At 52.1% G+C, this 115343-nt stretch carries 95 protein-coding genes; 77 read left to right on the top strand and 18 right to left on the bottom strand.

All coding sequences use genetic code 11. The features are described from left to right. Positions 1 to 174 precede the first annotated feature (174 nt). Positions 175 to 1167 (bottom strand): serine hydrolase, encoded by a 993-nt coding sequence (locus V8I28_RS11245; protein WP_341780193.1) that lies wholly within the window; start codon positions 1165 to 1167, stop codon positions 175 to 177. A gap of 276 nt (positions 1168 to 1443) precedes the next feature. Between V8I28_RS11245 and V8I28_RS11240 the strand changes: the two genes are divergently transcribed. Together V8I28_RS11240 and V8I28_RS11235 are read left to right on the top strand one after the other, a co-directional pair. Beyond that, positions 1444 to 2628: a cation:proton antiporter gene (locus V8I28_RS11240; RefSeq protein ID WP_341780192.1), complete on the top strand. Its 1185-nt coding sequence runs from the start codon at positions 1444 to 1446 to the stop codon at positions 2626 to 2628. Between the two features lie 97 nt (positions 2629 to 2725). Beyond that, positions 2726 to 3190, top strand: coding sequence for a hypothetical protein (locus V8I28_RS11235; protein WP_341780191.1), 465 nt, complete (start codon positions 2726 to 2728; stop codon positions 3188 to 3190). A gap of 245 nt (positions 3191 to 3435) precedes the next feature. On the opposite strand, the gene V8I28_RS11230 is transcribed toward V8I28_RS11235, so the two are convergent. After that, positions 3436 to 4032 carry an SdpI family protein gene (locus V8I28_RS11230; RefSeq protein ID WP_341780190.1) on the bottom strand — a complete coding sequence of 199 codons (597 nt, stop codon included), beginning with the start codon at positions 4030 to 4032 and terminating at the stop codon, positions 3436 to 3438. A gap of 323 nt (positions 4033 to 4355) precedes the next feature. Between V8I28_RS11230 and V8I28_RS11225 the strand changes: the two genes are divergently transcribed. Continuing rightward, positions 4356 to 4511 (top strand): hypothetical protein, encoded by a 156-nt coding sequence (locus V8I28_RS11225; protein WP_341780189.1) that lies wholly within the window; start codon positions 4356 to 4358, stop codon positions 4509 to 4511. Here the strand turns inward: V8I28_RS11225 and helD are convergent. Further along, positions 4508 to 6862, bottom strand: a complete 2355-nt coding sequence (gene helD / locus V8I28_RS11220) for an RNA polymerase recycling motor HelD (protein WP_445928209.1) — start codon at positions 6860 to 6862, stop codon at positions 4508 to 4510. The two genes, V8I28_RS11225 and helD, sit on opposite strands and share 4 nt — an antisense overlap. A gap of 447 nt (positions 6863 to 7309) precedes the next feature. Here helD and trpS point away from each other — a divergent pair, with 447 nt between their 5' ends. The 12 genes from trpS to V8I28_RS11160 all read left to right on the top strand — a co-directional run bounded on the left by trpS (position 7310) and on the right by V8I28_RS11160 (position 19212). Then, positions 7310 to 8332 carry a tryptophan--tRNA ligase gene (gene trpS, locus V8I28_RS11215; protein ID WP_445928208.1) on the top strand — a complete coding sequence of 341 codons (1023 nt, stop codon included), beginning with the start codon at positions 7310 to 7312 and terminating at the stop codon, positions 8330 to 8332. 20 nt (positions 8333 to 8352) lie between these two features. Then, on the top strand, positions 8353 to 9273 hold the full coding sequence (locus V8I28_RS11210) for a Ppx/GppA family phosphatase (RefSeq protein ID WP_341780186.1): 921 nt from the start codon (positions 8353 to 8355) through the stop codon (positions 9271 to 9273). A gap of 12 nt (positions 9274 to 9285) precedes the next feature. Continuing rightward, on the top strand, positions 9286 to 10548 hold the full coding sequence (locus V8I28_RS11205; RefSeq protein ID WP_341780185.1) for a hydroxymethylglutaryl-CoA reductase, degradative: 1263 nt from the start codon (positions 9286 to 9288) through the stop codon (positions 10546 to 10548). A 16-nt stretch (positions 10549 to 10564) separates the two neighbouring features. After that, entirely contained in the window at positions 10565 to 11530 is a 966-nt protein-coding gene (locus V8I28_RS11200) for an IpaB/EvcA family protein (protein ID WP_341780240.1), read from the top strand. Positions 11531 to 11844: 314 nt separating this feature from the next. Further along, complete coding sequence (locus tag V8I28_RS11195; protein WP_341780184.1) at positions 11845 to 12543, top strand: NAD-dependent protein deacylase; 699 nt, start codon at positions 11845 to 11847, stop codon at positions 12541 to 12543. A 10-nt stretch (positions 12544 to 12553) separates the two neighbouring features. Continuing rightward, the gene (locus V8I28_RS11190) at positions 12554 to 12880 is read left to right on the top strand and encodes a hypothetical protein (protein WP_341780183.1); all 327 of its coding nucleotides are present in this window, start codon (positions 12554 to 12556) and stop codon (positions 12878 to 12880) included. A gap of 11 nt (positions 12881 to 12891) precedes the next feature. Then, positions 12892 to 13737, top strand: a complete 846-nt coding sequence (locus V8I28_RS11185; RefSeq protein ID WP_341780182.1) for a DUF72 domain-containing protein — start codon at positions 12892 to 12894, stop codon at positions 13735 to 13737. Positions 13738 to 13886: 149 nt separating this feature from the next. After that, entirely contained in the window at positions 13887 to 15920 is a 2034-nt protein-coding gene (gene metG, locus V8I28_RS11180) for a methionine--tRNA ligase (protein ID WP_341780181.1), read from the top strand. A gap of 738 nt (positions 15921 to 16658) precedes the next feature. Beyond that, entirely contained in the window at positions 16659 to 17438 is a 780-nt protein-coding gene (locus V8I28_RS11175) for a TatD family hydrolase (RefSeq protein WP_341780180.1), read from the top strand. Continuing rightward, entirely contained in the window at positions 17425 to 17997 is a 573-nt protein-coding gene (rnmV, locus tag V8I28_RS11170) for a ribonuclease M5 (protein ID WP_341780179.1), read from the top strand. Before V8I28_RS11175 ends, rnmV begins: the two co-directional genes overlap by 14 nt. Further along, entirely contained in the window at positions 17987 to 18877 is an 891-nt protein-coding gene (gene rsmA / locus V8I28_RS11165) for a 16S rRNA (adenine(1518)-N(6)/adenine(1519)-N(6))-dimethyltransferase RsmA (RefSeq protein ID WP_341780178.1), read from the top strand. The genes rnmV and rsmA overlap by 11 nt, the downstream gene beginning before the upstream one ends. A 98-nt stretch (positions 18878 to 18975) precedes the next feature. Next, positions 18976 to 19212: a Veg family protein gene (locus V8I28_RS11160; protein WP_011667243.1), complete on the top strand. Its 237-nt coding sequence runs from the start codon at positions 18976 to 18978 to the stop codon at positions 19210 to 19212. A 158-nt stretch (positions 19213 to 19370) separates the two neighbouring features. Here the strand turns inward: V8I28_RS11160 and V8I28_RS11155 are convergent, their stop codons facing one another. Further along, positions 19371 to 20207 (bottom strand): MerR family transcriptional regulator, encoded by an 837-nt coding sequence (locus V8I28_RS11155; protein ID WP_341780177.1) that lies wholly within the window; start codon positions 20205 to 20207, stop codon positions 19371 to 19373. A 70-nt stretch (positions 20208 to 20277) separates the two neighbouring features. On the opposite strand from V8I28_RS11155, the gene V8I28_RS11150 reads away from it, so the two are divergent. The 6 genes from V8I28_RS11150 to V8I28_RS11125 all read left to right on the top strand — a co-directional run bounded on the left by V8I28_RS11150 (position 20278) and on the right by V8I28_RS11125 (position 25063). Further along, complete coding sequence (locus V8I28_RS11150; RefSeq protein WP_341780176.1) at positions 20278 to 21138, top strand: arginase family protein; 861 nt, start codon at positions 20278 to 20280, stop codon at positions 21136 to 21138. A 254-nt stretch (positions 21139 to 21392) separates the two neighbouring features. Then, positions 21393 to 22247: a 4-(cytidine 5'-diphospho)-2-C-methyl-D-erythritol kinase gene (gene ispE / locus V8I28_RS11145; RefSeq protein WP_341780175.1), complete on the top strand. Its 855-nt coding sequence runs from the start codon at positions 21393 to 21395 to the stop codon at positions 22245 to 22247. Positions 22248 to 22372: 125 nt separating this feature from the next. Further along, on the top strand, positions 22373 to 22942 hold the full coding sequence (locus V8I28_RS11140) for an ImmA/IrrE family metallo-endopeptidase (protein WP_341780174.1): 570 nt from the start codon (positions 22373 to 22375) through the stop codon (positions 22940 to 22942). After that, on the top strand, positions 22935 to 24122 hold the full coding sequence (locus tag V8I28_RS11135) for an FRG domain-containing protein (RefSeq protein ID WP_341780173.1): 1188 nt from the start codon (positions 22935 to 22937) through the stop codon (positions 24120 to 24122). The genes V8I28_RS11140 and V8I28_RS11135 overlap by 8 nt, the downstream gene beginning before the upstream one ends. 55 nt (positions 24123 to 24177) lie before the next feature. Then, positions 24178 to 24717: a uracil-DNA glycosylase family protein gene (locus V8I28_RS11130; protein ID WP_341780172.1), complete on the top strand. Its 540-nt coding sequence runs from the start codon at positions 24178 to 24180 to the stop codon at positions 24715 to 24717. Positions 24718 to 24865: 148 nt separating this feature from the next. Then, positions 24866 to 25063 (top strand): hypothetical protein, encoded by a 198-nt coding sequence (locus V8I28_RS11125; protein WP_341780171.1) that lies wholly within the window; start codon positions 24866 to 24868, stop codon positions 25061 to 25063. 106 nt (positions 25064 to 25169) lie between these two features. Here the strand turns inward: V8I28_RS11125 and yicI are convergent, their stop codons facing one another. Then, positions 25170 to 27458, bottom strand: a complete 2289-nt coding sequence (gene yicI, locus V8I28_RS11120; protein ID WP_341780170.1) for an alpha-xylosidase — start codon at positions 27456 to 27458, stop codon at positions 25170 to 25172. A gap of 502 nt (positions 27459 to 27960) precedes the next feature. Between yicI and V8I28_RS11115 the strand changes: the two genes are divergently transcribed. The 13 genes from V8I28_RS11115 (at position 27961) to V8I28_RS11055 (ending at position 42391) form a co-directional block, all read left to right on the top strand. Then, positions 27961 to 29361 carry a glycoside-pentoside-hexuronide (GPH):cation symporter gene (locus tag V8I28_RS11115; protein WP_341780169.1) on the top strand — a complete coding sequence of 467 codons (1401 nt, stop codon included), beginning with the start codon at positions 27961 to 27963 and terminating at the stop codon, positions 29359 to 29361. 21 nt (positions 29362 to 29382) lie between these two features. Next, the gene (locus tag V8I28_RS11110; protein ID WP_341780168.1) at positions 29383 to 30540 is read left to right on the top strand and encodes an ROK family transcriptional regulator; all 1158 of its coding nucleotides are present in this window, start codon (positions 29383 to 29385) and stop codon (positions 30538 to 30540) included. Between the two features lie 92 nt (positions 30541 to 30632). Next, positions 30633 to 32114, top strand: coding sequence for a 6-phospho-beta-glucosidase (locus V8I28_RS11105; protein ID WP_445928211.1), 1482 nt, complete (start codon positions 30633 to 30635; stop codon positions 32112 to 32114). After that, positions 32098 to 33009, top strand: coding sequence for an ROK family protein (locus V8I28_RS11100; RefSeq protein ID WP_341780166.1), 912 nt, complete (start codon positions 32098 to 32100; stop codon positions 33007 to 33009). The genes V8I28_RS11105 and V8I28_RS11100 overlap by 17 nt, the downstream gene beginning before the upstream one ends. A gap of 732 nt (positions 33010 to 33741) precedes the next feature. Continuing rightward, the gene (locus V8I28_RS11095; protein ID WP_341780165.1) at positions 33742 to 34677 is read left to right on the top strand and encodes an alpha/beta hydrolase; all 936 of its coding nucleotides are present in this window, start codon (positions 33742 to 33744) and stop codon (positions 34675 to 34677) included. Positions 34678 to 34777: 100 nt separating this feature from the next. Further along, entirely contained in the window at positions 34778 to 35704 is a 927-nt protein-coding gene (locus V8I28_RS11090; RefSeq protein WP_341780164.1) for a metal ABC transporter solute-binding protein, Zn/Mn family, read from the top strand. Then, complete coding sequence (locus tag V8I28_RS11085) at positions 35704 to 36405, top strand: metal ABC transporter ATP-binding protein (protein WP_341780163.1); 702 nt, start codon at positions 35704 to 35706, stop codon at positions 36403 to 36405. Before V8I28_RS11090 ends, V8I28_RS11085 begins: the two co-directional genes overlap by 1 nt. After that, on the top strand, positions 36398 to 37195 hold the full coding sequence (locus tag V8I28_RS11080; protein ID WP_341780162.1) for a metal ABC transporter permease: 798 nt from the start codon (positions 36398 to 36400) through the stop codon (positions 37193 to 37195). Before V8I28_RS11085 ends, V8I28_RS11080 begins: the two co-directional genes overlap by 8 nt. A 392-nt stretch (positions 37196 to 37587) precedes the next feature. Next, complete coding sequence (gene purR / locus V8I28_RS11075) at positions 37588 to 38427, top strand: pur operon repressor (protein ID WP_341780161.1); 840 nt, start codon at positions 37588 to 37590, stop codon at positions 38425 to 38427. A gap of 11 nt (positions 38428 to 38438) precedes the next feature. Then, entirely contained in the window at positions 38439 to 39818 is a 1380-nt protein-coding gene (glmU, locus tag V8I28_RS11070) for a bifunctional UDP-N-acetylglucosamine diphosphorylase/glucosamine-1-phosphate N-acetyltransferase GlmU (protein ID WP_341780160.1), read from the top strand. An 83-nt stretch (positions 39819 to 39901) separates the two neighbouring features. Continuing rightward, positions 39902 to 40882: a ribose-phosphate diphosphokinase gene (locus tag V8I28_RS11065; protein ID WP_057732706.1), complete on the top strand. Its 981-nt coding sequence runs from the start codon at positions 39902 to 39904 to the stop codon at positions 40880 to 40882. Positions 40883 to 41008: 126 nt separating this feature from the next. Continuing rightward, complete coding sequence (locus tag V8I28_RS11060) at positions 41009 to 41359, top strand: DUF3899 domain-containing protein (RefSeq protein WP_341780159.1); 351 nt, start codon at positions 41009 to 41011, stop codon at positions 41357 to 41359. Positions 41360 to 42136: 777 nt separating this feature from the next. Continuing rightward, the gene (locus V8I28_RS11055) at positions 42137 to 42391 is read left to right on the top strand and encodes a hypothetical protein (RefSeq protein WP_341780158.1); all 255 of its coding nucleotides are present in this window, start codon (positions 42137 to 42139) and stop codon (positions 42389 to 42391) included. A 272-nt stretch (positions 42392 to 42663) separates the two neighbouring features. Here V8I28_RS11055 and yidA (V8I28_RS11050) read toward each other — a convergent pair whose 3' ends face one another. The 7 genes from yidA (V8I28_RS11050) to V8I28_RS11020 all read right to left on the bottom strand — a co-directional run bounded on the left by yidA (V8I28_RS11050) (position 42664) and on the right by V8I28_RS11020 (position 49483). Continuing rightward, positions 42664 to 43473 (bottom strand): sugar-phosphatase, encoded by an 810-nt coding sequence (gene yidA / locus V8I28_RS11050; RefSeq protein WP_341780157.1) that lies wholly within the window; start codon positions 43471 to 43473, stop codon positions 42664 to 42666. Positions 43474 to 43492: 19 nt separating this feature from the next. Beyond that, the gene (yidA, locus tag V8I28_RS11045; RefSeq protein ID WP_341780156.1) at positions 43493 to 44308 is read right to left on the bottom strand and encodes a sugar-phosphatase; all 816 of its coding nucleotides are present in this window, start codon (positions 44306 to 44308) and stop codon (positions 43493 to 43495) included. Continuing rightward, the gene (locus V8I28_RS11040) at positions 44309 to 45694 is read right to left on the bottom strand and encodes an HD domain-containing protein (protein WP_341780155.1); all 1386 of its coding nucleotides are present in this window, start codon (positions 45692 to 45694) and stop codon (positions 44309 to 44311) included. A 78-nt stretch (positions 45695 to 45772) separates the two neighbouring features. After that, positions 45773 to 46606 carry a lipoate--protein ligase family protein gene (locus V8I28_RS11035; protein WP_341780154.1) on the bottom strand — a complete coding sequence of 278 codons (834 nt, stop codon included), beginning with the start codon at positions 46604 to 46606 and terminating at the stop codon, positions 45773 to 45775. A gap of 177 nt (positions 46607 to 46783) precedes the next feature. Further along, complete coding sequence (locus V8I28_RS11030) at positions 46784 to 47773, bottom strand: ornithine cyclodeaminase family protein (protein ID WP_341780153.1); 990 nt, start codon at positions 47771 to 47773, stop codon at positions 46784 to 46786. 15 nt (positions 47774 to 47788) lie between these two features. Beyond that, positions 47789 to 48658, bottom strand: a complete 870-nt coding sequence (locus tag V8I28_RS11025) for a sulfite exporter TauE/SafE family protein (protein ID WP_341780152.1) — start codon at positions 48656 to 48658, stop codon at positions 47789 to 47791. A 15-nt stretch (positions 48659 to 48673) separates the two neighbouring features. Next, complete coding sequence (locus tag V8I28_RS11020) at positions 48674 to 49483, bottom strand: TrmB family transcriptional regulator (protein ID WP_341780151.1); 810 nt, start codon at positions 49481 to 49483, stop codon at positions 48674 to 48676. Positions 49484 to 49938: 455 nt separating this feature from the next. On the opposite strand from V8I28_RS11020, the gene V8I28_RS11015 reads away from it, so the two are divergent. From V8I28_RS11015 to V8I28_RS11005, 3 genes are all read left to right on the top strand, one after another. Beyond that, positions 49939 to 50379 carry a DUF1934 domain-containing protein gene (locus V8I28_RS11015; RefSeq protein WP_341780150.1) on the top strand — a complete coding sequence of 147 codons (441 nt, stop codon included), beginning with the start codon at positions 49939 to 49941 and terminating at the stop codon, positions 50377 to 50379. Between the two features lie 44 nt (positions 50380 to 50423). Next, the gene (rpoE, locus tag V8I28_RS11010) at positions 50424 to 51080 is read left to right on the top strand and encodes a DNA-directed RNA polymerase subunit delta (protein WP_341780149.1); all 657 of its coding nucleotides are present in this window, start codon (positions 50424 to 50426) and stop codon (positions 51078 to 51080) included. A gap of 169 nt (positions 51081 to 51249) precedes the next feature. Further along, positions 51250 to 52854 carry a CTP synthase gene (locus tag V8I28_RS11005; RefSeq protein ID WP_341780148.1) on the top strand — a complete coding sequence of 535 codons (1605 nt, stop codon included), beginning with the start codon at positions 51250 to 51252 and terminating at the stop codon, positions 52852 to 52854. 361 nt (positions 52855 to 53215) lie between these two features. Here V8I28_RS11005 and V8I28_RS11000 read toward each other — a convergent pair whose 3' ends face one another. Continuing rightward, the gene (locus V8I28_RS11000) at positions 53216 to 53635 is read right to left on the bottom strand and encodes a MarR family winged helix-turn-helix transcriptional regulator (RefSeq protein WP_341780147.1); all 420 of its coding nucleotides are present in this window, start codon (positions 53633 to 53635) and stop codon (positions 53216 to 53218) included. 117 nt (positions 53636 to 53752) lie between these two features. On the opposite strand from V8I28_RS11000, the gene alsS reads away from it, so the two are divergent. Both alsS and budA read left to right on the top strand, forming a co-directional pair. Further along, positions 53753 to 55429 carry an acetolactate synthase AlsS gene (gene alsS, locus V8I28_RS10995; protein ID WP_341780146.1) on the top strand — a complete coding sequence of 559 codons (1677 nt, stop codon included), beginning with the start codon at positions 53753 to 53755 and terminating at the stop codon, positions 55427 to 55429. A gap of 13 nt (positions 55430 to 55442) precedes the next feature. Then, positions 55443 to 56150 carry an acetolactate decarboxylase gene (gene budA / locus V8I28_RS10990; protein ID WP_341780145.1) on the top strand — a complete coding sequence of 236 codons (708 nt, stop codon included), beginning with the start codon at positions 55443 to 55445 and terminating at the stop codon, positions 56148 to 56150. A 238-nt stretch (positions 56151 to 56388) separates the two neighbouring features. Here the strand turns inward: budA and V8I28_RS10985 are convergent, their stop codons facing one another. Further along, positions 56389 to 58722: an ABC transporter ATP-binding protein/permease gene (locus V8I28_RS10985; RefSeq protein WP_341780239.1), complete on the bottom strand. Its 2334-nt coding sequence runs from the start codon at positions 58720 to 58722 to the stop codon at positions 56389 to 56391. A gap of 164 nt (positions 58723 to 58886) precedes the next feature. Between V8I28_RS10985 and V8I28_RS10980 the strand changes: the two genes are divergently transcribed. The 15 genes from V8I28_RS10980 (at position 58887) to V8I28_RS10910 (ending at position 85090) form a co-directional block, all read left to right on the top strand. Continuing rightward, positions 58887 to 59039, top strand: coding sequence for a hypothetical protein (locus V8I28_RS10980; protein ID WP_341780144.1), 153 nt, complete (start codon positions 58887 to 58889; stop codon positions 59037 to 59039). 108 nt (positions 59040 to 59147) lie between these two features. Continuing rightward, positions 59148 to 59684: a TetR/AcrR family transcriptional regulator gene (locus V8I28_RS10975; protein WP_341780143.1), complete on the top strand. Its 537-nt coding sequence runs from the start codon at positions 59148 to 59150 to the stop codon at positions 59682 to 59684. A 124-nt stretch (positions 59685 to 59808) separates the two neighbouring features. Beyond that, a complete protein-coding gene (locus V8I28_RS10970; protein ID WP_341780142.1) occupies positions 59809 to 61098 on the top strand; it encodes a UDP-N-acetylglucosamine 1-carboxyvinyltransferase in 1290 nt (429 codons plus the stop codon). Between the two features lie 100 nt (positions 61099 to 61198). Continuing rightward, a complete protein-coding gene (locus V8I28_RS10965) occupies positions 61199 to 61450 on the top strand; it encodes a type B 50S ribosomal protein L31 (RefSeq protein WP_341780141.1) in 252 nt (83 codons plus the stop codon). A 135-nt stretch (positions 61451 to 61585) separates the two neighbouring features. Continuing rightward, entirely contained in the window at positions 61586 to 62965 is a 1380-nt protein-coding gene (locus V8I28_RS10960) for an FAD-dependent oxidoreductase (RefSeq protein ID WP_341780140.1), read from the top strand. 466 nt (positions 62966 to 63431) lie between these two features. Next, positions 63432 to 64820 carry an FAD-dependent oxidoreductase gene (locus V8I28_RS10955; RefSeq protein WP_341780139.1) on the top strand — a complete coding sequence of 463 codons (1389 nt, stop codon included), beginning with the start codon at positions 63432 to 63434 and terminating at the stop codon, positions 64818 to 64820. Positions 64821 to 65160: 340 nt separating this feature from the next. Beyond that, positions 65161 to 65874, top strand: coding sequence for a class A sortase (locus tag V8I28_RS10950; protein WP_341780138.1), 714 nt, complete (start codon positions 65161 to 65163; stop codon positions 65872 to 65874). A gap of 533 nt (positions 65875 to 66407) precedes the next feature. After that, the gene (locus V8I28_RS10945) at positions 66408 to 67100 is read left to right on the top strand and encodes a WxL domain-containing protein (RefSeq protein ID WP_341780137.1); all 693 of its coding nucleotides are present in this window, start codon (positions 66408 to 66410) and stop codon (positions 67098 to 67100) included. Positions 67101 to 67236: 136 nt separating this feature from the next. Next, a complete protein-coding gene (locus V8I28_RS10940; RefSeq protein WP_341780136.1) occupies positions 67237 to 68286 on the top strand; it encodes a DUF916 and DUF3324 domain-containing protein in 1050 nt (349 codons plus the stop codon). Positions 68287 to 68751: 465 nt separating this feature from the next. Then, complete coding sequence (locus tag V8I28_RS10935) at positions 68752 to 71139, top strand: hypothetical protein (RefSeq protein WP_341780135.1); 2388 nt, start codon at positions 68752 to 68754, stop codon at positions 71137 to 71139. A 496-nt stretch (positions 71140 to 71635) separates the two neighbouring features. Continuing rightward, the gene (locus V8I28_RS10930; protein WP_341780134.1) at positions 71636 to 74107 is read left to right on the top strand and encodes a hypothetical protein; all 2472 of its coding nucleotides are present in this window, start codon (positions 71636 to 71638) and stop codon (positions 74105 to 74107) included. Positions 74108 to 74715: 608 nt separating this feature from the next. Next, complete coding sequence (locus tag V8I28_RS10925; protein WP_341780133.1) at positions 74716 to 77178, top strand: hypothetical protein; 2463 nt, start codon at positions 74716 to 74718, stop codon at positions 77176 to 77178. A 332-nt stretch (positions 77179 to 77510) separates the two neighbouring features. Next, positions 77511 to 79805 carry a hypothetical protein gene (locus V8I28_RS10920; RefSeq protein WP_341780132.1) on the top strand — a complete coding sequence of 765 codons (2295 nt, stop codon included), beginning with the start codon at positions 77511 to 77513 and terminating at the stop codon, positions 79803 to 79805. Positions 79806 to 80046: 241 nt separating this feature from the next. Then, the gene (locus tag V8I28_RS10915) at positions 80047 to 82344 is read left to right on the top strand and encodes a hypothetical protein (protein ID WP_341780131.1); all 2298 of its coding nucleotides are present in this window, start codon (positions 80047 to 80049) and stop codon (positions 82342 to 82344) included. A gap of 562 nt (positions 82345 to 82906) precedes the next feature. Further along, positions 82907 to 85090, top strand: a complete 2184-nt coding sequence (locus tag V8I28_RS10910; protein ID WP_341780130.1) for a lectin-like domain-containing protein — start codon at positions 82907 to 82909, stop codon at positions 85088 to 85090. A gap of 558 nt (positions 85091 to 85648) precedes the next feature. Here V8I28_RS10910 and V8I28_RS10905 read toward each other — a convergent pair. Further along, positions 85649 to 86107, bottom strand: a complete 459-nt coding sequence (locus tag V8I28_RS10905) for a low molecular weight protein-tyrosine-phosphatase (RefSeq protein WP_341780129.1) — start codon at positions 86105 to 86107, stop codon at positions 85649 to 85651. A 103-nt stretch (positions 86108 to 86210) separates the two neighbouring features. On the opposite strand from V8I28_RS10905, the gene V8I28_RS10900 reads away from it, so the two are divergent. From V8I28_RS10900 to V8I28_RS10850, 11 genes are all read left to right on the top strand, one after another. Beyond that, positions 86211 to 86789 carry a LemA family protein gene (locus V8I28_RS10900; protein ID WP_341780128.1) on the top strand — a complete coding sequence of 193 codons (579 nt, stop codon included), beginning with the start codon at positions 86211 to 86213 and terminating at the stop codon, positions 86787 to 86789. Between the two features lie 8 nt (positions 86790 to 86797). Beyond that, positions 86798 to 87691: a zinc metalloprotease HtpX gene (gene htpX / locus V8I28_RS10895; protein WP_341780127.1), complete on the top strand. Its 894-nt coding sequence runs from the start codon at positions 86798 to 86800 to the stop codon at positions 87689 to 87691. 119 nt (positions 87692 to 87810) lie between these two features. Beyond that, positions 87811 to 88551 (top strand): hypothetical protein, encoded by a 741-nt coding sequence (locus V8I28_RS10890; RefSeq protein WP_341780238.1) that lies wholly within the window; start codon positions 87811 to 87813, stop codon positions 88549 to 88551. A gap of 272 nt (positions 88552 to 88823) precedes the next feature. Then, complete coding sequence (locus V8I28_RS10885) at positions 88824 to 90212, top strand: UDP-N-acetylmuramoyl-tripeptide--D-alanyl-D-alanine ligase (protein WP_341780126.1); 1389 nt, start codon at positions 88824 to 88826, stop codon at positions 90210 to 90212. Further along, positions 90199 to 90327: a hypothetical protein gene (locus V8I28_RS10880; protein WP_341780125.1), complete on the top strand. Its 129-nt coding sequence runs from the start codon at positions 90199 to 90201 to the stop codon at positions 90325 to 90327. Before V8I28_RS10885 ends, V8I28_RS10880 begins: the two co-directional genes overlap by 14 nt. A gap of 76 nt (positions 90328 to 90403) precedes the next feature. Next, positions 90404 to 91966: a DEAD/DEAH box helicase gene (locus V8I28_RS10875; RefSeq protein WP_341780124.1), complete on the top strand. Its 1563-nt coding sequence runs from the start codon at positions 90404 to 90406 to the stop codon at positions 91964 to 91966. Between the two features lie 474 nt (positions 91967 to 92440). Beyond that, entirely contained in the window at positions 92441 to 93583 is a 1143-nt protein-coding gene (locus V8I28_RS10870) for a baeRF6 domain-containing protein (RefSeq protein WP_341780123.1), read from the top strand. A 293-nt stretch (positions 93584 to 93876) separates the two neighbouring features. Then, positions 93877 to 94239 (top strand): holo-ACP synthase, encoded by a 363-nt coding sequence (gene acpS / locus V8I28_RS10865; protein ID WP_341780122.1) that lies wholly within the window; start codon positions 93877 to 93879, stop codon positions 94237 to 94239. Further along, positions 94239 to 95366 (top strand): alanine racemase, encoded by a 1128-nt coding sequence (alr, locus tag V8I28_RS10860; RefSeq protein WP_341780121.1) that lies wholly within the window; start codon positions 94239 to 94241, stop codon positions 95364 to 95366. The genes acpS and alr overlap by 1 nt, the downstream gene beginning before the upstream one ends. Before the next feature lie 84 nt (positions 95367 to 95450). Further along, positions 95451 to 95684 carry a hypothetical protein gene (locus tag V8I28_RS10855; protein ID WP_341780120.1) on the top strand — a complete coding sequence of 78 codons (234 nt, stop codon included), beginning with the start codon at positions 95451 to 95453 and terminating at the stop codon, positions 95682 to 95684. A gap of 28 nt (positions 95685 to 95712) precedes the next feature. After that, positions 95713 to 96111: a type II toxin-antitoxin system PemK/MazF family toxin gene (locus V8I28_RS10850; RefSeq protein ID WP_341780119.1), complete on the top strand. Its 399-nt coding sequence runs from the start codon at positions 95713 to 95715 to the stop codon at positions 96109 to 96111. A gap of 247 nt (positions 96112 to 96358) precedes the next feature. Here V8I28_RS10850 and cbpA read toward each other — a convergent pair whose 3' ends face one another. From cbpA to V8I28_RS10835, 3 genes are all read right to left on the bottom strand, one after another. After that, positions 96359 to 97000, bottom strand: coding sequence for a cyclic di-AMP binding protein CbpA (gene cbpA / locus V8I28_RS10845; RefSeq protein WP_341780118.1), 642 nt, complete (start codon positions 96998 to 97000; stop codon positions 96359 to 96361). Positions 97001 to 97201: 201 nt separating this feature from the next. Continuing rightward, complete coding sequence (locus V8I28_RS10840; protein ID WP_341780117.1) at positions 97202 to 98590, bottom strand: L,D-transpeptidase family protein; 1389 nt, start codon at positions 98588 to 98590, stop codon at positions 97202 to 97204. 484 nt (positions 98591 to 99074) lie between these two features. After that, positions 99075 to 100034 (bottom strand): L-lactate dehydrogenase, encoded by a 960-nt coding sequence (locus V8I28_RS10835; RefSeq protein WP_341780116.1) that lies wholly within the window; start codon positions 100032 to 100034, stop codon positions 99075 to 99077. Between the two features lie 435 nt (positions 100035 to 100469). Here V8I28_RS10835 and pth point away from each other — a divergent pair, with 435 nt between their 5' ends. The 12 genes from pth to dusB all read left to right on the top strand — a co-directional run bounded on the left by pth (position 100470) and on the right by dusB (position 114813). Further along, entirely contained in the window at positions 100470 to 101027 is a 558-nt protein-coding gene (gene pth / locus V8I28_RS10830) for an aminoacyl-tRNA hydrolase (RefSeq protein ID WP_341780115.1), read from the top strand. Between the two features lie 17 nt (positions 101028 to 101044). Next, positions 101045 to 104581, top strand: coding sequence for a transcription-repair coupling factor (mfd, locus tag V8I28_RS10825; RefSeq protein WP_341780114.1), 3537 nt, complete (start codon positions 101045 to 101047; stop codon positions 104579 to 104581). 586 nt (positions 104582 to 105167) lie between these two features. Further along, entirely contained in the window at positions 105168 to 106748 is a 1581-nt protein-coding gene (locus V8I28_RS10820; protein WP_341780113.1) for a polysaccharide biosynthesis protein, read from the top strand. A gap of 1 nt (position 106749) precedes the next feature. Continuing rightward, entirely contained in the window at positions 106750 to 107025 is a 276-nt protein-coding gene (locus V8I28_RS10815) for an RNA-binding S4 domain-containing protein (RefSeq protein WP_341780112.1), read from the top strand. Between the two features lie 117 nt (positions 107026 to 107142). After that, positions 107143 to 107553 carry an FtsB family cell division protein gene (locus tag V8I28_RS10810; RefSeq protein ID WP_341780111.1) on the top strand — a complete coding sequence of 137 codons (411 nt, stop codon included), beginning with the start codon at positions 107143 to 107145 and terminating at the stop codon, positions 107551 to 107553. 4 nt (positions 107554 to 107557) lie between these two features. Beyond that, complete coding sequence (locus V8I28_RS10805; protein ID WP_341780110.1) at positions 107558 to 107785, top strand: hypothetical protein; 228 nt, start codon at positions 107558 to 107560, stop codon at positions 107783 to 107785. A gap of 142 nt (positions 107786 to 107927) precedes the next feature. Further along, on the top strand, positions 107928 to 108467 hold the full coding sequence (locus V8I28_RS10800; RefSeq protein WP_341780109.1) for a S1 domain-containing RNA-binding protein: 540 nt from the start codon (positions 107928 to 107930) through the stop codon (positions 108465 to 108467). Between the two features lie 95 nt (positions 108468 to 108562). After that, entirely contained in the window at positions 108563 to 109930 is a 1368-nt protein-coding gene (tilS, locus tag V8I28_RS10795) for a tRNA lysidine(34) synthetase TilS (protein ID WP_341780108.1), read from the top strand. A 16-nt stretch (positions 109931 to 109946) separates the two neighbouring features. Next, complete coding sequence (hpt, locus tag V8I28_RS10790; RefSeq protein WP_341780107.1) at positions 109947 to 110489, top strand: hypoxanthine phosphoribosyltransferase; 543 nt, start codon at positions 109947 to 109949, stop codon at positions 110487 to 110489. Positions 110490 to 110597: 108 nt separating this feature from the next. Continuing rightward, complete coding sequence (gene ftsH / locus V8I28_RS10785) at positions 110598 to 112715, top strand: ATP-dependent zinc metalloprotease FtsH (RefSeq protein ID WP_341780106.1); 2118 nt, start codon at positions 110598 to 110600, stop codon at positions 112713 to 112715. Positions 112716 to 112908: 193 nt separating this feature from the next. Beyond that, positions 112909 to 113796: an Hsp33 family molecular chaperone HslO gene (hslO, locus tag V8I28_RS10780; RefSeq protein ID WP_341780105.1), complete on the top strand. Its 888-nt coding sequence runs from the start codon at positions 112909 to 112911 to the stop codon at positions 113794 to 113796. A gap of 9 nt (positions 113797 to 113805) precedes the next feature. Beyond that, a complete protein-coding gene (gene dusB, locus V8I28_RS10775; RefSeq protein ID WP_341780104.1) occupies positions 113806 to 114813 on the top strand; it encodes a tRNA dihydrouridine synthase DusB in 1008 nt (335 codons plus the stop codon). The last annotated feature ends 530 nt before the right edge of the window (positions 114814 to 115343 follow it).

Below are 115343 nucleotides of genomic sequence, written 5' to 3'. Positions count from 1 at the left end.
GGCTCTGCTAAGATCGGTCACGAAGCGAACACGGAAAAACGTGGGCTCAAGGGTGGGCCGCTCGTTGTCGTAGGCTGCAACACCGGTTGACGAGGAGCCCTTAATGATCTAGAAAAGCCGGGTGCGAAAGATCCGAAGGCCTTCCGCACCCAGCTTTTCCTGAGACGCATTCATTTATTTAGCGAGACCCTTGACCAGACTCGGATCGTAGACGAGCTTCTGGACGTGGGTGGTAATCTTAGCCATCCGCGGGAAGCCGCTAAAGCCGGTCTGATCGCGGCCGTGGGTCATGATAACCAGAATGTAGCGTTCGCCGTTGGGAAGCGTGACGATGGCGGCATCGTTGTTGGTGTCGGCCAAGAACCCCACCTTATCGGCGACCACCGTACCCGACTTGGCGGCCGCAGCTCCGGCGGGAATCCCGGTGCGATAGACCTGGCGCTGCATCAAGGCCAGCAGCTTTTGTTGGTCCTTGGCATGGCTGAACGGCCCTTTTTGTTGGGCGAGGTCTTTGAGCACGAGGGTCAGGCTATAGGCCGTGGTCGTGGCCGGTTGCCCGCTGACAAAGGTCGGCGAGTAGTAGTGGCGACTGGCCAGATAGTCGTCCAGATTCACGGGACCGTACGTGTCAATGGTGTCTTCGGCGAAGTCGTTGGCGCTGTTGACAATCATTCGCTGGAAACCATCTTCGGCGGTCGGCGTCCAGGTGTATTGCCCGGCCGCGTGCAAGTGAAAGAGGTAAGCGGCAATGTAGAGCTTATAGGTGCTGGCCGAGATTTCCGGCGTGTGGGCGTTGGCCGAGGTGGCGAGGGCGCCGGACTTGTAGAATTGCCGAGCGGTGGCCGATTTGGCGGCCGCACTCCCCGGAACCGGCCCCAGGTTATAGAAGCTAACGCTAGTGGTCTTATCGGCCGTGATTTTTTGGAAATAGCTATGTAGTTGGCGTTTGACGTGCCGCTGTTGCTGGTTGATTTGGCGGGCCGTGTCCTGCTTAGCGGCCGGCTCGACCGTAGCCGCCTGATTGTTGCGGTGGGCCTGCACCGTCAGAAAGCTGGCGAAGACCAGCAGGAAGATCAAGAAGCCGGTTAAGAAGCGCCGATTGCGGAAGAGCTTAATGAGCCGGCTAATATGAATTTTATGGCGTGGTGGCCGGTAGGCGTGTTTCATCTGAAGCATCTCACTTCGATTTTAGATTTGAGTTCGTTAAGTTAACTAGTAGTTGTAAGCGTACTCAAATTGTAACACTAATTGTTGTTGGTTAGTACCAAGTTTTGGCTTATTGATTAACGTTGATTATCTTTTCGATCCGGCAGTTAAGACCTCCCAAGGTTTTGGCGACTTTAAACGCCCAGAAAAAATAACATTCACCGCGGTCGGCCCCTTTTGTGGCGCTGGGAAATAGCGTATCATAGAGACTATTAAATTTGACGAGGAGGGATTCACGTGGCTTTTTTAGGAACCCTGTGTTTAATCTTAGTGCTGACCACGCTGGCCGGCAACTTCGCTAACCGGCTGGGAGTCCCTGCCGTAATCGGTGAGTTGTTGATTGGGATTCTAATCGGGCCGGCGCTGTTGGACTGGGTTGAACTGAACAGTCTGGTCAACTTATTTGCCGATATTGGGGTGGTCATCCTGATGTTTCTCGGTGGGTTGGAGAGTAATCTGGACCTGCTGATGAAGTATCTTCGACCGGCGATTGTCGTTGCCACTCTGGGCGTGGTCTTTCCGATTACGCTGATGGGCCTGGCGTCCTGGTGGTGGGGCTTTAGTGCGCTGGAATCCCTGTTTATTGGGGTGATTTTCTCGGCGACCTCGGTCTCCATCTCCGTGGCCGTCTTGAAGGAGTTTCACGCCCTGTCCACGCGGGAGGGCGCGACCATACTGGGAGCGGCCGTGGCCGACGACATTATCGGCGTGGTCCTGTTGTCGCTGATGATTAGTCTGCTGGCCAGTCAGGGCATCAAGGCCGCCGGGAGTCAACCGAATCTAGCGGTCGTTTTGATTGAGCAGGTCGCCTTCTTCGGGGGAACCTACATCCTGGTAAAATGGGTGGCGCCGTACCTCATGCATCTAAGCGAGCGGTTGGTCATGGCGTCCAGTGTAACGATCATGTCGATGGTCATCTGCCTGGGGATGGCCTGGCTCGCCGATATCGTGGGCCTGAGCGGGGCCATCGGGGCCTTCTTCGCCGGTATTGCCGTGGCCCACACGCCATACCGGGCCGTGCTGGCCGATCACGTGGAGCCGTTGGGCAATGCCATCTTTATCCCGGTCTTCTTCGTCAGCGTGGGGTTGAACATGACCCTCGATCACATGGCGGAGAATTTGGGGATTATCGTGATTCTAACCATTCTGGCCTGCCTGACCAAGTTGCTGGGTTGCGGCCTGGGCGCACGGTTCTGCGGATTCTCCTGGAACAGTAGCGGTGTGATTGGCACCGGGATGATTGCCCGCGGGGAAATGGGTCTGATTACCGCCCAGATTGGTCATCAGGCGGGGCTCCTGGGCAATGCGAGCTACTCGGCCATGATTCTGGTGATTGTGCTCGCGACGGTCCTCGCGCCGCTACTCTTGAAGCAGACGTTGAAACGGATGCCCAAGTCGGCCGCGGCGACGCCGACCGACTAATCGGTGGGGCAGTGAGTTAGCCTTACTTTCTGTCGCGAAGACGGGTGCGGTCAGAGCGGATTTAACGTTTCGGAATTGATTTTGGAGGAGGAACATCATGGCAAAACCTTATTTTCTAATGGGCTTGGCGGCGCTGTCGCTAGGGCTGGCGGCGACCGATTTGACCACGGCCCAAGCGGCCACCTGGCATAGCGGGACGCCGAAAGCCTTGCGGCACACCTGGTTTCACAACGGCAAGGGCGACAACAAGGCCTACATGACTTACAGCAAGACCAAGAGCACGGGGAATCTCTTCGGTTTTGACACCGCCAGCAAGCACTACTACCGCTTACCCGGCTACGGCTTGAAAAAGCTGAAGTATCAAGCGTTGGGCCACGGCGTTTACCGCTTATCGGGCATTCAGTATTCGCCCAAGGGCAGTCGGGTCCAGTTCGAGGGGCAACGGTTAACCTACAAGGTAAAATTGCGTCGCCAGACCGTTCACTTTTATAAAGGTTATGCCAACTATGGCCGGAAGGCGACTTTTCCGGTAATGAAGACGCCAGCAATTTTTAATCATTAAACGCAAATAATCCCAGTAATCCGGGTGGTGGTGTCGCCACGCTTCGGATTACCGGGACTTTTAGTTTTTGGGGAGCGGGTTTAATTTCTAATGGCGGTCAATCGTCATCAGTTCGACGTGATCTCGGGGATGTCTCCGTTGGACTGGTTCCAAGACGGCGGCAATGGGGAGGGTTGCATTGGGCATTTTATCCACCTCGCGGCCTTAGCCGGCGGTTTAAAAATTAGCCATAGTCCAGGCGTTCCTTATGGCCGTGACTGATGATAGGCGTAGCCCACGGTGGCCGCCGTAAAGATGATGACGCCAATCGTTAGCGACATCAGAAACCAGTTGGCTTGATAGGAGCCGACAATCAGGCTAACCACGCCGACCACGAGTAGGAGCCGGGCGCCGAGAATGTTGGTTTTGAGCCAGATTTCGGTGGAGTTACGCGTCCAAGGCAGACGAATCCCGTAGACGCCGTTGGGCCGGATGTAGGGCATGGGGACGCCGAGTAGGGAGAAGAGAATGCCCAAACCGGCCTGTGAACTCGCGAGGTAGGCGGTGTCGAGCGCTTGGGGAAGTAAAAGAAAGATGAGCGCATAGATGGTAAATAAGACGTTGAGGTCCAGCGACATTTGCCGGCGAGTGGGCGCTTCGAAGTGGTCCTTAATCAGTCGCGGCGAGCAGAGAATCCCCACGTAGGCCAGGGTAAAGATCAGTAGCGTTCGGAGGGTCCGCAGCGGCTGAATCGGGCCCAGCGATACCCGCAGGACTTGGAGCAGCCAACATAGGATGAGTAGGCCACCGTTTGCCCATTTGAATAGGCGCAACTTGGTTTGAAAAGACTTGGGCAGTAACATCGCGTTCACTCCAATCACGGCTTGTTATTAGTGTCTAGGGTAAGCGCCGGAAAAGGGCGCGACCACTGAGACGCCTGATTTCGTTAACTGACGGGGCAAAACTGATTTTACGGCCAAAATAAAACGAACCTGACGGCTGGTCGGGTTCGTTGACTTACAGTAAATTTGAGGACTTATCCGGTCGCAACTGGATAAAATAGGATGGGAAGTCGCCGTCAAAAATGAAAAGTTTCTGGCAGTGAAACATATCCGGGACGCGACGATTGGCGTATTTTCAATAATTTCTAATAGGGTGACGACCCAGTATTACGCCATCACCGAATGTGAAAGTAACGCCTGTTCGCCAGAAGTCGAGTCCTGAGACCACCCCTCAGGCTCAGGGCGTCCGGCCCACCGCGCCCCAGCTCATCTTGGGCGAACGGCAAGGCAACCAGTCCACACCAGTGTCGCCAGAACCTGAAATCATTGACCGGCGTTAACTCTGGAATTCGTGTTCGATGGTGAGATCCGCCTGAGGAATGTTCTTCGACGCAATCAGGGGTGACACAGCGCCAATACTCAACAAAGTCAGGTGATGCATGGCCCGCGACGCAATGGTGTATAGCGTCCCGGTCAACTGGTCGTTCGGATAATTTTCCGCTGAGACGTTGTAGGCAATGACGCTGTCGAACTCCAAGCCCTTGGCCAAGTAGATGGGGAGAACCACGATGCCCTTCGGTAAGGAACGGTCGGTGTCGGTCAGCCGGGTCAGGTCGAACTGCCCGTGTAGTTGCTGGTAAACGTGTTTGGCCTCGGCCGTGCTCTTGGTGAGGATGGCCACGGTCCCGTTGGTGGCCAGCTCCGTGGTCAGCTCGTTGGCCAGGGCCTTGGTCGCGGACTCTTCGTCGTAGCGAATGACCACCCGGGGCAGGTCACCGGGCCGGTTGAAGGCCTCAATCTGATCGCCATCGGGCAGTAAGGCCTTGGCGAAGGTGGTGATGGGATAGGTCGAACGGTACGACCGCCGCAGCGTAATCAGTCGCGACCGTTTGACGTTCAACGCCGCGTTTAACTTTTTCAGAATAGACTCGGGCGATTCGACCGCCTTGAAGAGGGCCTGCTCGCTATCGCCCAGCAACGTCAGCTTGGCCCGAGGGAAGGCGTGTTGTAGGTAAATCAGTTGCGCCATCGAATAGTCCTGCATCTCATCGACAAAGAGGTGCTGCATCCGGTGATTCTTGCCGCCACCAATCAACAGGTCGCGCAGGTACATCAGGGGTGCCGCATCGGTCAGGGCCAGCCGGTGAAATTCGATGTCGTGTTGGTAAGTGTCAATAACGCCTTGCCAGTCGTCGGCCGCGATGGTTTCCGGTAGCGGACACTGCTTCAAAAAGGCGGTGTACTGACTGTAGGCATCGAGAAAGTAGCCGTTATAAATGGCGTCGTCCACGGACCGGAGCCGTTTGCGCACAATCTGCCGGGCAATGAAGTCGATCTCATCATCGAGTTGTTCGAATTCGCCCAGGTGGTTGGCGCCCAGCCAATGGTGATAATCTTCATCGTTGAGTTGGTCAATCTCGTCGCGCACCCAGTCGGCCTTGGCTTCTTCGGCAATCCGGTGCTTGAGGCGCTTCTCCAATTCATTCTTAGTCCGCAAGAACCGGTCGGCCGGCGCCACTGCGGTTGGAAATTGATCGTAAATATCGCGAATCTCTTCCTTACTGAAGAAGACGCGGCCATCGAAGCGAATGTCGGTGAACTTGAGGTCGGCAGCCGGGCAGGCCTGACAGTAATTACGCACGGCCGTCATCATCGCCGCGCTCTCGCGGAAGTCGCGGAGCCGGTGATTGACGGGCTGTTGCTGGTCGGCCTCGTAGCGTTCGAATTGCGTTTGGACTTTCAACCCTTGGAAGCGTTGCGTGAGAAATTCGGCCAAGGTCACCTGCCGCATGTTCCGTTCCCCCAGACTGGGGAGGACGTCGCTGATGTAGTGGCTGAACAGGCGGTTGGGCGAGAAGAGGACAATCTGGTCGGCCTCGAGGTCGCGGCGGCTGTGGTACAACAGAAAGGCAATCCGCTGGAGAATCGCCGAGGTCTTGCCGGACCCGGCCACCCCTTGAACCACCAACAGGTCACTCTTGGTATCGCGGATAATGTCGTTTTGCTCGCGTTGAATGGTCGCCACGATGTTTTGCATGGTGGCGTCGTTCTGTTCACCCAAGGCGTGTTGCAGCATCTCGTCGCCCACGGTTTCGTTGGTGTCGAACATGTTTTCAATTTGGCCGTCTTGAATCAGAAATTGTCGCTTTTTCAGAAGGTCGGTCTCTTGGTCGCCGGCCGGCGTGCTGTAGGTCACCTTACCGAGCACCCCGTTGTAATAAATACTGGAGATGGGGGCCCGCCAGTCGTAGACCAGAAAGTTCTGGTCCTCATCGACGAAGGAAGCCGTGCCGATGTAGAGGGATTCCGGCGTGGTTTCGCCGGGGTCTTGAATGTCAATCCGCCCAAAGTAGGGGGATTTCTGTAGTTCTTTAAAGGTATCAATCTGATCTTGAATAATGTTTTGATTTTCAGTTAGCCGGGAGACCAACGCCCGTTGCTGCTGGAGCTCGGCACTGGTTTCGATTCGGTCATCGACTTCGAACCAGTTAACCGAGGTGTTTTCACTATAATTCTTCAGCACGTTACGCAACTCTTGATGCGCAGCCGTGTAGTCGGCCGTGGTCTTGGCGATCCGGTCACCAATCTGGTCAGCCACGCGGTCAACGCGTTGTTGTTCCTGTGCTTGTTCGCTGGTGGTCAAAATGACCGCCTCCTTTGGATAGGCTAAATGCCTAACAAGTCTAGTCATTTTTAGGGGTAATGTCAATTAAAGTGGCTGGAAACAGGTCGAGATTTTGGCGATTCATTAGGGCGATAATCACAGCGATGGTTTGACGACTGGTTTCAGTTTTTTTTTACCGGTCAAAAGCCCCGTTAAAGTCCGTCACCGCTAGTCACTTTGATTATAAATATCTTTGTCCGACAAGACAGTTTACTTTCATCTAAAAAACCTCTAAAATGGGTACCATGGATGTGCGATGAAAGTAGGCCAATTTCAGAGAGAAACCGCCCGTGCTGAAACGGTTTCGGTGCCCAAATGGGTCGCATGCAAATATTTACTCGATAATTAATTATCGCGGGGTCCCGTTAACGACAAAAGTGGTGGTCATAGTGACCACAATTTAGGTGGTACCGCGCAGTTAGCGTCCTATTGGAGTCCTTCTCCAATGGGGCGCTTTTTCAGAAAGGAAGAACATTGATGACTAAAAAGCACGTTATATTAACAGGTGACCGACCAACTGGTAAATTGCATATCGGACATTACGTGGGGTCCCTGAAGAACCGGGTCGCCTTGCAGAATACCGGCGATTACGACACTTACATTATGATTGCCGACATGCAGGCGTTGACCGACAATGCCCGCGACCCCGAGAAGATTCGCCACAGCCTGTTACAGGTGGCCTTGGACTACCTGGCCGTGGGCATTGATCCCGCTAAGTCCACGATTCTGGTCCAATCCCAGATTCCAGCCCTAAACGAGTTGACCATGGCTTACCTGAACCTGGTCAGCGTTTCGCGGCTGAACCGGAACCCGACCGTTAAGACCGAAATTAAGCAAAAGGCGTTCGGTGAAAGTGTGCCCGCTGGTTTCTTCATTTATCCGGTTAGTCAAGCAGCCGACATTACGGCGTTCAAAGCCGACACGGTCCCCGTTGGTGAAGACCAAGAACCGATGCTGGAACAGACGCGCGAGATTGTGCGGAGCTTCAACAGCATTTATCAACAGGAGATTCTGGTGGAACCAGAAGGCTACTTCCCGCCTAAGGGCCAAGGGCGAATCCCCGGTCTTGACGGCAATGCCAAGATGAGTAAGTCTTTAGACAACGCCATCTACCTGGGCGACAGCGCCGACGCTATCCAGAAGAAAGTCATGTCGATGTACACCGACCCCGAACACATTCACATCGAAGATCCTGGCCACATCGAAGGCAACACGGTCTTCACCTACCTCGATATTTTTGCGGACGATACGGCCAAAGTTGCCGATCTGAAAGCACAATACCAGCACGGTGGGCTCGGTGATGTTAAAATTAAGCGGTATTTAAACGACGTCCTGCAGGCCAAGCTTCAACCGATTCGCGAACGGCGCGAACAATACGCTGCCAACGAGGATGCCGTCTACGATATCTTGAAGCAGGGTAGCGAGAAAGCCAATCAAGTGGCCGCCCAAACGTTACGTGAGGTCCGCCACGCCATCGGCATCGACTACTTCGGTTAGACTGAAACGGGGGAGAATCTATGCAAAACTTAGCCATTGTTGATCTCGGATCGAACTCGGTCCGCATGGCCGTCAATGAACTCCATGATGACGGGACCTACCGCGAGGTTAATCGCGTCAAGGTCGATAGCCGCCTGTCAGAGGGCATGGGTCCCGAGAAGATTCTCCAACCAAAGGCGATGGACCGCACGATCAGTGCCCTCAAGTCATTTCGGCCATACTATGAGCAACTGCCCAATTTGGTGGTCAGAGGCATCGCCACGGCGGCGGTGCGGCAGGCCCGTAACCGCGATGAATTTTTAAAGCGCGTGGCGGCGGCCACTGACATTAACCTCGAGGTCCTTTCAGGCGACCAGGAAGCCTATTACGACTATCTAGGGGCAGTGAATCGGCTGAAAGTTAAGGATTGTCTGTTGCTGGACACCGGTGGGGCGAGCTGTGAGCTGGTCCACGTCAAGGACGGGCGCGATGCCAACCTGATTAGCGTGCCATTCGGGGCGGTTAACCTCTCCGAACAGTTTAGATTAGACGATCGCGTCCGCGCGGTCGACCTTTTCTCGGCGCAAGTCTTTCTGCGTGAACGGCTGCGCGATATTTGGTGGTTAAACGACGCCAAGCATCTGCCGCTGGTCCTGTTGGGCGGGGCGAACCGTACCCTGGCCCGCATGAACCGCCAGCAGCAAAAGATCCTCCACGTGGAGAATATTCACGGGTACCGGTTGACCACGGAACAAGTCATGAAGACCTTCGAGCGCCTCTTACGGGTGCCGTTGGCCGAACGAAAACGAATTTCCGGTCTAGAATTAGACCGCGCCGATATTATTATTGGTGGGATGTTGCCATTGGTGACACTTTTACAGATGTTGGACGCCGATCGGGTGGTCTTTTCCGAGAGCGGCGTTCGTGAAGGCATTATTTCCGAATATCTCAGTCAACGTTAGGAGGAATGTCTAATGGCCCAAACACCATTTTACCGGCTACCTTATGGAGCCCGGCGTGACTTGTTGGCACAGCAGCGTCATTTAACGGTTGACCAGTTGGCCCAGATCGCTTCGCGGCGCCGGGCTGGGGATGCCGACCTGATTGAAAATTACCTGACGACCTATGGCGTGCCCGAGGGGGTGGCCGTTAACCTGCGGATCAACGGCCGCGACGTGACGGTGCCCATGGTGACGGAGGAACCCTCCGTGATTGCCGCCGCCAGTAATGGGGGGCGGTTGTTGACCAGCAAGATGGGCATCATCACCTCGGTCGCCCGGCGCGAAGTCATGGGGCAGATTGTCTTGAGTCACGTGGACGACCGCACCGGCATTAAGGCCTGGCTTACGGCCCACCAGGAGGAACTCTTGCGGGTTGCCAACGCGGTTCACCCCTCATTACTGGGGCACGGCGGTGGCGTGCGGTCGCTACGAATTCGCTATATTCCGCCACACTGGATGTCGCTCGATTTATTCGTCGATGTCGGCGAGGCCATGGGCGCCAATCTGGTCAACACAATCTGTGAGGCCGTGGCGACTTACCTCAAGGAACATCTGACGGTCAACGTTTTGATGAGCATTTTAAGCAATTATGCCACGCACAGCCTGGCAACGGCCGAGGTGGCGGTTCCCGTGAACCAGTTGGCGACGAAGTCCGTCGACGGGGCCACGGTGGCCCAACGAATCTGCGATGCCAGCGACTTTGCCGCCCACGACCCGTACCGCGCCGTGACCCATAACAAGGGAATCATGAACGGTATCGATGCGGTCGTGCTGGCCATGGGCAATGATTGGCGGGCCGTGGAGAGCGGGGCACATGCCTATGCTAGCCGCCACGGTAGCTACCAGAGTCTTAGTCGCTGGTGGATCGTGGGCGAAACGCTCCGGGGCGAATTGACCCTGCCACTGGCCCTGGGCTACGTTGGGGGCGCCACGCGGGTCTTCCCGTTGGTGACCATCAATCAGCAGATTGCCCAGGTGACGTCCGCCCGTGACTTAATGGGTGTGACCGTGGCGGTGGGGCTCGCCCAGAATTTGGCGGCACTCCGCGCGTTGGTGACCGATGGTATTCAGCACGGCCACATGCAATTACAATTAAAATCACTCGCCCTGTCCGTTGGCGCCACACCCGGAGAGGTTCCGGCGGTGGTCGGCCGGCTCAGAGGCGAGACCCAACCAACGACGGCGCAGGCCAAAGCGGCCCTGGCCGCCGTTCGGGCAGCAAATTTAAAGAAATAGGTGACAGATAAAAATGTTGAAAGCAAAAGACGTGCAACTTAACGAGGCGGTCCAGGGACTCTTGAACCAGGTCAACGCCATTTATCCCGGTAAAGTCGAAGTCCAGTTCATTGGTGAGTTGCAGGCTGGCTACGTGCGTCACGACCAGGCGCAACAAATGCAGATGGGCAAGAACATTGCGATTCAAGTCGCCGATTTAACAGCCCCTAACTACACGGCCTCACACGAACTCTTACACTTGCTGATGATTCTGTCGGGCTTCCCTCAGGTCTTCTTCTCACTGACCACGGGGCAACCCAAGCTGGATGAACAGCTGATGATTATGGGCACGGAGCTCTACGATATCGTGAGTCACTTCGTCGTGGTTAGCGAACAGCAGAAGCATGGCCTGATTACACCGGAGATTAAGGATCTCTACCTGGCCGGGGTCAAGGCAACGATTAAGCCGGAGCCCGATCCCGTGGATGATGAGATGACCTTGCGGACGCTAACCTTGCTGGATGCGCTGGTCTTCTTCGGCCTAGACGACGCTAAGGTACTGGCGGAATTCGAACGCGACTATCCGATTAGTCTGGCGGCGGCGAAGAAGTTGTACGCCGTCATCACGGCCAAACCGGTGGATTCGCCGTTCACGTTACGTCGGAATGTGGTGAAGTTGTTCAAGGCCTTTGACGAACAACTGGAGGCTTGGAACTTACCGGGTCTTCACAACACCGAGTTCACCACGTTAACCAGCGTCTTGTCAAAACGTCAGCTCGGTTTGAAGGTCAAACAAATCTTTGAGCTCTACCATTCCGATATGCACGAGAAGACCACGCAACGGCGGGCTTACGTCGGCTTCAACCGCGCCGATGAACAGAATGCCTTCGTGCTGCCATCGCCGGCACCGAAGGACGATACGCCGGACTACTTCACGAAGATTTACGATCTGACGGTAAAGGAGCTCTTCGACCAACTGAAGATGCCTTACATCCTGCGATAATCGGTGATCACGCTGGTGTCGTCTTGGCTGGCAACGTTATGTGAGTTGGCCGCCTTGCCGTTCGTGGAAAGGGGTGCCTGCGCCTGCCAGAGGTTCCGCCTGCTATGGGGGACGCCTGAAGCCGAGAGGCGGGCTTCCGGCCTTCCCCAGCGTTCCAGCCTAGATTTCGCGAACGGTAAGGCGGCCAGCGTGAACAACGTTGATGAGCCGACTGATTTGTTCTGGCAGGCGCAGGCTACTGGTCAGGAAGATTTAATGGTTAGAAGCTAAAACCCGTATTTAGCGGGTAATTGACTTAGGAAAGGATGATGGGGATGGAAGCACGCTTACAAGCGACTTTTGATCAAGCGAAACACATTGTATTCTTAACCGGCGCAGGGGTTTCAACGCCCTCCGGCATTCCGGACTATCGGTCGAAGAATGGCCTGTATACGGGGCACCGGAACGCCGAATACTACTTGAGTCACAGCTGTTTAGTTCAGGAACCAGAGGTCTTTTACGACTACGTCAAACAGAACCTGTACTATCCGGATGCCAAACCCAACGTCATTCATGAGAAGCAGGCCGCATTGACTCGGCAGGACCGGGCCACGGTGATTACCCAAAACATCGATAACTTGTATAACGTGGCGGATACCCGGCACCTGGTCGAATTTCACGGGAACCTTTACAACGTGTACTGCCAGATCTGCGGGGCCAAAGCGGATTGGCACGATTACCTCAAGTCGCCGTATCATGAGGCTGATGGCGGTTGGTTACGGCCAGATGTCGTCCTCTACGATGAGGGCCTCAACACCACCAATGTTCAGCGAGCGGTGGCCGCGATGAATCAGGCCGACCTCGTGGTGATTGTGGGTACGTCCATGCGGGTTTACCCGTTTGCCGGTCTGTTGGATTATCGTAATCAGCAGGCACAGGTGGTCGTGGTCAATCAGGAAAAATTAAATCTCGGCTTCAACTACGACATGGTCCAAGCCGATGCTACGGAATTCTTCGCAGCATTGCGGGTCTGAGGGTGACAAGATGAATCATCAAGAAGTCATTGCGCAATTAAGAAAAGTCGTGCGGCGGCTACGGTGGCTGAATATTTTGCAGCTATTGCCCGACACACTGTTGGTCTACAGCATCATTCAGCTGGCCTTTAGTGGTCAACTGGTGACACTCTTTAATGCGACCTTTAATCGGCGCGAGGCCATCTTGGTGACGGTGATGTTTGCCTTGATTGATATCTGCGTGACGGGGATTCGCTACAACGACCGCGTCGCGGGAAAACGGCTGATTAGCCAGCTAACCGGTCAACTGACGGCACCGGAAGTGAATTTGATTAAACGGTTTGAGAACTTGAAGTAGGGAGTGACAGCATGATTACGATTGGGCTGACAACCTGGAAGGAGCATCCGGCCTTAATCGGCGGTGAGGACCGGCCGGTAACGCTAAACGAGTATGCGGGCCGGCTACCCCTGGTGGAATTGGATACGCCCTTTTACGGGATACCCCGGCAGAGTACGGTGGCCAATTGGCAGGCGGCGGTCCCCGCGGACTTTCAATATATTTTGAAGGCCAATCAGGTGATGACCCAACACGACCGTCAGGAGCCGGCGACCCCCGAATTACGGGCCGCGGCCTTCGAGCAGTTCAAACTGGCCGTCTCGCCGTTGGTGACGCACCATCAGTTACGGACGGTGCTGTTTCAATTTCCACCGTACTTCAATCGAACGACCGCGAATATCCAGTATCTGCGCGATGTCCGCGTCCAGATGGGGCAGCTACCGGTCGCCGTGGAATTTCGGAGTCCCAGTTGGTTTGACGACAGCGGGATGACGGCCGATGTGCTGGCCTACCTAAAGTCGTTAAAGCTGACCAACGTGACCACCGACGAACCCCACAACTTGAATAACGGGATTCCTTTGATCGAGACCGTCACCACGCCGGAATTGGCGGTGGTGCGGTTGCACGGCCGCAATACCGAGGGCTGGTTCAATCAGGGGGCCAACTGGCGAAAGACCCGAACGCTGTATAAATACAGCGAAGACGAGCTCCAGAAGATTGCGGACCTGGTACGGCGCCTCGCCGCTCAGGCCCAAGACGTCTGCGTCATCTTCAACAACAACTCCGGCAAGGACGCGGCGCCTAACGCGTTACGGCTCCAGGAAATCCTGGGACTTCACTGGGATAATCTGGCGCCTCAGCAGTTGGACCTCTTCTGATGAAAATGCTGGCTTCTTTCAAATCGCGTTAAAATCCCCGGGAACCGCTATGGCTCAACCGGGGTTTATGCTATACTGGATTAGAATTTAAACTGAAAATTAACCTAAAAATAATGGAACAATTTAGAGCGAGGGAAGGCTTTTACTTTATGGCAGACAAACCAAGTTTTTACATTACCACGCCGATCTACTACCCATCCGGGCGGTTACATATCGGTAATTCTTACACCACGATTGCGTGTGACGTGGTGGCCCGTTACAAGCGTAGCAACGGTTACGATGTCTTTTTCCTAACTGGGACCGACGAACACGGCCTCAAGATTGAGGATAAGGCCAAGGCACAGGGCCAATCCCCACAGGAATACGTGGACGGCATGGCTGACGGCATCAAGAAGCTCTGGAAGACGTTGGAAATTTCCAACGATAAATTCATCCGGACGACCGACAAGGAACACGTGGCGGCCGTTCAGGAGGTCTTCGAACGGCTCTTGAAGCAGGGCGACATTTACCTGGGCGAATACGAAGGTTGGTACTCCGAAGACGATGAGGAATACTTCACCGAAACGCAACTGGCCGAGGTCTACCATGATGACAACGGTAAGGTCATCGGCGGTAAGGCGCCTTCCGGTCACGAGGTCTCGCTGGTCAAGGAACAGTCTTACTTCTTTAAGATGAGTAAGTACGCCGACTGGCTACTGGACTTCTACCACAGCCACCCACACTTCATCCAACCGGAATCTCGGATGACCGAAATGATTAACAACTTCATCAAGCCGGGCTTGGAAGACTTAGCCGTTTCCCGGACGACCTTTACTTGGGGTGTGCCGGTCAAGAGCAACCCGAAGCACGTGGTTTACGTGTGGATCGATGCCCTATTGAACTATATCACCGCTCTGGGTTATACCAGTGACGATGAAAGCCTATTTAACAAGTTCTGGCCCGCTAACGTGCAGATGGTGGGGAAGGAAATTGTCCGTTTCCACTCCATTTACTGGCCAATCGTGCTCCACGCCTTAGGGATTGAAGCCCCAGACGAATTGTTTGCGCACGGCTGGTTGTTGATGAAGGACGGCAAGATGTCCAAGTCTAAGGGGAACGTCATTTACCCCGAAACCTTGGTGGACCGTTACGGCCTCGATGCCTTGCGTTACTATCTGATGCGGGCGATGCCTTACGGTAATGACGGGACGTTTACCCCCGAGGACTTCGTGGATCGGTTGAACTACGACCTGGCCAACGACCTGGGGAACCTGTTGAACCGAACCGTTGCCATGATTAACAAGTACGAAGACGGCAAACTGCCTGAATTCAAGGCGGGCGTGACGGCCTTTGACGCCGACCTGGAAGCCACGGCGGAAAAAGTCATCACTAACTACCGGGGATTGATGGATCAAATGCACTTCGCCGATGCCTTGGCGGAAATCTGGAAGTTAGTCTCCCGGACCAACAAGTACATCGATGAAACGGAACCTTGGCAATTGGCCAAAGACGACAGCAAGGCGACCGAATTGGCCGCTGTGATGGCGCATCTGGCCGCTAGTTTGCGGGTGATTGCGACCCTGATCAGCCCGATCATGACGCATGCGCCGAAGGAAATTTTTGCGCAATTGGGCTTAGATCCGGCAACCTTGGACATGGTTGACCTGAAGTTGGCCGATTTACCAGCCGGCAAGCAGGTCGTGGCTAAGGGCACGCCGATCTTCCCTCGGATCGATGTGAAGGAAGAAGTCGACTTCATTCAAGGTCAGATGACCAAGTCTGAAAAGACCAAGGGCCGGGCTGCGATGGCCGCAAAAGCCGAAGCACAACAGGCCGCTGCCCAGAGCGAGGCCGCTGAACTGACGTTGAACAAGCCAGAGATTCGTTTTGATAAATTTGAGAAGATTGAACTGCGGGTTGCCGAAGTCAAGGCCGTGGACCACGTGGAAGGGGCCGACAAGCTCCTGAAGTTCCAGCTGGACGCCGGCGACCAAGGCAATCGGCAAATCCTCTCTGGGATTGCCCAATGGTACCCAGAACCACAGTCTCTCGTGGGGAAGAAGGTCGTGATTGTGGCGAACCTGAAGCCACGGAAGATGCGGGGGCAGGTCAGCCAAGGGATGTTGCTGTCCGCAGAACACGATGGCAAGGTCCAATTAATCACGGTTCCGAGTGAACTGGTCAACGGGTCTTCAGTTGAATAAGCGTTAACGGAAACGTGGGCGGCGGGTCGATGAGACGCCAACCCACGTTTTCTTAACTCCTGACGTTGGCCACCTTCATCGTTTCCACCTTACCGTTCGCCAAATTTGGTGTCGTTGCCATGGCCTACGCCTGCCAGAAGTTCCGCCTACTGTGGGGGCCACCTCCAGCCAAAGGGCGGGCTTCCGGTTCGCTTGGAAGCCACGCAAGGTTCGCGCGTCTCCCCGCCCCATGCCGTAACTTGGCCCAAAACGCCAGCTAACGGCATCGACACAGCTGGCTCCACTCCTGGCGACCTCCGGCAGGTAACGTCACCGACTGGCGGCGGAACAGGCGATGTTGTGAAAAAAACTGGAAAGAGCCTGGCAATCACCAGAGTTATCCACTTAAACACTTATCCACCGGTAATTAACGGCGAGCTGGCCCATCGGCGGTGTCTAAGTGCATAAGTCAGTTGATAATTTACCGAATTGTGGGTGAAATTGTTCATCAGGTCTGCGATAATGGCGGTAGACAGTGGATTTGTTGATAAGTAACGGCTGATTTGGGGATAACCCGCGGATGGGCTGTGAATAACGGCAAACGAAAAAGTTGTTCACAGGTGGATAACTTTTGAGCGACTGAGGTCAAGTTATCCGACAACTGTGGATAATTCCGGCTATTGGCCGGCCAGCATCGGTAAAATGGCCGACGTTTTCCCCACCAGTTTTAAGGTTTAACAGAGATATAGGAGGATCTTGATGAAAATCTTTGATTCACATACCCATTTAAATAGCGAAGAATTTATTAAAGAAGTTCCGCGCTACCTCAAGCAGGCCGCGGATCTGGGCGTGGTTAAGATGGTGAATATCGGCTCCAACACGCAGTTGAACGCCGACGCCATCAAGCTGGCCCACCAGTATCCCCAACTTTATGCGGCGGTTGGCTGGCACCCGGAAGATTCCAAGAATTACGATGCGGCGGCCGAAAAGGTTTTGGAAGAACAATTGGCCGATGACCGAGTCGTAGCGTTGGGCGAGATTGGCTTAGACTATCACTGGGACAGTTCCCCTCAGGATGTTCAGCGTAAGGTGTTTGCCCGCCAAGTCGCGATTGCTAAGGAAGTGGGCAAGCCAGTGGCTATCCATAACCGGGACGCCTTCGAAGATACCTACCGGATTCTAAAGGCAGGCGGCATCGAGGAAATCGGTGGCGTCATGCATAGCTTTAATGGCGATCCCGAATGGCTTAAGAAATTTCTGGACCTCGGCATGCACATTTCCTACTCCGGCGTGGCTAGCTTCAAGAATGCCCACGAGGTTCACGACGCGGTTCGGGCCACGCCACTAGACGTCATGATGGTCGAGACCGATGCGCCTTATCTGACGCCGGAACCGCACCGTGGCGAACAGAATGAACCCGGCTTCACCCGCTATACGGTCGAAGCCATTGCTAAGGAACGCGACACCACGCCGGAAGAGATTGCGGCGGCGACTTACCACAACGCAGAGGAGTTTTATCACATCCATGAAGAAGATTAAAGAAGTCCTCGTGGTGGAGGGCAAAGACGATACGAAATCCATCAACCGGGCGGTCAACGCCGACACCATTGAAACCCGGGGGTCCGCGATTGATGAGGATACCCTAGCCTTAATTGAAAAATTAGCCGATCAACGCGGCGTGATTATTTTCACCGACCCGGATTTTTCCGGCGAGAAGATTCGCAAGATTGTGGCCGAGGCCGTGCCGAATGCCAAGCACGCCTTCCTGCCCAAGGCGGAAGGGCGGCCGGATAAGGCGGGCGGCTCGCTGGGGGTGGAACACGCCAGTCCGGAAGCGATTCGAGCCGCGCTGAGCCACGTGTACACGGAAACCACGGCGGCGCCCACGCTGATTACCCACGAGGACCTCATGGCGGCGGGCTTAATCGGTGGCGCGGGAGCCAAGGCCCGGCGCGAACAACTCGGTGAGCTTCTCCAGATTGGTTACGTGAATGGTAAGCAATTGGAGAAGCGGCTGCGGATGTTTAGCATTCAACCTGCAGATTTTGCGGCAGCCGTCAAGCAGATTCGTCAAAAGGAGGATTCTCATGAAGAATAACGTACCTGAAATTGGGTCACCGGCAAGAACGAAAGCCATCCTGACGCGCTATAAGCTGGTGGCGAAGAAGAGCCTGGGGCAGAATTTCCTGTCGGACCTGAATATTCTCCGCAATATCGTGGCCGCCGCCGATGTAACGGCGAACGATAACGTCATCGAGATTGGTCCCGGGATTGGGGCCTTGACCGAACAGATTGCCAAGCGGGCCCACAAGGTCGTGGCCTTTGAAATCGATGAAAATCTCCTGCCGGTACTGGAAGAAACGCTGATGGACTACGATAACGTCAAGGTCATTAACCAGGATATCTTGAAGGCTAACCTGCCGGCCGTGATTAAGGATGAGTTTGAGGCAGGCCATCCCGTGAAAATCGTGGCTAATCTGCCGTATTACATCACCACGCCGATTTTGATGGGCGTCCTCCAGAGTGGGGTGACGTTCGATAAGATTGTCGTCATGATGCAAAACGAAGTGGCCGATCGCTTGGTCGCCCAGCCGGGGTCCAAGGCCTACGGGTCGTTGTCCGTGGTCATGCAGTACCGCGCCCACGTGGAGGTGGCCTTTGAGGTGCCACGCACGGCCTTTATCCCGCAACCCAATGTTGACTCGGCCATCATCCGGTTGACGCCGCGAGAACCTTTGCCAATTAAACCGTACGAAGAGCAAGCCCTCTTTAAGTTTGTTAAGGGTTGCTTTGCCCACCGACGGAAAACGTTGTGGAACAATCTTCAGGGGATGTTTGGGAAGCAGCCAGAAGTCCGTGAACGGATTGAAACGGTCTTAGATCGCGTTGAAATCTCGCGGCAGCTACGCCCAGAGCGCTTAACCCTGATAAATTTTATCGAATTAACCAACGCTTTTCACAATGAAGGGCTTATGTAACCCTTTTCAATTGCGGATTCTTGCGGATTGAGGGCCGTTGTGGTATAATTTGCGTTTTTTGTGAAACCATGGTATCATGTTTCACAGAGGTGAAGTGCATGCCAACAAGTTTAGCGAACATTAAGAACAAACTGGACGATCGGATTGGCGAAAAGTTAATGGTGATCGCACAGGCCGGGCGTAAGAAGACGACAGAGCGGCATGGAATTCTTCGGGAAACCTATCCAGCTGTTTTCGTGGTAGATTTAGACCAGGACGAGAATTCGTTTGAACGGGTTTCATACAGCTATACCGACATTTTAACGAAAAACATCGAAGTTGACTTCGACGAATAAATAATTGGGCCAATTAGGCCTTTTTATTTTGCCCTAAACTCTGTCAAGAAGGTTGGCATTTAGCCCGGGTGACCAACTGGCCTCGGTAGAGTGGGGGCCAGATTTAGAGCAAAAAATCAGCCTGGGATAAATTCCCAGACTGCAGAGCCCTTAAACGGTTAGTTCTCAGGCAATTTAACGCTAAGTTCGGTGATAAAATTATGTTCATCGTGATAACCGTAATCGTTGACCGATGAAATCTCGTAGACCACCCCTGAAGACGCTGGAGATCGGTGACGAAAGGCTCGTTGGAGCTTTTGATAGTGGTTAAAGTATTGCTGACGGTTCCAATAAAAGAAGATACACAAATAATTTCCTTCAGGGATTTTCCCCAAGTAGGCCTTCAGTTCCGGTGGTTGAGGTGTGAAGACTTGGGTGAGCATCGCTTGATAGTGAATATCGGTTACTGATTGGTAAGGTCTTAAAGGAAAGCTGAAGCCATATTGTAAATTTCCAATGGTGCCATTCTCGATTAACAGTCTATCCAGTTGGCTAGTTTCCTTATCTGGATAGTCTAGGGGGGTGATGACCGGTTGGGTTGGGAGTTGAAGAATGGTTCGTTCCCTGATGTGGCGTTGATAAACAACGCTCAAGGGATGTTTGGTGATCTGTTGAAGGTCATTCAGTTGTTGGATTTGACCGCTGATTAATTGTTGACTATTTTGAAGGCGCCGGATCTGGTCGTCAATATGTCGTGATTGTTGTGTTAAAGCATTGGCCAAGGCATCACCCTTTAAGTTCAACACTTGGCGGATGTCTTCAATAGACAATTTGGCGTATTGGAGATACTTAACAATATTAATTTGAAAGACCTGTTGAATAACGTAATAGCGATAATTAGTTTCGGGGTTACGAATGGCTGGTTTGATTAAGTCAATCTTGTCGTAATATCTTAACGCTTGAATAGAAACATTACAGATTTTTGCCATTTTACCGATAGAAAAATTTCTCATCATGACCTCCTTGACTCTATGGTTAGTATAGACTTTATGATGATCTCAATAAAGCAATTAGGAGGTCAGCATGATGACAAATACAATTAGATTAATGTATCCGGATTGGCAGTCAGGTGATAATCCCGTTTATTACTTTGGTGCACAGCTGCTTAATTGGCTGGCACCACAAAACTCGCAACAAAAATTAATCAAAGTTCCGATTACCCCACCTCAAAATAAGCAGCCGAAGTTGAAACTGGAAAATGGGGTCACGGCCCAGTCAGAAGTTATAGCCAATGTTCACGCGGCACAAAAGATACTTGACGTTGAATTACCCGATAAGATTATCACTCTGGGTGGTAACTGCATGGTTTCACAGGCTCCGTTCGCCTATCTACATGATAAGTATGGGGAAGATGTGGGCATCGTTTGGATCGATGCCCATCCGGATATTTCCAATCCACAAATATTTTCAAATGAACATGCGATGGTCTTGGCTAATTTGATGGGGAAGGGGGATCCGGAACTAGCCAAGCTGGTGAAACATCCTTTCTCTAATGAATCGATTTTATATGTCGGCCTGCAGGAGCCTACAGCCGATGAGAAGAAGCGACTTCCAGAATTAGGATTAGATTATCAATTGGAAGATAACCAGCAAGTCGATATTGAAAAGATTCAGGCTTGGATTAATCAGCATCATTTCTCAAAAATTTTAGTTCACTTCGATATTGATGTGTTAGATCGAAATCTGTTCTTTGATCAATACTTCGATAAACCAGGTGTTACGGATTACGACGTGTCTGGTGGTAAATTAGATCCCGATAAAGCAAGTCACGTTTTGAAAAAACTGGGCGCTGATAATGATATTGTTGGTTTGACCATTGCTGAATACCTGCCCTGGAGTGCCTTAAAGCTGAAAGAAATGATGGAAAATATGTCAATTTTTAACTAAAGGCTGAAAATAGATGACGTCGCTTCATTGGCCAATTATTTAGAAATCAGATTGAACTATCGCGTCTTACGTGGGACGAGGACAGCAGATTTTTTGATAAACTTAAATTGTGCAAGGGTGTCCTGCACGGCTAAAGTCAGTTTTAGCGCGTGTTTGGAGAACCCTTTTTATTTTGACCGTAACCATAGTATAATAGGCTTAATCAGATTCACGAGAACGGTAGGCGGTGGCCTATCTGGAATTAAGGTGAGCTCATGCAACTGATTGAAAAGGCGCCTGCCAAGATAAACCTCGGGCTCGACACGCCGTACCATCACCAGGATGGCGCGGAAGAGTGGAACATGGTCATGACGTCCGTGGACTTGGCGGACTATGTCGAAATTCAAACGTTAACCAAGCATAAACGCATTCGGGTCGCCTCGGACAGCGGCTTTTTGCCGAACGATCAGCGCAATCTGGCCTATCAGGCGGCCCACTTACTTCAGACGACCTTTAACGTGGGTGAGGGCGTGAACATTCGGATTAAGAAAAACATTCCGGTCGCCGCTGGGCTCGGCGGAGGTTCGTCCGATGCGGCCGCGGTATTACGCGGATTGAATCAATTGTGGCAACTCGGCCTGAGCTGGCAGGAGTTGGCGGAGTTAGGCCTTCAGATTGATTCGGACGTGCCTTACTGCGTGTATGGCCGGACGGCGCACGTGCGCGGTCGCGGCGAGCGAATCACGCCATTATCGAAGTTACCGGCGGCCTGGGTGGTACTGGCGAAACCCAAAGTCAGCGTGTCCACGCCCAGCATTCTTCAGCAGATTCGGTACGACGACCTTGACCATCCCGACATTGACGGCTTGTTACGGGCTGTGCGCAATCAGGATATCGAGGAGATGTGTGCGGTGATGGGCAACGTATTGGAACCCTTGACGGCGCACCGTTACCCGGAGATTACGCAGTTAAAGCAACAATTGATGAAGTTCGGCGCCGACGCCGCACAGATGAGCGGGACTGGGCCGACCGTCTTTGGCCTGTGTAGCAAGCAATCCCGGGCCCAACGCGTCTTTAACGGGATGAAGGGCTTTTGTCGCGAGGTGTATTTGGTGCGGCCACTGCCTTAAAGAATTAGCGCAACAGCAGTTCAGCCGGCGATTAGGTTGCTGTTGTTTTAGTGTAGGGTATTTTATTTAGGTGTTTTCATCTAGCTATGCTATATTTGAGCTCATGAGAAAGGGGAGACTGGAATATGACGAAGTTTAAAGAGATTTATTCATCAAGCTTTATCGATCAATTTGGTAGCTTTGCCAATCAGTTCGGCGATTTACAACTCCTTCCAGCCACTCCGTATATCGACTTGGAACGGATTACGAAGTTGCTGGGACTTAAGATTAACTATGAGAAACGCGACAATCATTTTTCTGGCAACTTTGATGAGGCGACAAGTACAATCAAGGTTAATCAAAATCATCCGGAAACGCGCATTCGGTTTACAATTGCTCATGAAATTGGACATGATGTTTTAGGCCATCATGGGATTTCATTTCGTTCGAGCGATCTCGGTGCTTATCAAAGTGTCCTAGAGAAGAGCAATGAAATGGCCGCAAATAACTTTGCGGCTACGCTCTTAATGCCGAGAACCTTATTATTAAATCTCGTTAAGCGAGATATTAATCAGGCAGGTTTAGATGATACGGGACTAACGCCGCAGCAAGTTGCCGATATCACGAAAGATATCGCTGGTGAGTTAGCAGTATCTGAAAAATCAATGACTTATCGCTTCCAAAACGTTAGATTATTTGTGAAGAAAAATGACTGAAGAAATCTATAATGAGGTTCAAAAACGGTTGTTGTCGGTCAAACTGTTTTCAGAAGCTGAAATTAAAATATGGGTAAGGCCGCGATTAGAACAGGGTGATGGGGCACAACAGGATCCATTTAACTTGGCACAGTATGGTGATTTTAGTCACTATCATATTGAAAGATTAGAGTTTAAGAGTGCCACGTCAAATGGTCTGTTTTCACAAGTGAAAATGGTTGTTGCTAAAATCAATCAAATGTTAAAGAACGGAGATATTCAAGATTGGAATATCTTTTATTTGTATAAGGAACTGATTCAGCAGTTGGTTAAAGATAGAAGTCAGGGCTATTTTAATTATTTTCGGGGCCAGTTTGACGATTGGCCATTGGTTCCGAGTCTATTTAGAAATAATACCAAGAAGAGTTTTATCACGACCTATGATCGGATTTATGGAGACATTGCCAAGGAGTATCCGGATATTTTAAGTTATATTCCGTATAGTCGGGAGCGAGCCGAGGCGCGGGCAGAGCAGCTTGCCATGCTACAGCATTATGGGATGCGAACGAGTTTGTTGGATATCACGAAAAATCCATTTATCGCGCTACAATTCATGGTTCTGGGTTATGCGGCGGCCGACCATTGGCATGTTAATTCATTTGACCTATATGCCATTGACGAAGAGCGGCATGCCGAGGAGAATGTGTTCGTGGCTGTTGTCAAAAATGACCGTAATAAACGAATTAAGGCCCAAAAAGGGGCTTTCTTCGACTATGACTATTTAAATGATATCAAGGAAACCCAGATCCACTTAATCCCGCGTTTGAAGGTTCGTGTTGCTTTTGACGTAAGTGATGTAGATGATCGGTTGAAAGACCAACAAGGGGAGTTTCGGCAACTTCTTGGGTTACTACGTCCGGAAGAGGCGTCACATTCTGAAGAACAAGGACAGACGCCCAGAAAATTGTCGAGTCCGTTGCTCGCTAAGCAATTGGAAGGTAATATTAAGGATATTGATGAACTTCGAGAGAAGAGTCCGGACTTAATGAAAACACGATTGAGTTTTCTATTGAGTCGAGATACTAGTCAGAAATTGCAAGAGTATTTTTACTTAGAAAAGAACCTTTTTCCTGATTTTGATAAGTACATTGTTTATCTTCAGCAGAAAAATATCGAACCACGAGAAAAATTAAATCGGTAAGAAGTGAATAAGGATTAAAGCAGATGAAATTTTCCAAGCCATTCAAGCGGACCCCATGAACCACGATTTCACGCAACAGGGGATGTTGCCGTTGTATCACGTAGAGCCTCAGGCCGAGATCTTATTGGTCAGCCAGGCCCCAAGTCGGCAGGCGCAAGCGTCGATGACCTTCTGGGACGACGCCAGCGGAAACCGACTCCGCGACTGGATGGGCGTGACTAAGGACCAGTTCTACCACTCCGGCAAGCTAGCCGTGTTGCCGCTGGACTTTTACTATCCCGGTAAGCATGAGCATGGCGGGGATCTCCCCCCACGCAAGGGTTTTGCAGATAAGTGGCACCAGCCGCTGCTGGAATTAATGCCACAGATTAAGTTGACACTACTCATCGGGCAGTATGCGCAAAAATACTACTTGCCACAACGAGAAAAGACATTGACAGCAACGGTTGCCCACTACCGCGATTATCTGCCGGCGTACTTTCCGCTGGTTCACCCTTCACCGCTGAATTACGGCTGGATGAATCAGCATCCGTGGTTCATGACGGATGTTGTACCGGAACTGCAAGCCCGTGTTCATCAGCTTATTCAGCCATGAAAATAGCGCCATTTTAACGATAAAACTATAGCGCGTCAGGTCACGAGAACGTTGATCTGACGCGCTTTCAGTTATAAATATATTTGTAAGGCGTTTGACTGGTATTGTCAGAGAAAATCCGGCATGATAGCTAGGTGAGGTGAAGCGTGTGAAAATTGAGAGTGGACGGGTTAATCCTAATTTGGTCATAGAGCTTCAAGAGGCCCTAGGGACGCCGCTAACGCAAGCAGACTTGATTCAACTGGTTATGGGGCAGCACTTAGAAGACGGGATCAGCACGCCAGATTTGGCTGCTGAATCGGACTTCCCGCCGGTTGACCAGCAGAAGAATCATCATCGTGGGTAGCGATGGAGCATTCCAAGATTTACGCAAAAAAATCCTCACAAGACCAACGACTCGCGGTTCGCTGGTGGCGTGAGGATTCTCAAACTTATTTAATTAACGTTCAGCATTACAGGTTGATCGTGGCGTTGTCGCCAGAAAGGGCAACCTTCGTAACTTTACCATTTTCGTGAACTAAGATGGTGTTCGAACCAGTCAAGCCGGTAGCACTAACCTTGAGTTCATTTCCATGGCGTTCAACCGTGACCTTGCCGGCGTCGTGACCCTTTTGATCAACGACGGTCGTGCTGGTCGTGCCTTCATGCATATCGAAGAGGTGAATGTCCAAGTCCTTGGTGAAATCGTAGTCGGCGTGAACGGCCTTTGGATTCCGCAAGAGAATGGTGTTGTCGCGAGCCAGGACTGGCAGGCTTAATTCATCGTAGTTCAAGCTGAGCCACTTACCATCTTTGATATCGTAGAATTCGTTATCGTCGATGATGCTGGTCCACTTGCCGGCTGGCAGGTAGAGGTTGACATGACCTTCATGGTTGAAGACTGGGGCAACCAATAATTGACTCCCAAACATGTATTGGTTATCCAACGTGTGGGTAGTCAGGTCGTCTTGGAATTCGAACCACATTGGCCGCATAACGGGGTTCCCGTAAGCCGTGTCGTGAGCAGCCTGCGTGTACAGGTAAGGCATCAGGGACAACTTCAAGTTGACGAACTTCCGCGTGTTATCAACGGCTTCATCGTCGAAGTTCCATGGAACCCGGTAAACATTGCTACCGTGGTAACGACTGTGGGAAGATAACAGCCCGAATTGCGTCCAACGCTTGTACAGGTCTGGCGTAGGGGTATCTGGACCATCTTCGAACCCACCAATATCGTGGCTCCAGAAGGCAAAGCCAGAACTCAAGAAGGACAGCCCACCATGTAAGGTATCGGACATGTTCTTGAAGTTAGATAAGGCATCGCCACCCCAGTGTAATGGGTACTTCTGGGAACCAACCGTTGCGGAACGAGCAAAGACAACCGCTTCATCTTCACCCTTAACTTCTTGGATCGTCTCGAAGACGGCCTTGTTGTATTGCAGGGTGTAGTAGTTGTGTTCGCGCTTAGGATCGGAGCCATCGAAGAAGACGGCATCGTCAACTGGAATCCGTTCACCGAAGTCGGTCTTGAAGCAGTCAACGCCCATGTCAAGTAAGGCCTTTAACTTGCTCTTGTACCATTTCGTTGCTTCAGGGTTGGTGAAGTCAACAAAGGCGTTGCCGGCTTGCCAGAGGTCCCATTGCCAGATGTTGCCATCTTCGCGTTTAACGAAGTAGCCGTTCTTCTTACCTTCTTCAAACATCTTCCCCTTTTGGGCGATGTAAGGATTCAACCAGACACAAACCTTGATGCCCCGGTCGTGAATCTTCTTGATTAAGCCTTCTGGATCTGGGAATTCATCGCGGTCCCATTCCATGTTGGACCATTCGAAGCCCTTTTGCCAGAAGCAGTCAAAGTGGAAGACATCCAATGGAATGTTGTGTTCCTTCATCCCATCGATAAACTTCAAGACGGTTTCTTCACTGTAATCAGTGGTGAAGGACGTCGTCAACCAGAGACCGAATGACCATGCTGGTGGTAATTGCATCTGACCGGTTAATTCGGTGTAACGGTGTAAGATTTCTTGTGGTGTTGGTCCGTAGATCACGTAGTACTGTAAGGATTGGCCTTCGGTACTGAATTGAACCCGGTCAACGTTTTCTGAAGTGATTTCAAAGTCAACGGGTTGTGGTTCGTCAACGAAGACCCCGTAGCCAGCATCCGTTAAGTAGAATGGAATGTTCTTGTAAGATTGTTCGGAAGCCGTCCCACCATCTTGGTTATCGATGCGGACTTCTTGGCCGTTCTTCACAAAGTTACCGAAGCGTTCACCTAAACCATAAACCTTATCTTCCACGCCAACGGAGAGTTGTTCACGCATGTAGTCGATGTTGGTGGACTTGTCGTGAATAACCCCTTGGGCCTTGTCCAAGGATTGCGTTAACAGATGATCGTCATGCAAGAAGTCGAGTTGGAAAGCGGTCTTGAATGGAATCCGAGCCGTCAACTCACCGGACTTGAAGGTTAATTCCTTATCGCCCGTGGTAATGTCGACGTCAGGGTTTTGGTCGTTAATTTCATAAGAAGGCCCCTTGGTATCTTGATCGAAGTGGGTCAGCTTAACGCCAATCACGCCTTCAATCGGGGAGGTCAACTTAATCGTACTCATCCCTAAGTTAAGTTCGTCGCCCCGTTCGTTGATGAACTTGAAGGGTGCGTACAACGTTAATTGCTTGTCCGTCTTCTTATAGTCGAAGACTTCACGTGGTGATTCAATTTGGTATTGTGGTCGGTCTAGCCAGTAGCCATTCGTAAACTTCATGGATAAACACCTCTTGAATTTTTTAGGAAATTGAATTTCTTAATCGACAAACCCAGTGTACGTTGCTGAATCCAAAATGTCAACGCTTACATTTGGGCTCGTTTTAAGCGGGTAACTGGCCAGTCGCCGCGCCACCGGGGCGTTATACGGTTAACGATCACTGAAAATAAATTTTCCGGATCCACGGACTAGCCGCTCCTGAATGGGGGAGACCCAACGGCCATTCGAGCGAGTTATCGGTAGCTAACTTAGTTAAAACGGATTTTACAATAGGTAATAACAAAATTCTCAAATTTTTCAAATCTGGCTGAAATCTTATCAGATTGGGCCTGACACCCAGACCACCCGGGCGTAAACGGTTAAGCGACATGAAAATTATATTGACAACTGAAAGCGGTTACAGTATGCTATGCATTGAAAATTGAATTTCTTTGAACGTCGACGTTTTCGCAATACTTTCAATCTTCATCATTCGATTCATAACTTATAGAGGTGGGTACTTATGAGTGAAAATGCTCCTAAAGCCGCCATTACGACGAAGAACATGGTGCCGTGGAACGAACGAATCGCTTATAGTTTTAGTGATTTCGCCTGCAACCTGTCCTTCCAAATGGTGGGAACGTACTTAATGATTTTCTACACTGATACTTTTGGCCTCAGTGCCGCAGCTGTTGGGACGCTGTTCCTGGTTGCCCGGATCGTGGATGCCTTTGATGGGCCATTCTGGGGAATCATGATTGACCACACCCATACGAAGTGGGGGAAGAGTCGGCCATACTGGTTATGGTTCTCTATTCCATTCGCGGTCTTCTGTGTCCTGGTCTTCACCACGCCAAGCATGAGCTTAACGTGGAAATTAGTTTGGGCGTACATAACCTACATTGGGGTTGATGTCCTTTACTCGGCCGTCAATATTCCGATTACTTCTATCTTGCCATCATTAACTAGCAATCCTCAAGAGCGGGTTACGTTGTCTACGATTCGGCAATTCATGGGAACTGCCGGTGCCACTATCATTACTGGGATTACCTTAACGATGGTTGCCTTCTTCGGTCATGGCTCAACGACGAGTGCTCGTGGCTGGTTCATCTGGGCCTTGATCGTTGGGATTATCGTGGTTATTATCTTTGGTTTCGTGTTCAAGTACACGACTGAACGGGTTCAGACCAAGAGTTCCCGGAAGTCCATTCCAATCAAAGATTCTCTGCGTGCCTTGAAGCGTAACTGGCCATGGGCCATCATCATCTTCATCAATTTCATCTACTGGATGGGGATGCAGACGCGTTCACAAGTGACGGTTTACTTCTTCAAGTACAACATGCACGATGCCACGTTAGCTTCATTTGTTTTGAGTTTACAAATCGTTGCGCTGGTTGCCGTGGTCTTAACGCCATGGACCTCTAAGTTAATCGGTAAGCGTAACACCATGTTAGCCGGGATGATCCTGGCCGTGGTTGGTCAATTACTGTTGAGCTTGGGTGCTAATAACTTGAGTGTCACGATGATTATTATTGCCACGATTGTTGGGTACTTAGGAACTGGTTACGTTTCTGGTTTAATCGCCGTTATGTTGGCCGATGCCGTTGACTATGGTGAATGGAAGAACGGGGTTCGTGCCGAAGGGATTGTCACCTCATTCTCCAGTTTCAGTGCCAAGTTAGGTATGGGTATTGGTGGTGTGATCACGGGTTGGATTTTATCTGCCACTGGTTACGTTGCCAACCAGACTCAGACTGCCGGCGCCCTTCATGGGATTGAATTAAACTACATTTGGGTGCCACTGTTAGGCTTCGCCCTTTCCGGAATTGCCCTGTTGTTCTACCACGTAGACGGCATTGAAGGCAAGATGCAAAGTGACTTAGCTGAAAAGCATGCCCGTGAAAATGCAGAAGATGATGACTAAAAATTAAAGTGAGTGAACGGCATGATTATCAATAAGGATGTGATGCGCGACCACAATGAACGCTCGGTGCTTCAGGCCATTGTGAACCACGGGCCCATTTCGCGAAACGAGATTTCTAAATTGCTTGGCTTGAATAAGGTGACGGTCTCCGACATTGTCGGGAGCTTCATCGACCGCAAGTTGGTGTCCAGTCAGGGTGAGGCTGCGGCCAAAACCGGCAGTGGGCGCCGCGCGGAACTTGTGGCCTTTAACGCCACGTACGGGTACGTCATTAATTTCAGTATTTCCGGCGATATTCTCCGGATGCTGGTGACACAACTGGACGGACGCGCCCTGGAACACAGCGAAAGCCCGTTGAATCAACCAACCGTGACGGAGATCGTGGCCAAGATGGACGAGATGATTGCACAGTTACCAACCTTCGAGGTGGATAACGGCCTGCAAGCCATGTCGATTGCCATCTTCGGCAGCGTCTACCAGAGTGAAATTGTGACCTCGCCGTTCGTTGATTTCGGCGACTTCGATCTCGTGGGCTATTTCAAGCAGCACTACCACGTGCCGGTGATTCTGGAAAACGAGGCCAATCTGTCCGCCGTATTCGAGCAGGACTTTAGTAAGCAGGAACTTCAGAGCATCGTGTCCGTCAGCATTCATGAGGGCATCGGTGCCGGCATCCTGGTGAACAAGCAACTCTACCGCGGCAACTACGGCCGTGCCGGCGAGATTGGTCAGATTGCCATCCAGAATCCGGGCCAGCCGCGCCATCGCTTAGCGAACCTCGCCAGCTTTGATAGCGAATGGTCCGAGACGGCGGTGCTGCGGAAGGCGGCCAAGCTAAAGGGCGTCAAGCAGTACACGTTGGCCGAACTGGTAACGGCCATGGCTCAGGATGATGCGGTCATTGTCGGTTTGCTGGAGGACTTCTGTTACTACCTGGCCATGGTGACCAGCGATCTAATCGCCGCGTATGACCCGCAGATGGTCTTCTTCAATTCGCCGATGATCGAACAGTTGCCGGAGATCTTGAAGAATATCCAGATGAAACTGAGCTTCATGCCACTCGTACCACCGCTGGTCATGTCCAAGGACGCCAAGTACGCGACCTTATTGGGTGGCGCCTCGCTGGCGATTCATCAGGTATTGGACATGCCGAACACACGCTTAATTTTTCATCATTAGACTTCACGAAAGTACGGGACGTACGGCTATTTTGGGCTGGACGGCCCGTGCTTTGCTTTAATCGCGAATTTTAATCGAAATTTGAGGAGGAAATAAAGTTGACGAATCAGAGTTTTCCTAAAGGATTTTTATGGGGTGGCGCCGTCGCTGCCCACCAAGTCGAAGGGGCCTATAACGTTGGTGGCAAGGGCCTCAGCGTTGCCGACGTGATGACGGCGGCCGGCACCCACGACGAACGGAAAATTACGCCCGGCGTGCAACCCGGTGAATTCTATCCCAACCATGAGGCGGTGGACTTTTATCACCGTTATCCGGAGGACGTGAAGTTATTTGCCGAAATGGGCTTCAAGAGCTTCCGGACCTCGATTGCCTGGTCACGAATTTTTCCGCAGGGCGATGAGCTGGAACCCAACGAAGAGGGGCTGGCGTTTTACGATCGCTTGTTCGATGAATGCCATAAGTACGGGATTGAACCGGTCGTGACCCTCTCGCATTTTGAGATGCCGTACCACTTGGTCACCGAATACGGAGGCTTCCGGAGCCGCAAGACGATTACCTTCTTTACCCGGTTCGCCCGCGCCGTCTTTACTCGCTACCAAGATAAGGTGAAGTACTGGCTGACCTTTAATGAAATTAATAATCAAACGAATTACGACCGTGAATTTACGTTATTCACGAACTCCGGCTTCCAGGTTAAGCCGGGTGAGGACGCCGAAGCCATCATGTATCAGGCGGCCCACTACGAGGTCGTGGCGAGTTCTTTGGCCGTTCAGATTGGACACAGCATCAACCCCGACTTCCAAATTGGGGCCATGGTGGCCTTCTCACCGGTCTATCCGGCGACTGACAAGCCACGCGACGTCTTCAAGGCGCAACGGGCCATGCAGGCACGCTTCTGGTTCTCCGATGTTCAGGTGGAGGGGCAGTACCCAACGTGGTTGACCCACTACTTCACGGCCAAGCACTTTGACCTCGATATCACCCCGGCCGACCTCGCCAACCTGCAGAAGGGAACGGTCGACTACCTCGGCTTCAGTTACTACATGTCCTTTGCCACCCAGGCCAGCGACCACGAAGACGCCCAGTTCTCCTACAATGAATCCCAAGATCTGGTCACCAACCAATTCGTGCCACAGTCGGATTGGGGCTGGCAAGTCGATCCCGAAGGCTTGCGCTACGCTTTGAATTGGATGAATGACCGCTACCACCTGCCACTCTTTGTGGTTGAAAATGGGATTGGGGCCATTGACGAATTAACGCCGGAACACCACGTCCACGATGGTTACCGGATAGATTATCTGCGCGACCACATTGCCCAGATGAAGCTAGCAATTGTCGAGGATGGCGTGGACGTCATGGGCTATACGCCGTGGAGTGCCATCGACATCGTGTCGGCCAGCACCGGGCAGTTGTCGAAACGATACGGCTTCATTTACGTGGACCGCAACGATGATGGTAGCGGTAGCCTTGCGCGCTATCGGAAGGATTCCTTCTACTGGTACCAGCACGTGATTGCCACGAACGGGGCCGACCTCGAACAGACAGTGGGTGAACAAGATGACCGTAAAGCCTGAACCACTCTTGGTGATTGATATTGGCGGGACCACCGTTAAATACGGGGTCTGGTCGCAGCAAAAACTAACGCGGAAGGACCGCTTCGCCACGCCAGCGACTTGGTCAGACCTGCTGACGGCCATCGTGCGAGTTAAGGCGGCGCTGAACCTACCGTTTGTCGGGGTGGCCGTCAGCCTCCCCGGTAGCGTGGACACTGCCGCTGGGAAGATTTCCGGCACCAGCGCCGTGGACTACCTCAACGGGTTTCCAATAGTTACCACGCTAGAGTCTGCGTTGAAGGTACCGGTCAGCATTCAAAATGACGCGAACTGTGCCGCACTGGCCGAGGCTTGGCAGGGCAACGCACAAGACGTTAGCGACGCCGCGTTGTTGGTGATTGGCACCGGCATCGGCGGCGCGCTCATCATGGATGGCCAGCTCGTCTCCGGTCGACAGAATTTTACCGGGGAATTCGGCTATCAGGTCATGAACGAGCGTGGCGAGACCCTCAGCGAACTGGGGAGCCCCGTTCACATGGCGCGGCGTTATCAACAGTTGGCCAAGAGTGGTCCCGTTACGGCGCGCAACGTTTATCAGGCCGCGGATAACGGCGACCGTCTAGCCCAGCGGTGTATTGAAGACATGTTGAACTGGCTAAGTCGGGCGGCCTTCAACTTGCTGGTGGGATTGAACCCTGAACGACTACTGATTGGCGGTGGCATCTCGGAACGGCCCGGCTTCGTCACGGAAATTCAGCGGCGCGTCCAGCTGTTGATGGGCCGCCACGGAGCACCGTTGACCGCGGACGTCCGGCCTTGCCGATTCCACAACGATGCCAATTTGGTGGGAGCCGTTTTCCAGTTCTACAGCGACCATCAGCATGATTCCGAGGCGGCAGCTATTTCGATGATCTAGGCTGGCTGCCTTGCCGTTCGCGGAATCTAGGTTGGAACGCCGGACCGAGCCATAGAGCGGTCTCAGTCCTTGCTTTGAGCCGGAAGCCCGCCGTCTCAAAGTCACCGATTTAACGGCAAAAAATGCCGCTAAATCCCCCGGCTGAGCCTAGATTCCGCTTCACTCGCGGCTGCGAAAGCGCTGGCCAATAATCAGCGGCTTAACCCCGGATAACGACTGATTTGTCGACAAACTTCGATGCTGCCGGTAAGCACCACCTTGCTGGAGATTGTCAGGGGTGTCTCCAGCAGCCCCCATAGCAGGCTGAATCCCTGGCAGTCGTAGGCTCCTGATTTCACTAATTTTAGTGGACGGGATACTGTTGTTCCGGAAATCAACGTGTTAAATCTATTTTTACCTCTTAGTTGGTGAATAAATAAGAGAGCGTTAGGTCAACAAAACGTTGATCTGGCGCCCTTTTGCGTATAACTAAATTTGTAAGACGAGTGGCTGGTATTTCCGAGGAGAATCCGGCATGATAGGTGAGCAACGTTCAATAAGTCCGGAAGTTTTGAAAAGTTAGCGGTTCGCAAAAAGTTTTGAGGTAAAGAGTGGAAAACGTTCTCATTTTTAGCTAGAGTAGAGGTAATAACGCTAGACTAGCGGTGATTTCACGTCGATGGCGCATGGATCCGAGACGGTGGACGGCCATGGACGGCGTCGCCGCAATTAACGAGAAATGAGGGACGGATTATGAAAACTTGGCAGAAAATTTTAGCCGGCACGACCGCCGCGGCTGCAGTGAGCGCCGTGAGTGTACTGGGTGGCGCCGCAATCGTCTATCAAGCGGCCACGAAGTCGTTTAGTCGCAATCGAGTCAAGACCAAGCGGCGCGCCATTGCGGAGAACACGGCCGAGGATAATGCGTGGTACTTGCGGCACGACCCCGCAGAGTGGACGCAGACCAGCCTGGATGGCCTGATTCTCCGGGCAAGTCTGGTTGAGGCCGAACACCCCAGTAAGAAGGTGGCCATTCTGGCGCACGGGCTGGGACACGCTCGCGAGCAGATGATTCCCTACGCCCGCGTCTTTCACGGCTGGGGCTATCACGTTCTGATGCCGGATGCCCGGGCGCACGGCGAAAGCGAGGGCCACACGATTGGTTATGGCTGGCCGGATCGGCTGGACTACACCGGCTGGATTAATCAGGTGATTGCGAAGTACGGGGATGACTGTGAGATCGTATTGATGGGAATTTCCATGGGCGCGGCCACGGTAATGGCCACGGCTGGCGAGGACCTGCCGCACAACGTCAAGGCCGTGATTGCCGATTCGGGTTACGCATCGGTGTTGGCCGAGGCGCGTTTCCGGATTCGCCACAAATATCACCTGCCAACATACCCAATCGTGCCGATTGCCGACCAGTATTCCCGGCTGGCGGAGGGATATCGCTTGGCCGATGGCGACATTGCCGAACAACTCCGGCACACGCATTTGCCGCTACTGCTGATTCAGGGCGCCAACGACCAGACGGTACCGGTTGAGAACTTGGATGTCTTATACCGCGCGGCCGCGGGTCCCAAGGAGAAGTACCGCGATCCCGAGGCGGCCCACATCGCCACCCGAGACGCCGATCCGGCCAAGTATGACCGCTTGATGGCGAATTTCCTAGAAAAGTATGTCGATTAAGGAAGTTTAAAGGCTGGTTGACAAGTTTTCATTATCTGGTAACATATTAAACGGTAATCATTACTGTTTACATATTTGGCGGAGAAATGAGATGACTTGATTGAAGCATGCAGGATACAAATTTCGCTGGCGCGGGCTCTGGGTCGTGCTGGCCCTCTTAATGGTGGGCGTCACACTGAGTGGTTGTGAGGCGACGACCACCACTAAGCATGCCGATAATCAGATTCACGTGGTGGCCACGCTGGGCTTCTATGGTGAGGCTGCGAAGGCCATCTTGGGTGACCGCGGTCAGGTGAGCACGGTCATTAACAGTCCGAGCATCGATGCCGAGAGTTACGAGCCGGACGTGAAGACTGCTAAAATGGTCGCTAAGGCCGATGTCGTCATTGAGAATGGCCTGGGATACGATAGCTGGATGGATCGCGTCGTGGCGGCTAACGATGCCGCTCAGACCAAGAAGCTGACGATTGGCACGCTGATGGGGAAAAAGACCGGGGATAATCCCCACCTGTGGACCGACCCCACCACGATGGTGAAGGTCACCCGGCACCTGGTCAAACAATTCAGTAAGCTGGAGCCCCGGCATGCGGCCGAATTTCGGCGGCGGGGAGCGGCCTATGAGCGTCAGTTGGCGGTGTTGCCGCGGCTGGCGAAGCAGTTGGCCAAACACAGCGATCGGCAGGCGGTTGCCGTGAGTGAACCCGTCTTCGATATGGCCTTGAAAGCGATGGGCTATCGCATTAGCGACGGGCACTTTGCGCAATCAATCGAGGAAGATAGCGACCCCACGCCGGCCGATATCACCCGATTACAGAATCAGATCAAGCACCGGCGTATTGCCTTTTTTGTCGAAAACACGCAAAATACCAGTAAAAATGTCACGGCGATGGTGAACTTGGCCAAGAAATACGACATTCCCATCGTGAAGGTGACGGAAACCATGCCGGTTCATCAAACCTACCGGACGTGGATGCTCAAACAGTATCAACAAGTTCAACGGATTCAAGCGAAGGAGGGACGGTCATAATGGCAGACGCTGCACCCATTTTAAAATTGGAACATCTCGGGGTGACGTTTCCCAACCATCCCGTCTTCAGCGACCTCAACCTGACGATTCGACAGGGCGAGATCTGGAGCATTATTGGCAAGAACGGGGTGGGCAAGACCACGCTGATGCGGACCATTCTGCATCAGTTGCGGCCGACGCACGGTAAGATTACCTATCTGCCCAGCCAAAGTGACGTTACGATCGGCTACGTGCCGCAATTTCGCAACATCGATGCCGACTATCCCTTGACGATTAAGGACTTCGTCGGATTGAACCTCACCGGCTGGAAGTTGCCGTGGTTGTCGGGCAAGGAACGCGCCAAAGTAGCGAAAATCCTGGATCAAACCGGGTTGAAGCAGTTGGCTAAACGACCGATTGGCCAGGCCTCCGGTGGGGAAAAGCAAAAGGCCTACCTGGCTCAAGCCCTGGTGGAAGCGCCCAATCTGTTAATCTTGGACGAATCCACTGCTAGCTTGGATCCCGTGACTAAGACGGAACTGCTGGACTTGGTCGCGGAACTCAATCGGCGGCTGAGGTTGACCGTGCTCTTTGTCACGCACGATATTCCCATGGCGCAGAAGTATACGCAACACTACCTGATGTTGACGCCTGGTGGGATTGAACAGGGACCGATTGCACAACTAACAACCGAAAAGGTGTGGGAGGGCGAAAATGTTTAGTTATGAATTTATGCGTAACGCCTTCGCGGCCGGGACGATTATCGCCATTATCTGTGGCATCATGGGCGTCTTCGTCATCGCGCGGAACATGTCTTTTCTGACCCACACGCTGTCCGAAATTGGCTTTTCCGGTGCGGCCTTCGGGGTCTTCGCCGGCTGGGCGCCCTTGAACGGGATGCTACTGTTTACCGTCGTGAGCTCGGTCATCGTGGGCCAGCTGTCGGCGCGGTCCGAACGGCGCGAGGCGGCCACCAGTGCCATCTCCGCGTTGTTCATTGGGTTAGGGATTCTCTTCCTTTCTTTGGCCAATAAGAATGCCAGTTACGCCACCAGCATTTTATTCGGGAGCGTGATTGGGATTAGCGCCGGTGATGTGCGGCAAATGTTGTGGCTGTCACTCCTGGTCCTGGTGGTGGTCTTCGTGATCTATCGGTTCTTGAAGTTCGATTCGTTCGACCACACCGGGGCCCGGGTCAAGGGGCTGTGGACCAACGTTTTGTCGATTACGTTTCTGGTCTTGCTGGCGTTGAGTGTCAGCGTGGCCGCCCAGATCGTCGGGTCCTTGTTAATCTTCATCCTGTTGACACTGCCGGCCGCAACGGCCAAGTACTTCGCCCACACGGTGGGGGGAATGATGGTGTTAGCGATTGCGTTGGCCCTGATCGGTGTTTGGAGCGGTTTGGTCCTGAGTTACGTGACCAATTTCCCCGTGTCCTTCTTCATCGCGGCCATCGAAGCCATCTTTTATTTTATCGCATTGGGGTGGCAACGACTGCAGACGGCAGAATAAGTCGGCAATGCTTCGAAATTTGCGACGATAACGAATTAAATTAAACGGTTTGAGAGCTGTGGTCCACCAACGATTAAGGACGGTGAACCACGGCTCTTTTTTAGGGACCCGGGAGTTATGAGTTGAGTCCGGTCGCCGAAAACGGTAGGCTGAGTAAGGGAGAAATGGGCCACACGGGTGGTCGGCCCAGGCCGCACCGGCCGACTAGCTGGGATGGCACTCGCGACCGTTTTCTCCGCGTTTTCAAGACGGTGTCATCTCGTTTTGCGCTTTCATTTTGGCAAACGGTCCAAAAAATTCTTAATTCTAACCGAAATGTAACGAAAAACCCGAACATTTATGCTAAAATTGGGCTTACAATTAACTCTAAAGAAATAGTTGAGGTGAAGAGGTTGAAAGTCAGAAGAAGTGACCGGTTAGTCGATATGACCCGGTATTTATTAGAACGACCGCACCAATTGGTGTCATTGACATTTTTCGCGGCGCGGTACGAGTCGGCCAAGTCTTCCATCAGTGAAGATTTGACGATTCTGAAGCGGACCTTCCAAGCCCGCGGCACTGGTCTGCTGGAGACCGTGCCCGGGGCTGCTGGTGGGGCCCGATTTATCCCTTACATTTTACGAGAAGAAGCCGAACAATTCGTTGACGAAATGATTACGGAATTGTCCGAAGCCGATCGGTATCTCCCCGGGGGCTACGTGTACATGTCGGATATTCTCGGCCGGCCATCGGCACTGCGGCAGATTGGGCGGATCTTAGCCACCCAGTACCTGAATCAGTCGGTCGATGTCGTGGTGACGGTCGCCACGAAGGGTATCCCGTTGGCCCAGAGTGTGGCCAATTACCTGAACGTCCCATTCGTGATTGTCCGCCACGATTCTCAGATCACGGAAGGCTCGACGGTCAGTGTGAACTACGTATCCGGCTCGACCAAGCGCATCGAACGCATGGCCCTGTCCAAGCGCAGTGTTAAACCCAATTCCCGCGTCCTGATTGTGGATGATTACATGAAGGGCGGCGGTACCGTGGGTGGTCTGCGGTCTCTCGTGGACGAATTCGATTCGCAACTCGCCGGGGTCGCCGTCTTTGCCGAGGGCGATTTTGACGGGCAACGGACCGTTAGCAAGTACACCTCATTACTGAAGATTCAAACGGCGGACGAACAGATCCGTGTGGCACCAGGGAATTACCTGACCCAGATCTTCGGCGATGACCAGAATTCATTAAATTAGGAGATATCGGAATGAGCACTAGAAATACGATTATCCTCGCAGCCGGTAAGGGTACGCGGATGAAGTCAAAGTTGTACAAGGTTCTTCATCAGGTTTGTGGCAAGGCCATGGTCGATCACGTGTTGACCCAGGTCGAAAAGACCAACATGGATAAGGTCGTCACGATTGTCGGCTACGGTGCCGATGAGGTGAAGGCCACGTTGGGTGACCGGACGCAATACGCCCTGCAGGCCAAGCAATTAGGAACCGGGGATGCCGTCTTACAGGCCGAACCGCTCTTAAAGGATGAAGAGGGGACCACGCTGATTGTTAGCGGAGATACGCCATTATTCCAAGCCGAAACCTTTGAAGACCTCTTCGCCTATCACGAAGCCAAGCACGCGGCCGCTACCATCTTAACGTCCGTGGCGCCCGATCCAACGGGCTATGGCCGGATTGTGCGGAACAATATCGGGATTGTGGAAAAGATTGTGGAACAAAAGGACGCCACGTCCGAAGAACAAGAAATTCACGAAATCAACACGGGGGTTTACGTCTTCGATAACCAGAAGCTCTTTGCGGCGCTTCACGAAACGTCCAACGACAACGCGCAGGGCGAATACTACCTGACCGATGTCATTGAAATCTTGAAGCATCAAGGGGATATCGTGGCGGCCTACAAGATGGCCGACTTCGACGAATCCATGGGCGTCAATGACCGGGTCGCTTTGGCCAACGCCACGAAGATTATGCGTAAGCGGATCAACGAACAACACATGCGTGACGGGGTGACGCTAATCGACCCCGAGACGACTTACATTGATGCCGACGTGAAGATTGGCGCCGACACCATCATCGAACCGGGCGTCCTCTTGAAGGGCCACACGGTTATCGGGGATGACTGCTACATCGGCTCACACTCCGAATTGCGCAATGCCACGTTGGCCGACCACGTCACGGTGACCTCCTCATTGCTTGAAGACTCCGATATGGCTAGCGGCTCCAACATTGGCCCGAACAGCCACCTGCGGCCAGAATCTCACATCGGCCCGAAGGTTCACCTGGGGAACTTTGTGGAAGTCAAAAAAGCCACGATTGGCGAGGGCACCAAGGTGGGGCATTTGACCTACGTGGGGAACGCCAAGCTCGGCAAGAACATCAACGTCGGTTGTGGCGTGGTCTTCGTCAACTACGACGGTAAGCACAAGCACGAGACGACGGTGGGCGACGACGCCTTCATCGGCTCCAACTCTAACCTGGTGGCGCCTTTGACGGTGGCCGACCACAGCTTTATCGCGGCCGGTTCTACGATTACCGATGCTGTCAACAAGTTTGACATGGCGATTGCCCGGCAACGGCAGACCAACAAACCCAATTATTACCAGAAACTCCCGTATCGCGGTGAAGATTAGGCTGAAGGTCTTGTGTTTCGAGACCCGATAGCATAAAATTATTGTAGTAAATTCTGGCAGATCATTTGCTATTGGAGGAAATTATGGCTACGCAATATTTTGACCCTAAACTAAAGATTTTTGCGTTAAACTCCAACAAACCGTTAGCCCAAAAGATTGCTAACGAGGTTGGTGTTGAATTAGGGAAAACTTCGGTGGACCGGTTCAGTGACGGCGAAATTCGCATTAACATCGAACAGAGTGTCCGGGGAAGCCACGTCTACGTGATCCAGTCGACGTCGGCTCCGGTTAACGACAACTTAATGGAACTGTTGATCATGATTGATGCTTTACGGCGCGCGAGTGCGGCTACCATCAACGTGGTCATTCCGTACTACGGTTACGCCCGGCAAGACCGGAAAGCCCGGTCCAGAGAACCCATTACGGCTAAATTGGTGGCCAACATGTTACAGACCGCTGGGGTCACGCGGGTCTTGGCTTTAGACCTGCATGCGGCCCAGATCCAAGGGTTCTTTGACGTTCCCGTGGACCACTTAATGGGCGCTCCGTTGCTGGCGGACTACTTTTTGACCAATCACTTGGACGAAGACGCCGTGGTCGTTTCACCCGACCATGGTGGCGTGACGCGGGCCCGGGCCCTGGCCGAATTCCTGAAGGCGCCGATTGCGATTATCGATAAGCGGCGGCCGCGAGCTAACGTGGCGGAAATCATGAACATCATCGGGGATGTCAAGGGCAAACGTTGCATCATGATCGATGACATGATTGATACGGCCGGGACGATTACGTTAGGGTCTCAAGCTCTAATGGACGCTGGCGCCAAGGAAGTTTACGCTAGCTGTACCCATCCCGTTCTGTCTGGTCCCGCCATCGAACGGATTAAGAAGTCACCGATTAAGAAACTGGTGGTGACGGATTCCATCCAATTAACGGCAGACAAGCAGATTGAAAAGATTCAACAGATTTCCGTCGGTCCCCTGATTGGCCAAGCCATCAAGCGGATCAACGAAAACCGGCCGGTCAGCCCATTGTTCAAGAACCGTTTCCGGAGTCACGAACAATAGAACGGACCAAAAACTTGAGCGGCGCTGTGCGTTGGCTCAAGTTTTTTCTTTAAAATTTTTTACGCAACCGCTATATTGAAAAGATATCAACGCCGGACTAGCGGTTAGCTGAAGGGAGTTTATGGTATGAGAAGTTGGCAAAGATGGACGACCGGCTGGCTAGGTGGTGGCCTGGTCGTGGCCTTAGCCATGCGGATCTTAGGACAGCCACTCATGGGCATTGGTAATCTACTGTTCATGGTTGGCCTAGCGCTGGTTATTTTTGGTTTAATTTGCGTCCTAGCGAAGGGACATCTTTTCACGGGGTGGCGACACCGGCGTAAGAAGGGGCAAGATCCCTTGCCCGGAGAAAAGGTTGGCGTCCGCCACGTGGCCAGTGTGAAGAATTCGCCCATCGTGTTTAACGGGGGCGCCCGGTTTGGCTTAACGGCGGGGGCTTGCTACATCGTGGTCGGGGTTATTTTGACCTTGCTCTAGGGCTTATGCTGAACACTAAGGTATAACTAAAGATTGAAAGTAGAATAAACGCGCTGATTCCCGTAACAGCAGTGTTCTGTCCACTAAAATTGGTGAAACCAGGAGCCTGCGCCTGCCAGGGGGTCCGCCTGCTATGGGGGACACCTTCAGCCTGAGAAGCGGGCTTCCGGTTCGCTTGGAAGCCTTGCCAAACCCGCAAGTCTCCCAAGTCGCCCCACGCTGTAAGCTGAGAAAGGCCCTCAGCTAACACCGTCGACACAGCTGGCTCCACCCCTGGCGATCTCCGGCGGGATGGTGCTTATCAGTAACACCGACGTTTATCGACAAATCAGTCGTCACGTTGGGTTAAGCTGCTGGTTGCTGGCCAGCACTTTCATAGCCGTGAGTGAGCCAAATATGGTTTCAGCCGTGGGAGTTCCTTTAGCGGTGGTTCATGCCGCTTAGGGAACTGGCGTCTTTGAGACGTGGGCTATCGGCTCAAAGCGAGGCCGAGACCGCTTTTCAGGCTCGGTCCGGTCCGCCCACCGCGATCCAACCCATATTTGGCGAGCGGTAAGGCGACCACTTTCCACTGCGAAGCTGTAAACGACTAATAATAACGTCATGAGTTACGCGATGATCATAGTTTTAGTCGATTTCTGTCTTTCAACCTTTAGGGTATAAGCATCATCAAATGGTTAGACCCCTAAAGTTTATCAAGCCAGTGCGGCGCCGTTCGAATAGTTTCCCAAAACTGACGCCAAGACTAAAGTAAAGGGCGAAGGGAAGCCAAGTCTGATGATGATTAAAAAAATTGGTACTTTAGTTAGCGTGATGTTAATCGGTGGGGCCGTCTGGGCCGTGAGCGGTAGCCACACGACAAGGCTAGTTGCGGCGGACAAAACGCAGGCAGTTCGGCTTGCGCCACGGGAAAGTAAGCGGCTTAGCGTGGAACCCATCGGTCAACGCAACGTGATGACCAACGCTGAACGCGAACCCATTTTGCCCAGTCATGCCGCAAGGAATCCGGCCCCCACGGGACAAGCTACTTGATGGCGTGCCGGCGGGAGCCGAAGAGGTTTTTAGCGATAATGGTTAATGGTGATGCGTGTGTGGACCTTTACTAGCTGATTTCGATTGGCTGGTGAAGGTCTTTTTGTCGTCCTAAGATACGGGGATGGTGAGAAAATTGGCGAAAAAAAGGACGGCCACAACCGGACCGTCCCAGAAGCGATGAATTTAAATGTTAAAAGTTGCGCGTTCCAGGCCAAATTTGGCGAACGGTAAGGCGACCAGTCCAATGTGTGTCGCCACGCCTCATTAGGTTAGTTCAAGGCGTACTTGCGAATGGCCGCCGCCACGCCATCTTCGGCGTTGGTCAGCGTCACCGCTTGGGCTGCGTCCTTGATTTCGTCGATGGCATTGCCCATGGCAACTCCGAGGCCGGCGTATTGAATCATGGTCAGGTCGTTTCCCTGATCGCCCAATGCCATGACCTCATCGGCCGTAAAGCCTAACTTCGCGGCCAATTCGCCCAGCGTGTTCCCCTTGCTGGCCTTCTTGTTCATGACCTCGATGAAGAACGGGGTGCTTTGAACCACGTAGTAACGGTCGCGAACGTCTTGGGGAATCTCACGGTTGACGCGATTGATAATCTCGGGGTCGTCCACGAACATGGCCTTGGAAATCGTCACGTTGCGGTCCATCTCGCCGACTTCGCGGTACCGAATCAGCATGCGCACGAGGTTACTTTCGAAGATGGTGTAACCACTGATGTCCTTATTGGCCGTGTAGATGTAGTCCGGCGTTTCGATTTGGAAGTGAATCTGTAGCTTCCGGGACAGCGCCTCGAGGTCGATGTAATCGTCGAAGCTCAGGGAGTGGTTGGTCATCATCTTGCCGGAGACCGTCTGTGAAACGGACCCGTTGTAGGTGATGGCGTATTGGTCATCTCCGCTGATGCCCAGCGCGTCCAGGTAGGGTTGAACCCCGGTGAGTGGCCGCCCCGTGCAGAGGACGACCTTGATGCCTTGGGCCTTTGCGGCTTGAATGGCTTCAATGGTGGCCGGTGCCAGTTCGTTTTTTTCGTTCAGTAGCGTTCCGTCAATATCAATCGCAATCATCTTAATGGTCATGGTGTTGTCAATTCTCCTTTTATGCTAAGTCTGGGTTCAATGCGTATTTATAAATGGCCGCCGCCACGCCATCCGCCGCGTTGGTCAGTGTCGTCACGTTGGCGGCCGCCTTGACGCGGTCGTTCGCGTTTCCCATGGCGACACCCAAGCCGGCGGCGGTAATCATGGTTAAATCGTTGTCCTGGTCGCCCACCGCCATCACGTCGGCAAGCGTGAAGCCCAGGTGGGCGGCCAATTCGCGCAGAGCATTGCCTTTGCTGGTCTGTGGGCTCATCACCTCAATGAAGTGTGGGTCGGTGCGGACCGCGTAGAAGCGGTTAGCCAGAGCCGGTGGCAACTGGAGCGCGTCGATCTTAGCCACCTCGTCGATGAAGACGGCGGTCGGCATCAACAGGTGCGGGTCCATCGCCGTGGCCTCGCGAAAACGCAGGGGCAGGTGCACCAGCTGACTTTCCTTAATCGTGTAGCGGCTGATGTTGCGATTGGCCGTGTACAGGTGATGCGGGGTGACCACGTGGAAATGGACGCGGGCCTTACGGGCAAAGGCCTCCAGGTCCACGTAGTCGGCGTAAGCCAACGGGTGGCTGAGCAATACCCGCCCGGCCACAGTTTGGACCAGTCCACCGTTGTAGGTGATGGCGTATTGGTCGTCGCCGTGTAGGCCCAGAGCATCCAAGTAGGGTTGGACGCCGGATAAGGGTCGTCCGGTGCACAGCACCACCTTGAGGCCGGCCGCGGTCGCCGCTTGAATGGCGGTAATTGTGGCGGTGGTCAGGACGTTTTGTGGGTTGAGCAGGGTGCCGTCGATGTCCACGGCAATCAACTTGATCCCCATTTAATCAGATTCTTTCCGAGAAATCAATTGGTCGTTGTGCATGTAGCTACCGAATTCGTCGAAGATGGGCTGGAAGATTTCCGGTGTGTCGTCGCCCGGATTCAGCATTTCCTTAGGGAAGAAGAACCGTTGGTCGCCGGTGAACTTCCCGCGAATGGCGTTGACCAGGTCGGAGACGGTCGATAATTCGCGGAGGCTACCGTCCGGCTCCTGCAACTCAATCTGGGTCAACGGATGGGTCACCTTCGGGTCGTAAGCATCGTCGTACGGCAGGTCATAGCTGTTGTCCGTGGCCGTGTAGTAATCGGTGTTGAAGCCCACGGAACCAATCATTTCGCGCAGGTGGGGCAGTTGGTCGCGAGTCGTGTCGTCAAAGATGGCGCTCTTCAAGGGTTTACGGTCCAAGAAACGGTGGGCCAGGTCGGCTAAAATTTCATCCGGAGACTGGCGCCAGTGCGTGAAGTAGGTCGTCAGCACGCCGTCGTCCAGGTTGAGGTAGTCGTCCAGGTCGAACTGGTGGTTGAAGAAGGGCAGTAGCAGGTGGGGGATGAAGCTCTCATCGCTCTTGCCCGCCTGATAGAGTTCGTTGGCTCGGCCCAACAAGTGGTCGAGAATGACCTCCATGGACCGGGAGACCGGGTGGAAGTAGACCTGTTGGTACATTTGAAAACGGCTGACGATGTAGTCTTCAACCGCGTGCATCCCGTTCATGGCAAAGGCGATGCCGTCCCTATACGGTCGCATGACCCGCAGAATCCGCGTTAGGTCAAAGGTTCCGTACTCGGTCCCAGTGAAGTAGGCGTCGCGTAAAAGGTAGTCCATCCGGTCGGCATCAATCTGACTGGAAATCATCTGGACCACTTGGGGATTCGGATAGGTCTTTTGAATGACGCTGGCCACCTCTTGTGGGAAGGTTGGACTGACCCGCCGCAAAATTTGGTTGACTTCCGTCTTGGGCGAGGTCAGAATCTCGGCCGTGATGGCTTCGTGGTCGGTGTGGAAGATGTGTTCAAAGGTGTGGGAGTACGGGCCGTGGCCGATATCGTGGAGTAGCGCGGCACACAGCGCGGTCAACCGTTCGTGGTCGTCCCAGCCGCCGTCCCCCGGCGTTTTGGTCGGGTAATTTCGTTGGAAATTGTCGCAGATTTGCCGGGTGACCTCGTAGACGCCCAGGGAGTGGGTGAAGCGGGAGTGTTCCGCCCCGTGAAAGATCAAGGAGGCGGTCCCGAGTTGCTTAATCCGCCGGAGTCGTTGAAATTCTCGGGTGTTGATTAAGTCTAAGATGACTTGGTGTTGGACGTAAATATAGTTGTGTACGGGATCCCGAAAGACCTTTTCTCGGGGTAGCCGTGCGGTTGCGTAGCTCACAGTGATTCCTCCTGACATCTATTAGATTTAAGTCGGTGAATGGTGCTTCTGATACCTAGTTTACCAGTTCACTGCGGTTCGTCGGTGACTAACGCGTTACGCGCGGTCCAGCCGGGGTTGCCGGCGGGCCATCTGGGCGGTCGCCCGTTCGAGGCTGGTGGTGAACCGCGGTTCGGCCATCATGGCGGCTAGTTTGGCGCGCCCCACGTCCAGGCCCAGTGTGTCACAGGCCGTGAGAAAACGGTGTTCGGCGTCGGCCACGGTGAGCGATTGATTCAGTAACGCTGCGGTGGTGGTCATGACGTCCGGGTCGACGTCCGGAAAGTCCCAGTCATTGGTGTGGCCGTTCAGCCCGGCGCGATAAAAACTGCGGACGAGGTCGCCGCGGAGCCCCTGGTCCCCGGTCACACTGAGGTACAGCATGGTCACCAGAGCCTGGGTGCTCCGCCGTTGGGCGATACCGGCAATCTTAAGGCCGTTGACGCTCAGGTCATAGTCCCCCGGACAGTAGGAGCGGGTGATTTCGTAGTGTTCTAACGCCAGTTCCGGCCAAGCCGTAGCCACTAGCTGGGTCATCTGAGCGTAAGCCGCGTCCACACTCAGAGGCGGCGTGGTGAGTGGCGAGAAGAGGGAGACGTTGAGCACGCCGCCGTCCGCCACTACGGCCAGTCCCCCAGAATTACGGAGCACGTAGTCATAACCATAGCGCTGAACGGCCCTGATAGCCGCTGTAAGCTCGGGAAGCCGCTTGTCCTTGAGTCCCATGATTACGGTCGGTTGCATGGTCCAGAAGTGCAGTATGGGCTGTTTGAGCGTGGGGACCAAGTCCAACAGGGCATTCGTATAACCAAAAGCTAAGTTCTTCTGATCGGCCGGAATGGGCGTGGTGACGACCTGAATCCGGTCGGTGGGTAAGTCTAAGGGGCCCATCACCCCACCACCTTTCGTCAAGTGATTACAGTGTCTCCATTATACTAGAAAACTGGGGTGCCGTCATGGTCTGGACCAATTTAGACGGAAAATGAGTCGAAAACAGAGCACTAGGTAGCTTTTCTCAAAAAAGCTCTTCAAAGTTAGGAATGACCTAGCTGTGAAGAGCCTCATCTTTTATAGCTCGATACCAATGTTTTCTTTTTCGGCTTTTTTGACAATGCGATCAGCAACAATCGCGTCTAGAGCTGCTGTTCCAACAGTTTTAAAGAAGGTAATTTCCGCGTCACTCGTCCGTCCCGATATCTTGTGATTAATCACCTGGCCTAATTCACCGCTGATATCCTGCTTGCTAATTGCGCCTTGTTTCAAGGACTGAATGATATCGCCGGCCTCAGCCATGACACCATCTAAAGTATCAAATACAATATGGTCAGCTTGTTTCAAAAGTGTAACTGGGATTTCACACATTTCTGGTGTATAAGCACCAACCCCATTGACGTGAACACCTTTTTTTACTAGTGTGCCGTCAAATGTTGGTCTCTTAGAAGTCGTTACGGAAGTGATAATATCAACTTCAGGAACGATGGCATTAGGGTTGCTAACCGGTTCGAACTGGGTGGAAAAGAGTTTAGAAAATTTGTGAGTAGCTGTTTCGCAGAATTTCTGTGCACGGTTCATATCCAAGTCGGAGATATAGACTTTATCGAGCGAACGGACTGTTAACATGGCTTCAAGTTGGGCCATACCTTGCCCACCAGTGCCGATGAGCAAAGCCAGTTTACTGTTTTCATTGGCTAGTAATTCTGTTGCGGCCCCTTGAACGGCACCTGTTCGGAGTTGAGTTAGGTAAGTGCCGTCTAAAATAGCATTTACAATCCCGGTCTGGGCGTCAAGGGTGATCATTGTTGCAGGAACACTGGGTAGTTTCTGATTGATATTGTCAGGGTAAACAGAAACAATTTTAACGCCTAGTGCAGGGGCTGAACCGCTGACATATCCGGGCATATATAAGCTTTGGCCATTGTATTCCGGAATGTTAATGTTGGTTCGCAATGGAATATCCGCGCGGCCGGAAGAATAAAGAGATAACGCTTCAGCATCGGCATCGATCGCGTTACGCATGGAGAAAAAACTGTGAATATCTTTTGCAGACAAGTATCTCATGGTTATAGTCCTTTCTTAGGCGGCTTCAGTGGTCTTACGACTGTCGAGGTAAAGGCTAATTGCGGAGTAAAGCAAGACGACAATCACGATCCATTGGATAACGGAAGTATTCAGGCTCTTAACTAGGTAAACGGCAATTAAAACGCCAATGATACCGAAGACAGAGAACATTGTAATTTTACGTGAATAGTCATTAAGCTTAATGAATTGCATACTTCCGACGGAAACGGAGAAGGTACAACCACCCATCATAATTGGGAAGGCAGCAACTGGATTCATTCCCATAGCGTATACGGTAGCCATGGTAAGGGCGTAAGATCCAATTCCAATGTTATTCAAAGCGCCATAGATAAACATGAGAAGACCAGTTGTCCAGAGCTTCCAACCATATAATTCAGTTGCAGTTCCATTTGAAGGAATCCAACCGAATTTACCAGCGAGAATTAAACCAGTAGCGACCAACAAACCAATAATGACAAAAATTCGAATAATATGTTCAGGTAATTTAACCACAAATCGTGGACCTAGATAGGCGCCGATGACTTGGCAAATGATGGCGACTAATAAGGTCTTTACACCGACAGTGATGGTTGAAATATAAGCTAGTGACATGACGAAAACTGGAATAACACATTGGGTGTTTAAGGTTCCGGGAAGCTTTTTCATTGAGACCCATTTTACTTTAGGGTAAAGGGCGGTAGAAATTGCGAAATCTGAAATGCCAAATGTAGATAGAAAATAAATGACAATTTGCGAAAGTGGTGTCCAAATCGGACTGGCAGGTTCTTCCATGATTTCATGGCGATGTTTAAGGAGATCACGGACGAGAACAAAGATAAATAAAAAGTTAATAGCAATGATGGCAATAATTAAGATTTTTTGCATGATGTTTTCCCTTCTTTACTTATCAAAATAGATATCGCGAACCCCTTCCAAGTTGGCCCCAAATTTTTCTTCAGCGGCGTCATGGAGAATAGTTAGAGTTCGGAGGTTGTAGGCATCATGGAGAACATACTCCTGTGCCAGAAAGATCATGGAACTATTCTGAGTCCAAATCACATCCGTGTTGCCAGAGTCATTCGGTAGTTTTCCATATGTTACGGCGTTAGTATCACTGACGACATTGATCCAACGACCACCATAGTCTAAGACCTTATCGGCTTCGAAGAAATGTTTATAGAAGCGACGAAATGGAAGGTTATAGCGATGATGATTGCTGAATAAAATAACTACAAATTTATGAAGACGGCTCTCAGCGTCGGATAAGGCTTGAATGAGCTCTTCGGACAGATCCTCTGAGTATATCTGAACATAAAGACTTTCTTGTGCGTTGCGAATTTGAAAAAGAACTTTCTCAAATACTTGATCATAGGCATTAACTGACCAGATTAGGCTGGAGTTAGTCTCAGGGCTTAGATTCTTGAGAGATTTATGAATGCCCTCGATATCTTGTTTACTATCGTGCTGTAGTTTAGAGACAAGCTCATCGACAGGCAGTGCCGTGTAGAGTGACTTTTCATCCTTGGATTGTAAGACAAGTCCTTTACTGACCAAGGATGATAAAACATTGTAAACTTTTGAGCGAGCAATTCCAGACTTCCCACTAATTTTATATCCTGTAGATGCGTCCATCTGCAGAAGGGAAACGTAGACCTTGGCTTCACTAGAAGTTAGCCCAAACTTGCTGAGTAGTTCAGTAACAGATTCCATAATTATCCCTCTTTTTAAATAGTAGCTACCATTGGGTACTATTATATCCCGAATCTCTCAAATGTCCACACTTTGTGATTTAATTTATAAAGTTTCACAATCTGACGGCTCAGGGTTTTAGACTGGGTCAGGGTTAAAGTCAATATGGAAAGCGGATACAGTAAATGAATTTGGCTGGAACTGTCTGCAACTTTAGTTTTAAATTCACAATCTTTTTCTGGCTGGATTGGCAGAATGCTTGTGGAGAGCTTCTTGAATGAAACCAGTATTGGAAATTTCCCCGAAGCGTATTTCAGTGAAAGTTAGAAGTAAGTGTAATTAGCATTACGCTGGCAAAGCGCGTAGTCTGGTCCCTTCAGTCAATTTTTCCGCGCCCCCAAGAGCATAATAAGTAGGCTTTCGGCAATAAATGAACTATAATTAATCCAGATAATTCACGGAAAGGAAGTGTGCAGATGGATCAACTATCAGCGGGAGTGCCCGTGATGATTCACCTAGAAACCCATATCAAACAAAATGACGATGTTTCTGACTATCAATTGGATGTTGACGGCCAGCTCGTCCAGATGGGGGCGAACCTCTACTTACGGTATCTGGAACCCAACAACGATACGGGAGAAAAGACCCCGGTAACCATGAAGTTTACGCCGGAAGGGGAGGTTCACCTGACCCGTAACGCCGAGGCGGAGCTGCGCCTACACTTCATCAGTGGCAAGCGGGTCACGGCCCGGTATAACACGCCTTACGGGATTATGCCGATTGAAACGGTGACCCCTTACTTAGAGACGAGCTTCAAGGAAAGACCGTTTAGCGGGAACGTTAAGATTGATTACTTACTCTATGCCGGTGAAGAATTAGTCGGGAACTACAAGATTAGATTGCAATTTACGGCATAAGCGAGTATCATGTTTCGTAGACTGTGGAAAGGACGTGCACCAGTTTGGAATTAAAAGTCTTTGAGGGCCAGAATAAAAAGGAATTATCAATGATCGAAGTTGCGCACGCTATTTTGTCGCAACACGGCGATGTGATGGCATTTGCTGACTTAGCAAACGCCGTCCAAGCTTATTTAGGCGACAGCGATGCCGAAGTTCGTGACCGGCTGTCCCAATTCTATACGGATTTAAATGTCGATGGTAGTTTCATTTCTCTGGGTGATAACCTTTGGGGACTGCGAACTTGGTATCCGTTTGAATCCATCGATGAAGCAACGGTTCACGCCGAGGAAGACGAAGATCAACCTAAGCGTAAGAAGCGGAAGAAGGTTAACGCCTTCTTAGCCGACACGACCGATGACGATGACGTGATCGATTACGATGACGACGATCCAGAAGATGACGATGACACGACTGCTTACGCCGCCAATGATGACGATGATGACGACAGTGCCAACGGTTCGGGACCGGACCTGGGTAAGTTACAGACCGGCCTAGGCATCGATGACGATGATGAAGAAGACGATACAGAAGACATCCCTGATGGTATCGAAGATCAGCTTTCTCAAATGGAAGCCCCAGATGATGATGCCGACAATCTCGACTTTTCCGCCGATGACGACGAAGAAGACGATGAAGATGACAATAGCGATCAGAAATAAATTTTAAATGTTCGCTTGACCTCCGTCCCAAAAACAGGTACTATGTTTTTTGGGCTCCTTGCTACTTGTAGCGAGGACAACTGGACGGTGAAGTAGCTCCCTATTCCGAATGAATAGGGAGCTTTTTTATAGTTTTAAAACCCTAAATAATCTTACAAGGAGTTTGCACATGACCAAATATATTTTTGTGACTGGCGGCGTGGTTTCATCACTAGGTAAGGGAATCGTTGCGGCTTCCCTGGGGCGGCTGTTAAAGAATCGTGGTCTTAACGTAACCATTCAGAAATTCGATCCGTACATCAACGTGGATCCCGGCACGATGAACCCGTATCAACACGGGGAAGTCTTCGTGACCGATGACGGGACCGAAACGGATTTGGACTTGGGTCATTACGAACGTTTCATCGATAACAATCTGAACAAGTATTCTAACGTGACGACTGGTAAGATTTATTCAGAAGTTTTGGAAAAAGAACGGCGGGGTGACTACCTGGGAGCAACTGTGCAAGTGATCCCACACATCACCGGCATGATTAAAGAAAAAATCATGCGCGCCGGTAAGACGTTGGGCGCCGACTTCGTGATTACCGAAATCGGGGGAACCGTGGGGGATATCGAATCCCAACCCTTCCTGGAAGCCATTCGGCAAATGAAGTCCGAAGTGGGCGATGACAACGTGGTTTACATCCACACCACGCTGGTACCAACGCTCCACGCGGCGCATGAAATGAAGACCAAGCCAACGCAACACTCCGTTCGGGAATTGCGGAGTATCGGGATTCAACCGAACATCTTGGTCGTGCGGACGGAAAATCACATCACCGACGAGATGCGGCAAAAGATTGCGTTGTTCTGTGATGTTCAGCCTTCCGCGGTGATTGAATCCATGGACGTGCCAACCATCTACTCGATTCCACTGCGTTTGCAGGAACAAGGCTTGGATCAGATTGTTCTGGACCATTTCAAGGTGGAAGCACCCAAGGCCGACATGGCCAAGTGGTCGAAGATGGTGGACCACATGCAAAACTTAAAGCGGTCCATCAAGATTGCCCTAGTCGGCAAGTACGTGGGCTTACACGATGCCTACATTTCCGTGGCGGAAGCCCTGCAACACGCCGGGTATCCGGTCGATGCCAAGATTGACCTCGACATGATTGACGCCGAGAAGATTACGCCGGACAACGTGGCGCAGACGCTGGGCGATGCCGATGGGATTATCGTACCTGGTGGCTTCGGTGACCGTGGGATTGAAGGCATGATTACGTCGATCAAGTACGCTCGGGAACAGGACGTGCCATTCCTCGGTATTTGCCTGGGGATGCAGGTGGCCAGCATCGAATTTGCCCGCGACGTGCTGGGCTACAAGGATGCCAACTCGACGGAAATGGACCCAGAGACCAGCCACAAGATTATCGACTTGATGGCCGACCAAACGGACGTCCACGAGATGGGCGGTACGCAACGGCTGGGGCTGTACCCTTGCAAGCTGAAGCCGGGTAGCAAGGCTGCGGCGGCTTACGACAACCAGGAAATGGTTCAGGAACGTCACCGTCACCGTTACGAATTCAACAACCAGTATCGTGCGGAAATGGCGGCTAAGGGCTTGGTCTTCTCCGGCACGTCCCCGGACGACCACTTGGTGGAAGTCATTGAATTGCCAGAAAAGAAATTCTTCGTGGCGTCCCAATACCACCCAGAATTCCTCTCCCGGCCAAATCGTCCGGAAGGGTTGTTCCGCGACTTTATTAAGGCCGCGAGTCAGAGTGCAGAATAAGACGGTTAGGTTCTGAGCATTAACGTCGCTAAGTGAAAAAGCCCGGGCTTGGCTTTTTTGCTTAGCGGGGTTAAGCGCAGGAACCTGCCTTATGGCGCACGTTTCGGCTATGTAGAGTTGGAGCGAACGCCTCGAACAAACCCAGTGTTCAAGCGGAAAAGCCCGAACCTGGCTTTTGGCCTGATTGGGGTTAAGCGCAGGGACCTTTATGGCGCACGTTTCGGCTATGTAGAGTTGGAGCGAACGCCTCGAACAAATCTAACCGCAAATACGCAACTCAAAAATCAGATCAAAATATGGCATCACATCTCCCGATTGAATGGGAATGTGATGCCATTTTTTATCCATATTTTTCCGTCACCTAAGGTTCAATGATGTTGGCCACGGCGGCCTCGATCGCCGGAATCAGCGGACTGTCGGCGTTGATGCCCGTCTGATCGAAGCGGTCTTGCCACCAGCTGCGGCGAATTGTTTGGACCTGGTCCACGACGGCTTTGCCTGCGGGGGTGAGCGTCAGGAGTTGGGTCTTGCCGCTACCGGCCGTTTTAGTCAGATAGCCGAGGCCCAGAATCTTATTGACCTCGCGGGTGGTCAGTCCCTTGTCGATTACCAAAGTTTTGGCAACCTGATTTTGACTGACGGCGGGGTGTTCGTGCACGGTGAGGAGGACACAGGCCGCCGTGGGATTTAATCCCAGATTCGCGAAGGCCTTGCGCGTGTCCTTATAATATTTTCGATGCAAGATGGAAATGTCTTGCGCCAAGTAACCTAGATCTTTCATGGCTCATTCAGTTCCTTTCCCCGAAATGTTCTGTGTTGACAAAACAACTTAGGGCAATTATGATAGATCTAAGTTGACTTGTCAACACAACTAAAAAAATAAAAGGCGGGGTTAACGGTGAAAGATACGAAGACGGGTGCACAAGCACTGATTCAAAGCATGATTAATCAAGGTATTAAATATGTTTTTGGTATTCCAGGAGCCAAGGTCGACCAACTATTTGAGGGGATTCAGTATAGCAAGGATCCACGGACGCCAAAGCTAATCATTACGCGTCACGAACAGAACGCAGCTTTAATTGCGTCCGGGATTGGTCGTCTGACCGGCAAGCCCGGCGTGGTAGCGACCACGTCTGGTCCTGGCGTCTCCAATCTGACCACGAGCCTGATTACGGCGACGGCCGAAGGGGACCCGGTGGTGGCCTTGGGTGGCCAAGTACCCCAAGACGACATCGGCCGGTTAACCCACCAGAGTATTCCCAGCAAGGAACTGTTGAGCTCGGCCACGAAGTCTAGCGTGGAAGTGCAAAACGCCAACAGTCTTTCCGAAGCCTTCGCCAATGCCTATCAGACGGCCGTGGCGCCTAAGGCCGGGGCAACCTTCATTTCCTTACCGCAAAACGTGTTGAACGGGACCGTTGACCGGCCAGAAATCAAGGCCGTGCCGAGCGTGGACCAAGGGGTGGCGGACGCCGCAACCGTGGATGCCATCGTGGAAAAGATTCAACACGCCAAGTTGCCCGTGATCTTAGCTGGGATGCGGGCTTCCGCCAGTGACGTCACGAGTGCCATTCGCGAATTACTCCAGCACGCCGCAATTCCCGTGGTGGAAACGTTCCAAGGGGCCGGTGTGGTTTCGCGCGACCTCGTCTCCAACTACTTTGGCCGGGTCGGACTCTTCCGCAACCAGGTCGGCGATAATCTTTTAAAGCAAAGCGATCTGGTCATCACGGTCGGCTACGATCCCGTGGAATATGAAGCGCGGATCTGGAATGCCGATCGGACCGGCGACGTCATCAGCCTAGATAGCGTGGTGCCCGAACTCACCACGGATTATCAACCCGAGATGGTCGTTCACGCCGACATCGCCAAGACGCTTCGGGCCATGGTCCAAAAGCTACCGGCTAACTGGGCGCTCGCCAAGAACGTGCAGGCCGAGCTCGATAAGTCCGCGAAGGCCCTGACCGAACAGGCCGTAGCTCCGGCCGCCGATGACCAACACGGGATTCACCCGCTGGCCATCATCCAAGCCTTACAGAATAAAGTGAATGACGAAACCACGGTGACCGTGGACGTCGGTAGTTTCTACATCTGGATGGCCCGGTACTTCCGGAGCTACCAACCGCGGCACCTGCTCTTCAGTAACGGGATGCAGACGCTGGGCGTGGCCTTCCCGTGGGCGATTGCCGCGGCGTTGGAACGGCCCGGCCAACCGATCGTTTCCGTCTCCGGTGATGGGGGCTTCCTTTTCTCCAGCCAGGAATTAGAAACGGCGGTCCGGTTGAAACTCCCAATCGTCCATTTAATCTGGGACGATGGCGCCTACGATATGGTTAAATTCCAAGAAGTTGCCAAATACGGTCATGAGGCCGGGGTCAGCTTCGGTCCCGTGGACTACGTGAAGTACGCCGAAAGTTTTGGGGCTAAAGGGTTACGAGTCGACTACGCGGCTGACTTAGCCAGCGTCTTAGACCAAGCCTTCCAGACCGAGGGACCTGTGATCGTTCAGATTCCGGTTGACTATCGGGACAATTTAAAACTAAAATCATTATTGTTGAAAGATGTTTTAAGCTAAAGGGAGTAATGATATGAACGAAACAGTACTGTATCAACACGGAACCTTGGCCCTGCTGGTTCCGGGACTCTTAACCGGGACGTTGACCATGAAGAAATTGCTGCAGCACGGCGATACCGGGATTGGGACCGGTGAGGGCTTGGACGGCGAGCTGATTATCTTAGACGGCAAGCCTTATCAGGTTAACAGTCGTGGCGAGGTCAACGTGGTTTCGGACGACTTTAAGTTGCCCTTCGCCAACAGCCACTTTGCGGCGTACCGGCCATTGATGACCGTGGAGAACGCCACGCAGGAGGAACTTCACGACCAAGTGCTGGGGCTGACGCACGACAACAATACGTTCTTCTCCATTCTGGTCAAGGGGACCTTTACGGACGTGAAGACCCGTGCCGTGGCGAAGTCGGAACGGCCCTTCAAGTCGTTGGCGGAAACGGCCAAGAACCAGAGCGTCTTTAATCGTAAGGAAGTGGCGGGAACCTTATTGGGCTACTACTCACCACAACTTTTCGATGGCGCCGCGGTGGGAGGCTATCACGACCACTTCCTAGCGGATGGTCACGACTTTGGCGGCCACCTCTTGGAATTTGGCACGGTCACCGGGGATGTTCAGGTTCAGACGTTCTCGACGCTGGAACAACACCTACCGACCGACAACGCCGAATACCGGAACCATGATTTTACGAAGGATGACATTACCGGCGTGATTCACCAAGCCGAATAAAACGATTAAGCTTCAATTCAAAAGCACCCTGTCAATCAGAAATGATTGGCGGGGTGCTTTGTTGTGGGCTATGGGTCAAGGTTCGCGGCTAAAGGGATTCCTAACCATCAACACCCTGCAGAATGAAGATAAGCTGCAGGGTGTTGATGTAAAAAAATAAATTGACTGGGTTAACTGGCGCTGAAAGTCAGCGTATTTTGTGAACGGTAAGGTGGCCAGTACAGCTTACCAGTCAGGATTATTCCGACCGTAGTGCCGTGGCGGCATCCTTCTTGGCGGCCATCCGGGCTGGGATGTGGCCCCCAATCATGGTCAGGACGGTACTGATGATAATCAGGATAATCCCGTGGACGGGGTTCAGGTGAGCCACGTTACCCAAGTCGGTAATGTTCTTTAGAACCACGTTGATCGGGAACGTCAGGAGCCAGGCGATAATCACACCCAGGACCCCGGAGCCGACCCCGAGAATAAAGGTTTCGGCATCGAACACGCGGGTAATATCTTTCTTCCGGGCCCCCAAGGCCTTCAGAATCCCAATTTCCTTGGTCCGTTCGAGGACGGACGTGTAGGTGATGATGGCGATCATGATCATACTCGTGACCAGTGAAATTCCGGCGAAGGCCACCAGCACGTAGGTAATCGCGCTCATCAGGCCACCGGTCAGGTCGGAAACCGTGCCGGCCATGTCGGTGTAGATGACCTTGTCAGCCTTGCTCTTGCCGTGGTTGTATTTGTCCAGGTACTTAAGCACCTTGTCCTTGTTCTTAAAGGTGTTCGGGTAGATTAAGATGCCAGACGGTGTGGTCGAGCCACCGAGGTAACTGACCAGGCTGGTTTTGGTATCCGAGTTAACCGATTGGCCAGTCATCACATTGCTGTCGGACTTCTTTTGGGCCTTCACAATATCGGAATTTTTGTTGGCCTTGATGATGTTTTGGGTCAACTTGTCGCTGTAGATAATTCCAGAAGACAGGACGTTTTCCGAGGATTTGGACTTGACCCGTAGAATTCCGGCAATCCGAATCGTGGTGTTGTTCTTGTTGTTGTACAGGCTGTTGGTGGCCTTGTTTGGCACGTAATTGCCGGTAGGCAGGCTCTGGTAGTAGTCGTTGTTGTTGACGACCTTCAGCTTGGTGCCGACAATCTTGTTGTAGTCTAACTTCTGATTGTTCTTGACGTCAAAGTTCAGGTTCTTCAGGGCGTTAATATTGGTGGAGTTGTCCCGGTCGACCAATAGAATCACATCGTTGGCGCTCTTAGGATAGCTACCGGCCAACACCTTGTAGTGCTTCTTCAAGAAGTTGGTGCCGCCATCGCTGGCACTCGGGTAGACGGACCCGCCGACCCCCGTGGAGCTGGCCATCGCCGCGGACATGGCACTGCCGCTGTTGTTACTGCTACTGTCCGTGTTGGAGAAGGAGACGGTCTTGGTCTTGCCGTTGGTCTGCCGCAGGAGGTTCATCCCCGTGGCGTAGGTGTAGGTGATATTCTTACTTAAATCGTGGTTAATGTTTTTAACATATTTTAAGTAACCTTTGGTAATCTTGTTCTGGTGAACCGATTTATCGGCATCACTAATCTTGGCCACAACTTTCTTGGACTTGGTGGTCTTCTTATCATTCTGCGGCCCGGTCGTGTTGGTATCCTGTGCCGTCTGCGAAATGGTAATCGGGAACTGCGCCAAGGTGTTGGACTGGGTCTTGTTGATCTGGGTCTGGAACCCATTGGATAGGGCCAAGACCACGGCAATCCCAATGATCCCGATACTGGAGGCAAAGGCCGTTAAAGCGGTCCGCCCCTTCTTCGTCCGAATGTTGTTAAAGGAAAGCTTCAGCGCCGTCCAGAAGGTCATCTTGGTCTTCTTTAACTTGAATTGAGCGGCGTCGGTGTGCCCATCGTAAGGGTTGGAGTCGTGCTGAATCTGCCCATCGGCGAATTCGATGATTCGGTCGGCGTATTCGTGGGCCAGGTCGGGGTTATGCGTAACCATGATGACCAAGCGTTCGGCCGACAGCTCCTTGATTAGCTGCATGATTTCTTCGCTGGTGGCGGTGTCCAGGGCACCGGTGGGTTCGTCACACAGGAGAATTTCGGGCTCGTTAGCAATCGCCCGGGCAATGGCTACCCGTTGAAGTTGCCCCCCGGACAATTGATTAGGCTTCTTGTTGATGTGGTCGGTCAGGCCCACGCGGTCGAGGGCCTTGAGTGCCTTTTCTTTCTTCTCGGCATTGGGCACGCCACTCAGGGTCATTCCCATTTCCACGTTATCAAGGATGCTCAGGTGACTGATAATGTTATAGCTTTGGAAGATGAAGCCCACGGAGTTGTTCCGGTAGGCGTCCCAGTCGGCGGCGGAGTAGTCCTTGGTCGAGCGGCCTTCGATGGCCAGGTCACCGGAGTCGTAAATATCCAGACCACCGATGCCGTTCAATAGGGTCGTCTTCCCGGAACCACTGGGCCCCAAGATGGCCACGAATTCTTGGGAACGAAATGCAACGGAAACGTCATCGAGGGCCTTCGTCACGGAGTCTCCCACGTAGTAGTATTTCTTGATATGTTTGAGTTCCAGCATGTAAAATAATCCTTCCATTTTTTGAATTCGGCTGTTGTTCACGGTGCTTTTCTGATAAACTAGACATTAATGCAACACCGTGTCTTACATGATAAAAATAAATGACGTGATTAGCAAGCGCCAATGTAAGCAGAACTGTTGTGAAAGCGACAGTTTCTGGGATAATGTTGCGAAAATCGCAACGGCGACCGGTTGTCGCGGCCAATCGGTGGGGTTACGCCCATCACTTGCCGAACCCAGCGCAGTTGCGTGACGGCAACGCGGTTCAGTTAGAAAATATGACTGAAGATGTGGCGACTCATCCTGACTGGGTTTAACTTTACAGGAAAATGCGGTAAATCGCACGTAAAGTCGCTTATAATTAATCTGTTAAGTGGCCGTGGTCCGCGCGTTGCCACGGATTAAATCTTATAGGAGTGAAAGCTATGGTTGGTGTGAAAAATAATCGGCGAGCACGGTATACGCAACGCGTGATTCAGGAGACCGTGCTCTCATTGTTAGAGAGTAAACCGATTAACGCCATTTCGGTAACCGAGGTTTGTGCGCAGGCGGATGTGAATCGAACGACCTTCTACCGCTACTACACGGACGTTTATGACTGTGTAGAAAGCATCGAGAAAGCCTTTGTCCGGTCGTTGCACCCCTTGGAGGGGGCCACACCCAGTCAGGCGTTAGAACATCTGTTGACGGCCTTTTACGAGGATAAGAAACTCAGTAATCTGGTCTTCGTGGAGGGTAAGACGCAGCTCCTGGATCGGATGCAGGAGCTCCTGGCCCGCACCAAGCCGCAGCCCCCGCTGATTCCCGATTACCAGGGCGTCTACATCGGCGCCGGTCTGCAGAATATTTTGAAAAAATGGGTGAAGGACGGCATGCCCGAAACACCCCATAAGTTGACGCAAATCATCATCGACACCATTCTAGCGCGGAACCTTGATGACCTTCGAGACGAGGTCTTATAGTGGGCTAATATTACATTTTAGCCAGAATGCTGGGAAAGTATTGTCTTTTCGGCTGGCATTATTTATCATGGTATCTGACTGTATGGAATTAAATGGAAGATTATTAAGTGAGGATAGCTTCATAATGAAAAAAATGATAATTCACGGCGGCCATCGCCTTTCTGGAGAAGTGACGATTGGTGGCGCCAAAAACAGCACAGTGGCTTTAATTCCGGCAGCGATTCTCGCTGATACGCCGGTCCGTTTTGATATGGTACCGGATATCCTTGACGTGCACAATTTAATGTTAATTCTAAAATCAATGAACGTGCATTCCACCTTTGAAGACGGGGTCCTAACGATTGACCCCACCGAGATTGTTGAAGCACCGCTACCTAGTAAGGCCATCAAGAGCTTACGGGCATCGTACTATTTTATGGGGTCCTTGTTGGGGCGGTTCCAACGGGCCACGCTAAGTTTCCCGGGTGGCGATAACATTGGTCCGCGGCCGATTGACCAACACATCAAAGCGTTTGAGGCGTTGGGGGCCACGGTGGAAGAACACGAGGGCACCGTGCGTATTACGACCGGTCCCGAGGGCCTGCACGGCGCACGAATCTTCTTAGATATGGTCTCCGTGGGGGCCACCATCAATTCGATTCTGGCCGCGGTAAAGGCCGTGGGAACCACGGTGATTGAAAATGCCGCGAAGGAACCGGAAATCATCGATGTGGCGACGTTTTTGAACAACATGGGCGCCCACATTCGCGGTGCCGGCACCGACGTCATTCGAATCGAAGGGGTACCCACGTTGCGGGCGATGAACACCCACACGATTATTCCCGATCGGATTGAGGCCGGGACTTATTTGTCCATGGCCGCCGCAATCGGTGACGGAATCGTCATTAAAAACGTGATTCCCGAACATCTGGAGGCCTTCACCGCCAAGATGATCGAGATGGGCGTGCCGTTAGAGATTAACGAAGACAGCATCTACGTGCCGCGCTCGGAGAACCTAAAGCCGATTCGGATCAAGACCATGCCGTTCCCCGGCTTTGCGACGGACTTGCAGCAACCGCTGACGCCGCTGCTGTTCCGCGCGAACGGGAGTAGCGTGGTCATCGACACCATTTATCCCAAACGCATCAAGCACATCGCCGAATTACGGAAGATGGGCGCTAACATTCGCTCGGAAGACGACATGATTGTGGTCGATCCGAGTGATGACTTGATTGGTAGCCAGGTTCAGGCCGGCGAGATTCGTGCCGGTGCCGCGCTGGTGATTACGGGGTTAATGGCCGATGGCGATACCGAGATTGAAGAAGCCGATAACATTCTACGCGGCTATGACCGCATCGTTGATAAGTTGACGGCGCTCAACGCCGACGTGGAGATTGTGAGTAAGGAAAGTTTGGTAGAAAACGGCCAAGATTAATCGTTGCTCACAAGTTATTTTCATGGTATAATTCAACGGTTGACGATAAAATCAATCTCTGGCCCAGTAAATGGACCAGGGCAAAGGAGCGTAATACATTATGAAGCAAGGAATTCATCCAGATTACCGCGAAGTTGTGTTCCAAGACTCAAGTACTGGCTTCCAGTTCTTGTCTGGTTCAACGGCAACTTCTGACGAAACGGTTGAATGGGAAGATGGCAACACTTACCCATTAATCCGTGTCGAAATTTCTTCGGACTCACACCCATTCTACACGGGTAAGCAAAAGTTTACTCAAGCCGATGGTGCTGTGGACAAGTTCAACAAGAAATACGGTTTGGCAAACGACTAATTATAATAAATATGATTTGTCGCCGGTGGCAGTTTTTGACTGTTACCGGTTTTTTTGTAGAGGAATCACGGCGAAATGAGGGGCAAATAGCGAAAGCCCACAGCGTGTGGTTTTGAGAAAAGAAAGGAACTTAAGATGAAAGTGGTCATCGTGGGGAGCACGCACGCGGGAACCCAAGCCGCGTTGAAAATTTTACGGGATCATCCGGAGACGGCCGTGACGATTTACGAACGCCAGCGCACGGTGTCCTTCTTGTCGTCGGGCATTTCCCTCTTTCTAGACGGACAGGTTAAGCGGCTTGAGGAGATGTTTTACACCTCACCGGACGAGCTGACGCGGCTCGGGGCCACGGTTAAGACCCAGCATAACGTGCTCCGCATTGACGCGGACAAGCGGCGGGTGGCGGCCGTGGACATGACCACGGGGCGCGTCACTACGGAAACCTACGATAAGCTCATCATGGCGACCGGATCGACCGTTAACGTGCCGCCGATTCGGGGCATCGAGGGCGACCGAGTCCTCCTGTGCAAGGACTACGAGCAGGCTAAGCGGATTTATCAGGTCGCCAAGGACCATCACCGCATCACGATTGTGGGTGGGGGCTACATCGGGACCGAGCTGGCCGAAAGCTATGCTCGGACCGGCCACGCCGTTCGTCTGATTCAGTCGCAGGATCAGTTGCTGGATAACTATGTCGATGCGAATCTGTCGGCCGCTGTGGTGGACCTTTTGACCCAACACGGCGTTGAGGTGGTCCTGAACAGGCGAGTCGTCGAATTTGAGGAGCAGGCCGCGACCTTGGCGATTAAGACGGCTACGACCACCTACCACGCGGACTTTGCCATTGTCTGCACCGGATTCGTGCCCAACACGCGACTGCTGCGCGGGCAGGTCGAGATGGACCGGCACGGGGCGATTCTGATTGACGACTATCTCCAAACCTCGGACCCTAACATCTTGGCCTGCGGGGATGCCAGTGTGGTTTACTTTAATCCCATTGGGCGGACGGCTTATGCGCCGCTGGCCAGCAGTGCGGTGCGTCAGGGAATTCTGGCCGGCACCAACGTCTTCGGGCGGATGCAACGTTACCTGGGGACCCAGGCGACCTCGGCCATCGCGTTATTCGGGCACACGCTGGCCTCGACGGGATTGACCCTGCGCCAAGCACAAACGATTCAGAAACCGGCCGCCAGTGTCACCTATCGCGGCAATTGGCGACCAACGTACATGCCACGGACGGATGTCCTGACGATTAATCTGGTCTACAGTCAGATTGACCGGCGGATCTTGGGCGCTCAGCTCTTCAGCAAGCACGAGGTGGCCCAGTCGGCCAATGCCGTGTCGTTGGCCATTCAGAATCGTAATACCATCGATGACTTGGCCTTCGTGGACCTGCTCTTCAACCCCAACTTTGATGCGCCCTTTAACTATCTGAATCTGGTCGCGCAGCTGGCGGTCGCCCAGGAGGCCCGCCGGGGAAACGATCATCCCCGGCTCACGACACCTGCGGAATAGCGGGCTGGGGTCGTCGAAGTTAGGTGCATGGGCGGCAGTTGTCCGGGTGAGAAAAATAACGGAATGGCGACTAACTGAATGATCAGTCATCGCCTAAAAGCAACGATGGCGTGAAGCGTGAGGCGATGCGCCTGACGCTTTTTTCGTACAGAAATGGGCCAGGTTTCACCAGATTCTAGAAATATGGACGATTCGTTGTCTTTTGCTTTGACAATTTCGGTTAATTGGTGGACAATACATTGTCAGAACTAAAAGTTACGCCTTAATAACGACTAAATTGTCGTGGGGTGGGATAGCTGAAGGGCACATCCCTTTCTTACCCAAATAATCCAATCATTGGATGAATGTCCCGGTGATAACGTGACACTATCATTGGGTCGTGGCAATGGGGTGGTCGGCTAGCGGGCCGCGCCCTGACCATTTGTGTGGCATCAGATTATTTTAGACTACAAGGGGGAACTATTAAATGAAGGTCATCATCGTCGGCAGTACGCATGCGGGAACCAACGCCGCTATTCAAATCTTAAAGGACCATCCCGAAACGGACGTGACCATCTATGAACGGCACACGAACGTTTCGTTTCTGTCGACCGGGATTTCGTTATTTCTAGATGGACAGGTCAAACATCTCGAGGACATGTTCTATTCATCGCCGGAAGAACTCACGCGGCTAGGGGCCAACGTCCTGACGCGGCACAACGTAATTAAGATCGATTCCGCTCAGAAGACGGTCGATGTGGTCGACATGGACTCCGGCGACCTGACCACGGACCACTATGACAAGCTGATCATGGCCACGGGGTCCACGGTCAACGTTCCCCCGATCTTCGGGATTGACGAGGACATGGTGCTCCTGTGCAAGAATTACGAGCAGGCCAAGGCGGTTTACCAGGCAGCCAAGGATCACAACCGCATTGCCATCATTGGGGGTGGCTATATCGGGACGGAACTGGCCGAAAGCTATGCCCGGACCGGCCACGACGTCCTGTTGATTCAGTCGCAAGACATTCTGTTGGATCACTACGTTGACCAGAATCTCTCGGACAAGGTCGTCGATATTCTCCGGCAACAGGGCGTGGAAGTCGTCCTCAACAACCGGGTGACCGCCTTTGCCCAGGACGAGAAGGGTCTCGTGATTGAAACGCTTAACGGCGACTATCGCGCGGACGTGGCCATCGTCAGCACCGGCTTCGTGCCGAACACGGCGTTACTGCGCGGTCAGGTTAAAATGGACCGGCACGGCGCCATCATTATCAACGACTACATCGAATCCTCGAATCCCGACATCTTTGCCTGCGGGGATGCCAGCGTGGTGAACTTCAATCCGACCGGTCAACCGGCCTACACGCCACTGGCGACCAACGCGGTGCGGCAGGGGATGCTGGCCGGCATCAACGTCTTCGGTCACATTCAACGCTATCTGGGGACCCAGGCGACCTCGGCCATTAACATCTTCGGCCGGACGCTGGCCTCGTCGGGACTGACGCTTCGGCACGCCGCGTCTGCTGGCTTGAACGCCGACAGCGTGACCTTTGAGGGTACTTGGCGGCCGACGTACATGCCGACCACGGACCGCCTGCTGATTAATCTGGTCTATGACCGCGATGACCGGCGGGTGCTGGGCGCTCAGCTCTTTAGTAAACACGAGGTGGCCCAATCGGCTAACGCCGTGTCGATTGCCATTCAGAACCGCAACACGATCGATGACTTGGCCTTCGTCGACATGCTGTTTAACCCGAATTTCGATGATACCTTTAATTTCTTGAATCTGGCGGCGCAACTGGCCGTGGCCCAGGAGGCTAAACGTGGCCATAATCAGCCACGAGTCACGGCGGGGATCGACCCGGACGATTAGGGTGATTACGCGTCATTCTTATAGAGACGAAGCATCAGAGCCTGGGACAAAACCTCCCAGGCTTATTTGCGTCACCTTTACATAGCTGAAACGTGCGCCAAAAGACAGCCGGTTCCGCTTAAAATTGCTAACCAGACAATCCAAGCCCGGGGTTATTCGGTTAGCAGCCTTAATGCTCGCCGGCTAATCGCCTTTTGTCCCACTCTCTTTTTCGGGAACTGCAGGTTCGGTTGAAATGACGCTGGAAACTGACGGGGCGGAGCGGTTTAACTTTGTTTTTATGCTAAAGTGGGGTAGAATTTCAGTCAGAGACAAGTGTGGGGGGGAGTGAACGTAGATTATGGCAGAACGGAAACCTAAGCAGCCCAAACACCGGTGGCGGTGGTTCGGGACCACGATTTTTGTCATCTTAATCATTATCTCGTTGGGCTTAATCTTTAATGAGCAGATCAAGAACTGGTTGATTGCTTCTTATCAACCGCAGATCTCCAAGAAGTCCGTGCAGAAAAACGAGAAGAAAAAGGCGTCCTACGACTTCAGTAAGGTGAAGTCGCTGGACTTCTCGACGGTGGCCAATGCCCGTTGGAACACGGCCAACATCCACGTGGTCGGTGAGATTTATATGCCGCAGTCGAAGATTCACCTGCCCATCGCCAAGGGCGTCAGCAATGACGTACTGGCGCTGACGGCGGGAACCATGCGGCCGGACCAGAAGATGGGCCAGGGAAATTATCCGCTGGCGGGGCATCACATGACCTCGCAGACGATTCTCTTCAGCCCGTTGTACTGGAAGACGCGGGTGGGCCAGAAGATCTATCTGACCAATGCCAAGCAGGTCTTCGTCTATACGGTCAGCGTCCGGAAATTCATTCCGGCGACGGACGTTCAGGTGGTCGATCAGACCAAGCGCAAGCTGGTGACGTTGATTACCTGTGACGCTACCGGGGCCAATCGGTTGATGATTCGTGGTAAATTCGATAAGCAAATGGCTTACAAGGATGCGCCGCTCGCGGTCCAGAAGGGCTTCCACAGCGGGTTTAACAACAAAAAATAAAGAAAAAACGACATTTTTTGCGTAAAAACAAAAAATGTTATTTTTTTTAAAATTTTTTTGCTTGTGAAATTTTAAAAGTTATTTTATGGGGGTGACTATTAAAAGCGTTGAGAAATAAAGCGCTTTCAAAGTTGGTTTAGCAAATCAACCAAAACGGGGGTGAGCAAACACCCTATAAACAAGATGGCTAAAATTGCCGAAAATGGTGGACGTAAACTAAAATCAAAAGGTGTTCATGAACCATTTCGGGGGCGAAAATGCTGATATATAGGCATTTCTCACTCGCTATCAAACACCCTATAAACCTAACAATAGGCTATTAATTGGTTTTCACAAAAACCGTTCTCCCCACAGATAATTAATTGTGGACAAAGCCGAAAAAGCGTGCTATTATAACTTATGTAATCAGATGAGTTCATCAGATGATTCAACGAAGCGCCTCTACTTGGGGCAAAGTTGAAATAGAGACGTGGATTTGGATAAAGATTTTAGAAGAGTAAATGACTAAATAAAAGTTGAGGGAGATAAATATCATGACTAAAAAAACTTTACAATTAATTGCAACGCTTGCACTTGCTGCTGGATTTGGTTTCACAACGGTTACGGCCAATGCGGCTGATTCGACTGACAATCAAACGACAACTGCTACGGTTGGTTTGACTGCCGGGACCACCGACCCTACTGGCCCTCACTCAGGTGCTGTTCGGTTAGTTGCCGCTCCTGACCTGGTCTTCGGTGATAAAACGGATGGCACGACAATTACGGGTGCTTCTCAGACGATCAACGCCACTTCAATTACGACGAATGCCAGTTCTTCTAATAACACTGCAACTGGTAATGACAAAGTTGTCATTGAAGATGGTGATGTGGCCGTTGTTAACCCTGGGACTACCGATGCTTGGAAGGTGGACGTTAAGGCTGACAATTTTGTTAAGACCGGCGATACTTCAACGACGCTGTTAGGTGCTCAAATTCACTTCAACGGTGACGTTGCGACTAACAATGATGATGTTAATGTTAAACCAGCGGTTGCTGCTTCACCTACAGCCATTGCCGGTGGCGAAGCAGTCACGATTCTCTCAGCCACTAATGGGAATGGTGCTGGGACTTGGATGAACCGGTTGACTAAAGATACTAATTTGACTATTGCGGGTGGTAACGTGGCTGGATCCTACACCTCTAACTTGACTTGGACGATTAGCAACACGCCTGAGACGACGGCTTAATTCAACCGAATAGGAACTTTAACAAGTAGCGACATTACCTTAAATATTAAATTCAGAATGCGGTAGCGACAGCTACCGCATTCTTTGTTACAATGAAGAAAACGGTTCACAAAACATGATGGAGGCTGGGTAAATCATGAAACGTTGGTTGAGGATTTTAGTAACGTTAGGGACGTTGCTGGTGACATTTGGTTGGCTACAAGCGACCAAGACGGCGCACGCGGAAAGCGTTGGTTATTCGGTTAGCACGATTACGCCGAAGAATCAGGACGATAAGCAAGTGACGTATTTCGCTTTGCGCGTAAAGCCAAATCAACAACAAAAGTTAACGATTGTGATTCATAACTCGAGTAAGTCGGCGAAAAAATTCCAAGTGGGCGTTAATCAAGCGATGACCAATACGAATGGGGTCATCGACTACAGCCAGGCTAATCCCAAGCTGGATAGTTCGCTGAAGGTGGGGATCAAGGACGTCTTTGGCAAGAACAATACGCAAAAAGTAACGGTTAAGGCGAAGAGTGCCAAGAAGGTTTCCCTGAGCTATAAGATGCCGGCTAAGAAAATCGATGGGATGATCTTAGGTGGGATTTACGTTAAGGAATTAAAGACGAACAAGGCTAGCAGCAAGAAGAACGGTGTGACCATCAGTAACGCCTTTGCCTACGTTGTGGGAGTTCGTCTGCGGGAGAGCGGCATTGACGTTGCCCCCGACATGCGGCTCCACACGGTTAAAGCCGGGCAAATTAACGGTTTGAACCAGATCCAAGCCAACCTCCAAAACCCACGTCCGGGTCTGATGAAGGCCTTAAAGATTGAGTCGAAGGTCACGAAGCAGGGCAGTTCCAAGTCCGTTCTGACCCAGACTAAGGAAAACATGGCGATGGCGCCAAACACCAACTTTAATTATTCCATTCCGTGGGGGGATACCCAATTGAAGGCCGGCGATTACACGTTAACGCTGGATGCCTATGCTAAGGGTGGTTACCACTGGCACTTCGTCAAGAACTTTACGATTACCCAAAAGGATATCAATTCCCTGAAGAACCGGATCAACACGCCGCAGAAGAATTACTTCTGGTGGTTCGTGGCCGGTGGGATTATCATCGTGCTGTTATTGGCCATCATTATCTATCTGTTAATGAAGAACAGAAAGAAAGACGATGACGACACCGAGACGACCGAATAAATTAAAAAATGAGACGCTTCGTTGGATGAGCCGTTAGGGCTGGTCTGGCGAGGCGTTTTTTGGTTACATGGGGGGATGACGTTGACGGCTAGATTGGATACGAACTGGTTTAAAATGGAAAACATTTGATGTTACATGTGTAGCTTTATGTAACCAATCCCTGGTATAAATTCTAAATGATTATAACTCGGCAAACGACTTGATTAAGTATAAGCCAGCCGATAAATGGCTTCACTACGCAATCTTAAAGCAATCTTAAAACCGCCGCCTTTGCCACCGATTTGATCGTCCAATACACCCAAATGATGGTATACTATGTTTACTAGGATGACGGCTTAACCGATGGCAGACTTAATGGTTGTCGGGAGACATGAGTCATTCACGACTAAACGAATGGGTAAGGAATCAGCCTAAAGTTGAGGACATGACGGGTTCGGCCGACCACCGAACGAGGGGGCTATTTTGATGAAAATCAAGCAAGGTGTATTGGGTGCGGTGGCGTTGACCGTGGCGGGACTGGGTCTCTGGTCCGTCCGTCCGGCCAGCGCGAATTCAACGGTATTTAGCACCGGAACGGCGGCCTTAGCCGGTGCGCCCCAGGGTGTAGATTTACAGAATGGGCTAGATGCCAATTATTTTACGATTGATAAGACGGTTGATACGGCGACCGGGGACAATTCGGCCGCCTTGGTCTCGGCCCACAGTCCGGCGGGAACCGGGAACTCCGCCATTCAGATTTCCAAGGCGGGGGTACAGAATAGTTGGGGCGCCATCTGGTCCACCGATCAGACGTTTGACCTCAGCAAGCCGGAGACGGCCTCCATGTGGATTTACGCCAGCGGTGAGGGCACCAGCAACGTGGGTGATGGCATGGCCTTTGTCCTCCAGAATGGAACCACGGACGCTTACTCCGGGTCCGGTCAATCCATGGGGGTCTGGGGCGTGGCCGATAGCCTGTTTGCCAACGTTAATCCAGCGAGTTCGGCGATCCAGAATAGTTGGGCGCTAGAGTTCGATACCTATCCCAACGATGATATCCCAAAGCGGGGGACTTATCTGGGTAGTCTCATTGGTTGGACCAGCAGTTCCTATGACTTTTTCAATAGTTCGCCATCGTCCTACGATGTCAGCGGCCCCGGGGATTCGCCCAGTGACCAGAGCCAGATTACGGATACACACATTGCCTCGAACTATCCGGGCGCCACCGACACCTATACGGGCACCTCGGTTTATGGAAACGGCGCGGAACTTAGCCCGCTTACCGGGAATAAAATCGCGCACAAAGACTATTTCTACTACTACAATCTCCAACACGAAGGTCTCCTGGACGAGGGAGCCACTGGGGGTAACGGGAATATTTCCGATCACCGCTGGCACCACATCACGGTGTCCTATACGCCGCCAACTACTTCCGGGGGCAAGGGATCGATGACCTATACCTATAATGATAAGAATCCCGATACCGGGTTACCACAGAAGTCCACGGACTATGCGACCGTCCCCATCGACTTGAGTAAATTCAATCTGTCCGCGGATCAGACCAAGGTTCGCTGGGGCTTCACGGGTTCCACGGGGACCTATTCCGAGAACAATCTGGTCATCTTTGACCAGATTCCGGGCGAGGCCCAGACCGCGGCGTCCGCCACCATGCAGACCAAGGACAACGCTGGGGATTACACCAATACGGTCAGCGATGGCGATTCGGTCTCCGGTGATAGCGATGTGAAATTGACCTATACGTTGGAACGGACCGGCGGCGATGAAGACTGGAAGGCCGTCAATGGTGACCTGACCATTCCGGACGATGTCGAGGTGACTTCGGGGGCGATTAGTTATCCGGATGCCGACTACACCGACAGCAATGACAATAAGGTTGATGTCTCCAAGATTGTCGCACCGACGACCTCGGGCGCCGGGCAGACCCTGTCCGTGCCCCTGGCCGATAGCGGACTGACCCTGAGCGGGACGCAGAAGGCCACCATCACCTTGTACGGTAAGGTCAAGGATGTGGCCAGCTCAAGTGACGTTAGCGAGGCGGCCCAAACCAGTTACTTTGTCGGAAGCAATGCCACCTCGACGGCCAAGACGCCAAGTTTTACGATTACCAAGAAGGTTAATCCGGCCTTGTCGATGGCGCTGGACGAAGACGATAGCACGTTGAAGGTCAATGCCGGGAGTACCCAAGACGCGGCGATTATCGGCGCGGCGGTGGCCTCGGACAGTACGATTGCCAACAAGGACATCACGATTCACCCCACGATTAATGGAGTGGAACAAGACGCCAAGAGCCTGGATGACATCACGACGGGGGTTAAATATAACTTTAATTATCCCATCAGTAATGACTTGTTAAAGGCTGGCGACAATACAGTTAGCTTCTACGCCACCGATACGGCGGGCGATAAATCCGCGACGGTTTCGACCATGGTTACCGCCGGCACGGTTGGCTTCGGCCATACCAGTGGGAACCTGGTGTTTGAACCGACCACGTTGACGGGCAGTAGTAGCCAGATTGTCGATCGGGAAGAGACGTGGAGTTTGGACGTGGATGATAGCCAGGTTAAGGATAGCACTTGGGCCGTCACGGCGAAGACAACGGGGATGAGCACGGCCACTGGCACCGCTCTGGATGGTTCCCTGATCTATACGGATGCGGCGGGGACGACCACCACACTGAATAACCGTGATTCACCGGTGATTGCCAGTGGCACCTCGGATGGCACGGACACGTCGACCAATATTGCGGCCGACTGGACCACCACCACGGGGATTCGCCTCAAGATTAATAGTGGCGCCACGGCAGGCGCTTATTCGGGAACCATCGACTGGTCGTTTGTTAATTCAGTTAAATAAAGCTAATAAAAGCGCTAACCGTTGAGGGTTAGCGCTTTTATTCGTGATTTACCGGGGGTCATCCTATTAGCGTTAACGAAGAGCGGTTGAAGCCATTGCCCTGAAATTCCAGATAATTTCGGGTGTTACACATCTTATATTTTGTGAATTTATGTAATTCTTGACGAGGAGAAGCCTTATAGACTAGTAAAGGATGAATGCGGCTTGTGAAAGAGCTTCGTGTCCAGCCTAAAAGAGGATTGTACGACCGTTCCTTAACGGTATAGTTAGGGGTAATTTGGCTTACCATCCGAAGCCGTTGATGGTATACTGTATTTATTAGGACGGTTAAATATTTCTATAAACATTCGTTGTCCCCCGTTGTGATTTTAGTGACGGTTAAATCGACGGCGGGGTTTGAAAAGACAATGAATTAAAAAAGGTCAAATGATTTCATTTTACTAAAGTTGAGGATCTACACAGGTTCGGGGGAATCCCGAACGAGGGGGCAATTAAGATGTGGATACAGAAAGCTTTATTAAAGCTGGCGGTGGTGAGTGCCATGGTCGGACTAGGACTGTGGGGCAGTTCCACTAATGCCAGTGCCAATTCAGCCGTGTTTTGGACGGGACAGGATGCGTTAGATGGTGCTCCCCAAGGGGTTGACTTGGGGAGTGGCACGGCTTCTAATTACTTTACGATTGATAACACGGTTGCGACCGCCAGCGGGACCAATTCGGCCAGTCTGGTGAAGGCCGGGAGCCCAGCCGGAACGGGGAACAGTGCCATTCAGCTTTCTAAGGCCGGTGATAAGCAAACCTGGGGGTCAATCTGGTCAAAGAATCAGTCGTTTGATTTAAGTAAAAGTGAAACCGCTTCGATGTGGATTTACGCCAGTGGACAAAAGACCGGCGATGTCGGTGACGGGATGGCCTTTGTCCTGCAAAACGGTGGGACGGACGTGTACTCCGGACCTGGCCAGTCGATGGGGGTTTGGGGCGTGCCAGATTCCATGTATACGCAAAAAGATCCCGCCGATTCGGCCATTAAGAATAGCTGGGCGCTTGAATTTGATACTTATCCGAATAATACGATTCCCACTCAGGCGACATATGGTTGGCTAGATCTGTTGCATTGGGGGCCTATAACCACGTGGACGTTTAAATCGACCGACAAGCCGGGTTCTTTTGACATCGCCGGTAGTGGTGATAAGCCAACAAGCCAAACGCCAATCGCGGATACCCATATCGCGTCGAATTATCCCGGGGACAGCAGTTCTTACTTCGGCACCAAGGTCTTTGCTAAGGGCCCGCATGCGCTTACTAACGGGATTGCCGATGATTGGCAGGGTGACTTCTACTATTACGGTCTGAATCACGAGGGCCTTCTGGACGAAGGGGCAGCCGGTGGCGGCGGCAACCTGTCTGACCACCGTTGGCACCATATTACGGTGACCTACACGCCACCAACCACTGCTGGTGGCAAGGGTTCTATGACGTATAGGTATAACGATAAGAACCCCGATACCGGGTTACCGCAGGAATCTACCGATTACGCGACGGTTCCAATTGACCTGAGTAAGTTCAATCTATCCAGTGGTCAATCCAAGGTTCGCTGGGGGTTCACGGGGTCTACTGGGGACGCGACCGAGAATAACTTGGTGATTTTTGACCAAATTCCTGGTCAAGCCCAGACCGAAGCCACGGCGACGTTGAGTAGTAAGGATGCATCGAATCAAAGTAGTCCTTACCAGGAAGTGAAGTCTGGCGGCAGTGTTCCGGGTAATTCACCGATTAAGTTAACCTACACCTTTGGGCGGACCGATGGTGATGAGGACTGGAAGGCGGTTAATGCGAAACTGAATATTCCTAGTGGTTTAGATATTACCTCAGGAACTATCAGTTATCCGGATGCCAGTTATAAAGACAGTAACGACAATAAAGTCGATATTTCTAAGCTTAAGACCTCCTCGGATTCGACGCAAACCCTTGACGTGCCTTTGGCCAATAGCGGCCTGGATTTAAGCGGCACACAGCACGCGACAATCACGTTGGAAGGAACGGCCAAGGATATTGCGACGGATACGAGTAATTCGGCACAATCAGTTGAGACGAGTTACTTTACCGGCTCCAACGCGACATCCTCTGCTAAAACTCCGGCATTCACGATTACGCCCAAGGTTAATTCAAAACTGTCAATGGCAATTGATCCGACTGCAGGAACCACCAAGGTTAATTTTGGTGGTGCAGAAAATGCCCATGTGTGGGGAACCGCAGTTGCATATAAGGATGACGGGACCTTTGATATGAACAAAGCTTCAAGCATCATGCTGCATCCTTCGATTAATGGTGTTGCGCAAACGCCGGTGTTGCAGAGTAAAATTCCAATCCTGGATTCACCAATTAATGGGGCGACATTTTATTTCGATTATGAAATTGCCAACAGCAAATTACACGCCGGTAACAATACAGTTAGTTTTTATGCCTCGTATGGTTCGGGCGATGATGAAGTCACCTCAACCACTGTGAATACCACGGTCGTGGCGGGGACGGTCAGCTTTGGTCATACCAGTGGTGGCCTAGTGTTCACGCCAACCGATTTGACGGGGAAAGGCAATGTAACCATTGGCCGAGATTCCAAGTGGTCCTTGAATGTCGATGATACCCAGACCAAGGGGACGCCCTGGAAGGTGGCCGCACAGACGACGGGGATGTACCTCTCTAAAACAGAGCAGACCGCGGTGCCTACCCCGTTAAATGGCTCACTTATCTATAAGGATAAGGATACGGGTAATGAAACCACTTTGGGTAATGCCGCAACCGTAGTAAAGACAGGAACGTCTACAAGTGCGGACGGTTCGACCACAAATATCGCGGAGAATTGGGGCGATGACAGTGGTGTCCTGTTGAAGGTCGATAGTAACGCCGTCCAGGGGACCTATGAAGGAACCATTACGTGGTCGTTCGTTAATGACGGTATCAGTTACTAATTTGATAAATTTGATGAAGAGTCAGCCATTAACTTGGGTGGCTTTTTCTTTTTGGGGGAAACCGGCTGTTTATTGGTGAATAGCTCTAAATTTCAAGTGTTACATAAATCTGGTTCAGTCCCCAATTAAATTGTGCAAGTGGAAAATTAGCGGGCGATACCTAAAACTTAATGGACGATAAGCTGCCTGATATAGCAATAATGGTGACGGTTAAGCTTTTTCATAAAATCGTTAATATTTACAGTGTTATTTTAAGTGATAGATGGTATACTGTATTTATAAACCTTATTAAATATTTACGATTAAAGACTAAGTAAGTTTAATGAAGTTACATAAGGGGTCAATCCCGGTGTTGGGACGGTACCCCCAAAAAAGTTGAGGCGTTATCAAGACGGGTTATACATTGGATTGAGGCCGTTGCGATGGCTATAGGGCAGAAAATCGTGAGTGCTCGGGTAAGGGTAGAAATGACCCAAGCGTGGTGTCAATTATGCGGTGCGAATTAAAACAGATATAGGGTGAATGACGACTGCGGTCCGAGCGATAGGTCATCCCAAAGTTGAGGTCGTTAGATTAGTCCGGAAATTCCGGATGAGGGGGTTATTGAGGTGAGAATCAGGAAGAAAATCGAAAAAGTAGCCGCAATGTTGGCTATGGCCGGACTAGGGCTGTGGTCTTTGGGGGCGGTGACCGCTCAGGCGGCTGATGCGACGGAGCTACCAAAGTATCAAACGAACGCTGCTGCGTTAAAGGCCGCGCCGCAAGGGGTTGATTTAACCTCAGACGAGTATTCAACCTACTTTACGATTAATAAGAGCATTAAAGGGACGGATTCGACGAACTCTGCCGTGTTAAAGGGGACCGACGATGGTGTTGGATCCCCGTCAGGCAAGGGAAACTCAGTGATTCAGATTACTTCATCCAGTCAGCAGAATAAATGGGGATCAATTTGGTCGACCGATGATAAATTCAATTTGAGCCAGCCAGAGACGGCCTCAATGTGGGTGTTCTTAAGTGGGCCAACGAAGGGGTCTGTTGGTGATGGGATGGCTTTTGTTTTGCAGAATGGTAAGACGGATGCTTTTTCTGGGACAACGACTCTAGGCGCAACGAGCGATTTAATTCCAAAGAAGACGACTGTAGATGTTCCTGGTGTTGGTGAAAGCATGGGGGTCTGGGGAGCGGACCCTCAGGAATACACGAGTCATGATTTGGCGGGATCAGCGATCCAAAATAGTTGGGCGTTGGAATTCGATACCCATGAAAACTCGTATATACCACCTCTTCCAGCCGGATTAATCTATAACTGGGATTTGGATGACAAATACAATCCTTCCTCTTTTGATGCGGGAAAGTATTACAACACATTCAAAGATGGTAAGCCTACGGGAAGTGGGGGGACAATAAGTACTGACAATCATATTGCTTCAAACTATCCAGGGAGTCCGGACACCTATACTCCCGTGGCGGAAAAAGGGATGAAAACGACGTGGGATCCCTTTAATGTCTACCGGAAATATTCATATAGTTATTACTACTACAAAATGACGCATCTGGGATATCTTGATGAGGGAGCGACTGGTCAAGATGGGAGTATGACCGATTACCGGTGGCATCACATTACATTGGATTACACGCCCCCTACTGGCAGTGATACGAATGGCCAAATGACCTATACGTTTAATGACAAAGATCCAGTCACTGGGGCCCCTCAAGCCTCATCGGATTCTCAAACGGTACCGATTGATCTTAGTGCGTTTAAACTAACGGGGGATGATACGAGTGTACGCTGGGGATTTACCGGCTCAACCGGGGAGGCTACCGCCAATAACTTAGTCGTCTTCGATCAGCTTCCTGGTGAAGCCGAAACCGCGGCCACCGCAACGCTAAGCCAAAAGAACGACGATGGCACTTTTTCTACCGTGGACAGTAATACCGCTGCTTTAACGGGGGGAACGACGGTTAAGCTGGAATACGATTTCAAGCGGACCGGTGGGCTCGAGGACTGGAACGATATTAATGCGGAGCTAACCATTCCGAAGAGTATCTCGCTGACCTCGGGAACGATTTCAAGGCCCGATGGGAGTAACGATGCGGTTGATTTATCTAGGCAAAGTGGGACGAACTTACCCATCACCTTAGGACGTGATGGTAACGGCCTAACCCTGAGTGGGAGTCGGGGTGGGAAGGTAACCCTGTACGGGACGGTTGGCGATACGACGGCTACCGAAGATAGTACGACCAGCTACTTCCAGGGAAGTAACGCCACCTCGGCTGCCAAATTGACCGGCTTTTCCGTTAAGCAAGCGACATTAAGTATGGATATTGATGATACGGCTAGTACCCTCAAGGTTAATCTCGGCAGCGGAGGTAGCGATGCCAAGGTCATTGGTGTCGTCGTAGCTACGGATAAGACCCTTCCGCGTTCGGATATTACCGTTTATCCTACCTTAAATGGGAAGGAACTGGCCTCCTTTAAAGCCGATGATGAAGCGCACATTCAACCGGGTTACGGAACGGATGGTTTTAACTATACGATTCCCAATGACAAGTTGAAGAAGGGCGCTAACACGATTAGTTTTCGTGCGGAAACCGCCAGTGGAGATAAGTCAGTCCCTATTTCACGCGAAATCACGGCTGGGGCACTTGAGCTGCGGTCTACAGGCGATCTGTCCTATGGTTCTTCGATGTTGAATGGTGCCGGCACTATTTTGGAGCGGGATAATGCCTGGAGTCTCTACGTCGATGATTCATTAGTCACGAAGAACACGTGGGAGCTCGATGCCGCAACAACCGGAATGTATCGAGACGGAACCCCAACGAACCCCAAACTTGACGGTGCGCTGATTTTTAAGGATAGTCAGGATAACTCGTCAAATCCGGGAGTTGAATTGAGTACAGTGCCACTCAAGATTGCCAGTGGGGGGACAGAGGATGGCACCAGTCAGTCAACGAATATTGCGGCTGATTGGACGGATGGAAACGGTATTCGACTGAAGATTAACGCTGGCGCAACCGAAGGGACTTATTCTGGCGAGATTACGTGGACATTTGTCAATTCGGCTAGTTGATTCTTGGTTGATTGGATAAAGTGAGCAGTGCGTTCAGGAGCAGAAACGATTCGACATTTTAAATAGAGTAGCGGAGGCCCTCTGCTCGGGAGATTCCCGGGTAGAGGGCTTTTTGCGTTTGAAAATTATATTAACGTTCAAAATGTTCTTCCGATTAATAAACAGTCCGGCCTGATAAACTGGAGTTAATGATGATAAGTGAGAACTGTGAATACTTGACATTAAATTAAACCACTTACAATTATCCAGATGAGCTGTGGAATGTCTCCTGACTAGGGCTTGGGGGATCAGCTGGCGAAATACAAAAAGGAAGAGTAATTATGAAGTTGAGGATGAAAATCATATTGGGGATGGCGGCGTTACTCTCGGCGGCGTGCGGTTGGGGTGGACAATCTGCTCAAGCGGACGGCGAAGGCCTGGCGGCAATGAAGTCGGCCCCTCAAGGACTCCAGATCAGCCAATATTTCACGGTACCGGCGACGCTGGGGGCGAAGAGCCTCAAAAACTCGGCGACCGTGTTAGCCAATTCGGGGAGCTCCTCAAACCTCCCCATGGATGGCGTGCAAATCTCCACTAATGGGGACAAAGATACCGGTGGTGCGGTGTGGTCATCCGGCAAAACCTTTGACCTAAACCGTAATCAGCGGGCTTCAATGTGGGTCTATATCAGCGCTACCGATCCCACGTCTATGACGGAGATTGGTGATGGAATGGCCTTTGTCCTACAAAACGATGACGCGCAGGCCCAGGACGGTAAATCCTATGCCTTTTCAGGAACGGGTGAATCCTTAGGTGTGTGGGGAGTCGATCCGCATTCGACCAAGCAAAATGCCATTGCGAGCACCGCTATTCAGAAGAGCTGGGCGATGGAGTTTGATACCCACATGAATGATACGATTTCACTTAAAAATGGCCTATTTGGCTGGGACGTTTCCAAGGATGTGCCTAACTACTTTGATAAGGGTGACGGCACTGGTAATGGTTATGGCTATAATCCCGTTACCGGGAACCAATCACTGGAAGGCATAAAGGGCCAACACATTGCCTCCGGCTATCCCGCTGCTGATGAAACCTATGTTGCGCAAGGGCCCGAGTCCGGATATAATAGTCTACCCATTATGGGCCAGTATTATTACTATTCGCAAAATCATTATGGACTCTTACGGGATAGCGCTAGTATTCCCTTTATCGGAAATGGGCAGTGGCATCACATCACGGTTGACTATACGGCCCCAACCGGGAGTGGCACGGACGGCACGATGTACTATAAGTTTGATGATAAGAACCCGCAGACGGGTAGCGTACAGGCAACGCCATATGAGGCTAAGGTGTCCATAGATACGAGTAAGCTGGGCGTCACGAGAAGTGATGGTCACGTCTACTGGGGCTTCACTGGTTCGACCGGCGCCGGCACCGAAACCGCCCTCGTGGTCTTTGAGCAGGTTCCTGATCAGATCGAGGCGAGCGCCAGTGCCGAGATGATGGATACCACGCAGAATAAGCAGATTAATGATAATGAATCGGTCAACGCCAACGATGACGTTCAGCTGACGTATCGGGCCAGCTACCAGGATGGGAACGTTAACTGGCGAAATATTCTGGCCAAGCTCCAGCTCCCTAAAGATGTGAGTTTCTCTAAGGCGACGGCTCAGATTGATGGCGAAGAAGAGCGGACAATCAGTCTGGCAAATATGTCCAACAACACATTGTCAGAATCAATCGGTGACTTAAACGCGACGGCGCGACAGGCCACCGTTACGCTGACGGGGACGGTCAACAACGTCTCAAGCAAAACGAAAGATACCACGAATGCCAGCCAATTCGTCGGTGATAACGGGTTAGCAAGTGCGACGCTGCCAGCGTTTAACATCGAACCGACCGACCTGGCTTTGAAATTGGACGAGGCCAGCAAGGACCAGACCGTTAACCTGGGAGCGGCCACCGGCGCCACCATTTCGGGGAATCTGAAGCTGAGTAATTCGGCACTAGCCAACAGTGCGTTGACCATCTATGGCGCATTTGACGGTAGCGGTAATTCGGTTAAGGAGGCGGCGACCATCACCGGGACGGGGGACACACGGGCCTTTAGCCTGAAGGTACCCCAGGACCAGCTGACGGCCACGCCTAATCCGCATACACTAGCCCTCTTCGTCAGTGATGGGAATGGCGCGATGTCGGCGCCAACCACCGCCACCATTCGCATGGGGCAGGTCGTCTTGGGGGATACCACGACGCCGCTGACCTTTACGCCAACCTTTCTGAGCGGGAAGACTCAGACGATTAAACGGGATGGTGATTGGAGCTTGAATGTGAAGGACAGCCTGAAGAGCGACAGTACGTGGCAACTGACGGCGCAGACCGCGGGGATGTTTAAGGACGGCGTGAACGCCCCGGGCAACGAGCTGAATGGTCACCTGGTCTATCAGGCGACCCCAACGGCCGATCCCCAACCGTTGGGAGCGGCGGCCGTGCCAATCTATAGTGGAAAGTCGGATGGTACCACCCAGACCACGAACATTGCCGATGGCTGGGACGATAGCACGGGAATCCTGTTGCGTATCGATGGTAGCGCGGTTCAGGGCGACTATTCGGGAGAAATTCAGTGGACGCTGACGGCCGCCCCCTGACGCTTAATGAGCCTGAAATTGAGGAAGTTCACCGCAACGAGGTGGGCTTTTTTATTTTGGTGCTTAGACGGCAGATTAATTTGATAGCGAATAAGTTAATTAAGTACGCTAATTACATATAAAATTGTTACATTAATGTTATAATGTGGTGTGGAATAATTAGACATGAATGTCTTTGGCTGACCTGCGTCGGGTTTTATGATGACGGGAAGGCAAAGAGACCATTGGGGGTCGTGATAAAATGCGATTTGGGAGAAAATTAGTCGTGGGGTTGAGTGTTGGGTTGGCCGTGGGCTGGGGCCTGGGGCAACTGGCTGGCCAGTCTACGGTGCAAGCGGACTTTGTTAGCGATGCGCCACAAGGTATTAAGATGGCGGGGCAATCGTACCTCAACATGCCGGGCACTCTGGGAGCAACGGGGATATCGAATACAGCTAAGTACGATAGCGTAGCGCTAAGTTCCAAGCGATTGCCGATGGATGTGGTCCAGATTTCGGCGTTGGGGACGCATAACTCGGGGGGCGCCGTTTGGTCGCAGACCCCCTCGTTTGACCTGTATAAAGATCAGAAATTCTCGATGTGGGTGTACGCCAGCGCCGGAATTACCGACAGTCCCGGTGAAGGCCTGGCCTTCGTCTTGCAGAAAGATAGTAACAATGAGTTCTCTGGTACCGGCGAGTCGTTAGGCGTCTGGGGCGTTGATCCGGTATCCAAGACCGGTAGCACCGATGCCATCGCAAAAACGGCAATTCCTAATAGTTGGGCGATGGAATTCGATACGCGACTCAATCAGGATGATCCAACGACCAAGTGGAAAGCTGACGATTTACTGAGGACATCGTGGAGACCGGCTGATCAGGCACCATCGGCCTTTGATGTGGGCAAGGGGACTGGTTATGGCAATGGTACGGGGAGTACGCCGGACGAGTCGTTGTCGGCCGAACATATTTCCTCGGGGTATCCGGCTGACCCGTCGACCTATAACGCCGAGACAGCGTATAGTAAGTCTGGTATTCTATCTGTCGATAAGTATTACTACTATACGCAAAATCAATACGGTTTAATCCGGGATGAGAATTTCCCCCTCTCTGATCAGACGTGGCACCACGTGACCTTAAAGTATACGGCGCCGGCAAGTGGTAGTCATGAAGGCACCATGTCATACTACTATGACGATCAGAATTCGAAAAACAGCTCGAATGATTATGTGACGGAGCCGGTGGACACGACAAAACTAGGAGCCACCAGCACGGATAGTCGGGTTTTCTGGGGAATTACGGGTTCGACCGGTCAGGGGACGAACGGTAATTCGGATAACGACGATACTGAGAACAGCGCCGTGGTCTTTGAGCATGTGCCTGGAAAGGCTGATGGTTCGGCGACGGCTAAGCTCACGGATGAGACGACTGGCGGGACCGCGGTGAACGCCGGGGATAAGCTAACCGGTGGTGACAAAGTTAAATTAACTTACACGGTCAGTTGCGATTCCGGCGATGTGGATTGGCCAAACGTTGAAGCACAGTTGCATATCCCCACCGGAATTCAGGTGACGGCGGGAACTTTAACCCCGCAGGATGGCGGTGCAGCCAAGCGTCTGGATATGAGTCAGGTTCAGGGCAAGGCGGATACCGGTCAAACCATCGACGAAAATATTGGAACGTTATCGAGCCAAGCCAAGACGGCGACCCTCACTTTAACGGGTCAGGTTTCGAACGACAAGGCCTATTCGGCGGCGGATACCACCAGTAATTTCGTCGGCGATGGGACGATGGCCAGTGCCACGGTCAATCGGTTTAGCGTGACGCAGGTGCCGTTGCTGCTGGAATTAGATCAAAGTGAGATCCACGTCAACGCGGGCGGAACCGCCACCCTGAGTGGCAAGGTGACCGGAGACATTTCGGCGAACAGTAATCTGATGATATATGCTTATTGGAATAAAGGTGCGGGTACTGTAAATACGTTTGAAAATCCAGTATCATTAAGTGATCAGAATCCAGCATCCGGATTTAGTATCCCATTACCACGGTTAGCGACGACTGCCGCCGGCAAATATACGTTGTCTGTATACGTCCACGATGGAGGAAATTCTAATATGACCAAAACCATCACGATTCCTCTGGTCGTTGGAAATGTGGCATTTGGGACGTCCTCGGGCACAATGACTTATAAGGCGGCGATTTCCGGGGAACCGCAGTTGGTGCCGTTAAGCGATCCGAATTGGCAGTTTAATATTGACGATACGGTAACTGATGGGACGGAGTGGAAACTGTACGCAAAGGCGACTTCGTTGACCTCCGAAACGCAACCGGGGACGACGCTTGACGGTGGGTTGATCTATAAGCAAGGATTGAATGAACAGCCCTTGTCGCCAAACGCTGACACCCTGATCACGGACCACCGGTCGGACGGGTCGACCGATCCGGTGAATATTGCGAGTGACTGGGGAGATGACTCAGGAATCATGCTTAAAGTTAATGGTGGCGCGACGCTAGGCGATTATGAGGGACGGGTTACCTGGACTCTGGAAAATGTCCAGTAAAGCGACGAATGAGGTTCACTTAAGAAATGTCGGCGACTTGCGGCATTTCTTTTTTTCGACTCTTTCGAGGAAAGAGCTCGGGTTGACAAGGTGTTACGTGTCATTATTTCTGTGAGGTTGATATGTGAAAATATAATAAATATACATAAAATGACAGCAGTGGTTTGAGGCAAATAATGATAAACTGTTGTGTCTATTGTGACTGTTAAATGTGCGACTAGACCAGTTAATCTACGTATTCATAAAAAAGTTATATCAATGAAAAAATATTAAAATGGTGATATATTTTTTGAGTTGTATTTCGGCCCTAAATCTAATATAATGAATTTCGTTAACAGGGGAATCAGTATAGGGGAGTCGACATCTTGCCGATGACATGCTGGTTTGTGATCATTTACCGTGTTGTGGTGCGTTACGGCCGAGTTGGCTGGTTAAGTTAACTTAGCTTCAAGCGTTGAGCAGACCACGTTGGGGAACGTTGGTTGCGGTTAAATGAATGAACGATGCAGCCACCGTCTTGACTAGGGGTGGCACGATTTATGTGTTAAGGAGCGGATGATCTTTGCGGTTAAAAGCAATCATTTTATGTATGGTGGCCATCGGGCTAGGTGTGATATTTGGGGGAAAGACAACGGCGCGTGCGGATTTAACGAGTGCTTTAAACAAGGCACCGCAGGGTGTGGCCGTTGATAACTATTTTGAGATGGGAAAGATTAATAACAACTCTGCGCAGTTGGCGCGAACGGGTTACGGTGACGACCACGCTGTCCAGTTAACGAATACCACGAATCAGTTGGGCACCATTTGGACCAGCGATGATGCTGAAATGAGTTTGAATTCGGACCAGACGGCGTCCATGTGGATGTACTTTGGTGATCGAAATAATAGCTCGGGTGACGGGATGGCCTTTGTCATGCAAAACGATGATAAAGGGATTGAGGCCAGCACCAAGGACGTGAATGGTCAGCCCGTTGGTGGTGAAACCCTGGGCGTGTGGGGCACGGATCAGGATAAGACCATGGCGACAGCGGATAAAGTCGCCCAAACGGGCATTCAGAATAGTTGGGCGTTGGAATTTGATACGTTTCGTAACTCGACTAGCGGAGCGGCCGCGCTAGGCACGGGAAGTTCTTTCGATAGCGATTCGATGTTTAACGGCGTGTATTCACATATTGCGTCCGGATTCCCGGGGGACGCAGGGACTTATACAATGCACGCGGTTCCGGTGTCTCAGGCCACCACGTATTATTACGCCTCAATGAACCATACGCAACCGATTAAGGGGCCCTCAGCCCGGTGGTTAGTCGATGGGGCGTGGTACCACGTGACCTTGAAATGGAACGCGGCGGATCAAACCATGACGTATATCTTCGATGACAAGGACGCTAAGACCGGACTGGCCAAGGCGAATCCCACGACCAGGGTAGTTAGCGTGCCTAGAAGTAAAATTGACCCTAAAAATACCGGAAAAATCCGGTGGGGGTTTACGGGCTCAACCGGGTCAAACTGGGAACCCAATGCCGTGGTCTTTGAGCAGGTTCCGGGGATTGTGAACGCGACGGCTGATGCCACATTGAAAGATGAGACAACCCAGCAACCGGTCGCCAATGGGGCCACAATTGGCGCGGGACATAGCATGCGCTTAACTTATAACTTGGCTTATAAGGGCGGTAGTCAGAATTGGAAAGACATCCAGGCCGAGCTGAATTTGCCGAGCAACGTGTCGTTTACTGATGGAACCATCACGTATGGCGATGCTAAGTTGGGCACGACGAAGCTATCTGCAGATCAATTAAAATCAGGTGCCCAAACCTTGCCAATTGCAGAGATGTCGGCGGATAATCCGACGGCGACGATTACGTTAAATGGCGAGGCCCAAACTGGAAGCAGTGAGTTGAGCCTCAGCAAGTTTGTGGGGGCTAACGCCTTGACCGATACAACGGTATCGGGATTTACGGTGAAGGCACCGACCAAGACCAGCGCCTTAAAACTAGAATTAACGGGTGATAGTGCGACTGAAGATAGTACGAATGGCAGTACCAGCATTTCGCCCGATGATTCGGTCGCGGTGACGGGACAACTGCACTATGATGACCAGAGTCCGGTGGTGAACAAGACGACGACCTTACATCCGGTCTTGAATGGTGAATCCTTACAGACGGTGCCGCTAAGCACTACCGCGGCAGCAGGGGCGGTAACGTATGATGTCCCGACCGCTAAGCTGATTTCCGGGCAGGACAACGTGTTACAGCTCTACGCCGAGGACGGCGATGGCCGAATTTCTAGCAAGGTGACCTATACGATTACGGTTAAGGCGGGTTCACTGGACTTGTCGGTTCCCACCGGGGCAACCTTTAGGGAAACGGCCTTAACTGGGCGAGATCAATTGATTCGGCCTAGTTCGGACCTGAGCGTGTCGGTGAGTGATACTCGCGGTAAGGGGAATCAGTGGACGCTTTACGCGAAGGCCACGCCATTTGTCTCATTGACGAGACAGGTCTTGCCGGCCAGCCTCATTTATAAGACAGGAGATAATGAAGCGAATCTGAACAATGGTTTTGCGGAAATTATGTCGCGGACGACAACGAGTGATCGCGATGTGACCACGATTTCTGATGGTTGGTCGGCCAATGAAGGCCTGCTACTGGACGTCGCGGGTAATGCGATTGGTGGAACCAATGGCTCGCCAGCACGTTACGGTGGGACGATTACCTGGAGTTTCTCGAATGTGCCAGATACGAAGTGAATTTAAAGTCAGTCGATTAGTTGGCTGGCTTTTTGATTTGCAATGAGTGTACCAAAAGTTGACAAGAATAGCTAGCTTTATCGGCTAAAAGTTGGAAACCCGTTTTCGATATAAATATTGTTATATCAACGATTTAGCTAACATTTTAGCGCGACATATGCTATACTAATTAAAAATAGTCAATGGTATCATCATTATATGAGCTGCATTATAAAAGTCGTTATAAAAGAACAACTCGCTTAATTATCACTTGATACTGGAAATGCCAAGCGACCCTTTAAAAAGAAGCCGAAATAGTGAAGATAGGTGTTATTAGTCTAAGCATAGTGGTTGCCCTGGCATTCTTGGTCAGCAACCAGGTGCTGACAGGCCGGCGAGTGAGGCTGATGCCGCCCAAAAGGCCCCGCTGGGGATTCCGATTAGTGATAAGGATTTTAGTGTCGGGACACTTGCGGCTAATTCGGCGGCTGCTAGCGGATGTGCCGCAGACCGTTTAGGCAAAAGAATGCCACGTTCGCGCGTTCCCTTTGGCGGCAACGGTTAACGTGGCAGTGAGTCCTAAGCGAGTTCGTCCAACCAGGCTGGCAGTGCGGTCGCTAATTCTTGATAGGTCAATTCAAATTTATGGGTGTACCACGGGTCGTCGATGGCCTCGCCCGTTCGACCCGGCAGAATATCGAGGCATAGCTTTACCTTGGCCGCATCGGCCGCGCTGGGGGCCATGCGCTGTAGGTTAGCGACGTTGGCGTGATCCATGGTAATAATGGTGTCCGCCCAATCAAAGTCCGCCGCCGTGATGGGGCGTGACCGGTGTTTAGCGGCGTCCAGACCGTGGGCCCGCAACGCCTTGAGAGCACCGGGGTGGGGATGATTCCCCTCTTCTTCCGGACTGGTCGCCACGGAAGCTACCTCGAACTGCGCGGTCAGGTGGCGTTGTTCCAGTAGGTTGTTGAAGATGGCCTCGGCCATTGGGGAACGACAGATGTTGCCTAGGCAAACAAAAAGCACGTGTTGCATGGGAAACCTCCTAATTATTGGTAAAGTCAGGCGTATTTATTGGTGTCTGGATTTACCGTTTGTTATGATGAGTGTACCAGAATTTTGAGAAGGAGTGACAGAAATGCCTTGGATTATTTTGATTATTGTCTTGGCCGTGCTCGTACTCTGGTACGTTAGCGCTTATAACGGTCTAATCAAGACCCGGACATACGTTCAAGAATCATGGAGTCAAATCGATGTGCAACTCAAACGGCGGAATGACTTAATTCCTAACCTGGTCTCAACGACCAAAGGGTACGCCAACTACGAGCGGGGCACGTTGAAGAAAGTGGTTGAATTGCGGAATCAATTAACGGCGATTCCGGCAGATGACCACCAACAAACGATGGAAGTGTCCAACCAACTGTCCACCACGTTGCGGTCGCTCTTTGCCCTGTCCGAAAACTACCCGGACCTGAAGGCCAATACCCAATTCAAAGAGTTAATGGAAGAATTGACCAACACCGAAAACAAGATTGCTTATTCGCGGCAACTGTACAACAGTTCCGTAGCTAGTTTGACGGTGAAGATTCAATCTTTCCCAAGTAACATTGTGGCGAAGATTCATCATTTTCAGGAAAACGAGTACCTGCAAGTTCCTGAAGAAGAGAAGACGACCCCCAAAGTTAATTTTGATGACTTTAATCAATCTGATAAGTAGGCGATCACATGTTATATGACCAAATTGCCATGAACAAGCGGCGGACGGGGTATGTCATGTTTGGCTTCGGCCTTCTCGTCTTACTGATTGGTGCGGCGCTGGGTTACCTGTTCTGGAATAATTGGCAATCCGGGGCGGTCATCGCACTCGTGGTCGCGTTGGTCTACATGCTGATTATGATTAGCCAGTCGACCAACGTGGTCATGAGCATGAACCACGCCCGCGAGATTACCGATGTCAGTCAGGCGCCTCAGCTTTGGCACCTGATTGAAGATATGGCGTTGGTGGGGAAGGTCCCGATGCCGCGGGTCTTCATCATTGAGGACCCCAGCCCGAACGCCTTCGCCACGGGGAATAGTCCAGAGAAATCGGCCGTTGCTGTGACGACCGGGATTTTACAGCGGCTGAATCGCGAGGAACTCGAGGGCGTCATCGGCCATGAGATCTCGCATGTTCGGAATTACGACATTCGGTTGCAGACGATTGCGTTGGCACTCTCCGCCGCGATCGGTATGCTGGTGAACTTTGCCAGCAACTGGTTGTGGTGGGGCGGCGGTCGCCGGCGCGATGATGACCGGGACTCGGCGGGCAACGCCATTGCGCTCGTGATTTCCATCGTGCTGATTATCCTGGCGCCACTCGCGGCCAGCATCGCGCAGATGGCCCTGTCGCGTAATCGAGAATATCTGGCCGATGCCTCGAGCGTTGAACTGACGCGTAATCCACAAGGCCTGATCAGCGCCCTGCGGAAGATCGACGACAGCGAACCCATGGAGGCGGCCGATCCCAATAGCTCAGCCCTGTACATCGGCGATCCGTTTAAGAATAAGCACCGGCTGGGCGACCTGTTTGCGACCCATCCGCCGATTGCCGATCGGATTGCCCGACTCGAAAAAATGTAAAAATAAAGTAGCGGTTTTCGCACCCGTTTCGTAGTACAATTAACAATGAGACTAGGGGAAAGAGTGTAAAGCATATGCGCGGAAATTTTGTGTATCTAAGTTTAGAACCCGTGACGAATATGATTTATTCGTTAGGGATATCACCAGCTGATTTTTTGAATGGTATTCCGGTGATACCCAATCAGCTACTTTTACTGAACCCAGAATCTGGGAGCGATGTGGAGATTAATCCCCACACGCGCCTACAGACCGTGACCGGTCAGACCCAGATTCGACGGTACCTATTGGCCAAGCACGAACACGCGGTGAAGTGGTTGGACTATGCGCACGGGGATGATTTAGATTTTCTCCTGCCCGGCGAGATTGCCGAGCTGCTCTACCTGGCCCATATGGAAACGCACATTCGCACGCCGTTTTATGCCAAGTTGCAGAATGACTATGCTTACTTAACGCTCCGCGATGGTTTCTTTAAGGTTTACTACCGAAACTTGCCTGACTTCGATCATGTTTTAGAAGTGAGCATCAAACGCCACCTGCGCGCGATGCACAACAACCGGTGGGTCTTTGCCCGCCCGTTAGCGATTAGCGACGTGCCCCATGAGATCCTGATTCAATTGACGCAGGGCCTGTTGGACGGCATGATTATCGCCTTCGATCAGCTGGTCGAACGTCACCGGATCTACGTGATTCCGGTGCGGGCCATCACGCATCCAGAGCGGCAAAATACTTGGTACACTCAGGAAGAGGTTTACGCCGATTCCCGCGAGGTGGCCAGCCTGCGTTACGATCTCACCACGCGTGAATGGGCACTCAGCATTCACGACAATCAGGTGTTTAGTGACGTGAAAGATTTAATATAACCGATTTAGTCGAACCACTGGTGGCCCAAGTCATCGGTGGTTTTGTGGCCTTTACCCGTTAAAATGGTGGTCGATTGAAAACGGGAAATCGCGGCGTTTGTCGGCGCTCTCACGCAATTTATAGCTAGTTTTAAAGTGGGATAACGGAATTCATGGTATAATGAGTTTCAGTATTTCTTTTCGACAGAAACTGGAGAGCTGACGACTCTTCAGAAATCAATTTGAGGCGGAGGGGCGTCACGCGCTCTACCCGTTACATAGGAGCATAAAACATGAAGATGCAGCTTGCTGAAATTGCTCATGCAGTGGGAGCAATTAATGATTTCGAACAATGGAGTAGTGTCAGTGTCACGAGTGTGGCTTTTGATAGTCGGCACCTTCAACCGGGAGGACTCTTTATTCCGCTGACGGGTGAGCAGGATGGTCACCAATTCATCCAATCGGCTATCGATCACGGCGCTGTAGCCACGCTGTGGGCCCGTGATTTAGCAACTGCTCCTGCTAACTTTCCGGTGATTCAGGTCGCCGATTCCTTGAAGGCCTTACAGACGTTGGCCCAATATTATTTAACGAAGATTAACCCGCGAGTGGTGGCCATTACCGGGAGTAACGGGAAGACGACCACCAAGGACATGATTGCCAGCATCCTGGCCACGCAATTCAACGTCACCAAGACGCACGCAAACTTTAACAATGAGATTGGGGTGCCCATGACCGTCCTGTCGATGGAGCCGAATACCGAGATGCTCGTGGTTGAAATGGGGATGGACCGGCCGGGACAACTCGACTTTTTGAGTAACCTCGTCGCACCGGACATCGCCGTCATTACGATGATTGGGGAAGCCCACATCGAATTCTTCGGAACGCGCGATAAGATTGCGGATGCCAAGATGGAGATTACGCACGGCCTCAGCGAAGACGGTATTCTCGTTTATAATGGGGATGAACCACTCCTTCGCGACCGCACGGCGGACCTGAACCTGCGGCAGCACACCTTTGGTCAACAGGATAGCGACGAACTCTTCGCCACCAAGATTGATGGCACAGCGACCGCTACGACCTTCACCACCAATTTATGGCCGGATAAGGCCTTTACCATTCCGATGATTGGGACCTACAACGTCAACAACGCCCTGGCCGCTTTGGCGGTGGCGAACGTCTATCGGATTCGACCGGAGAACGCCCAGCGCGCCCTCGGCACCGTTAATCTGACCGAGAACCGGGCAGAGTGGGTGAAGGGGACCGCCGGTGAGGATATCTTAAGCGACGTTTACAACTCCAATCCAACGGCCGTCAAGCAAGTCTTAGCGGCCTTCTCGCAGACCCCGGTTACCGGCAAACGGTACGCCGTTTTAGGGGACATGCTGGAGTTAGGAAACCAGGCCGACAGCATGCACGCGGACTTGGCGGACGCCATCGATCCCACCAAGATTAGTCACGTTTACCTGGTGGGGCCGCACATGGTGGCCTTACAACACCGTCTAGCTCAGGAAAAACCAAATCTGGCCGTGACACATTTTGCCGCGGATGCCTTGCCAGCGCTTACATCGGCCCTTCAGGAAGTGCTGACCGCTGACGATCAGATTTTATTAAAGGGATCTCACGGCATTCATTTGGAGCAAGTATTGGCGGCACTACAGGATTCTAATGAAAATTCATGAAAAAGATAAGCAATTCCCACGAGTCGTGGGAGTTGCTTATTTTGTTTCACCGTTGTATGATGGCTTAGTTGCTTATTTAGAGAAACAAACTTACCCCGCGTTAGCCAATCATTAATCGCCCCACGGAAAACGGATTTTTTCCAAGATTTCTGAGGCACTGGCGCGATGCACCTATTAGGAGGAAATTATTTTTGAAGTTTAAAGAACTGGGTCTTTCTGAAGACCTACTGAAAGCTGTTACCACAGCAGGTTATGAAGAAGCGACCCCAATTCAGGCCGAGACAATCCCCATGGTTTTGGCGGGTCAAGATGTTATTGGACAAGCTCAAACCGGGACCGGGAAGACTGCGGCATTTGCCTTACCAATTCTTGAAAAGATTGATAAGAAGAACGAAAACGTTCAAGCGCTGGTTGTTTCCCCAACACGGGAACTGGCCATTCAAACCCAAGAAGAAATTTATAAATTAGGCCGGAACGAACGGGCCAACGTCCAAGTCGTTTACGGTGGTGCTGACATCCGTCGGCAAATTAAAGCCTTAAAGAACCATCCTCAAGTCGTTGTTGGGACGCCTGGTCGGTTACTTGACCACATCCGTCGCCACACCTTGAAGCTGGATCACGTTCAAATGTTAGTGTTGGATGAAGCCGATGAAATGTTAAACATGGGCTTCCTGGACGACATTGAAGATATCATCAAGCAATTGCCAGAGAAGCGCCAAACCATGCTCTTCTCCGCAACGATGCCACCAGAAATCAAGCGGGTTGGGGTGCAATTCATGCAAGACCCTAAGCACGTGAAGATTAAGGCCAAGGAATTAACGACCGACTTGATCGATCAATTCTACGTCCGTTCTCGTGACTTCGAAAAGTTCGATATCATGACGCGGTTCTTCGATGTTCAAGACCCTGATTTGACGATTGTCTTCACGCGGACCAAGCGCCGGGTTGATGAAATCGCCAATGGGTTGCAAGCGCGGGGCTACAACGCTGCTGGGATCCACGGTGATTTGACGCAAAAGCGCCGGACGCAAATCATGAACGAATTCCGTCATGGGAAGTTGGATATCCTGGTCGCAACCGACGTGGCTGCCCGGGGAATCGACATCAACGACGTGACCCACGTCTACAACTACGATATTCCGCAAGACCCAGATAGTTATGTTCACCGTGTCGGCCGGACTGGCCGTGCCGGGAAGCATGGGGTTTCCATGACTTTTGTCACGCCAAACGAAATGGACTACCTGCGTGAAATCGAAAAACTGACGAAGGTGCGGATGCTTCCTTTGAAGCCGCCTTCGGATGAAGAAGCGCTGGTTAGTCAATTAGGTGCAGCTAAGGAAACGATTGCTGACCTGATTAACAAGACGGATACTGAAAAGTACGCTAAGACGGCCGAGAGCCTCTTGGCCCAATACGACGCTGAAGACTTGGTTGCCGCTCTGTTGAACGACTTAACCAAGGACAACAGTAACCAAGTGCCCGTTAAGATTACGCCAGAACGGCCATTGCCTAGGCGCGGTGGCAAGCGTCACGGCGGTGGCGGCTACCATCATGGTGGCGGTAACCGGCGTGGTGGCAATGGCGGTGGCTACCGTCATCGTCAAGACCGGCGGGGTAACGACCGTCATGGGAGTCACAGTCATGACTCTCGGAATCATGACTCACGCAACCATGGTGGCGATCGTAACCGCCGCAGCAACAGTGGTCGGCGTTCTGAAGGTGGCCGCGGGTTCACCATTCGGAAAAAAGACTAAATTAAAGATAATTGATTAGAAGGAAGCAACGCTCGGTTAGGCAGACCGGGGGTTGCTTTTTCTTTTGGCCAAAATTTGGTGAGGCTTGTATTAATTTCATTTTAACCGCACGATTCGTCCAATCTGTAAATGACTTTTGGGCTGGTGTAGCTCGAGGCAACGGTAGCGGGGGTGGTGATGCCGTAAGCGACGGAAATCGGAATAAACATACCTGAAATCGGTCGATTTAGGCCATTTAGCCAGTTTAATCTCAAAAATAAGCGATTTTTTCAAAAAAATTGCCACGTAAAGGAACGCCGACGGACCGGCGTTTTCGTCGGCTTGTGAAATAGATTACCCCACAAATCAATTTGTGAGCAGACATTTTCTATTGCGTTGGTTTTGTGAGTGTGCTATTATTCTCTTATCGAAATGATATGAAATAACTAATCAAAGCGACTTTCCCTTAGGCAACCAACCACGGAGGTTATTACGATGGCCAATTACTTTGACTTGCACGCTGCTTCGACGCTCGCCACTAAGCCAGGTCCCTTCGTCACCATGACCTTGCCCGTTACCGGAGTGCCGGCGACAGACCGGACACAGTTTAATAGTTTACTCAAGCAGGGAAAACGGCAACTAGAAGCCGTGGCGCCCAACCGCAATTGGGCCGCCTATGAAGATTCCTTTGCGCCGTATGAACACGGGCCGTTGACCAACGGTAGCGCCCGGGGGCTGCTGATTATGGCCGGCGCCACAGACAGTTACCACTACTGGCTCCACACGGCGGTTGCCCCCACGGTGACGGTGACTTACCAGCCCAACGTCCTGCCCATCCTGCAATCGCGGGATCTGACCAGCGATTACGACTTGTTGCTTCTGGACAGTCAAGGCTTCGAATTTGCTCAGGTGAGAAGTGGACGGCCAGAGTTGGTGAACTTACCGGTCGATGCGCCGAATACGCTGGAAAAGGCCCTCGGCAGTGAGCTACGAGACCGCGGTCGCTGGCAACGGTCCGCTGGAGACAGTACCCATTACAGCGGGACTGGGACGTTGGATGCCAGCAAGTCTGCCGATCAACGCAACTACTTCATGGCGGTGGATGCCTACGTGAGTCAACAATTTTCCAACGTTGATCAGGTGCCGCTGATCCTGGTGGCCGGGGCGAAGAATCAAGGGAACTTTAGAAAGTTATCCCAGAATGCGTACCTCGATGCCAACGTGCGGGTGGTCCAGAACCCTAATCTGGCGGCAGCTAATCAGACGCTCGTGGCGTTAATGGTCGGCGTGAACGACCAACGCCACGTCCAGGCGACCCAGATTCGCCAGGACGCCTACAACAAGATGCGGCAACAGAATCAGGTGGTCCAGGATCTGGGGGCGCTGGCAACGGCGGCCGTGCAAGGCCAGCTGACCAAGCTGTGGATTCAAGACGATGCCTTTCAAGCAGGTCACTTAACAGAGAGTGGTGACGTGATGACGGCAACAGCCTTGAGCCGGCAGAATAATCTGTACAACGATCTCGCGCTAGTGGTTTCACAGCGTGGTGGGCAGGTCGAGGTACTCCCAGCGGCAGCGATGCCAACGCGCAGTCCCATTGCGGCGCAGCTACGGATCAGAGAGTCCGTGCAGCAGTAACACCCGTTTGGGGGAAAAGCGAAGCGTCATCAAAACCGGAGGAATCGCCAGTCGTGGTGGCCCTCCGGTTTTTGGGTGCTTTTGAAGATAAGGGTGGTGCCAAACCGCGGTTCGAGCTCGCCCCGACAATTCCGCGCCAGTCGAAGTCTCTGACGGTTCACGGAGGGGTGCTCAGGAATCATCCCCGAATAAATTGCGATTAGTTTATGATTTGACCAACCAAATAAGTATTGGGGGTCAATTTGACAGGGCTGTGCTAAAATATAACCTAGACATTATAGAGAGGTGACATCATGATCTACGGAACCGGCATCGATATTACCGATTTAGCTCGGGTGAAGGCGGCGGTGGAGAAGCAACCGCAATTCTTACAACGCGTCTTAACCCCCGGAGAATTGGCGGACTATCAGCAATTACGAGGCGGCCGCGCGGTGGAATTCATTGCCGGCCGCTGGTCAGCCAAGGAATCGTACAGTAAAGCCATGGGAACGGGGATTGGCCGGGAAGTGGGCTTCCAGGACATCGAGATTCGAGACGATGCCACGGGCCGGCCGGTGGTGTGCCGTCATCCGTTTGCGGGCATCGCCCATGTGTCGATTTCACACACGGACACCGTGGTCATGACTCAGGTTATCTTAGAAAGAGGGCAAGCGTAATGGTAGTTGGGGTACATCGCCCAACGCAACTGGTCATCGACCGGGCGGCGCTACGGCATAACATTCACGCGGAAGTAGAACGGTTGGATCAGGGCAGCGAATTATTCATGGTGGTGAAGGCCAACGGCTACGGTCACGGCGCCATTCAGGTGGCACAGGCGGCCAAGGATGCCGGCGCCACGGGCTTTTGTGTGGCCATCTTAGACGAAGCCTTGGAATTACGGGCCGCGGGCTTTGATGAGCCCATCTTAATCTTAGGGGTGACCTCTCCGGCAGACGCGCCTTTAATGGCGGCTGAGGGGATTTCAGCCACGGTGGCAGCCACCGACTGGCTAGTCGATGCCCAGGCCTATTTAGACCTGGCAGGGACGTTAGCGGCCCCCTTACACGTGCACCTGGGCCTCGACACCGGGATGGGGCGGATTGGCTTTCGGACCGTGCCGGAACTGACGACCGCCATCGACTTTCTTCAGGCCCACGCGACCACGCTGGACTTCGAGGGAATCTTCACGCATTTTTCCACGGCGGATAGCCCCGATGACCACTACTTCCGGCAACAGGTGGCCAAGTGGCACGCGCTCACGGATGGGCTGAAACCACGGCCGCGGTACGTGCACGTGTCCAATTCGGCCACCAGCCTGTGGCACGCCGAATGCAACGACAATATGATTCGCTTCGGCGTCTCGGGTTATGGCTTAAATCCTTCGGGAACGGCGATTAAGCCACCTTATCCGCTGCAACCGGCGATGAGTCTGACCAGCGAATTGGTCTTCACCAAGCGGATTGCGGCTGGTGATTCGGTGGGCTACGGCGCCACGTATACGGCGGACCAGGCCGAATGGGTCGGAACCGTCCCGATTGGCTATGCCGATGGCTATGAACGTCGTCTCCAGGGCTTCCACGTGCTAATCGACGGCCAATTTTGCGAAATCATCGGGCGCGTCTGCATGGACCAACTCATGGTGCGTTTACCCCATGATTATTCGCGGGGGACAAAGGTTACGCTAGTGGGAGAAAATCACGGCGCAGAAATTACGTTACAGGACGTTGCCGATTACTGTGAAACCATCCATTACGAGGTCGCTTGTGGTTTCACCAGTCGGTTGCCCCGGCAGTATCGCAATTAATTCAGCGGGTTATAGTGTCCAGGGTTGGTGATTCGTGGTAAACTATATGAGTCAAGATGAATTAACCAATCTAGGAGGGAAATCATGATCCGCTCACAGCAATTAAACCGACCAGCTTTACGGTTACACATTTCCAAACGCGTCCAACGTCAGGCGTTGGTCCCGTTACGGTCAGCTGCAGCTGATAAACTTTCATTAATTGCCGGGTATCAAGCGATGGCCCTGATTAATCAAGATATTGCACGGTTGTTTACGCCGTGTGAAGAAGAAGCCGAACGGTGCTTGACCCAGTTTCGGCGAACACAATCACAAAAATAATTGAATAGTAGATAGGGGATGGCAGTCCATGGCCCGTGTTGAAGTCAAACGCGGTGATGTTTTCTTTGCCGACCTATCACCAGTCGTTGGTTCGGAGCAGGGAGGCATGCGTCCCGTCTTAATTATCCAAAACAACGTGGGAAACCATTACAGTCCAACCGTAATTGTGGCGGCAATCACCGCCCGGATCGAGAAGCCGAAGATGCCGACACACGTGGGTATCTCGGCGGAACGAACCGGTATCGAGCGGGATTCCGTCATTTTGCTTGAACAGATTCGAACGATCGATAAGCAGCGATTGAAGGATCAGGTCACCCATTTGGATGTCAAGACGATGGCGTTAGTTGACGCTGCGTTAGCAACTAGCGTGGGTTTGGTGGATAAGTCGAAGAAAAAGCGGAGTCGAAGCAACGCCCGCACTACATAGAATCTCTAGTGACAGTTAAGTTCAGGACAGATGTTCTGGGCTTTTTTGTTTTGGTTGCTAAAGATTGACAGTAGAATAAACGCGTTGATGCCGTAACGCCCGTGTTCTGCTCACTAAGATTAGTGAGACCAGGAGCCTGCGCCTGTCAGTTCCCGTGACGACTAAGGTTACCCTATGAGGCGCATCAAAATTTAGCGCATAAAAAAGGTTTGGAACCCGTTGCGCCCCAAACCTTTAGCCGTTGCGTTTAACTTTCGTGCCGTAAGTCTTCGATTTCTGGGACGTGGAATTCCTTGCGTTCCAGAGCCTTGACGATGCGGTCTAACTTTTCTTCATCGACATCGGCAGGCAGGGTGAACATGGTCCGGTGAACCAATTCGCCTTCCTGAGCGTCCAGGCTGATAACACTGGCGATGGATGTATACTTGGTAATAATCTTGGCCATGCCAGCCAAGTCACCGCGTTCGCCGGCCGAGACCACCGTTACCACGTAACTGCCGATGTTCACGTTCCACGACTGAGACAGCATGTCCATCAAGCGGGTATGCGTGAGGATGCCGTAGAAAGCGTTCTGGTCATCTAACACGGCGATGTAAGGTAAATCCTTGATGGAGAAGAAAACATTAAAGAAGGCGGCGTTAACTGAGATAAACTTCGTGGCGTTCTTCAGTAATGATGTCACCGGGAGCTGCATGTCGCCGCCCCGGGACTTGTGGCGATAAATGTGCATCTTGTAAATGTTTCCCCGGAAGATCTGTCCGGTTTCATCCAGGATCGGCACACACCGATAGCCCGAGTCTTCAAGGACCTTCAGGGCTTGTTCCAGGGTGACGTCCTCGCGAACCGTAACTAACCGTTCTTTCGGTTTCACTAGGGATTTTAGCAGCATAACAGTGACCTCCTAAAAATTAGAAACTTCTAATAATCTCCCTTAATAATACCATAGTTCCGCCCGCAAATGGTAGCACTTTTTGGTGAAAGGTGGAGAAAGTTTTCGCGAGTGGAGCGGTCGGTGAAAGCGCTTAGCGAAAATCAATAAAAAAGTCGCCAACCCGGTCAGAAGGTCGACGACTTTTTCTTTAGAAATTCATTAGAAGACAATGACGGGGGTACCGACACTGACGTTCTTGTAAACTAACTTGACCTCGGAAGGTGGCGTGTTGACACAGCCGTGTGAGCCGTGTTTCTTGTACCACGTGCCCCCGTATTGTGGTTGCCAAGGGGAATCGTGAATGCCCACGCCGGTGTCGTCGATTGGCATCCAATACTTGACCTTGGATGCGTAGCTCGAACCGTTATCGTTTTGACCGCGGAGCGTGGTGTTCCGTTGCTTACTCCAGATGACCCAGACACCGGTTGGGGTGTGGTGCGCCGTGGTTGGTAAGCCGGTGACGACGTCCGTGGAAACCACGAGTTTGCCGTTCTTATAGACCCACATATGTTGGTTGACCTTGTCGACCTCCACGTAGGAATTGCCGATGTCGGTACCGTTACTGTGGTAGCCACTCCCCTGAATAGCGGGCGTCCGGTTCATCCCTTTGCCAGCTAAGACCAGCTTGCTGAGGGTCGGCGTCTCGGATTTAACCTTGATGCTCCACCCGTACAGCCCGGCCTTGACCTTCACCGTGCCGCGTTTGGTCGACTTGAAGGTCCGGGTCTTGTTGATGGTGCCGTACTTGCTGCTGAGCTTGGTCAGGTACTGTGTGATAGCCGTCGTATCGGTCGCCAGCTTGCCATTCTTCATCGTCAGCCAACTGGCGAGCGTTTCGGCGGGGATGGTAATCTTGTGGCCACTTAACTTGTAGACGTAACTTTCCTTGGTGATGGCCGTGGCTTTGGCCTTCGCCGTCTTAAAGCTCGTACTATTGACGGTGACCGCTGGCTTGATGTAATCTTTGGAAACGTTGACCGTCGTCTTGCCGTGTTCGATGGCCGTGGTGATCGATGTCGCTAACTTCGCGGCATCTAATTGGTCCCCGGCCTGTTCCTTGGTGACCACGTATTGACCATCTTGGTAGGTGAACTTGGCATCCTTGGCGGCCGTGCGCGTTTTATTCGCCTTGGTCGCAAGACTCGTGGCTAGGGATTTGATGCTGTGTTGATTGGCATCGCTGGCATTCAGCTCGATGCTATCGGCCGTGGCCGTGGTCACGTGTGCTGGCCAGGACCAGACGTTTTGCTTGGCAATCAGTTGATTCAACGCCTGTTTAGACGTGACTTTTAGATTAACCTTTTGGGTCTTAAATGTCGCGACGGTCTTGCTGCCGTCCTTCAACGTCAGCTGTTGATTCTTCAGCGCGGATTTCAGCTTTGTCGCTGCTTGGTCGGCCGTGTTGCCGCCGACGTTGACCCCAGCAATCTCGGTATCCTTGAAGAAGACCTTGGCTGAGGAATAATGATACGCTTGGCCCACGTATATCGCACCAACCGCGACGATTGCGGTCACGATGCCGATTATGAAGCCGTTTTTCTTTTTCATTGGTAGTGACCTCCTAAAGTAAGCCAGTGGCAGGAAAGTCGTTATCCTTAACGATCACGTACTAGCATAAACCTAGCTTACTTCAAACTACCTTAAATGACAATCTAGATGCCCAGTTGGTAACGCTTACTTATTCGTAAAATTTTCGGTGTTAATATTTAAGATTGTGGGTATAAAACGTTGCCTCAATAAAAGGCATTCGGCTTGGCTAGTCGTTGAGGTACCGGGAAGTGGGCGCTGAAGGCCCAGTTCATGCCGGTTCGCCGAGTTGGTCGGCACGCTTGAGTTGTGGGCAATTGCCCGGGTCGTAAGCTAGATTGCCGAGCAGACCAGCTGGCCGTGATTTTCGTCGAATCCAGGCCGGCAAAAGTTAAGATTTTCTAACGGTGGCTCGCTATGTTCGTCGCGGGTGCGTGGTGCTATGAACTTAGCCGAAAAAAAACGCCGCTCCCGCAGGAACGACGCTTTGCATTAAATAGTTGAATTACTTGAGGGCAGCTAAACCGTCCTTGGTAACTTGCTTCAAAGTAGCAGCTGACTTAGCCATCAAGTCCTTTTCCTTGTCGGATAATGGGACTTCAACGACGCCGGCTAAACCGTTACCGTTGATGATGGCAGGCGTACCGATGAAGATATCATCCAAGCCATATTCACCATTCAAAGCGGCACCGATAGGCAATACGGCGTTTTCGTCACGCAGGATAGCCTTGGTAATCCGCATCAAGCAGGTGGCAACACCGTAGAAAGTGGCCCCCTTCTTGTTGATGATTTCGTAAGCCTTGTTCCGCGTTTCGTCTTCGATCTTAGCTAAGTCGTCGTCAGTCACGCCTTGTTCCTTGGCAATGGCCTTCAATGGCTTGGAACCGATCGTTGCTTCGTCGTAAGCGGCGAATTCGGAGTCACCGTGTTCACCCATGATGTAGGCGTCCACGTTCCGTGGGTCAACGTTGAACTTCTTAGCCAAAGCCACACGTAAGCGGGCCGTGTCCAAAGAAGTCCCTGAACCGATAACCTTTTCCTTTGGGAAGCCTGAGAACTTCCAAGTAGCGTAAGTTAAGATGTCAACTGGGTTAGCAGCAACCACGAAGATACCATCGAAACCAGAATCAACAACGGGCTTAACGATTGAAGACAAGATCTTTAAGTTCTTGTTAACCAAGTCCAAACGCGTCTCGCCTGGCTTTTGTGGGGCACCAGCAGTGATCACAACGATGTCAGCATCGCTGCAGTCAGAGTAGTCACCAGAGTAGACTTTCTTAGGGGCGGTGAAGACTTGAGCATCTTCAAGGTCTAAGGCGTCTCCCGCAGTTCTATCCTTAATAACATCCACAATTACGAATTCTTCAGCTAAACCTTGGTTCATCATTGAGTAAGCGTATGAAGAGCCAACGGCCCCGTCACCAACGAGAACGACTTTTTGATGGTTTTTAGTAGTCAAATCCATTCATCTCCTAATAAATTTATGACATCAAGGTACGCAGAATACCCATACGTAAGTATAACATGTTAACTACCGCACGACCACGGCCGGGGTTGAAAATTTATGAAAACAGCGCTTTCTTTTAGTGAAACGGTTCACCTAGGGACGGAATCGGTGCAGGGCCGAGGGGAATATGCTATACTCAAGGGTGTTAATTTGGAATAATTGCGACAGACTAGAGCCAGCTGGACGGGGAGATGCTTCCGTTCAGCTATTTTGTATCTCACCTACCTTGAGGGGCCTAACCATTGAGGCGCAACATGGTTGTGTCCGGGGGCGCTTCGGTGGTGAGCCGGGTTCTTCCGCAAGTTAGCCCGCGCGGTCGGCTCGTCCTTGACGGGCCGGTCGCGAGTGGGCATGAATAAAATTGAAACCTATATAAGGGAGAAATTAGCAAGTATGAAAATGATCGTTGGTTTAGGCAATATCGGACCCCAGTATGACGGCACTCGGCACAACACGGGGTTCATGGTCGTCGATGAATTCGCCAAGCAACACGGCATCGCATTGACCACGCGGAAGATGGATGCGCGCTATGGCACCGGGATTGTGAACGGTGAAAAGGTCTTGGTCGTGAAGCCCACGACCTTCATGAATGAATCGGGCCGGGCCGTCCATCCCCTCATGGACTACTTCAAGATTGACCTGGACGATATCTTCATCGTCCACGACGACATGGACCTGCCCGTCGGCCACATTCGGCTCCGCGATCATGGGTCCGCCGGGGGGCACAACGGGATTAAGAGCATCATTGCTCACGTCTCCAGCAAGGACTTCAAGCGCCTACGGGTCGGTACCGGGCATCCCCAGAAGATGTCGGTGGTCGATTACGTCCTGACCAAGTTCACCGCAGAACAGCAGCCACTCTTCAACCAATCGGCGGATCAAGCCGTGGCGGCACTGGATGACTGGCTCAGTGGGACGGCATTTACTCAGTTAATGAATAAGTACAACTAAGAAGAGGAAGTTATCTCGTGAATTTAGAAGCATTTATGACGCAGACGCCGGCGTATGCCACGATTCGGCAAACCCTTGGCTTGGGTCAACGTCAATTGGTGACCGGCCTGAATGGGTCGGCCGAGACGCTGTTCATCGCCAGTCTGCTCCACGAACAGCAACGGTCCATCGTTTACGTCACGGACACCCTGTACCATGCGGGTCAGTTAGTCGATGATCTGGCCAATCTCTTGGACGAAGATGAGCTCTTTGACTTTCCGGTCGAGGAGTTGTTAGCGGCCGAAGTGGCGACCAGTTCGCCCGAGTACCGGTCTTCTCGGATCGATGCCTTGCGGGCGCTTCAGAGCGAACGGCCGGTCGTCATCGTCACGGCGCTCTCCGGTTTACGGCGCTTCTTACCGGCGCCGGCGAACTTTGCCGCGGCTCGGTTCAGCGTCAAGATTGGGGCCGACTTTGACCTCGAGAGCCTACAGCAACGCCTATTTGGCATGGGTTACACCCACCAGAAGCTGGTCGCGGGTCCCGGTGATTTCGCCATTCGGGGGTCCATCGTGGACATCTACCCCTTGGCGGCCGATTACCCGGTACGACTGGACTTCTTCGATACGGAGATCGATTCGCTTCGGTATTTCGACCCCGCCACTCAGCGGAGTATCGAAAACGTCGATGAGGTTGAAATCTTACCAGCGACCGATTTTATCCTCACCGCGGATGAACGCACGGCTGGCGCGGACGCCCTGACCGCCGAACTTACCAAGCAGGTGGCGACGCTTGATGACGAGGCAGCCACGACGCTGACAAACCAGGTCAAGCCGCTGATTGACGGCTTGCGCAAGGGGTCCGTCGATCCGCAATTGATGGAATTTGCCGATTACTTATTCCCGGAACATCACCAACTCCTGGATTATTTACCAGACGATGGCTTGGCGTTGTTCGGGGACTATTCGCGTCTCCAGGACAGCGAGCGACAATTGCTGGAAGACGAGGCCAATTGGGCGACCGATAAGCTTGCCCACCACCAGATCTTTGCCCAGCAGACCTTCGGCGGGGAACTGCGGCCTATCTTGAAACACGACCGCCACGCCCAGCTCATGTTGGCCCTGTTTCAGAAGGGGATGGGTAATCTACGCTTCCAGGCCGTGACTAACATTGCGACGCGAGCGATGCAGCAGTTCTTCGGGCAGCTTCCGGTGATGAAGACCGAGATTGACCGTTGGCACAAGCAAAAGCAGACGATTGTTCTGCTGGTTCAAGACGAGGAACGACTGGCTAAGATTGAACAGACGCTGGACGACTTTGAGATTCAGGCCGTCCTGACGAAGGAAGCCAACCTCCAGGCGGGGCTTACCCAACTGGTTCCGGAACGACTCCGTACGGGGTTTGAACTACCGGAAGCCAATCTGGTGATTATCACGGAAGCCGAGATGTTCCAGAAGGTCACCAAGAAGCGGCCACGACGCCAGACTATGGCCAACGCGGAGCGACTGAAGAGCTATACCGACCTGAAACCCGGCGATTACGTGGTCCACGTGAACCACGGGATTGGGAAGTTCATCGGCATGCAGACGCTGACCGTGGATGGCGTGCATCAAGACTACATGACCATTGATTACCAGGACAACGCACAACTCTTCATTCCGGTGACTCAGCTGAATCTGATTCAGAAGTACGTTTCCTCCGAGGACAAGAAACCGCGGATTAACAAGCTCGGTGGTTCCGAATGGGCAAAGACCAAGAGTAAAGTGGCCGCCAAGATTGAAGATATCGCCGATGAGCTGGTCGACCTGTATGCCAAACGTGCGGCCGAAAAGGGGTACGCGTTTCCTAAGGACGACAGTCTCCAGACGGACTTCGAGAATGATTTTCCGTATGCCGAGACGCCGGACCAACTGCGGACGATTGAAGAAGTCAAGCACGACATGGAAAAGCCCCGGCCGATGGACCGCCTCCTCGTGGGAGATGTTGGCTACGGGAAGACCGAAGTGGCGTTGCGGGCGGCCTTTAAGGCGGTTGAAGCCGGTAAGCAGGTGGCCTTCCTGGTACCGACGACCATTTTGGCGCAACAACATTACGACACCATGGTGAACCGCTTCGAAGGCTATCCGATCACGGTGGAAATGTTCTCCCGGTTTCGGACGACCAAGCAGATTCACCAATCTATTAAGGACCTGGAAGACGGTCAACTGGATATCGTGGTGGGGACGCACCGGTTGCTTTCCCAAGACGTTAAGTTCAAGAATCTGGGGCTGGTCTTGGTCGATGAGGAACAACGCTTTGGTGTGAAACACAAGGAACGCCTCAAGCAGTTGAAGGCCAACGTCGATGTCTTGACGCTGACCGCCACACCGATTCCCCGGACACTTCACATGTCCATGCTGGGCGTGCGGGACCTCTCCGTCATCGAGACGCCACCGGCCAACCGTTTTCCTATCCAGACCTACGTCATGGAACAGAACGCGGGGGCCATTCAGGATGGGATTCGGCGTGAAATGCAACGGGGCGGCCAGGTCTTCTATCTGCACAACCGGGTGGACGATATCGAAAAGACCGTGAGTCAGATTCAGGCACTGGTTCCCGAGGCGCGGGTTGGCTACATTCACGGCAAGATGACCGAAGCCCAACTGGAAGGGGTGCTCTTTGACTTTCTGCGCGGGGACTACGATGTGCTGGTCACCACGACCATCATCGAAACCGGGATTGATATTCCGAACGCCAACACGCTATTTGTCGAGAACGCCGATCGAATGGGCCTCTCCCAGCTGTATCAGTTGCGGGGCCGGATTGGTCGGAGTAACCGGGTGGCTTACGCGTACTTCACGTACCAGCCGAACAAGGTCTTGACGGAGGTCAGCGAGAAACGTTTGGAAGCCATCAAGGACTTCACCGAACTGGGGTCGGGCTTTAAGATTGCGATGCGTGACCTGTCCATTCGGGGCGCCGGCAATCTGCTAGGAAAGCAGCAACACGGGTTCATCAATTCCGTGGGGTACGACCTCTATACGCAGATGCTTAGCGATGCCGTGGCGAAGAAACGTGGTAAGCAGACGCAGCCGAAGACCGATACCACGGTCGAACTGGGTGTGGAAGCCTACCTGCCTAGCGATTACATTGAAGATGAACAACAGAAGATTGAAATGTACAAACGGATTCGCCAACTAGAAAGTGACGATGAGGTCGGCGAGATTGAAGCCGATCTGATCGACCGCTTCGGCGAGTATCCGGAGAGTGTGGCCCAGTTGTTAACGATTGGGCAATTGAAACTAGCCGCCGACTTGGCTCTCGTGGACAAGATTCGGCGGGTCAACGGGGATGTCTTCGTCACGATTTCCAAACGCGGGACGGACATTCTTGGGGGTCAGGACGTCTTCAAGGCGTTGTCGGCAACCAAGCTGAAGGCGACCGTGGCCATTAACGATGACCGGTTGCACGTCAAGCTGGTCTTACAGCCGAAGATGACGGTCAAGGACTGGTTACCACAGGTCCAACAATTCATGGCCGCCCTCCGCGATATCGTGTTGGAAACGACCAAGCCCAAGGCGGATGAGAATGACTAACACCTTCTGAGTGATGGCTAGTGCTGGCCGCCTTGCCGTTCGCAAAATATGAGCTGGAACGCGATGGGGAGGACCGAACTGAGCCTGAGAAGCGGTCTCAGTTCTCGCTTGGGACCGCCATAGACCGGCGTTTCCAAGTCGCCATTTTTCAAGAGGTTCGCTTGAAAAATCCCACGGCTGAGCTCATATTGCGCTTCACTCCCGGCTCCAATGGATGGCCTCACACAAATGGTGTGTGGTCGGCCATTGGGGGTGGTGGGTCGTGAACGAACGTAATGTGACGGGAAAGCCGTTTGGGTTGCCGGAGGAGGCCAGTAATGGAGCCAGCCGTGACGACGGTCTTAGTTGGCGTCCTGGGCCGGCTTAGACCGTGGGGCGACTCGGGAGACTTGCGGTTCTTGCAAGGCTTCCAAGCGAGGTGGAAGCCCGTTCTTTGGCTGGAACCGTCCCCCACAGCAGGCGGAATTGCTGGCAGCCGCAGGCAGATGGCGTATACCAGTTGCTGTGCGTTTGCGAACGGTAGGCGACCAGTATGCACTGTATAAAGAGCACAACACTTGTTAAGTACCAATGAAGGAGGGAGTCAATGGGCAACCGCAACGTGAATACGACCTTGCAAGGGGCCCTGGTTCTTTCCATCGCGGCGTTTATCGCCAAGCTGTTAAGCGCCGTTTACCGGGTACCCTTTCAGAACATGGTCGGCAATACCGGCTTCTACGTTTACCAGCAGGTCTATCCGCTGTATGGCATTGGGATGACCTTTGCGCTGAGTGGGCTACCCGTCTTCATTTCGAAGCTGGTGGCCGAAGCACCGGACCTTCCCAGTCAGCAACAGGTGGCTCGGCAGGTGTACCGGTGGCTCTGGGGCCTAGCACTCGTGATTTTTGCCGGCCTGATGCTGGGGGCCCCCAGCTTGGCGGCTGGCATGGGCGACCGGCATTTGACGCCGCTGATTCGGATGGTGGCGTGGATGTTTCTCTTCATGCCCGCACTATCGGTTGGTCGGGGCTACCACCAAGGCCGTTTTCAAATGTTACCGACCGCGCGTTCCCAAGTGGTCGAGCAGTTAGTCCGCGTCGTGGTAATTCTGGTGGCCGCGGGGTGGGCCACCAGTCAGGACTGGTCGGTCTACGCCATGGGCACCTGGGCGTTGAGTGGTGGGACCGTTGCGGCGCTGGCCGCCTTACTGGTTCTGCCGCGGTGGCGCCAACCGGCCGTCTCGACCACGCGACGGATTCCCCACGTGGGGCGCCGCCTGTTGGTCGAGGGGGGCACCCTGTGTCTACTCACCGCCATGTTGGTACTACTGCAGCTGGTGGATTCCTTTACGGTTAAAAATGGGCTGGTCGCTGGTGGCTTGAGCGACTTGGCAGCCAAGAGTCTCAAGGGGGTCTATGATCGGGCCCAACCACTGGTTCAGTTAGGCCTGGTCGTGGCGGTGGCCTTTGCGACCTCGCTCTTGCCCGCCCTGACCGCGGCCCAGCAGGAACACCGTCCCGCCGCCTTTAAACGCCTGACCACGACCATGATGCGGATTGCCTTGATGGTGGCGGTGGCCGCCACGGCGGGCTTGGTAGCCCTGATGCCGTGGATTAACCGGCTGTTATTTGGCGACACCCAGGGCTCGGGGATGCTGGGTGTCTACATGCTCAGCATCATCCTGGCCACGTTGATTCAGACCTACAACAGCGTTTTGCAGAGTCAAAATCAGTACCGGCTGACCGTTAGCGCGCTGACCGCGGGCCTCGTGGTCAAAGTTCTGCTGAATCAGTGGGCCGTGCGTAGCTTTGGCGCAACCGGCGCAAGTTGGCTGACGGTGTTGAGCTTAGCGGTCATGTTTCTCGTGATCTGGTACGGCTCGGACGTCACACTACGGTCGGGCATCTGGACGAAACCGTACATTCGGATTCTGCTAGCCTGCACGATTCTGATGGTACTGGGCGTTCAGGTGACCGTGGCCTTGCTGGAGCGGTGGTGGCCGGCGCTGATGACCAGTCGCTTGGCCGTCGGTGGGGGCCTGCTCATGGCGATTCCCGTGGGCGTGATGATCTTCATCGGATTGGCGCTACACTGGCGGTTATTAACGGTGCGCGAATGGTTGGCCATTCCCCACGGCGAGAATGTGTTAAGATTATGGCAACAACTTAGTCAACACGGAGGAAAATAATATGCGATTAGATAAGTATTTAAAAGTCTCACGGATTATCAAGCGGCGCTCGGTCGCTAAGGAGATTGCCGATAAGGGTCGAATTGCGATCAACGGCAAGGTGGCCAAGTCTTCCAGCGACGTGGCGACTAATGATGAGTTAGTTATTAAGTTCGGTAACAAAACGTTAACAGTCAAAGTTAATGAATTGTTGGAGACCACGAAGAAGGACGACGCCGAGCGGATGTACACCATCGTTAAGGAAGACTACGCCCAAGATTTCCGGCAAAATCAGTAGCCGCGTCGTTTAAATATGACGAATGTTTTACATTATGCGAAACGTGCTAGACGGGCAAATTGAAACTTGCTATACTCAAGTTAAACTATCTGGTGAAAACTGAGGAGTGAGTGGAAGATGGCTGACGTCAAGCCGAAACCGGCGAAAATCGAACGTTTAGAAAATGACTATACCCGTCGACTGGATCATCAGCAGGCAGCCGCTCATCGGCATCGTTGGCTGGGAAAGCGGCGGATGCGACGCGCCACCCGAATTCTGGCCGTGTTTGCCGTCTTCGCAATTGTGCTGGGCATTCAATTAGTCCGGACTAACGCCAGTCTACATCACGTCCAGGGCGAGGTGCGAACCAGTAAACAAAAGCTTGCGACCACCAAGGCCACGGACCACAAACTCCAGTTACAGATTAAGCAGTTAAATGATAAGGACTATCTGGGGCGGCTGATTCGCTCGAAGTACTACTATTCGAAGTCCGGCGAAACCATCTATAGTCTGCCGGGTGATCATGCAAGTGATGTCACCGTTAAATAGCATCATGAAAAAATCCGTCGGTTCGGCTGAACTGGCGGTTTTTTTGCTAGATTTGGGCGAAATCAGAGGCCTGCGCCTGCCATGGATTCCGCCTGCTATGGGGGACACTTTCAGTTTGAAAGACGGCTTCCGGTTCGCCTACCGCGTTCTACCCCAAATTGGGCGAATGGTAAAGCGGGCGTCAAAACTATTGTTGTGTGTGGTTCACACGGTGGTGGCTGGTAATCAGTAATCCGCTTAGAGGTTAATCTAGCGGGGTTTCTAACGGGTAAGGAAAATTGATTAATGGACTTTCTTTTTGACGTTTAGCGTGTGGAATCTGAGAAAATTGTGGTATACTGAAAGCACTTATTTTAAGGAGGAACTTCTTTTTTATGGCAATCGAGGTTGGAGCTAAAGTTTCCGGAAAGGTCTCCGGAATTACGAACTTTGGTGCATTTGTTGATTTAGGCGACCACAAGACCGGGTTGGTGCACATTAGTGAGATTTCTGACGGCTACGTTAAGGATATTCATGACGTTCTGTCTGTCGGTGACGAAGTAACGGTCAAGGTTTTGACTGTTGGAAATGATGGGAAGATTGGGCTGTCGATTCGCAAAGCGACAGATCATCCGGCTGGTGACCGGCCTCATCACAGTCACAATGAACACCGGGATCATGAACAACATCGCGGTGGCAATAATGCCGGTCGCGGTGGCGAAAATCATGGGCATGGTCGGCGGTTTGAGAATAATGGTTCTCGACCACACCACAGCTCAGCAAATGGTCGATTTGCGGGCCATCATTCGGCTCCCCATAAAGAAAATTTTGACGACATGATGTCAGGGTTCTTGAAGCAAAGTGAGGACCGTTTGGCAACGATTAAACGAAACACTGAAGGCAAGCGTGGCGGCCGTGGCGGTCGGCGCAGTTAGTCAGCAACTAACGCGCTTTCAAGATGAAGAGGACCGCACACGTTGCGGCCCTTTTTCATAACCACTGGCGAATGATGAGAAAAGAGGGAACTGGGGTGTCACTGGAGGCAGACTTTCGACGCAATTGTGAACAACACGGGTGGAATCGGCCACAAGCCCACGTTCTGTTGGCCGTGTCCGCCGGGGTGGATTCGATGGTGATGTTGGCGCTGTTTCTGCGGCTCCCCGTCGACCAACGGCCCCGGATCACCGTGTTACACGTGAATCACCAACTTCGCGAGCAGAGCCGAACGGAGGAGGCCTTTCTCAAGGCGTGGTGTGCGCAGCGGCAGGTTCCGGTGGTGACCGCAACCTGGCCATTGAACCAGCACCCCCAGAACGGGGTGGAGGCGGCTGCCCGGACGTTTCGCTACCAGTTCTTCGCTAAACAGCTGGCGGCACAGCATGCTGACTGGGTGGCCACGGCGCATCAGGCCGATGAGCAGGTGGAAACGATTTTGTTTAAATTAATCCGCGGGGGTCAATTGGATCAGTTGACGGGGATGGCGCCGAGCCGCCCCTTTCACGATGGGCAACTGATTCGCCCCTTGTTGCCCTTTCGGAAGCAAACCTTGCGGACGTATGCTCAGCAGCACCGGATCACTTGGTATGAGGACGCCACCAACCACGAGTTGGTCGCCAGTCGCAATCGGTTACGGTTACAAATTTTGCCGGCGCTACGGCGGGAGAATCCGCAGATCGACCAGCATTTGCTCGCGTATGCCGAACAATTGGATACGGTGCTACGAGTGACGGACCAAACGGTGACGGACCGGTTGGCTCAGGTTGTCCGTCAATCCCAGCCGTTAGTCGTGGATACCGCGCGATTCTTGGAACAGTCGGTGGACTTACAACGATTATTATTGACGCGGCTGATTAAGACGGCCGCGCCGGCATTGACCACGGAACAGGCCGTCTTACGGTCCTGCCAGCAGCTCTTAGCGAATTCTCAGCGTCCCACCGGTCGGGTGGATTTGGGTGCCGGCTGGCAGTTGGTGAAGACTTATGACACGTTTACTTGCCAGCAATTCAAAAATTTCCGGCAAAATTCCGAGGAAGTTTTTAGTTTTATGGTAGTATTAAACCAATGGCGAACGTTGGGAAATGGCTGGCAGTTTGGTTGCTTTGAACCCGACGCGACCGAGACACTCCCGACCAGCGAAGTCGTGGCGCTGACTGCCGATCAATTCCCGTTACGGGTACGATCCTGGCAGCCGACCGATCGCTTACGGCTGGCCACGGGGCATCACCAGACCGTCCGGCGGGCTTTGATTAATGCCAAAGTCCCCAGAGAAGCACGCTCAGCCGTGCCGGTGTTGGTGACGGCCAAAGGCGAAGTCTTGGCGGCGTTAGGCGTGAAGTGGTCGGTGTTACCACCACGGGCGCACACAAAAAACTATCACATTAAGTTACAGCATGAATAGGCGAAAGGGGAACAGTATGAATAACGATATTTTAAAGGTCCTTTACAGTGAGGAAGACATCGCGGAGGCGTGCAAACGGTTAGGTACGCAACTTTCGGAAGACTACCGAGATAAGACGCCATTAATCATTTGTGTCCTAAAGGGTGCTATCCTGTTTATGACGGATGTTATTCGCGATATGGATATCTATGCGACGATTGACTTCATCGATGTCTCCAGTTACAACGGGGGGACCGCGTCATCCGGGACAATTCGGTTATTGAAGGATCTGGATACGGACGTTGCGGGTCGCGACATTATCTTAGTTGAAGATATTATCGATACCGGACGGACGTTGAAGTACCTAGAAGATCTCTTGAAGGACCGCAAAGCCAACTCGATTCGGGTCTGCACGCTGATGGACAAGCCGAGCGGTCGGGTGGTCGAGGCCAAGGCCGATTACGTTGGGTTTAACGTCCCTAGTGAATTCGTGGTTGGTTATGGTTTGGACTACGAGGAAAAATATCGGAATCTCCCGTACGTTGGTGTTTTGAAGCCATCCGTTTATTCAGATAAATAATTAGTCAATGATAGTCAATTGTGATAACATCTTATTTAGTCAAAAGGGCGTATGCTCTAAATTTTGTTCCTATGTGAAGGCTGGGAACTGTGAGTAAGGAGGCACGACATGAATAATCGACGAAATGGACTGTTCCGTAATAGTCTGTTTTACATTGTGATTTTCTTGTTGATCATTGGTGTGGTTTACCTATTCAATGGTAACGGCAACAGCTCACAAACCCAAGAAATCCAATCGAGTCAATTCGTTAAAGATTTGAACGCGAATAAGATCAAGAAATTCTCCATTCAACCTTCCGGGGGAGTTTACAAGATTACCGGGGAATATCGGAACGCGCAAAAGCGCACAACCAACACCGGCTTTAGTCTCGGCGGCTCACAGAGCACAGCAGTGACTAGTTTTAGCACTCAGGTCTTAACCAATAATTCGACGGTTTCTGAGATTGATAAAGTTGCCAAGGATCACAATGTTAAAATGAACACCAAAGCGGAAGAGTCGAGTGGCTTCTGGATTAATTTATTAGTCTACGTTGCGCCACTAGTTATTTTCTTCTTCTTCTTCTACATGATGATGGGTCAAGCCGGTCAAGGTGGCGGCAATGGTCGCGTCATGAACTTTGGGAAGAGTAAGGCCAAGCCGGCCGATAGCAAGGAGAACAAGGTTCGCTTTGCTGACGTCGCTGGTGAAGAAGAGGAAAAGCAAGAACTCGTTGAAGTGGTTGAGTTCTTGAAGAATCCGCGTAAGTTTGTTTCATTAGGTGCCCGGATACCATCTGGTGTCTTGCTGGAGGGTCCTCCTGGTACTGGTAAAACGTTGCTGGCGAAGGCTGTTGCGGGTGAAGCCGCGGTACCATTCTTCTCGATTTCTGGTTCAGATTTCGTGGAAATGTTCGTCGGTGTCGGGGCTAGTCGTGTCCGGGATCTGTTTGAACAGGCCAAGAAGGCCGCACCTTCCATCATCTTTATCGATGAAATTGATGCGGTTGGTCGTCAACGGGGTGCCGGCATGGGCGGTGGCCACGATGAACGTGAACAAACGTTGAACCAATTACTGGTTGAAATGGACGGGTTTACGGGGAGTGAAGGCGTCATTGTGATGGCCGCCACGAACCGTTCCGATGTATTGGACCCCGCCTTGCTGCGGCCAGGTCGGTTTGACCGGAAGATCCTGGTGGGGCGGCCGGACGTTAAGGGTCGTGAAGCAATCCTGAAGGTTCACGCCAAGAACAAGCCATTAGCCAACGATGTTGATTTGAAGGAAATTTCTAAGCAGACGCCTGGATTCGTGGGTGCCGATCTAGAAAACCTTCTGAACGAAGCGGCCCTCTTAGCGGCTCGCCGGAATAAGACTCAGATTGATGCTTCCGACTTAGACGAAGCCGAAGATCGGGTCATTGCCGGACCTGCTAAGAAGGATCGGGTTATCAGTCCTGAAGAACGGAAGACCGTGGCCTACCACGAAGCGGGCCATACCATTGTGGGTCTGGTCTTAAACGACGCGCGCGTGGTTCACAAGGTAACGATCGTCCCTCGTGGCCGTGCCGGCGGATACGCCATCATGTTGCCACGTGAAGATCAGATGCTGATGTCCAAGAAGGATGCCATGGAACAGATTGCCGGGTTAATGGGTGGTCGGACGGCCGAAGAGTTGATTTTCCACTCCGAATCCTCCGGAGCCTCTAATGACTTCGAGCAAGCCACGCAGATTGCGCGTTCCATGGTTACCCAGTATGGGATGAGTGATGCACTGGGGACCGTTGCGCTGGAAAGTGCTGGCGGACAACCATTTGCTGGGGCTGGCTACACCGGTCAACCAACGTACTCTGAACATACCGCTAACTTAATTGATAGTGAAGTTCGCCGGATCATTGGGGAAGCGCACAACACTGCCCGGAAGATTCTGGAAGAACACAAAGCAGAACACAAGATTATTGCGGATGCCTTGCTGAAATACGAAACGCTGGACGAAAAGCAAATTCTCAGCCTGTTTAACACTGGGAAGATGCCGGCCAAGGACAGCAATGACGAATTTCCTAGCGAAAAGGCCGCAACCTTCGAGGAGTCTAAGCGTGAACTTGAACGCCGCGAAGCCGAACGTCAAGCTTCTACTGAAGCGAAGTTGGCTTCCAGTGCCTCAAGTGCAATGTCTTCTGAAGCAGAACCTGCTAGCTCAGCGGCTAGTTCGGCGGCGCCAGATGACCACGATGAGTCCGACCATTCCGAATAATTGAGTTGTCATGTAAGGTCCGGGACGTTTGTCTCGGACCTTTTCGTGACTTCTGGGTGGGCATTTTGACCGATGAATTCGGCGCCTCGCGCGTGGGGTTATCCAGTGAAGCTGGTCGCGCTTCTTTGCAAATGCCGAACTTTCTGGTAATGTAGGGCATGACAATTTAGCAACGAAAGGACGTTTAAACGTAATGGCAGATTATTTAGTAAAAAGTTTGATTGATGATGGGATGTTCCGGGCCTACGTGGTGGATGCCACGGAAACGGTCGCGGAAGCGCAGCAACGGCACGATACTTGGAGCTCGGCCACGGCGGCTTTGGGCCGGACGCTGATTGGGACGATGTTGCTGTCAACGTCTCTGCTCAAAGGTAAGGAGAAGCTGACGGTGAAGGTCGACGGTCACGGCCCGGTCGGTGCGATTGTAGCGGACGGCAATGCCGATGGTACGGTCAAGGGTTACCTGATGTATCCGCACGTGAGTTTACCATTGAACGAGAAGCACAAGATTGATGTCAAGAAGGCCGTGGGCGTTCAGGGCATGATGACGGTGACCAAGGACCAAGGCCTGGGGCAACCCTATACCGGGCAAGTGCCATTGGTTTCCGGCGAATTGGGCGAAGACTTTACCTACTACTTGGCCAAGTCGGAACAGATTCCGAGTGCCGTGGGCGTTTCGGTCTTCGTCCAACCCAATAACACGGTCAAGGTGGCCGGCGGTTTCATGATTCAGGTGATGCCTGGGGTCTCCGACGCGGCGATTTCTCGTCTGGAGAATCGGATTAAGGAGATGCCGATGGTCTCTGAATTGTTGCTGGACGGTCAGAAGCCGGAGGACATCTTAAAGCTATTGTTCCCCGATGAAAAGGTCAAAATTTTGCAAAAGATGCCGGTCAGTTTCAAGTGTGATTGCTCCAAGGACCGGTTTGCCAAGTCGTTAGCCGCCATCCAACCGGCCGCACTGCAGGAAATGATTACCGAAGACCACGGTGCCGAAGCCGTTTGCCATTTCTGTGGGAACAAGTATCAGTTTACGGAAGACGATCTGCGGCAGATTCTGGCAGAAGCGCAGGCGAAGTAGGCGATGGGGATGAGCTGGCAGATTGGTAACGTGGAGATTCCCAACCGAGTCGTGGTCGCGCCAATGGCCGGCGTCACCAACGTCGCGTTCCGGCGAATTTGCAAGGATTTCGGCGCGGGGTTGGTCGAATGTGAGATGATCTCGGGGCAAGGGATTCACTATCACAATCAGCGGACCCTGCAAATGATGGCGGTGGACCCGCGTGAGCACCCGATGAGTATTCAGATCTTCGGCGGAACCGAAGAGACGCTGGTGCAAGCCGCGCAGTACGTGGACCAGCAGACGCCCGCCGGTATCATTGATATTAATATGGGCTGTCCCGTCAATAAGGTCGTGAATACGGATGCCGGCGCAAAATGGTTGCTGGACCCGCAGAAGGTTCGGCACATGGTGGCTGCCGTGGTGGCCGCGGTCGATAAGCCGGTAACGGTGAAGATGCGGACGGGCTGGGATCAGCACCACATTTTAGCGGTGGAGAATGCCTTGGCTGCACAAGATGCCGGGGCGGCGGCAATCGCCATGCACGGTCGGACGCGTAAGCAGATGTATCAGGGGCAGGCCGACTGGGCGCTGTTGCACCAGGTCGCCGATCACTTGTCGATTCCCTTCATGGGAAATGGTGATGTGCGCACGCCGGAGGACGCTAAACGTATGTTGACGGAAGTCGGTGCCGATGCCGTGATGATTGGGCGCGCAGTGATGGGTAATCCGTGGTTACTACAACGGATTAATCATTATTTGGCAACGGACGAGCTACTGCCCGAGCCTACGGTTGAGGAGAAGGTGACCACGGCGAAGGCCCATCTGCGGCGGCTATGTCTGGCCAAGGGACCGGACGAGGGACCCAAGGACTTTCGTAATCAGGTCGCGTATTACCTCAAGGGGATTCCCCATGCAGCCCGAACGAAGGTGGCGTTGACGGATGCCACGGAAGAAGCGGTCATGCTGAAAATTTTGGATGACTTTGTCGCCAAGATTAATGATCGTCAGCGGCAGACCCGAATTCGCCGATTTTAAAATTAGCAGAAGCTTGATTTGACGGGCTTTTTGAGATGTTAGGAAGAATCCAGAAAAATTTCTGGATTCTTTTTGTATTTTATGACGATTTTTGCTTGACCTCGTGACGGATGATTGATAAGATATTACCTGTTGCTGTTTGAGACGGCTAATGCATAAATAACAAATTGTTGAATAGTCATACAAATTTGAAATTAATGCTTGACGAGTTAAACCGCAACTGATAGAATGATTTATGTTGTCGAGTCGCGTTCTAAGCGTCCTTCAAAGCTTCCGAGATGTTGAATAAATATTCAGGAAGTTGAAAAAAGATGTTGACACGGTTTTGACATCATGATATGATGATTAAGTTGATTGCTTCGGTAATCACTTAGGTAGACCTTTGAAAACTGAACATTGTTTCGACAAACCAAATATGTGTAGGGTGGTTTGAATTTATTCAAACCCAAACAATATTTGCGAAGTCAATTCGCTTTTAAAAATGTAACAACAATCGATGAGCTATTCAAGCACATCATCTATAAGATGAG

Source organism: Levilactobacillus sp. HBUAS70063 (assembly GCF_038374745.1).
GTDB lineage: Bacteria > Bacillota > Bacilli > Lactobacillales > Lactobacillaceae > Levilactobacillus.
This window is presented reverse-complemented; position numbering and strand designations above follow the sequence as displayed.

Bases quoted from the DNA above. Each gene is read 5' to 3' on its own strand.
- pth (WP_341780115.1), top strand. From the start codon at position 100,470: ATGAAAATGATCGTTGGTTTAGGCAATATCGGACCCCAGTATGACGGC.
- V8I28_RS10890 (WP_341780238.1), top strand. From the start codon at position 87,811: ATGATTTATTCGTTAGGGATATCACCAGCTGATTTTTTGAATGGTATT.
- V8I28_RS11230 (WP_341780190.1), bottom strand. From the start codon at position 4,032: ATGTTACTGCCCAAGTCTTTTCAAACCAAGTTGCGCCTATTCAAATGG.
- V8I28_RS10965 (WP_341780141.1), top strand. From the start codon at position 61,199: ATGAAGCAAGGAATTCATCCAGATTACCGCGAAGTTGTGTTCCAAGAC.
- V8I28_RS10930 (WP_341780134.1), top strand. From the start codon at position 71,636: ATGTGGATACAGAAAGCTTTATTAAAGCTGGCGGTGGTGAGTGCCATG.
- ispE (WP_341780175.1), top strand. From the start codon at position 21,393: ATGCAACTGATTGAAAAGGCGCCTGCCAAGATAAACCTCGGGCTCGAC.
- V8I28_RS11085 (WP_341780163.1), top strand. From the start codon at position 35,704: ATGGCAGACGCTGCACCCATTTTAAAATTGGAACATCTCGGGGTGACG.
- V8I28_RS10955 (WP_341780139.1), top strand. From the start codon at position 63,432: ATGAAGGTCATCATCGTCGGCAGTACGCATGCGGGAACCAACGCCGCT.
- V8I28_RS11140 (WP_341780174.1), top strand. From the start codon at position 22,373: ATGACGAAGTTTAAAGAGATTTATTCATCAAGCTTTATCGATCAATTT.
- V8I28_RS11060 (WP_341780159.1), top strand. From the start codon at position 41,009: ATGAGAAGTTGGCAAAGATGGACGACCGGCTGGCTAGGTGGTGGCCTG.
- hslO (WP_341780105.1), top strand. From the start codon at position 112,909: ATGGCAGATTATTTAGTAAAAAGTTTGATTGATGATGGGATGTTCCGG.
- V8I28_RS11135 (WP_341780173.1), top strand. From the start codon at position 22,935: ATGACTGAAGAAATCTATAATGAGGTTCAAAAACGGTTGTTGTCGGTC.
- V8I28_RS11175 (WP_341780180.1), top strand. From the start codon at position 16,659: ATGAAAATCTTTGATTCACATACCCATTTAAATAGCGAAGAATTTATT.
- V8I28_RS11190 (WP_341780183.1), top strand. From the start codon at position 12,554: ATGAATCATCAAGAAGTCATTGCGCAATTAAGAAAAGTCGTGCGGCGG.
- V8I28_RS11015 (WP_341780150.1), top strand. From the start codon at position 49,939: ATGGATCAACTATCAGCGGGAGTGCCCGTGATGATTCACCTAGAAACC.
- V8I28_RS10915 (WP_341780131.1), top strand. From the start codon at position 80,047: ATGCGATTTGGGAGAAAATTAGTCGTGGGGTTGAGTGTTGGGTTGGCC.
- V8I28_RS11030 (WP_341780153.1), bottom strand. From the start codon at position 47,773: ATGAGATACTTGTCTGCAAAAGATATTCACAGTTTTTTCTCCATGCGT.
- helD (WP_445928209.1), bottom strand. From the start codon at position 6,862: ATGACTAGACTTGTTAGGCATTTAGCCTATCCAAAGGAGGCGGTCATT.
- V8I28_RS11000 (WP_341780147.1), bottom strand. From the start codon at position 53,635: ATGAAAGATCTAGGTTACTTGGCGCAAGACATTTCCATCTTGCATCGA.
- V8I28_RS11185 (WP_341780182.1), top strand. From the start codon at position 12,892: ATGATTACGATTGGGCTGACAACCTGGAAGGAGCATCCGGCCTTAATC.
- glmU (WP_341780160.1), top strand. From the start codon at position 38,439: ATGAGCACTAGAAATACGATTATCCTCGCAGCCGGTAAGGGTACGCGG.
- V8I28_RS11025 (WP_341780152.1), bottom strand. From the start codon at position 48,658: ATGCAAAAAATCTTAATTATTGCCATCATTGCTATTAACTTTTTATTT.
- V8I28_RS11115 (WP_341780169.1), top strand. From the start codon at position 27,961: ATGAGTGAAAATGCTCCTAAAGCCGCCATTACGACGAAGAACATGGTG.
- V8I28_RS11160 (WP_011667243.1), top strand. From the start codon at position 18,976: ATGCCAACAAGTTTAGCGAACATTAAGAACAAACTGGACGATCGGATT.
- V8I28_RS10905 (WP_341780129.1), bottom strand. From the start codon at position 86,107: ATGCAACACGTGCTTTTTGTTTGCCTAGGCAACATCTGTCGTTCCCCA.
- V8I28_RS11195 (WP_341780184.1), top strand. From the start codon at position 11,845: ATGGAAGCACGCTTACAAGCGACTTTTGATCAAGCGAAACACATTGTA.
- V8I28_RS11020 (WP_341780151.1), bottom strand. From the start codon at position 49,483: ATGGAATCTGTTACTGAACTACTCAGCAAGTTTGGGCTAACTTCTAGT.
- V8I28_RS11110 (WP_341780168.1), top strand. From the start codon at position 29,383: ATGATTATCAATAAGGATGTGATGCGCGACCACAATGAACGCTCGGTG.
- V8I28_RS10835 (WP_341780116.1), bottom strand. From the start codon at position 100,034: ATGGATTTGACTACTAAAAACCATCAAAAAGTCGTTCTCGTTGGTGAC.
- cbpA (WP_341780118.1), bottom strand. From the start codon at position 97,000: ATGCTGCTAAAATCCCTAGTGAAACCGAAAGAACGGTTAGTTACGGTT.
- V8I28_RS10800 (WP_341780109.1), top strand. From the start codon at position 107,928: ATGGCAATCGAGGTTGGAGCTAAAGTTTCCGGAAAGGTCTCCGGAATT.
- V8I28_RS10850 (WP_341780119.1), top strand. From the start codon at position 95,713: ATGGCCCGTGTTGAAGTCAAACGCGGTGATGTTTTCTTTGCCGACCTA.
- V8I28_RS10900 (WP_341780128.1), top strand. From the start codon at position 86,211: ATGCCTTGGATTATTTTGATTATTGTCTTGGCCGTGCTCGTACTCTGG.
- V8I28_RS11005 (WP_341780148.1), top strand. From the start codon at position 51,250: ATGACCAAATATATTTTTGTGACTGGCGGCGTGGTTTCATCACTAGGT.
- V8I28_RS11205 (WP_341780185.1), top strand. From the start codon at position 9,286: ATGGCCCAAACACCATTTTACCGGCTACCTTATGGAGCCCGGCGTGAC.
- acpS (WP_341780122.1), top strand. From the start codon at position 93,877: ATGATCTACGGAACCGGCATCGATATTACCGATTTAGCTCGGGTGAAG.
- V8I28_RS11100 (WP_341780166.1), top strand. From the start codon at position 32,098: ATGACCGTAAAGCCTGAACCACTCTTGGTGATTGATATTGGCGGGACC.
- V8I28_RS10885 (WP_341780126.1), top strand. From the start codon at position 88,824: ATGAAGATGCAGCTTGCTGAAATTGCTCATGCAGTGGGAGCAATTAAT.
- V8I28_RS10920 (WP_341780132.1), top strand. From the start codon at position 77,511: ATGAAAATCATATTGGGGATGGCGGCGTTACTCTCGGCGGCGTGCGGT.
- V8I28_RS10880 (WP_341780125.1), top strand. From the start codon at position 90,199: ATGAAAATTCATGAAAAAGATAAGCAATTCCCACGAGTCGTGGGAGTT.
- V8I28_RS11235 (WP_341780191.1), top strand. From the start codon at position 2,726: ATGGCAAAACCTTATTTTCTAATGGGCTTGGCGGCGCTGTCGCTAGGG.
- V8I28_RS10935 (WP_341780135.1), top strand. From the start codon at position 68,752: ATGAAAATCAAGCAAGGTGTATTGGGTGCGGTGGCGTTGACCGTGGCG.
- V8I28_RS10950 (WP_341780138.1), top strand. From the start codon at position 65,161: ATGGCAGAACGGAAACCTAAGCAGCCCAAACACCGGTGGCGGTGGTTC.
- V8I28_RS10975 (WP_341780143.1), top strand. From the start codon at position 59,148: ATGGTTGGTGTGAAAAATAATCGGCGAGCACGGTATACGCAACGCGTG.
- V8I28_RS11095 (WP_341780165.1), top strand. From the start codon at position 33,742: ATGAAAACTTGGCAGAAAATTTTAGCCGGCACGACCGCCGCGGCTGCA.
- yidA (WP_341780156.1), bottom strand. From the start codon at position 44,308: ATGGGGATCAAGTTGATTGCCGTGGACATCGACGGCACCCTGCTCAAC.
- yicI (WP_341780170.1), bottom strand. From the start codon at position 27,458: ATGAAGTTTACGAATGGCTACTGGCTAGACCGACCACAATACCAAATT.
- metG (WP_341780181.1), top strand. From the start codon at position 13,887: ATGGCAGACAAACCAAGTTTTTACATTACCACGCCGATCTACTACCCA.
- V8I28_RS11130 (WP_341780172.1), top strand. From the start codon at position 24,178: ATGAACCACGATTTCACGCAACAGGGGATGTTGCCGTTGTATCACGTA.
- V8I28_RS10985 (WP_341780239.1), bottom strand. From the start codon at position 58,722: ATGCTGGAACTCAAACATATCAAGAAATACTACTACGTGGGAGACTCC.
- budA (WP_341780145.1), top strand. From the start codon at position 55,443: ATGAACGAAACAGTACTGTATCAACACGGAACCTTGGCCCTGCTGGTT.
- alr (WP_341780121.1), top strand. From the start codon at position 94,239: ATGGTAGTTGGGGTACATCGCCCAACGCAACTGGTCATCGACCGGGCG.
- V8I28_RS10870 (WP_341780123.1), top strand. From the start codon at position 92,441: ATGGCCAATTACTTTGACTTGCACGCTGCTTCGACGCTCGCCACTAAG.
- hpt (WP_341780107.1), top strand. From the start codon at position 109,947: ATGAATAACGATATTTTAAAGGTCCTTTACAGTGAGGAAGACATCGCG.
- V8I28_RS10815 (WP_341780112.1), top strand. From the start codon at position 106,750: ATGCGATTAGATAAGTATTTAAAAGTCTCACGGATTATCAAGCGGCGC.
- ftsH (WP_341780106.1), top strand. From the start codon at position 110,598: ATGAATAATCGACGAAATGGACTGTTCCGTAATAGTCTGTTTTACATT.
- V8I28_RS10805 (WP_341780110.1), top strand. From the start codon at position 107,558: ATGAAAAAATCCGTCGGTTCGGCTGAACTGGCGGTTTTTTTGCTAGAT.
- V8I28_RS10820 (WP_341780113.1), top strand. From the start codon at position 105,168: ATGGGCAACCGCAACGTGAATACGACCTTGCAAGGGGCCCTGGTTCTT.
- V8I28_RS10810 (WP_341780111.1), top strand. From the start codon at position 107,143: ATGGCTGACGTCAAGCCGAAACCGGCGAAAATCGAACGTTTAGAAAAT.
- htpX (WP_341780127.1), top strand. From the start codon at position 86,798: ATGTTATATGACCAAATTGCCATGAACAAGCGGCGGACGGGGTATGTC.
- V8I28_RS10940 (WP_341780136.1), top strand. From the start codon at position 67,237: ATGAAACGTTGGTTGAGGATTTTAGTAACGTTAGGGACGTTGCTGGTG.
- V8I28_RS11210 (WP_341780186.1), top strand. From the start codon at position 8,353: ATGCAAAACTTAGCCATTGTTGATCTCGGATCGAACTCGGTCCGCATG.
- V8I28_RS11055 (WP_341780158.1), top strand. From the start codon at position 42,137: ATGATGATTAAAAAAATTGGTACTTTAGTTAGCGTGATGTTAATCGGT.
- yidA (WP_341780157.1), bottom strand. From the start codon at position 43,473: ATGACCATTAAGATGATTGCGATTGATATTGACGGAACGCTACTGAAC.
- V8I28_RS10840 (WP_341780117.1), bottom strand. From the start codon at position 98,590: ATGAAAAAGAAAAACGGCTTCATAATCGGCATCGTGACCGCAATCGTC.
- V8I28_RS11065 (WP_057732706.1), top strand. From the start codon at position 39,902: ATGGCTACGCAATATTTTGACCCTAAACTAAAGATTTTTGCGTTAAAC.
- V8I28_RS11150 (WP_341780176.1), top strand. From the start codon at position 20,278: ATGACAAATACAATTAGATTAATGTATCCGGATTGGCAGTCAGGTGAT.
- V8I28_RS10855 (WP_341780120.1), top strand. From the start codon at position 95,451: ATGATCCGCTCACAGCAATTAAACCGACCAGCTTTACGGTTACACATT.
- V8I28_RS11245 (WP_341780193.1), bottom strand. From the start codon at position 1,167: ATGAAACACGCCTACCGGCCACCACGCCATAAAATTCATATTAGCCGG.
- rnmV (WP_341780179.1), top strand. From the start codon at position 17,425: ATGAAGAAGATTAAAGAAGTCCTCGTGGTGGAGGGCAAAGACGATACG.
- V8I28_RS11035 (WP_341780154.1), bottom strand. From the start codon at position 46,606: ATGGGCCCCTTAGACTTACCCACCGACCGGATTCAGGTCGTCACCACG.
- V8I28_RS10960 (WP_341780140.1), top strand. From the start codon at position 61,586: ATGAAAGTGGTCATCGTGGGGAGCACGCACGCGGGAACCCAAGCCGCG.
- V8I28_RS11155 (WP_341780177.1), bottom strand. From the start codon at position 20,207: ATGATGAGAAATTTTTCTATCGGTAAAATGGCAAAAATCTGTAATGTT.
- rsmA (WP_341780178.1), top strand. From the start codon at position 17,987: ATGAAGAATAACGTACCTGAAATTGGGTCACCGGCAAGAACGAAAGCC.
- V8I28_RS11080 (WP_341780162.1), top strand. From the start codon at position 36,398: ATGTTTAGTTATGAATTTATGCGTAACGCCTTCGCGGCCGGGACGATT.
- dusB (WP_341780104.1), top strand. From the start codon at position 113,806: ATGAGCTGGCAGATTGGTAACGTGGAGATTCCCAACCGAGTCGTGGTC.
- V8I28_RS11040 (WP_341780155.1), bottom strand. From the start codon at position 45,694: ATGTCAGGAGGAATCACTGTGAGCTACGCAACCGCACGGCTACCCCGA.
- V8I28_RS10970 (WP_341780142.1), top strand. From the start codon at position 59,809: ATGAAAAAAATGATAATTCACGGCGGCCATCGCCTTTCTGGAGAAGTG.
- V8I28_RS10980 (WP_341780144.1), top strand. From the start codon at position 58,887: ATGTTGCGAAAATCGCAACGGCGACCGGTTGTCGCGGCCAATCGGTGG.
- V8I28_RS10945 (WP_341780137.1), top strand. From the start codon at position 66,408: ATGACTAAAAAAACTTTACAATTAATTGCAACGCTTGCACTTGCTGCT.